At 68.4% G+C, this 101,933-nt stretch carries 87 protein-coding genes; 47 read left to right on the top strand and 40 right to left on the bottom strand.

Features of this window, described 5'->3' with window-relative positions:
- From AC1DEL_RS24730 to AC1DEL_RS24710, 5 genes are all read left to right on the top strand, one after another.
- Window positions 1-627: T6SS immunity protein Tli4 family protein (locus AC1DEL_RS24730; protein ID WP_477126322.1), on the top strand; the 627-nt coding region annotated here is incomplete at its 5' end.
- A 13-nt stretch (window positions 628-640) separates the two neighbouring features.
- The gene (locus tag AC1DEL_RS24725) at window positions 641-1,708 is read left to right on the top strand and encodes a T6SS immunity protein Tli4 family protein (protein WP_477126321.1); all 1,068 of its coding nucleotides are present in this window, start codon (window positions 641-643) and stop codon (window positions 1,706-1,708) included.
- 177 nt (window positions 1,709-1,885) lie between these two features.
- Window positions 1,886-3,136 (top strand): cardiolipin synthase ClsB, encoded by a 1,251-nt coding sequence (clsB, locus tag AC1DEL_RS24720; RefSeq protein ID WP_477126320.1) that lies wholly within the window; start codon window positions 1,886-1,888, stop codon window positions 3,134-3,136.
- A complete protein-coding gene (locus AC1DEL_RS24715) occupies window positions 3,133-4,098 on the top strand; it encodes a lysylphosphatidylglycerol synthase domain-containing protein (RefSeq protein WP_477126319.1) in 966 nt (321 codons plus the stop codon). Before clsB ends, AC1DEL_RS24715 begins: the two co-directional genes overlap by 4 nt.
- A gap of 10 nt (window positions 4,099-4,108) precedes the next feature.
- The gene (locus AC1DEL_RS24710) at window positions 4,109-4,864 is read left to right on the top strand and encodes a PIG-L deacetylase family protein (protein WP_477126318.1); all 756 of its coding nucleotides are present in this window, start codon (window positions 4,109-4,111) and stop codon (window positions 4,862-4,864) included.
- Window positions 4,865-4,896: 32 nt separating this feature from the next.
- Here the strand turns inward: AC1DEL_RS24710 and AC1DEL_RS24705 are convergent, their stop codons facing one another.
- On the bottom strand, window positions 4,897-5,034 hold the full coding sequence (locus AC1DEL_RS24705; protein WP_177220020.1) for a hypothetical protein: 138 nt from the start codon (window positions 5,032-5,034) through the stop codon (window positions 4,897-4,899).
- A 262-nt stretch (window positions 5,035-5,296) separates the two neighbouring features.
- Here AC1DEL_RS24705 and AC1DEL_RS24700 point away from each other — a divergent pair, with 262 nt between their 5' ends.
- The 6 genes from AC1DEL_RS24700 to AC1DEL_RS24675 all read left to right on the top strand — a co-directional run bounded on the left by AC1DEL_RS24700 (window position 5,297) and on the right by AC1DEL_RS24675 (window position 10,138).
- Window positions 5,297-6,211: a tripartite tricarboxylate transporter substrate binding protein gene (locus AC1DEL_RS24700; RefSeq protein WP_092301578.1), complete on the top strand. Its 915-nt coding sequence runs from the start codon at window positions 5,297-5,299 to the stop codon at window positions 6,209-6,211.
- Window positions 6,212-6,217: 6 nt separating this feature from the next.
- The gene (locus AC1DEL_RS24695) at window positions 6,218-7,516 is read left to right on the top strand and encodes a 3-isopropylmalate dehydratase large subunit (RefSeq protein WP_441592525.1); all 1,299 of its coding nucleotides are present in this window, start codon (window positions 6,218-6,220) and stop codon (window positions 7,514-7,516) included.
- Window positions 7,513-8,052 (top strand): LeuD/DmdB family oxidoreductase small subunit, encoded by a 540-nt coding sequence (locus AC1DEL_RS24690; protein WP_477126317.1) that lies wholly within the window; start codon window positions 7,513-7,515, stop codon window positions 8,050-8,052. The genes AC1DEL_RS24695 and AC1DEL_RS24690 overlap by 4 nt, the downstream gene beginning before the upstream one ends.
- Entirely contained in the window at window positions 8,049-8,903 is an 855-nt protein-coding gene (locus tag AC1DEL_RS24685) for an isocitrate lyase/PEP mutase family protein (protein WP_477107544.1), read from the top strand. Before AC1DEL_RS24690 ends, AC1DEL_RS24685 begins: the two co-directional genes overlap by 4 nt.
- An 86-nt stretch (window positions 8,904-8,989) precedes the next feature.
- A complete protein-coding gene (locus tag AC1DEL_RS24680) occupies window positions 8,990-9,808 on the top strand; it encodes a GntR family transcriptional regulator (RefSeq protein ID WP_441592528.1) in 819 nt (272 codons plus the stop codon).
- A gap of 144 nt (window positions 9,809-9,952) precedes the next feature.
- Window positions 9,953-10,138 carry a CsbD family protein gene (locus tag AC1DEL_RS24675; protein WP_092301512.1) on the top strand — a complete coding sequence of 62 codons (186 nt, stop codon included), beginning with the start codon at window positions 9,953-9,955 and terminating at the stop codon, window positions 10,136-10,138.
- Between the two features lie 92 nt (window positions 10,139-10,230).
- Here AC1DEL_RS24675 and AC1DEL_RS24670 read toward each other — a convergent pair whose 3' ends face one another.
- The 5 genes from AC1DEL_RS24670 to AC1DEL_RS24650 are packed head-to-tail and all read right to left on the bottom strand — an operon-like array spanning window position 10,231 to window position 16,685.
- The gene (locus tag AC1DEL_RS24670; protein WP_477126316.1) at window positions 10,231-11,679 is read right to left on the bottom strand and encodes an FAD-binding oxidoreductase; all 1,449 of its coding nucleotides are present in this window, start codon (window positions 11,677-11,679) and stop codon (window positions 10,231-10,233) included.
- A gap of 33 nt (window positions 11,680-11,712) precedes the next feature.
- A complete protein-coding gene (gene hpaI, locus AC1DEL_RS24665) occupies window positions 11,713-12,519 on the bottom strand; it encodes a 4-hydroxy-2-oxoheptanedioate aldolase (RefSeq protein WP_092301506.1) in 807 nt (268 codons plus the stop codon).
- 37 nt (window positions 12,520-12,556) lie between these two features.
- On the bottom strand, window positions 12,557-14,032 hold the full coding sequence (locus AC1DEL_RS24660; protein WP_454757642.1) for an NAD-dependent succinate-semialdehyde dehydrogenase: 1,476 nt from the start codon (window positions 14,030-14,032) through the stop codon (window positions 12,557-12,559).
- A gap of 25 nt (window positions 14,033-14,057) precedes the next feature.
- Complete coding sequence (locus AC1DEL_RS24655; protein ID WP_477126315.1) at window positions 14,058-15,581, bottom strand: UxaA family hydrolase; 1,524 nt, start codon at window positions 15,579-15,581, stop codon at window positions 14,058-14,060.
- A 42-nt stretch (window positions 15,582-15,623) separates the two neighbouring features.
- Complete coding sequence (locus tag AC1DEL_RS24650) at window positions 15,624-16,685, bottom strand: tripartite tricarboxylate transporter substrate binding protein (protein WP_441592533.1); 1,062 nt, start codon at window positions 16,683-16,685, stop codon at window positions 15,624-15,626.
- 142 nt (window positions 16,686-16,827) lie between these two features.
- Between AC1DEL_RS24650 and AC1DEL_RS24645 the strand changes: the two genes are divergently transcribed.
- Entirely contained in the window at window positions 16,828-17,838 is a 1,011-nt protein-coding gene (locus tag AC1DEL_RS24645; RefSeq protein WP_441592534.1) for a LysR substrate-binding domain-containing protein, read from the top strand.
- Here the strand turns inward: AC1DEL_RS24645 and AC1DEL_RS24640 are convergent.
- Entirely contained in the window at window positions 17,780-19,303 is a 1,524-nt protein-coding gene (locus AC1DEL_RS24640; RefSeq protein ID WP_092301490.1) for an amidase, read from the bottom strand. The two genes, AC1DEL_RS24645 and AC1DEL_RS24640, sit on opposite strands and share 59 nt — an antisense overlap.
- 31 nt (window positions 19,304-19,334) lie before the next feature.
- Window positions 19,335-20,294 carry a Bug family tripartite tricarboxylate transporter substrate binding protein gene (locus tag AC1DEL_RS24635; RefSeq protein WP_092301487.1) on the bottom strand — a complete coding sequence of 320 codons (960 nt, stop codon included), beginning with the start codon at window positions 20,292-20,294 and terminating at the stop codon, window positions 19,335-19,337.
- A 234-nt stretch (window positions 20,295-20,528) separates the two neighbouring features.
- Between AC1DEL_RS24635 and AC1DEL_RS24630 the strand changes: the two genes are divergently transcribed.
- The 4 genes from AC1DEL_RS24630 (at window position 20,529) to AC1DEL_RS24615 (ending at window position 24,839) form a co-directional block, all read left to right on the top strand.
- The gene (locus tag AC1DEL_RS24630; RefSeq protein WP_092301484.1) at window positions 20,529-21,455 is read left to right on the top strand and encodes a LysR family transcriptional regulator; all 927 of its coding nucleotides are present in this window, start codon (window positions 20,529-20,531) and stop codon (window positions 21,453-21,455) included.
- Between the two features lie 123 nt (window positions 21,456-21,578).
- The gene (locus AC1DEL_RS24625) at window positions 21,579-22,850 is read left to right on the top strand and encodes an NAD(P)/FAD-dependent oxidoreductase (protein ID WP_477126314.1); all 1,272 of its coding nucleotides are present in this window, start codon (window positions 21,579-21,581) and stop codon (window positions 22,848-22,850) included.
- Window positions 22,851-23,148: 298 nt separating this feature from the next.
- Window positions 23,149-24,060 (top strand): sensor histidine kinase, encoded by a 912-nt coding sequence (locus AC1DEL_RS24620; protein ID WP_092301478.1) that lies wholly within the window; start codon window positions 23,149-23,151, stop codon window positions 24,058-24,060.
- Between the two features lie 5 nt (window positions 24,061-24,065).
- Complete coding sequence (locus AC1DEL_RS24615; RefSeq protein ID WP_092301572.1) at window positions 24,066-24,839, top strand: LytR/AlgR family response regulator transcription factor; 774 nt, start codon at window positions 24,066-24,068, stop codon at window positions 24,837-24,839.
- Between the two features lie 15 nt (window positions 24,840-24,854).
- Here AC1DEL_RS24615 and AC1DEL_RS24610 read toward each other — a convergent pair whose 3' ends face one another.
- Window positions 24,855-25,193 carry a 2TM domain-containing protein gene (locus tag AC1DEL_RS24610; RefSeq protein WP_092301475.1) on the bottom strand — a complete coding sequence of 113 codons (339 nt, stop codon included), beginning with the start codon at window positions 25,191-25,193 and terminating at the stop codon, window positions 24,855-24,857.
- A gap of 292 nt (window positions 25,194-25,485) precedes the next feature.
- On the opposite strand from AC1DEL_RS24610, the gene AC1DEL_RS24605 reads away from it, so the two are divergent.
- On the top strand, window positions 25,486-25,896 hold the full coding sequence (locus AC1DEL_RS24605; protein ID WP_454757648.1) for a hypothetical protein: 411 nt from the start codon (window positions 25,486-25,488) through the stop codon (window positions 25,894-25,896).
- Window positions 25,897-25,915: 19 nt separating this feature from the next.
- Here AC1DEL_RS24605 and AC1DEL_RS24600 read toward each other — a convergent pair whose 3' ends face one another.
- From AC1DEL_RS24600 to AC1DEL_RS24580, 5 genes are all read right to left on the bottom strand, one after another.
- Window positions 25,916-26,545: an MliC family protein gene (locus tag AC1DEL_RS24600; protein WP_441592538.1), complete on the bottom strand. Its 630-nt coding sequence runs from the start codon at window positions 26,543-26,545 to the stop codon at window positions 25,916-25,918.
- Between the two features lie 23 nt (window positions 26,546-26,568).
- Window positions 26,569-26,961: a cupin domain-containing protein gene (locus tag AC1DEL_RS24595; protein WP_477126313.1), complete on the bottom strand. Its 393-nt coding sequence runs from the start codon at window positions 26,959-26,961 to the stop codon at window positions 26,569-26,571.
- Between the two features lie 485 nt (window positions 26,962-27,446).
- The gene (gene treF, locus AC1DEL_RS24590; protein ID WP_477126312.1) at window positions 27,447-29,282 is read right to left on the bottom strand and encodes an alpha,alpha-trehalase TreF; all 1,836 of its coding nucleotides are present in this window, start codon (window positions 29,280-29,282) and stop codon (window positions 27,447-27,449) included.
- A gap of 56 nt (window positions 29,283-29,338) precedes the next feature.
- On the bottom strand, window positions 29,339-29,644 hold the full coding sequence (locus AC1DEL_RS24585) for a HigA family addiction module antitoxin (protein ID WP_255370996.1): 306 nt from the start codon (window positions 29,642-29,644) through the stop codon (window positions 29,339-29,341).
- Window positions 29,645-29,727: 83 nt separating this feature from the next.
- Complete coding sequence (locus AC1DEL_RS24580; protein WP_092301464.1) at window positions 29,728-30,669, bottom strand: LysR substrate-binding domain-containing protein; 942 nt, start codon at window positions 30,667-30,669, stop codon at window positions 29,728-29,730.
- 101 nt (window positions 30,670-30,770) lie between these two features.
- Here AC1DEL_RS24580 and pcaH point away from each other — a divergent pair, with 101 nt between their 5' ends.
- The 7 genes from pcaH (at window position 30,771) to AC1DEL_RS24545 (ending at window position 39,406) form a co-directional block, all read left to right on the top strand.
- Complete coding sequence (gene pcaH / locus AC1DEL_RS24575) at window positions 30,771-31,475, top strand: protocatechuate 3,4-dioxygenase subunit beta (protein ID WP_092301461.1); 705 nt, start codon at window positions 30,771-30,773, stop codon at window positions 31,473-31,475.
- Between the two features lie 4 nt (window positions 31,476-31,479).
- Entirely contained in the window at window positions 31,480-32,049 is a 570-nt protein-coding gene (gene pcaG, locus AC1DEL_RS24570; protein ID WP_477126311.1) for a protocatechuate 3,4-dioxygenase subunit alpha, read from the top strand.
- Window positions 32,050-32,125: 76 nt separating this feature from the next.
- A complete protein-coding gene (locus AC1DEL_RS24565; RefSeq protein WP_477126310.1) occupies window positions 32,126-33,502 on the top strand; it encodes a 3-carboxy-cis,cis-muconate cycloisomerase in 1,377 nt (458 codons plus the stop codon).
- Between the two features lie 24 nt (window positions 33,503-33,526).
- Window positions 33,527-34,696, top strand: coding sequence for a bifunctional 3-oxoadipate enol-lactonase/4-carboxymuconolactone decarboxylase PcaDC (pcaDC, locus tag AC1DEL_RS24560; protein WP_477126309.1), 1,170 nt, complete (start codon window positions 33,527-33,529; stop codon window positions 34,694-34,696).
- 48 nt (window positions 34,697-34,744) lie between these two features.
- Window positions 34,745-35,941, top strand: coding sequence for a 4-hydroxybenzoate 3-monooxygenase (gene pobA / locus AC1DEL_RS24555; protein WP_477113262.1), 1,197 nt, complete (start codon window positions 34,745-34,747; stop codon window positions 35,939-35,941).
- 92 nt (window positions 35,942-36,033) lie between these two features.
- Entirely contained in the window at window positions 36,034-36,588 is a 555-nt protein-coding gene (locus AC1DEL_RS24550; protein WP_477126308.1) for a lipocalin family protein, read from the top strand.
- A gap of 130 nt (window positions 36,589-36,718) precedes the next feature.
- Complete coding sequence (locus AC1DEL_RS24545; protein WP_477126307.1) at window positions 36,719-39,406, top strand: tannase/feruloyl esterase family alpha/beta hydrolase; 2,688 nt, start codon at window positions 36,719-36,721, stop codon at window positions 39,404-39,406.
- An 88-nt stretch (window positions 39,407-39,494) separates the two neighbouring features.
- Here the strand turns inward: AC1DEL_RS24545 and AC1DEL_RS24540 are convergent, their stop codons facing one another.
- Window positions 39,495-41,186: an ABC-F family ATP-binding cassette domain-containing protein gene (locus AC1DEL_RS24540; protein ID WP_477126306.1), complete on the bottom strand. Its 1,692-nt coding sequence runs from the start codon at window positions 41,184-41,186 to the stop codon at window positions 39,495-39,497.
- Window positions 41,187-41,422: 236 nt separating this feature from the next.
- On the opposite strand from AC1DEL_RS24540, the gene AC1DEL_RS24535 reads away from it, so the two are divergent.
- Window positions 41,423-42,355: an MBL fold metallo-hydrolase gene (locus AC1DEL_RS24535; protein ID WP_092301443.1), complete on the top strand. Its 933-nt coding sequence runs from the start codon at window positions 41,423-41,425 to the stop codon at window positions 42,353-42,355.
- A 100-nt stretch (window positions 42,356-42,455) separates the two neighbouring features.
- Here the strand turns inward: AC1DEL_RS24535 and argC are convergent, their stop codons facing one another.
- Window positions 42,456-43,379, bottom strand: a complete 924-nt coding sequence (argC, locus tag AC1DEL_RS24530) for an N-acetyl-gamma-glutamyl-phosphate reductase (RefSeq protein ID WP_477126305.1) — start codon at window positions 43,377-43,379, stop codon at window positions 42,456-42,458.
- Window positions 43,380-43,508: 129 nt separating this feature from the next.
- Between argC and AC1DEL_RS24525 the strand changes: the two genes are divergently transcribed.
- Together AC1DEL_RS24525 and AC1DEL_RS24520 are read left to right on the top strand one after the other, a co-directional pair.
- A complete protein-coding gene (locus AC1DEL_RS24525) occupies window positions 43,509-44,393 on the top strand; it encodes a LysR family transcriptional regulator (RefSeq protein WP_441592547.1) in 885 nt (294 codons plus the stop codon).
- 122 nt (window positions 44,394-44,515) lie between these two features.
- Window positions 44,516-45,169: a dihydrofolate reductase family protein gene (locus tag AC1DEL_RS24520; protein WP_477159206.1), complete on the top strand. Its 654-nt coding sequence runs from the start codon at window positions 44,516-44,518 to the stop codon at window positions 45,167-45,169.
- A gap of 46 nt (window positions 45,170-45,215) precedes the next feature.
- Here the strand turns inward: AC1DEL_RS24520 and AC1DEL_RS24515 are convergent, their stop codons facing one another.
- Entirely contained in the window at window positions 45,216-46,178 is a 963-nt protein-coding gene (locus tag AC1DEL_RS24515; protein ID WP_441645113.1) for a LysR family transcriptional regulator, read from the bottom strand.
- 120 nt (window positions 46,179-46,298) lie between these two features.
- Here AC1DEL_RS24515 and AC1DEL_RS24510 point away from each other — a divergent pair, with 120 nt between their 5' ends.
- The 4 genes from AC1DEL_RS24510 (at window position 46,299) to AC1DEL_RS24495 (ending at window position 49,778) form a co-directional block, all read left to right on the top strand.
- Complete coding sequence (locus AC1DEL_RS24510) at window positions 46,299-47,420, top strand: hypothetical protein (protein ID WP_441645112.1); 1,122 nt, start codon at window positions 46,299-46,301, stop codon at window positions 47,418-47,420.
- A gap of 91 nt (window positions 47,421-47,511) precedes the next feature.
- Window positions 47,512-48,513 carry a tripartite tricarboxylate transporter substrate binding protein gene (locus AC1DEL_RS24505; protein ID WP_477159205.1) on the top strand — a complete coding sequence of 334 codons (1,002 nt, stop codon included), beginning with the start codon at window positions 47,512-47,514 and terminating at the stop codon, window positions 48,511-48,513.
- A gap of 132 nt (window positions 48,514-48,645) precedes the next feature.
- On the top strand, window positions 48,646-48,969 hold the full coding sequence (locus AC1DEL_RS24500) for a hypothetical protein (RefSeq protein WP_441592552.1): 324 nt from the start codon (window positions 48,646-48,648) through the stop codon (window positions 48,967-48,969).
- Window positions 48,970-49,283: 314 nt separating this feature from the next.
- Window positions 49,284-49,778, top strand: a complete 495-nt coding sequence (locus AC1DEL_RS24495; protein ID WP_092301422.1) for a BON domain-containing protein — start codon at window positions 49,284-49,286, stop codon at window positions 49,776-49,778.
- Between the two features lie 116 nt (window positions 49,779-49,894).
- Here the strand turns inward: AC1DEL_RS24495 and ku are convergent, their stop codons facing one another.
- The 5 genes from ku to ligD all read right to left on the bottom strand — a co-directional run bounded on the left by ku (window position 49,895) and on the right by ligD (window position 56,626).
- Window positions 49,895-50,914: a non-homologous end joining protein Ku gene (gene ku, locus AC1DEL_RS24490; RefSeq protein ID WP_477126304.1), complete on the bottom strand. Its 1,020-nt coding sequence runs from the start codon at window positions 50,912-50,914 to the stop codon at window positions 49,895-49,897.
- A gap of 12 nt (window positions 50,915-50,926) precedes the next feature.
- Window positions 50,927-51,103 (bottom strand): hypothetical protein, encoded by a 177-nt coding sequence (locus AC1DEL_RS24485; RefSeq protein WP_441592554.1) that lies wholly within the window; start codon window positions 51,101-51,103, stop codon window positions 50,927-50,929.
- Window positions 51,104-51,117: 14 nt separating this feature from the next.
- A complete protein-coding gene (locus tag AC1DEL_RS24480) occupies window positions 51,118-53,199 on the bottom strand; it encodes a hybrid sensor histidine kinase/response regulator (RefSeq protein ID WP_477126303.1) in 2,082 nt (693 codons plus the stop codon).
- A gap of 228 nt (window positions 53,200-53,427) precedes the next feature.
- Window positions 53,428-53,802, bottom strand: coding sequence for a hypothetical protein (locus tag AC1DEL_RS24475; protein WP_177220017.1), 375 nt, complete (start codon window positions 53,800-53,802; stop codon window positions 53,428-53,430).
- 151 nt (window positions 53,803-53,953) lie between these two features.
- On the bottom strand, window positions 53,954-56,626 hold the full coding sequence (gene ligD / locus AC1DEL_RS24470) for a DNA ligase D (protein ID WP_477126302.1): 2,673 nt from the start codon (window positions 56,624-56,626) through the stop codon (window positions 53,954-53,956).
- A gap of 291 nt (window positions 56,627-56,917) precedes the next feature.
- Here ligD and AC1DEL_RS24465 point away from each other — a divergent pair, with 291 nt between their 5' ends.
- Window positions 56,918-57,919 carry an SDR family oxidoreductase gene (locus AC1DEL_RS24465; RefSeq protein ID WP_092301554.1) on the top strand — a complete coding sequence of 334 codons (1,002 nt, stop codon included), beginning with the start codon at window positions 56,918-56,920 and terminating at the stop codon, window positions 57,917-57,919.
- A gap of 28 nt (window positions 57,920-57,947) precedes the next feature.
- Here AC1DEL_RS24465 and treY read toward each other — a convergent pair whose 3' ends face one another.
- The 4 genes from treY to AC1DEL_RS24445 form a co-directional block, all read right to left on the bottom strand.
- A complete protein-coding gene (treY, locus tag AC1DEL_RS24460; RefSeq protein ID WP_477126301.1) occupies window positions 57,948-60,530 on the bottom strand; it encodes a malto-oligosyltrehalose synthase in 2,583 nt (860 codons plus the stop codon).
- On the bottom strand, window positions 60,527-62,470 hold the full coding sequence (gene treZ, locus AC1DEL_RS24455) for a malto-oligosyltrehalose trehalohydrolase (RefSeq protein ID WP_477105632.1): 1,944 nt from the start codon (window positions 62,468-62,470) through the stop codon (window positions 60,527-60,529). Before treZ ends, treY begins: the two co-directional genes overlap by 4 nt.
- Before the next feature lie 15 nt (window positions 62,471-62,485).
- On the bottom strand, window positions 62,486-64,090 hold the full coding sequence (gene glgA / locus AC1DEL_RS24450) for a glycogen synthase GlgA (protein ID WP_477126300.1): 1,605 nt from the start codon (window positions 64,088-64,090) through the stop codon (window positions 62,486-62,488).
- A gap of 364 nt (window positions 64,091-64,454) precedes the next feature.
- The gene (locus AC1DEL_RS24445) at window positions 64,455-66,980 is read right to left on the bottom strand and encodes a glycogen/starch/alpha-glucan phosphorylase (RefSeq protein ID WP_092301409.1); all 2,526 of its coding nucleotides are present in this window, start codon (window positions 66,978-66,980) and stop codon (window positions 64,455-64,457) included.
- A 253-nt stretch (window positions 66,981-67,233) separates the two neighbouring features.
- On the opposite strand from AC1DEL_RS24445, the gene AC1DEL_RS24440 reads away from it, so the two are divergent.
- Window positions 67,234-67,416, top strand: a complete 183-nt coding sequence (locus AC1DEL_RS24440; RefSeq protein ID WP_092301406.1) for a hypothetical protein — start codon at window positions 67,234-67,236, stop codon at window positions 67,414-67,416.
- A gap of 294 nt (window positions 67,417-67,710) precedes the next feature.
- Window positions 67,711-69,603, top strand: a complete 1,893-nt coding sequence (locus tag AC1DEL_RS24435; RefSeq protein ID WP_477110063.1) for a hybrid sensor histidine kinase/response regulator — start codon at window positions 67,711-67,713, stop codon at window positions 69,601-69,603.
- Between the two features lie 271 nt (window positions 69,604-69,874).
- Here AC1DEL_RS24435 and malQ read toward each other — a convergent pair whose 3' ends face one another.
- The 6 genes from malQ to AC1DEL_RS24405 form a co-directional block, all read right to left on the bottom strand.
- Entirely contained in the window at window positions 69,875-72,049 is a 2,175-nt protein-coding gene (gene malQ, locus AC1DEL_RS24430; RefSeq protein ID WP_477126299.1) for a 4-alpha-glucanotransferase, read from the bottom strand.
- A complete protein-coding gene (gene glgX, locus AC1DEL_RS24425) occupies window positions 72,046-74,217 on the bottom strand; it encodes a glycogen debranching protein GlgX (protein WP_092301400.1) in 2,172 nt (723 codons plus the stop codon). Before glgX ends, malQ begins: the two co-directional genes overlap by 4 nt.
- 72 nt (window positions 74,218-74,289) lie before the next feature.
- Complete coding sequence (glgB, locus tag AC1DEL_RS24420; protein ID WP_441592559.1) at window positions 74,290-76,548, bottom strand: 1,4-alpha-glucan branching protein GlgB; 2,259 nt, start codon at window positions 76,546-76,548, stop codon at window positions 74,290-74,292.
- Window positions 76,535-79,930 carry a maltose alpha-D-glucosyltransferase gene (gene treS / locus AC1DEL_RS24415; RefSeq protein ID WP_477159204.1) on the bottom strand — a complete coding sequence of 1,132 codons (3,396 nt, stop codon included), beginning with the start codon at window positions 79,928-79,930 and terminating at the stop codon, window positions 76,535-76,537. Before treS ends, glgB begins: the two co-directional genes overlap by 14 nt.
- On the bottom strand, window positions 79,927-83,268 hold the full coding sequence (locus tag AC1DEL_RS24410) for a maltotransferase domain-containing protein (protein WP_477126298.1): 3,342 nt from the start codon (window positions 83,266-83,268) through the stop codon (window positions 79,927-79,929). The genes treS and AC1DEL_RS24410 overlap by 4 nt, the downstream gene beginning before the upstream one ends.
- A gap of 335 nt (window positions 83,269-83,603) precedes the next feature.
- On the bottom strand, window positions 83,604-84,623 hold the full coding sequence (locus tag AC1DEL_RS24405; RefSeq protein ID WP_092301388.1) for a sigma-54 interaction domain-containing protein: 1,020 nt from the start codon (window positions 84,621-84,623) through the stop codon (window positions 83,604-83,606).
- A gap of 408 nt (window positions 84,624-85,031) precedes the next feature.
- Here AC1DEL_RS24405 and AC1DEL_RS24400 point away from each other — a divergent pair, with 408 nt between their 5' ends.
- The 5 genes from AC1DEL_RS24400 (at window position 85,032) to AC1DEL_RS24380 (ending at window position 89,224) form a co-directional block, all read left to right on the top strand.
- Complete coding sequence (locus AC1DEL_RS24400; protein WP_477159203.1) at window positions 85,032-86,435, top strand: sigma-54-dependent transcriptional regulator; 1,404 nt, start codon at window positions 85,032-85,034, stop codon at window positions 86,433-86,435.
- Window positions 86,436-86,568: 133 nt separating this feature from the next.
- On the top strand, window positions 86,569-87,378 hold the full coding sequence (locus AC1DEL_RS24395; RefSeq protein WP_477126297.1) for a sensor histidine kinase: 810 nt from the start codon (window positions 86,569-86,571) through the stop codon (window positions 87,376-87,378).
- A 177-nt stretch (window positions 87,379-87,555) separates the two neighbouring features.
- A complete protein-coding gene (locus AC1DEL_RS24390) occupies window positions 87,556-87,960 on the top strand; it encodes a hypothetical protein (RefSeq protein ID WP_255370989.1) in 405 nt (134 codons plus the stop codon).
- Between the two features lie 99 nt (window positions 87,961-88,059).
- On the top strand, window positions 88,060-88,686 hold the full coding sequence (locus tag AC1DEL_RS24385) for a hypothetical protein (RefSeq protein WP_092301382.1): 627 nt from the start codon (window positions 88,060-88,062) through the stop codon (window positions 88,684-88,686).
- Between the two features lie 58 nt (window positions 88,687-88,744).
- Window positions 88,745-89,224 (top strand): PRC-barrel domain-containing protein, encoded by a 480-nt coding sequence (locus tag AC1DEL_RS24380; protein ID WP_092301379.1) that lies wholly within the window; start codon window positions 88,745-88,747, stop codon window positions 89,222-89,224.
- A 64-nt stretch (window positions 89,225-89,288) separates the two neighbouring features.
- Here AC1DEL_RS24380 and AC1DEL_RS24375 read toward each other — a convergent pair whose 3' ends face one another.
- Window positions 89,289-89,639 (bottom strand): BON domain-containing protein, encoded by a 351-nt coding sequence (locus AC1DEL_RS24375; protein ID WP_092301376.1) that lies wholly within the window; start codon window positions 89,637-89,639, stop codon window positions 89,289-89,291.
- A 215-nt stretch (window positions 89,640-89,854) separates the two neighbouring features.
- On the opposite strand from AC1DEL_RS24375, the gene AC1DEL_RS24370 reads away from it, so the two are divergent.
- From AC1DEL_RS24370 to AC1DEL_RS24350, 5 genes are all read left to right on the top strand, one after another.
- Window positions 89,855-90,355 (top strand): low affinity iron permease family protein, encoded by a 501-nt coding sequence (locus tag AC1DEL_RS24370; RefSeq protein ID WP_255370988.1) that lies wholly within the window; start codon window positions 89,855-89,857, stop codon window positions 90,353-90,355.
- A gap of 76 nt (window positions 90,356-90,431) precedes the next feature.
- Entirely contained in the window at window positions 90,432-91,619 is a 1,188-nt protein-coding gene (locus AC1DEL_RS24365; RefSeq protein ID WP_441592563.1) for a DUF3182 family protein, read from the top strand.
- Complete coding sequence (locus AC1DEL_RS24360) at window positions 91,606-92,574, top strand: alpha/beta hydrolase family protein (RefSeq protein WP_441645096.1); 969 nt, start codon at window positions 91,606-91,608, stop codon at window positions 92,572-92,574. The genes AC1DEL_RS24365 and AC1DEL_RS24360 overlap by 14 nt, the downstream gene beginning before the upstream one ends.
- A gap of 138 nt (window positions 92,575-92,712) precedes the next feature.
- Window positions 92,713-93,801, top strand: a complete 1,089-nt coding sequence (locus AC1DEL_RS24355) for a DNA topoisomerase IB (RefSeq protein ID WP_477126296.1) — start codon at window positions 92,713-92,715, stop codon at window positions 93,799-93,801.
- Between the two features lie 88 nt (window positions 93,802-93,889).
- Complete coding sequence (locus tag AC1DEL_RS24350; RefSeq protein ID WP_477105624.1) at window positions 93,890-94,468, top strand: hypothetical protein; 579 nt, start codon at window positions 93,890-93,892, stop codon at window positions 94,466-94,468.
- Here the strand turns inward: AC1DEL_RS24350 and AC1DEL_RS24345 are convergent, their stop codons facing one another.
- Both AC1DEL_RS24345 and AC1DEL_RS24340 read right to left on the bottom strand, forming a co-directional pair.
- Complete coding sequence (locus tag AC1DEL_RS24345; protein WP_092301362.1) at window positions 94,469-95,122, bottom strand: ParB-like protein; 654 nt, start codon at window positions 95,120-95,122, stop codon at window positions 94,469-94,471.
- 10 nt (window positions 95,123-95,132) lie between these two features.
- Window positions 95,133-95,747: a BON domain-containing protein gene (locus tag AC1DEL_RS24340; protein ID WP_255370986.1), complete on the bottom strand. Its 615-nt coding sequence runs from the start codon at window positions 95,745-95,747 to the stop codon at window positions 95,133-95,135.
- Between the two features lie 262 nt (window positions 95,748-96,009).
- On the opposite strand from AC1DEL_RS24340, the gene AC1DEL_RS24335 reads away from it, so the two are divergent.
- From AC1DEL_RS24335 to AC1DEL_RS24325, 3 genes are read left to right on the top strand one after another with little or no spacing between them, the layout of a single operon-like run.
- Complete coding sequence (locus AC1DEL_RS24335; protein WP_092301356.1) at window positions 96,010-96,867, top strand: SDR family oxidoreductase; 858 nt, start codon at window positions 96,010-96,012, stop codon at window positions 96,865-96,867.
- A gap of 50 nt (window positions 96,868-96,917) precedes the next feature.
- The gene (locus tag AC1DEL_RS24330) at window positions 96,918-97,418 is read left to right on the top strand and encodes a hypothetical protein (protein WP_477126295.1); all 501 of its coding nucleotides are present in this window, start codon (window positions 96,918-96,920) and stop codon (window positions 97,416-97,418) included.
- 10 nt (window positions 97,419-97,428) lie between these two features.
- Window positions 97,429-98,049: a ParB-like protein gene (locus tag AC1DEL_RS24325; protein WP_477107504.1), complete on the top strand. Its 621-nt coding sequence runs from the start codon at window positions 97,429-97,431 to the stop codon at window positions 98,047-98,049.
- A gap of 87 nt (window positions 98,050-98,136) precedes the next feature.
- On the opposite strand, the gene AC1DEL_RS24320 is transcribed toward AC1DEL_RS24325, so the two are convergent.
- The 5 genes from AC1DEL_RS24320 to AC1DEL_RS24300 form a co-directional block, all read right to left on the bottom strand.
- Window positions 98,137-98,325 carry a DUF3008 family protein gene (locus tag AC1DEL_RS24320; RefSeq protein ID WP_092301347.1) on the bottom strand — a complete coding sequence of 63 codons (189 nt, stop codon included), beginning with the start codon at window positions 98,323-98,325 and terminating at the stop codon, window positions 98,137-98,139.
- A 12-nt stretch (window positions 98,326-98,337) separates the two neighbouring features.
- Window positions 98,338-98,496, bottom strand: a complete 159-nt coding sequence (locus AC1DEL_RS24315; RefSeq protein ID WP_082016542.1) for a DUF3309 family protein — start codon at window positions 98,494-98,496, stop codon at window positions 98,338-98,340.
- Window positions 98,463-99,701 (bottom strand): SEL1-like repeat protein, encoded by a 1,239-nt coding sequence (locus tag AC1DEL_RS24310; RefSeq protein ID WP_477126294.1) that lies wholly within the window; start codon window positions 99,699-99,701, stop codon window positions 98,463-98,465. The genes AC1DEL_RS24315 and AC1DEL_RS24310 overlap by 34 nt, the downstream gene beginning before the upstream one ends.
- Before the next feature lie 132 nt (window positions 99,702-99,833).
- The gene (locus AC1DEL_RS24305; RefSeq protein WP_454757665.1) at window positions 99,834-101,090 is read right to left on the bottom strand and encodes an SEL1-like repeat protein; all 1,257 of its coding nucleotides are present in this window, start codon (window positions 101,088-101,090) and stop codon (window positions 99,834-99,836) included.
- Between the two features lie 3 nt (window positions 101,091-101,093).
- The coding region (locus AC1DEL_RS24300; protein ID WP_477105626.1) for a phospholipase D-like domain-containing protein at window positions 101,094-101,933 on the bottom strand (840 nt) is incomplete at its 5' end.

The following is a 101,933-nucleotide window of genomic DNA, read 5'->3' as shown; positions in this document are numbered from 1 at the left end:
GCGTCCGATTTCACCAGCCCCGATCTGGCGGATAACCCGATCGTGCAGCGCATGGAAATCAAGAACAGTGTGCCGCGAAAGGCCAACCATGTCTTTGAACTGCTCACGAATTTTCGCGGCCGGGCCGATGACGAGATTCCAACGGAGCCGGGGCTATGTCTCCCTCGCGGCTTCCTCCGCGGCAAGGCGCGCGAGGAGGAACGAACTAAGTCGAGGTTCCTTCTTGCAAGCCATGAGGATGTCGACTTCACCATCGTGACGGACTCCAGTCTCGTTGAAAGGAGTTCGCTCCTGCAGCGGCATCGTCAGATCGAGGCGGCGTTGTCCCAGATCGAAGGCGGTCGGACGGTTCGTAAAGGAAAGGTCGCATTGACCGGCGTTGACGCCGAGGAATGGCTGTTGGCAGGCCCAAGACCCACCACGGAAGTGGACGGACATCTCTTTGCGCTGGAAGCGAATGCGCTCACGGCCGATGCACAGGGGCCTTTCATACGGCTCGACATGGAGACAGCGAACCCGCTCCCGGACGATCGTCCGCTCGAACGTGCATCGCTGACGGACGCCGAGGCCCTCGCGGTCTGGGACGCCATCTCCCGAACCCTGCGGCCCCGACCGAATGCCTTCTGACGGTGGAGTGCATGTGAAAGCGCGCGCCGCAGCAGCCCTCACACTCTGCGCCACCCTGGCGCTCGGGGCCTGTGGCAAGGCCCCCACGATGTCCATGCCGGAACAACAGGCCGTGGATGCGCTGACCCACAAGCTCATTCCCCATTGCGTCGGACGCTACCTGCTGGAGATGCCGCCGGGCATGACGACGCGCGGCACGACGAAGATTCGCGGCATCATGATCTCCACGCAAGCCATGGCCATCGACGCCTTTCAGGCAGAGATCGCCAAGCGCGGCGCTGAACTCAAGGCCGTGAGGAGCGTCGATGCCGATCCCTTCCTGTACGCGAACACGACGTCGCCAGACGGGCAGCCAGGCTACTTCATGCACCGAGGCGCGGTAGACGCCGATCCGGCCAGGCGGACGCTGGAAGGCTATCGCTGGGAGAACGGCGTCCGCATCCAGATCCAGCGCGAGGCCTGGGATTTCACCGACCCGGACCAGTCCGCCAACCCGCTCGTTGGCAACGTGACGGTCAAGAACAACGTTCCCCAGCGCCGCTTTGAAGTGCTGAACATGCTGGACAGCTTTCGAGGTCTCCCCGCCGGCAGTGTTCCGACGAAGCCCGCGCTCTGCATTCCCGGCGGCTATCTGCTGGGCAAATCCAGGCCGTACGAGTATGTCGATGTGCGCTTCGATCTGCCGTCCTACCCCGGCGTCTCGTTCCACATCCTCACGCATTCCAGCCTGCATGAAGCCCCGTCGCTGCTTGAGCGAGACGGGTTCGATGCGGCCACGGGTGCACCGGACGGCTGGCGCACCCTGCGGAAGGGCGTCGTCAGGCTGCCGATGGAACTGGGCGAGGAATGGCTGATCGGCAGGCCGGCGGGCACGGCAGGGGAGCAGGAACATCTGTTCCGGCTGGAGATCGGCGCGACGGACGGCAGCCCGGACACGCCTTACTTCGCGCTGACGATGCGCAATCGTGGACCTGCCTCGCGTGAAGATCCGTCAACGCCAGCCGCTTTCACCGAGGCGCAGGCGCTGGCCCTCTGGGACGCCGTATCGACAACCCTCCGCCCGCGCCCGAACGCCTTCTAGCCTACCTGCACGTCGATCTCGAAAAGTGACGTCCGCTCCAGCGCTCAATTGCAGCCACAGGTAGCCCCACCCGGTAATCGCTGCAACGTTCTTGCCACTTTCCCGTGCCAGCGCCTTGTTCCGCAAGGCCCGGCGCGGCCCGTCGCCCGCAGGCACCGTTCGTGCTTGGTGCCTGAGATGGGCCCCACATGGACAACCGGAAATCAGTTCCGCCTACTCGAAAACGGGGAAGAATACTTCCCGAGGGTACTGGCGGCCATCGAAGGCGCGCAGCAAAGCGTGCTGCTGGAGACCTTCATCTTGTTCGATGACGAGGTCGGCCAGCCGCTGCGCGACGCGCTGATCGCGGCGGCGCGCCGGGGCATCAGCGTGGCGCTGACGGTCGACGGCTTCGGCTCGGCCGATCTGTCGCCCGCATTCCTGGGCGGACTGGTGGAGGCCGGCGTGGTCGTCCATCTGTTCTCGCCCCGCCGGAGGTTGGTTGGCATGCGTACCAACCTGTTCCGGCGCCTGCACCGCAAGCTGGTCGCCGTGGATGCCAGCGTGGCCTTTGTCGGCGGCATCAACGTCTCGGTCCAGCACCTGATCGATTCCGGCCCGCTGGCCAAGCAGGACTATGCGGTCGAGGTGCAAGGCCCCGCCGCGCGTGAAATCCACGAGTTCCTGCTGGACGCCATCCACGCCAGCTCACCCGGCCCAAAGGCGCCGCCCCGGCGTCCGGTACGCCGGGTGAGCGAGGCTGGTGCGCCCGCTGGCCCCGGCACCGCGCTCCTCGTCACGCGTGACAACGACCGCCACCGCCGCGACATCGAGCGCCAATACCTGCTGGCCATCCGTGGTGCGGAGCGCGAGCTGATCATCGCCAATGCTTACTTCCTGCCCGGTTACCGCCTGCTCCAGGCGATCTGCGATGCCGCCCGGCGCGGTGTGGACGTGCAGCTGATCGTCCAGGGCAACCCGGACATGATGTGGGTCAAGCGCACCGTGGACATGCTGTACGCCCACCTGCGCGAGGCTGGCGTGCGCATTTTCGAGTACTGCGAGCGGCCCTTGCACGGCAAGGTCGCCGTGGTCGATGACGACTGGGCGACGGTCGGATCGAGCAATCTCGATCCGCTGAGCCTGTTCCTGAACCTCGAAGCCAACCTCATCATCCGCGACGCGGACTTTGCCGCCGCGCTGAAGCAGAACCTGCGCACGCGCATGGAAAGCAGCTGCCAGGAAGTGCCGGCCACGCCGGACCGTATCCGCCCGCGCTGGCAAGGGCTGGCCACGGCGCTGGTCTTTCACGCGCTGCGGCGCTTCCCGGCCTGGGCGGGGTGGCTGCCGGCGCATACGCCCAAGCTGCTGACGCCGACGCTGGACGCGCCCCCGTCCGGCTGGCAAGCCGGCGTGCCCACGCCCCCGCGCGAACAGGATTGCCCATGACGATGATCGCCAAGGCGCGCCGGCGCATTCCCTGGAAAGCCGTCAAACGGGTGGCCGGCGTGGCCTTCGTCGTGCTGGTGGCGGTGCTGATCTTCCGCGCGCTGGGCGGCATTGACTGGACCAAGGTGTGGCAGTCGCTGAAGGGCTACGATGCCCGCACGCTGCTGCCAGCCGCCGGGCTGGCGTGCGTGAGCTTCCTGCTCCACGCCTCGTTCGACCTGCTCGGCCGCCACTACACGCGTCACCACCTGTCGACGGTGCGCGTGATGCTGACCGCGTTCATCGCCTACATCTTCAACCTCAATATCGGCGCCGTGGTGGGCGGTCTCGGGGTGCGGCTGCGGCTCTATTCGAAGGCCGAGGTCAGCGGCTCGCAGGTCGCTGGCGTCTACACCATCGCCATTGTCACGAACTGGACTGGCTACATGCTGATCGCCGGCATCGTCTTCAGCCTGTATCCGCCGGGGCTGCCGCCCGCCTGGGGCATCAGCGAACTGGCGCTGCGTGGCCTGGGCGTGCTGATGTTCCTCGCCGGGCTGGCGTACTGGCTGGCCTGCGCGAAGGCTACGCGGCGCCGCATCAAGATTCGCGGGCACGTGTTCAGCCTGCCCAGCCTGCGCTTCGCCCTGCTGCAAAGCGCGCTGTCGATCACCAACTGGATCACGCTCGCCGCCATCATCAACCTGTTGCTGCCGAAGGAGGTCAACCTGGCGGCAGTGCTGAGCGTGCTGCTGATTGGCAGCGTGGCGGGCGCGCTGGCGCATATTCCCGCCGGCCTCGGCGTGCTGGAGACGGTGTTCGTGCTGCTGCTGGGCAATCAGGTGCCCCAGCACACGCTGCTGGCGGCGCTGATCGTCTACCGCGCGCTGTATTACCTGATCCCGATGGTCTTCGCCTCCGCGCTGTACGCGTGGATGGAGATGCGGACTGGGCCGCCGCAGCCGAGAACGGACAGCGCGTAGCCCTGACACCATGGACATTCCTGCCTCGATCATCGTGATTTCGCCGCACCTGGACGATGCCGTGTTCAGTTGCGGCAACCTGATCGCCGCGTGCCCAGCGGCACTGGTCGTGACCGTCTTTGCCGGCGAGCCTGCTGCAACACTTGATGCGCCGGAATGGGACCTTGCCGCCGGGTTCACCAGCGGCGCCCAGGCCGTGCGAGCGCGGCGGCAGGAGGATGGGCGTGCCTTGCGGCGACTGGGTGCCGAGCCGGTCTGGCTGGACTTTCTCGATGGCCAGTACGGCGAGCGGCGCAGCGCGGTGGACATCGCCGTGCGCCTTGGCCGCCTGCTGTCCTTGCAGCAGCGCGCCACCATCGTCGCGCCGATGGGCGTGTATCACCCCGACCACGTCCTCGTGAACGCCGCCTGCATGCTGCTGCGCGAGGCCGTAGCGGTAGACCAGTCGGCGCTGGCCGCCGGCGACGCCGAGACGCTGATCCCCGCCCCCCAGCCGTGGTTGTTCTATGAAGACGCGATCCACCGCTGCATGCCCGGCGCGGTGCAGAGCCGCCTGGCGGGATGGTGGCAGGAGGGCCTGGTTGCCGCGCCCGTGCACCTGCCGGTGTCCCAGCAGCAGCACCGCAAGTCGCAGGCCGTGGAAGCCTACGAGAGCCAGTTGCGGCTGTTCAATGCCCAGCAACTGGCCGATATCAGCGTGCCGGAGCGCTACTGGACCCTCGACCCGCTCGCCAATGCCCGCGGTGCGCGGCCCAATGAGCGGTAGCCGTTACCCAACGTTGTAAGGCTTACCCGGCCCTACCAGTACGTGGCGATGTAGGCCGCCAGCATCAGCGCGATGCCGCCGAGGATCAGCGGATGGGTCCAGACCCGGCGCGGCTTGGCGCGCAAACGGTGCATTTTCTGGTGCTTGTCCTGCACGTCGCCATGAAGCATGGAATCTCCCAGGTGAGTGAGCCCATTCGGGCCAGGTCTCCGCCATGTGCAGATTGCGTGCCACCCCGCCCGGAACTTCGAGCGGAACAGCCGGTCCTGCCGATAGGACCAGCTGGTCCCATTGAACCGCCCCGGCCGCTCCCCTAGAGTCAGTCTCCATAACACCGATACCCACCGGAGACAGGACGTGCACCCCAATCGACGACAATTCCTCGGCCGATTCCTCGGCCATTGCGCCGTGGCCGCAGTGGCCACCGTGGCGATGACCGCGTCCCCGCTGGCCATGGCGCAGGACAAGCCCATCACCATCGTCGTGGGCAGCCCGGCGGGCGGCACCACCGACGCGCTGGCCCGGCTGATCGCCCGCTCGATGGGGGACTCGCTCCATCGCACCGTGGTGGTGGACAACCGGCCCGGCGCGGGCGGCAATATCGCGGCGCAGTACGTGGCGCGCAGCACGCCGGACGGCAGCACGCTGCTGATGAGCTTCACCGGCCACACGATCAACGCCTCGCTCTACAAGAACCTGCCGTTCGATGCCGTGCGTGACTTCACACCCATCACCATGGTGGCGCGGGTGCCCAGCGTGCTGGTGGCGCGCAAGAACGCGCCGTTCGACACCACGGCCGGCCTGATCGACTATGCCAAGCGCAACCCCGGCAAGCTGAGTTTCGCCATCGGCGCGCAGGGCTCGTCGCTGCATCTGGCCAGCGAGCAGTTCAAGCTCCAGACCGGCACGGACATCCTCAACATCCCCTACAAGGGCACCAATCCCGCGCTGACCGACCTGCTCGGCGGCACGGTGGACCTGATGTTCGCGAGCACCGTGAACGTGCTGCCGCACGCGCGCAGCGGCGCGATCAAGATCCTCGGCGTCAGCAGCAAGGACCCGCTGCCGCAGTTCCCCGGCGTGCCGGCCATCGCCGCTACGGTGAAGGGCTTCGAGTCGAGCGCGTGGTTTGGCCTGTTCGGCCCGGCCAAGCTGCCGCCGGCCACGGTCGACCAGCTCTATCGCGCCGTGCGCGTGGCCGTGGAAGACCCGGCCTACCGGCAGCGCATGGAGACCGAGGCGGCCACGGCGGTGAGCATGACGCCGCAGCAGTTTGGACAGTTTGTCCGCAACGATATCCAGCACTGGGCCAAGGTGATTCAGGCGTCTGGCACGAAGGTGGAATAAGTGGGAATGACCGAAAATTCGCCGCAGATCGCGCCGCAGACGTTAGCGCAGAAGCTGCTGGCACGCGCCACGGGGCGCCAGCATGTGTCCCCGGGCGAGATCGTCACGTGTGGCGTGGACCTGGCGATGATGCACGACTCGGGCGGCCCCCGGCGCGTGAAGCCGATGCTCGAGAAGCTCGGTGCCAAGGTCTGGGACCCGGACAAGGTCGTGGTGGTGACCGACCACTACGTGCCCGCCCATGACGCGGACAGCCGGGCCATCGTCCAGCTCGCGCGGGACTGGGTGAAGTCCGCCGGCGTGGCGCGCTTCCACGACATGGAAGGCATCTGCCACGTGGTGCTGCCCGAGAAGGGCTACCTGCGCCCCGGCATGTTCGCGGTGGGCGGCGACAGCCATTCGTGCACCGGCGGCGCGTTCGGCGCGTACATGTTCGGCATCGGCGCCACGGAGATGCTGGGCGTGCTGGTCACGGGCGAGATCTGGGTGCGCGTGCCGGAGACCATCCGCCTGCATTGGCATGGCCGGCTCCAGCCGGGCGTTTCGGCCAAGGACATGATGCTGCGCATGTGCACGCAGCTCGGCATGGATGGCGGCCAGTATCAGGCCGTCGAATACACGGGCGAGGCGGTACGCGCGCTGCCGATGCAGGAGCGCATGACGCTGTCCAATATGACCGTCGAACTGGGCGCGCAGGTCGGCCTGATCGCGCCGGATGCCGTTACGCGGGACTGGCTCGCCCGCGTGGGCGTGGCCGATGCTGACCAGATCGACCTGGCCGCGTGGCAGTCCGACGCGGACGCGCCGTGCCTGGCCGAGCACCGTTTCGACGCCGCCGCGCTGGCCCCGCAGGTCTCCCGCCCGCACAGCCCGGCCGGTGCCGATGACGCCGGCGTGTTCGCCGATGTCTCGGTCGATATCGCCTATATCGGCGCCTGCACCGGCGCCAAGCTCGAAGATTTGCGGATGGCGGCCCACGTGCTGCGCGGCCAGCGCGTGGCCAAGGGCGTGCGCCTGCTGGTGGCGCCGGCCAGCGCGGCCGATCAGGCCCGGGCCGCCGCCGATGGCACGCTCGGCGCGCTGGAGGCCGCCGGGGCCGAATTGCTGCCCAATGCCTGTGGCGCCTGCGCCGGCTACGGCGCCCACCGTTTCGGTGAGGATTCCGTGGCCATCAGCACCACCGCCCGTAATTTCAAGGGGCGGATGGGCGCGGCCTCGTCGCAGGTCTATCTGGCTTCGCCCTACACGGTGGCAGCCTCGGCCATCGCCGGCCGCATCACCGATCCCCGCGAGGTCATGGCATGAACGCCCCCCAGAAACCCGTCTTCGGCCGCGCCTGGGTCTTCGGCGATGACGTCAACACCGACCTGCTGGCGCCCGGCGCCTATATGAAATACGGCATCGGCGAGATCGCCAAACACTGCCTGGAAGCGCTCGATCCCACCTTCGCGCAGGCGGTGCAACCGGGCGATGTGGTGATCGGCGGACGGAACTTCGGTGCCGGATCCTCGCGCGAGCAGGCTGTCGAGGTGCTGCGCCACCTGGGCGTGGCCGCCGTCGTGGCACCCGCGTTCGCCGGCCTGTTCTATCGCAATGGCTTCAACCTCGGCCTGCCGCTGCTGATCTGCCCGGCGGCGGGCGTGGTGCAGCCAGGCCAGCGCGTGCATGCCGATATCGACGCCGCGCGGGTGCATGTGGCCGAGACCGGCGCGGTGCTCGCCTGCGAATCGATTCCGCCACACCTGGTCGCCATGATTCGCGATGGTGGCCTGGTGCCACATCTCGCGCGTAAACTCGCGGCACGACAAATCGGACAGTCCCTCACGGAGGCAACACCATGAATCTCAAGGAACGGCTGCAGGCGCCGGGTATCGTCACCGCACCGGGCGTGTACGACGCCTTCTCGGCGCTGCTGGTGGAGCAGGCCGGCTTCCAGGCCGCCTACCTGTCCGGCGCCAGCATCGCCTACACGCGCTTCGGGCGGCCGGACATCGGCTTCCTGTCGCTGGACGACGTGGCGTCGGTCACGCGCAATATCCGCGAACGAGTGGACCTGCCGCTGATCGTCGATGCCGACACGGGCTTCGGCAACGCGCTCAACGTGATGCAGACCGTGCGGGTGCTGGAGCGCGCCGGCGCCTCGGCGATCCAGTTCGAGGACCAGGCGGCGCCCAAGCGCTGCGGCCACCTGGACGGCAAGACGCTGATTTCGGCCCAGGAAATGGCCGGCAAGATCCGCGCCGCCTGCGACGCCCGCCGTGACGCCAACACGCTGATCGTCGCCCGCACGGACGCCGTGGCGGTAGAGGGCCTGGAGCCCGCGCTGGCCCGGGCGGAGATGTTCGCCGATGCCGGCGCCGACGTGCTGTTCGTGGAGGCYCTGCGCAGCCGCGAGGACATGGGCACGGCCATCGCCCGGCTCGGCCACCGCGCGCCGCTGCTGGCCAATATGGTCGAAGGCGGCAAGACGCCTGTCCTGCCGGCGGCGGAACTCGAGGAAATCGGCTTCCGCATCGTGATTTTCCCCGGCGGCACGGCGCGGGCGCTCAGCTTCGCGCTGCGCGACTACCTCGGCAGCCTGGCCGCCCACGGCACCACCACGCCGTACCTGCCCAAGATGCTGACGTTTGCCGAGCTGAACGAGGTGATCGGCACGCCCGAGATGCTGGCGCTGGGCAAGCGCTACGAATAAGGGGGAGGTTGCCGAGGTTGCGGAGGGGGCGCGGCGCGCGTACCGTGGCGAGATGTTCGTTACGCCACTTTGTTAAGCCACCTGCCATGTTGCCCGATGTCGACATCACGCTGCCCCGGTTCCAGCAGGTTCGCCTGATCCTGCGTGACCGCCTCCGCGCCGGCTTCTACGAGAGCGGGCTGCCCATGCCCGGCGAACGTCAGTTGGCCGAGGAATTCGGCGTGGCGCGCGTGACGGTGCGGTCTGCGCTGGCGCGGCTGCAGGAGGAGGGGCTGGTGGCCCGGCTGCGCGGCAAGGGCACGGTGCCGACCGTGCCGTCCGCGCGCCACGAGGCCCCGCCCGGCGCCGCGCTGGGTACGTCGCACGGCGGCGGCCTGCTCGACAACATCGTCAGCATGAGCCTGCGCACGCGGGTTTCCGTGCTCGAATGGCGCCAGATGGCGGCCCCCGCCCGGGTCAGCGCGGCGCTGGGCCTGCCGCCCGGCGCGCCGGTGCTCAAGGTGGTGCGGGTGCGCAAGTTCAAGACCCATCCCATCGCCTATACCGAGGTCTTCCTGCCCGCCGACCTCGCCGTGGCCATCGATCGCCATACCCTCCAGGACACCCCGATGCTCGTGGCGCTGGAGCAACACGGCGTGGAGGTGGTCTCCGCCGAGCAGACGCTGGGCGCGGCGGCGGCGGACCTGGACGTGGCCCGCATCCTGCGCATCGCACCCGGCGTGCCGCTGTTGCGCGTGTCCCGCGTGGCCAGCGACCGCAACGGCCGGGCCGTGCAGTTCCTGGTGGGCCTGTATCACCCGGAGCGCTACGCCTACCAGATGCGGCTCACGCGCGTGGGGGCGTCTACCAAGGTTTGGATCGACGCGGATCCGTCCACGCAGCCCGCCGCCAGCGACGACGTCTAGGCGGGTTCCGCGCCGACAGCCCATTGGGAAGAAGTCCTACACCCGCCGGGCGCCAGCCTTCCTACACTGTCCATTAGCGCCGTGCCCCCGGGATACCGGAATCCGGGCGCGGACTGTCTCAACCTGACCGATGGAGACCTCACCATGAACAAGGATCAAGTGAAGGGCCGTGTGGAAGAGGCCAAGGGCAAGGCCAAGGAAGTCGCCGGCAAGATGACCGGCAAGACCACGACGGAAATGAAGGGCAAGGCGCAGCAAGTGGCCGGCCGCACCCAGGCCGCGTACGGCGACGCCAAGCAGGACATGAAGGACACGAAGAAGCCGCGCTAAGGCAAGCCGGCCCAGGTCGGTCCAAGCCGGAAAAAAGGGCGCCTGGGCGCCCTTCGGTAACGCAAAAAAGGCGGGGTGGCTCCCCGCCTTCCTTATTTGGGGCTGTCCAACGCCGGCAGCACCCGCCCCGGATTCAGCAAATTCTTCGGGTCCAGCGCCCGTTTCACCTGCCACATCAGTTCGAGTTCGACCTGGGACTTGTATTGCCGCAGGTCGTCGCGCTTGGCCACGCCGATGCCATGTTCGGCCGAGATCGAGCCGTTTTCGGCGTGGGCCAGGCCGTCCACGAGGTCCGAGACGGGCTTGTACCACTGGCCGAGGAAGTCGGCGGCGCTGCGGTCCTTGGGGCGGAGCGGGTTGAAGTGGACGTTGCCGTCGCCCATGTGACCGTAGATGACCATGCGCGTGGCGGGTTCCAGCGCCAGCACGCGGGCGGAGGCGTTGCCGATGAATTCGGCGATGCGCGACAGCGGCACCGAGACGTCGCACTTGATGCTGCCGCCGGTGCGCGTCTGGGCGTCCGAGATTTCCTCGCGGATGCGCCAGAAGGTCTGCGCGTCGGCCCCGCTCGCCGCCACGGCGGCGTCCTTGACCCAGCCGCGCTCCAGGCCGCTTTCCAGGATCTGCATCAGCGTGGCGTTCAGCGCGGCCTCGTCGGCGCCCGAGGTCAGCTCGATCAGCACCATCCAGTCGTGCCGCTCCGCCAGCGGCGAGGCGGTGTCGCCCAGGTACTCGAGCACCAGCTCCAGCGCCGGTGCGGAGATCAGTTCGAACGCGGTCACGGCCGGGCCGGCGATCTGGCGCGCTTCGCCGAGCAGCTTCACGGCGGCGTCCGGGCTTTCCACGGCGATAAAGGCCACCGCCGACGCGCGCGGCTGCGGCATCAGCTTCAGCACGGCGGCCGTGATAATGCCCAGCGTGCCCTCGGCGCCGACGAACAGGTGCTTGAGGTCGTAGCCGGTGTTGTCCTTGCGCAGCCCGCGCAGCGACGAGAACACGCGCCCGTCCGGCAGCACCACTTCCATGCCCAGCACGAGATCGCGCATATTGCCGTAGCGCAGCACGGCCGTGCCGCCGGCGTTGGTGGAGAGGTTGCCGCCGATCTGGCAGGAGCCCTCCGAGCCGATGCGCAGCGGGAACAGCCGCTGGCTGTCCTCGGCGGCGGCGCGGGCGCCGGCCAGCGTCACGCCGGCCTGCACGGTCATGGTGTCGTTGATCGTGTCGATGGCCAGCACGCGGTTCATGCGGCGCAGGTTGATGACCACGGCGGTGCCGCTGTCGTCCGGCACGGCGCCGCCCATCAGCGAGGTGTTGCCGCCCTGCGGCACCACGGGCACCTCGTGGGCGTAGCACCACGCCATGACCGCGCTGACCTGCTCGGTCGTGGACGGCAGCACCACCACGGGCGACTTGCCGCGATACAGGCGGCGATAGTCGGTGACGTACGACTCGGTGTCGGCCGCGTCAGTCAGGCAGCCGGAGGCGCCGACGATGTCTTGCATCGCGGCGAGGATGGTTTCGGGAGAGGGCAGGGCGGTCATCGCTTGGAATTCTGGCAATCAGCAATCAGGCAATCAGTAGGCGGCGCCGGGGCGCGTGGCGGCGGCGGTGGCCGTGTCGGGCAGGAACTCGGCGGCGAGCTTGCGGGCGGCGTTGGCATAGACCAGCACGTCCACGCCGGTGGCGACGAAGGTGCAGCCCAGTTCCAGGTAGCGGCGCGCGAGCGCGGGGTCGGACGTCAGCGTGCCAGCAGCCTTGCCGCTGGCGATGATGGTGCGCATGGCGGCTTCGATCTGCGCCTGCACCTCGGGGTGGCCGGGCTTGCCGCGATGGCCCATGGACGCCGCCAGGTCGGCCGGGCCGATAAACACGCCGTCCACGCCATCGACGGCGCAGATCGCCTCCAGATTCTGCATGGCGGCCACAGTCTCGGCCTGCACCAGCAGGCAGACTTCGTCATCGGCGATGTCGAGGTAGTCCGTACGGGCGCTCCACTGCGACACCCGTGCCACCGCGCTGCCCACGCCGCGCACGCCGAAGGGCGGATAGCGCGTGGCGCGCACCAGCGCCGCCGCCTGCTCGGCGGTATCGACCATCGGCACCAGCAGGGTCCGGGCGCCCACATCCAGCAGCTGCTTGATCAGCGCGGTCTCGCCGGCCACGGCGCGCACCACGGGCTGGGAGCGGTAGGGCGCCAGCGTCTGCAAGGTCTGGAGGATGGTGCGCACGTCGTTGGGCGCGTGCTCGCCGTCGATCAGCAGCCAGTCGAAACCGGCCGTGGCCGTGATTTCCGCCAGGTAGGGCGTGGCGGCGGACATCCACAGGCCGATCTGGGCCTGGCGCGCGGCCAGGGCGGCCTTGAAGGGGTTGTGGGCGGGCATCGGGAATCTCCTCTTTTATGGGTTCAGGGCAGGGGCGTCAGAGCAGCTGGCCCTGGCAGAGGTACTTAGTATGCATGTAGTCGTCCAGGCCGTGGCGAGATCCCTCGCGCCCGTAGCCGGATTCCTTCACGCCGCCGAACGGCGCCGCCTCGGACGCCAGCGCGCCCTCGTTGATGCCGACGATGCCGGTTTCCAGCGCCTGCGCCACGCGCCAGATGCGCCGCACATCGTTCGAATAGAAGTACGCGGCCAGTCCGAACGGGGTGTCGTTGGCGTGGCGGACTACCTCGTCCTCGTCGTGGAAGCGGAACACCGGCGCCACCGGGCCGAAGGTTTCCTCGCCGGCCAGCGCCATCGCCGGGGTGGCGTTCACGAGCACGGTGGGCGCGTAGTAGTGGGGGCCGTCGGCGGTGCGCACGCGCGTGCCGCCGGTGACCACCTGCGCGCCATGGGCGACGGCATCCTGCACATGGCGGTCGATCTTGTCCACGGCGCGGGCGTTGATCATCGGGCCGATCTGCGCGGCCGGCTCGGTGGCCGGGCCCACGTGCAGCGCCTGCACGCGGGCGGCCAGCCGTGCGACGAAGTCGTCATGCACGGCGTCCTGCACGTAGACGCGGTTCGGGCACACGCAGGTCTGGCCGCCGTTGCGGAACTTGGCGGCCATCAGGCCGTCCACGGCGGCGTCCAGGTCGGCATCGTCGAAGACGATGAACGGCGCGTTGCCGCCCAGCTCCAGCGACAGCTTCTTGAGCGTGCCGGCCGACTCGCGGGCCAGATGCTTGCCCACCGGCGTGGAGCCGGTGAAGGTGATCTTGCGCACGCGCGGATCGGCCAGCCAGCTATCCACCACGGCCGGCGTGTGTTCGCGCGAAGCCGTGACGATATTGAGCACGCCCGCCGGCAGCCCGGCCTGCTGGGCCAGCCAGACCAGCGCCAGCGCGGTCAGCGGGGTGTCCTCGGCCGGCTTGGCCACCACGGTGCAGCCGGCCGCCAGCGCCGGGGCGATCTTGCGTGCGATCATCGCCAGCGGGAAATTCCACGGCGTGATGGCGGCCACCACGCCCACCGGCTCCTTGATCACCAGCATCTTGCGGCCCGGCACGGCCTCGGCAATCACGTCGCCGCAGATGCGCGTGGCTTCCTCCGCGAACCATTCGACGTAAGACGCCCCGTAGCGCACCTCGCCCGTGCTCTCGTGCAGTGGCTTGCCCTGCTCGGCGGAGATGATGCGGGCGAGATCCGCCTCATGCGCAAGGATCAGCGCGTGCCAGCGCTTGATGATCTGCGCGCGCTCCCGGGCGGTGCGGCGGCTCCAGGCGGGGAAGGCGGCTGCGGCGGCATCCGCGGCCAGCGCGGCATCGGCGGCGTGGCTGTCCGGCACGCTGGCGATGACCTCGCCGGTGGCCGGGTTGGTCACGGCCAGCCGCTGGCCGGCGCGGGCATCGGACCATTCCTGGCCGACGAGGTTCTGCGAACGCAACAGGTCCGCCTGAGCGAGGGAATCAAGCATGGGTGCGGGGACGGTGGATGAAGGGTTAGCTGACGATGCCGAGATGCCAGGGCACGAATTCATGGTCGCCCAGGCCCAGCAGCTCGCTCTTGGTGGCTTCGCCGGAGGCGGCGCGCAGGATATGGGCGAAGATCCGCTCGCCCATCTGCGCCACGCTCAGTTCGCCGTCGAGCACGAGGCCGCAGTTGATGTCCATGTCCTCTTCCAGCCGGTGGAACATCGGCGAGTTGGAGGCCAGCTTGATCGTCGGCGCCGGCTTGGAGCCGAACATCGACCCCCGCCCGGTGGTGAAGCAGATCAGGTTGGCGCCGCTGGCGATCTGGCCCGTGGCGGCCACCGGGTCGTAGCCGGGCGAGTCCATGAAGACGAAGCCGGCCTGATCGATCGGCTCGGCGTACTCGTACACGGCCTGCAGTGGCGTGGTGCCGCCCTTCATGGCCGAGCCGAGCGACTTCTCGAAGATGTTGGCGAGGCCGCCCTGCTGGTTGCCGTGGCCCACCACGCCGTTGAACTGGGCGTTGTGGCCGGCGGTGTAGCGCGCCCACCAGGCGAGGCGGTCAAGCAGCTTCTGGCCGACTTCGGGCGTCACGGCGCGGCGCGTGAGCATGTATTCCACGCCGTGGATCTCGGGCGTCTCGGAGAGGATGGCCGTGCCGCCGTGGCGCACCAGGATGTCCATGGCCGCGCCGAGCGCCGGGTTGGCGGTGATGCCCGAGAAGCCGTCCGATCCGCCGCATTCCAGCCCGATCTTGAGATGGCTGGCCGGCACCGGCTGCCGCGTGGCGGCATTGGCGGCGGGCAGCATGGCCTCGATCGCCCGGATGCCGGCGGCGATGGTTTCGCGCGTGCCGCCGGTGTCCTGCATCACCAGCGTGTGGAGGTTCTCGCCCGGCACCAGCCCCTGCGAGTCGACCAGCGAGGCCACCTGGTTGCGCTCGCACCCGAGCCCGACGATCAGCACGCCAGCCAGGTTCGGATGGCGCGCGTAGCCGGCCAGCGTGCGGCGCAGCACATCGAAATGCTCGCTGGGGGAGGACATGCCGCAGCCGCTGCTCTGGGCGAAGGCGGCCACCCCATCGACATTCGGATACGCCGCCAGCCGCTCCGGCGTGAAGTGCGCGGCAATGTGCTTGATCACCGTGGCCGAACAGTTCACCGAGGACAGGATGCCGATGAAGTTGCGCGTGCCGACCCGGCCATCCGGGCGGACGTAGCCCATGAAGGTGGCGCGCTCGGCCTCGGGCACGTACTGCACCGGGCGCACGTCGCGGCAGAACTCGGGGTCGCGGTAGAAGTCCACCAGCCGCAGGTTGTGGCTGTGCACGTGCTCCCCGGCGGCGATGTCGCGGTCAGCCACGCCGATCACGGTGTCGTACTTGCGCACGGCCTCGCCCTGGGCAATGGCGCGCGCGGCAATCTTGTGGCCGGCCGGCACCTGCGCGCGGGCGCGCACGCCCAGGTCGGGCAGGGGCTGGCCCAGCGTGAGGTCGCTGCGCGCGATCAGCACGTTGTCGTTGGCATGGAGCCGGATGACGGGGTTCGGATTCACGATGGACGTTGCCGTTCAAAAATGCGTTGGGATCAGCTCAGGTCAGCTCTGCTGAAGCATTTCCTTCAGTTTCAGGCGCTGGATCAACTGGGTTTCCTGGTCGTAGACCGTGGACACGTACTTCTTGTAGTCCGGTCCGTCGAGGTACATCACGGGCGCGTCGATGCGGGCGGCCACGGCCTTGAACTCGTTGCTGGCCACGGCGGCGCGGAAGGCCTCGCGCAGCTTCTTCTCGATGGCCGGCGGCAGGCCCTTGGGCGCGCCGATGCCGTTGGGGGCCTCCACCACCACGTTGTAGCCCAGCTCCTTGAGCGTGGGCGTGCTGGCGAAGCGCGGCGTGCGCTGCTCGCCCCAGGTGGCCAGCAGGCGCAGCTTGCCGGCCTCCACATGCGGTGCCCACGAGCTGGAGTCCGCCAGCAGGTCCACCTGACCGGCCAGCACGTCCTGCAGCGCCTGCGAGCCGCCCTTGTAGGCGATGGCGTTGAACTTGACGCCGGCCGCCATCGCAAACTGCTCCATGCCCACGTGCGTGGCGCCGCCGATGCCGGCGTGCGCATAGGTCAGCTTGCCCGGGTCCGCCTTGGCGGCGGCAATCACGTCCTGCAGCGTGTGGAAGCGGGAATTGGCCGGCACGGCGATGCCGAAGGTCTGGCCGGAGGTGCGCGCCAGATAGGTCAGCTCGGTGCGCGGGTCCAGTTGCAGCATGCCAAGCTGGGAGAAGCGCGTGACGGAGATCGGGATCTGGCCGATGGTGTAGCCGTCCGGGTTGGCGCGCGCCAGCGCCTTGGTGCCGATCATGCCGGACGCGCCGGCCTGGTTTTCCACCACCACCGACTGGCCGAGCAGGCCGGCCGCCACCTGGCACAGCGCGCGCATCGACTGGTCCGCCGTGCCGCCCACGGGCCACGGGCAGATGAACTTGATCGGGCGCTCGGGGTAGGCCGCCGCGGCGCGGGCGCCGCTCGGCAGGATCAGCCCGGCGGTGCCGGTGGCAGCCGCCACGGCGCTGGCCGCACCGCCCAGCAACAGCCGGCGGCGGGCGAGACTGGTCGGCAGTTCTGAAGGGGAAGCGATGAGGGAAGCGGTGGGGATACCGTGTGGCATGTTGTCTCCGTCTCTTTTGTGTTTGCGTTCTGGGCGATGGTGCTTTGCCATCGCCATGCCCTCATTGTGGGCATGTCAGTCATAACAATCCAATCAAGAAATGGCATTGCTTCATAACCTTAAGGTTAGATAGACTGCCCGGATGGCCCATATCGACCGCGCGCTGCGCTCCAATATCAAGCTGCGCCACCTGCAACTGCTGGTGGCGCTGGACGAATTCCGCCATCTGGGCCGCACGGCCGAGTTCCTGGCAGTGAGCCAGCCGGCGGTGTCCAAGGTGCTGGCCGAGGTGGAGAAGATGCTGGGCATGACGCTGTTCACGCGCTCCACGCGCGGCACGGAGCCCACGCCGGCGGGGGAATCGCTGGTGCGCTTCGCGCGTTCGGTGCTGGCGCAGTACGAGGTCACGCGCGACGAGATCGAGTCCGTGGCCAGCGGCGCCGCCGGCCGGGTGCGGGTGGGGTCGATGGGCGCTGCGCTGCCGGTGCTGCTGGCGCGCGCCGTCACGCGGCTCAAGACGCAGTCCCCGCGCGCCACGGTGCTGGTGGAGGAGGGCGACCTGACGCACCTGCTGCCGCGCCTGCGCCTGAGCGAACTGGATGTGATCGTGGGGCGGCTGGAGCCCGCCTACGCGGCGCCGGATCTGGTGACCGAGCCGCTCTATGACGAGCCGATGGTGGCTATCGTCGGCGCCGGTCATCCGCTCGCCGGCAAGGCCCGGCCGGACTGGGCCGACCTCGCGGCCATGCCCTGCGTGCTGCCGCCGCCGTGGGCGTCGTTGCGCGTGAAGATCGAACAGACCTTTTTCCGGCACGGCCAGCAGCCGCCTGCCGATGTGATGGAATCGTCATCCTATCTGGCCGTGACGACCTTCGTCGCCCAGCGCGGCGCGGCAGGGTTCGTGGCGAGGTCGGTGGGGCAGCAGCTGGAGGCGGAAGGGCGCTTCCATGTGCTGCCGCTGGACGTGGAGGTGGCGTTGCCGCCCGTGGGCCTGATCCGGCTGCGCGAGCGCCGGCAGGCCCCGAGCGCGGAGCAGTTGATCGACTGCCTCCGGGCGGAGGCAGCGTCGATCCAATCGTCTGGTCAATCGTCGATCAAACCGCCGAAACGTCCCGCGCCGGCTCCGTCGCGCCGGACAACGGCGGATCGGTAACGATGGAGCGCAGCGCCGGTTCGGGCGCGGCCAGCGCGGCCAGGTCCGGCACCGGGCGGCGCAGGGCGGGCGAGGTGGCGAAGGCGGTTTCCATCGCCTGCGCCACGCCCAGCGTCTGCCGGTCCGCGCGGAAGCCACCCGTCACCTGAAGCCCGAACGGCATGCCGGCGAGGTCGGTGCCGCAGGGCAGCGCGATCGACGGATGCGTGGTCAGCGTGACCACATAGGTCAGCGCCAGCCAGCGGTAGTAGTTGGCCTGCGGCTGGCCGCCCACGGTGTCGGCGTAGAGGCGCGTCCACGGGAACGGGGAGACCGGCGTGGTCGGCGACAGGATCACGTCATAGTCCCGATACGCGGCCTGGAAGCGCTGCAAAATGCGCGTCTGCTCGGCCTGTGCCCACGCGCTGTCCACCAGCGACATGCGCGCGCCCATCTCGTAATTCGCACGGGTATTCGGCCCCAGGCTCGACGGATCGCGCGTGTAGGCGTCGTGCATGCCGGCCACGAAGCTCTCGGCGCGCAGCACGTCGAAGCAACGGTGTACATCGCCCAGATCGAACGCCACCGGCTCGCAGGTGCGGAACAGGTGCTTCATCGCGGCGATCTTGGCGCGGAAGGTCTGGCGGATGTCGTCATCCACATCGCAGCAGCCGAAGTCCTCGGTGTAGCCCACGCGCAGCGAGCCCAGGTCGACGTTGGCCGGCACCAGAAAACCAAGCGGATCGCTCTCGTAACTCAGCGGGTCCGTCACCGACATTCCGGCCGAGGCGGCCAACTGCAGGCAGGCATCGGCCACCGTGCGGCCCATCGGGCCGACCACCGAGATCGGCGTCCAGCCCAGCAGCTTGCGCGAACTCGGCACCAGCCCCGGCGAAGGCCGGAAGCCCACCACGCCGCACTTGGCGGCCGGAATGCGCAGCGAGCCGCCCGTGTCCGAGCCGGTGCAGACCGGCAGGAAGTCCGCCGCCAGCGCGGCGGCCGAGCCGCCCGAGGACCCGCCGGCATTGAGATTCGGATTGAACGGATTGCCGGTGGCGCCCCAGACCACGTTGCGCGAATTGGCGCCGGCGCCCATCTCGGGCACGTTGGTCTTCGCCGTGACGATGGCGCCGGCGGCGCGCAGGCGGGCCACCAGCACGTTGTCCTGCGCCGGCACATTGCCGCGATACAGCGGCGAGCCGAAGGTGGTCAGCAGGCCAGCGGTGGCCTCCAGATCCTTCACGCCGAGCGGCAGGCCGTGCAGCAGGCCGAGCGGCTCGCCGCGCATCACGGCGCGTTCGGCTTCGCGCGCCTGCTCGCGGGCGCGCTCGAAGTCCGTGGCCGTAATCGCGTTGATCTTCGGGTTGTAGGCCTCGATCCGCGCGATGCAGGCATCGAGCAGTGCGACGGGCGAGATTTCCTTGTTGCCGATCAGGCGGCGCAGTTCCACTGCCGACAAGGTCGGCAGGCTGTCTTGCAGGGGCATGCTGTCTCCGGAGCCAGGCGTCAGGGTTGGGTTACTCGGCCTGGATATTGGCGGCGCGCGCGATGGCGCGCATCTGGGGCGTTTCCTTGACGATCTTCGCGGCCACCTGCGCGCCGGTGGCGTAGGTCGGCTCGAAGCCGTTGTCGATCAGCTTCTGGCGCGTGGCGGGGTCCGCCACCACTTCGCCGAGGGTCTTCTCCAGCTTGGCCTTCACCTCGGCGGGCACGCCGGCCGGGGCGACGATCACGAGCCACGTGGCGGCGTCCATGCCGGGGTAGCCGCTCTCGGCCACCGTGGGCACGTCCGGCAGCAGGGCCGAGCGCTTGGCCGTGGTCACGGCAATCGCCTTGACCTTGCCGGCCTTCACCTGCGGGATGGCGGCGGTGACGGTGTCCATGCTGAACGGGATCTGGCCGCCGATCAGGTCGGTCATGGCCGGCGCGCTGCCCTTGTATGGCACGTGGAGCATCTTGGTGCCGGTGAGGGTTTGCAGCGCCTCGCCCGCGAAGTGCGCCGTGGTGCCGGCGCCGAACGAGCCATAGGAATACTTGCCCGGCGAGGGTTTGACCATCGCCACGTATTCCTTGAGGTTGTTGGCCGGCGTGTCGCGGTTGGCCAGCAGGATCAGCCCGGTCACGCCCACCTGGGCCACGGGGTCGAAGCTCTTGATCGGGTCGTACGGCAGCTTGGCGTGGATGGCCGGGTTGACCGTGAAGGTGGTGCCGGAGGTAACCAGCAGCGTGTAGCCGTCAGGTGCCGCCTTCGCCACGAAACTGGCGCCAACGATGGTGCCTGCGCCGGGTCGGTTGTCCACCACCACGGTCTGGCCGAGCCGTTCACCGAGCTTCTGGCCAACGATGCGGCCGATCACGTCGGTGGAGCCGCCCGGCGGGAACGGAATCACGAGTTGGATCGGCTTGGTCGGATATCCGCCCTGCGCGGCGGCGGTGCCGGCCACGCTGGCCAGGCCGAGCGCGAGGGCGCCGGCCATGGGGGCCAGCGTCAGGCGACGGCCACGCGAAAATCGATTCGAAAGACGGGGGGCGGGGAAAAGCATGAACAGGCTCCGGCAGTAGAGAGAAAGGACACGTCACAGGCTTCGTTGGATCTCATCGTAAGCCGGTCCATGCTTGCGGTGTGCGCAATCTTTCGAATATTCGATTGCCATATCGGCAATCTTCGCTAGACTGGCGACGTTGATGTCACGTGTCATCCCGGAGATTCCATGTCGTATCGCACCCTGCAGGAAACCGCCGTCCGCTACTTCCTGGAAGTGGTGCGGACGGGGTCGGTCAAGGACGCCGCGCTGAAGCTGAACGTGGCGCCCTCCGCCGTGAGCCGGCAGGTGGCGCGGCTGGAGGCCGAACTGGACACCCTGTTGTTCGACCGCCGCGCACGCGGGCTGGTGCCCAATGCGGCGGGCGAATTGCTGGCCGCCTACGCCAAGCGCACGCAACAGGACATCGAGCGGGTGACCGGCGACATCCAGGCCCTGCGCGGCCTGCGCGCCGGCCGGGTGCGGCTGGCCAGCGTGGCCGGGCTGGCGCACGAGTTCCTGCCCTCGCTCGCGGCGGCGTTCCGCGCCCAGCACACCGGCATCCGCTTCGATCTCGAGGTCTGCCCGCAGGCTGACGTGGCGCGCCGCATTCGCGACGGTGAGGCCGATATCGGCGTGACCCTGAGCGGGCTGCCCGAGCCGAGCATCGAGGTGGAACTGCGCCATCCGGCGCCGGTGCTGGCCATCATGGCGCCCGACCATCCGCTGGCCAGCCAGCGCCAGATCTCGCTCTCGCAGGTGGTGGCCTACCCGCTGGCGCTGGCGCCCGCGGACAGCTCGCTGCGCCAGTTGCTGGACACCAGTTGCAGCCGACAGGGCCTGAACTACGAAACCATATTTTCCAGCAATTACCTTGATTCACTGGTGTCGTTCGCGGCGGCAGGCGGGGGCGCGATCACGTTCTATGGCGAGGTGTCCGTGCGCAGCCGGCTGGCCGCCGGGCTGATCGCCGCCGTGCCACTGCGCGACCGCGAGATGAACGAGCGCTATATCGAGATCCAGACCCTGGCCAAGCGCAACCTGCCCGAGGCAGCCCGGGCCTTCCTCCAGCAATTGACCGATTCGCTGACCGGCATGGGGGATCTCCATGATTGACATGGATTGCCAAACCGGCAATCGAGTCTTCGATTCATTGCACATCATGGATGCACCGCCGCCCGGCCTGCCTTGGCAGAATCGTGGCTGACACCGCCCCCCTCTATATAGATACCTCTCGATATGACCGATTCGTCCGCGCCCGGTAACCCTTCCTCCACCGCAGTGATCGTCCTGGGCGCCGGCATCGTGGGCGTCTCCACCGCGCTGGCCTTGCAGCAGCGCGGCCACGCGGTCTGTCTGGTCGATCGGCAGGCGCCGGGCCGGGCCACCTCCTACGGCAATTGCGGCATCCTCCAGCGCGAGGCGGTGCGGCCCTACGCCTTCCCCCGCGACTGGCAGGCGCTGCTGCGCGTGGCCACGGGGCAGGGCAACGACGTGCACTACCACCTGCGCGCGCTGCCGGCACTGGTGCCGGCGCTGGCCCGCTACTGGCATGCCTCGGCGCCCGCGCGCTATGCCGGCACGGTGGCGGCCTACAGCGCCCTGATCCGCCATTGCCTCGATGAACACGCGCCGTGGATTGCCCGGGCCGGGGCGCAGGACCTCGTCCGCCACGATGGCTGGCTGGAGGCCTACCGCAGCGAGGCCGAGTTCGATGCCGCCGCCCGCGACGCCACGGCCGTGGCCGCCGACCATGCGCTCGATCACGCCCTGCTGGACCGCGCGGCGCTGCAGCAGGCCGAGCCGGCCCTGCGCGACGTGCTGGCCGGCGCCATCCACTGGCGCGACCCATGGACCGTGAGCGATCCCGGCGAACTGGTCGCCCGCTATGCCGCGCTGTTCGAGCGCCAGGGCGGCACCTTCTGCCATGGCGACGCCGCCACGCTGCGCGCCAGCGGTTCGGGCTGGCAGGTGTCTACGGAGGACGGCAAGGTCGAGGCGGCGCAGGCCGTAATCGCGCTGGGGCCGTGGGCGGCGGATCTGACCACGCGGCTGGGCTATCGGCTGCCGCTATTCGTAAAACGCGGCTATCACCGCCACTATGCGACCGGGGCGATGCCGTCCAAGCCGGTGCTGGACGCCGAGAACGGCGTGCTGCTGGTGCCGATGCGGCAGGGCCTGCGCGTGACAACGGGCGCGGAGTTCGCCCATCGCGACGCACCGCCCACGCCGGTCCAGTCCGGCCGGGCCGAGCAGATCGCGGCGCAGATGGTGCGGCTGGGCGCCCCCGTGGAGGCGCAGCCGTGGATGGGTGCCCGCCCGTGCATCGCGGACATGCTGCCCGTGGTGGGCCGCGCGCCGCGCCATCCCGGCCTCTGGTTCCATTTCGGGCATGGCCATCAGGGGCTGACGCTTGGGCCGGCCACCGCCCGGCTGCTGGCCGAGCTGTTCGACGGGGACGCGACGTATGTCGACGCCGCACCGTACGATCCGCGTCGGTTTGGAGATTGAGTGGGCCGGACTTCGTCCGAGACGCCGACCCTCTCCCCCGGCCCCTCTCCCGGAGGGAGAGGGGCGAAAACGGCGAGATTTCCAAGTGCCGACGGTTTGCTCCCCTCGCCCGCTTGCGGGAGAGGGGTCGGGGGAGAGGGCCGGCGCTTCCCTTCACTGGCGCCGGCAGATTGCGGCTGACGCCGCGCCGCCGTCGGTTCGCCGCGTGGGGCTGTTGCGCCGGGTGGCGCCGGTGGTAACCTCCCAGCGTTCCCGATCCGCCACAAAGCCCCCCACCGTGCGCCATTCCGATCCGCAGATGTGGCGGTCCGCCGCCGACCAACGCGCCTATGAGGAAGCCCGCCGCAACGTGCGCGCGCTGCGCGGCTTCTATATCCACCTGACGCTCTACGTGGTGGTCAACACCATCCTCGTGCTCTGGAACGTGTTCGGCGCCTCGCACCGGCCCTGGTCCGGCGCGCCGCTGCTGGGCTGGGGCCTGGGGCTGACCGCCCATGGCGTGCTGGTCTGGAGCCGCGTGGGCCTGCTCGGGCGCCGCTGGGAGGAGCGCAAGATCGCCGAGTACATGGCGCGCGAGCAGGTGCGCACGATCTCCACCGAGAAGCAGCTGGTGGAGGCGCAGATGCGGCTGCTGCAGGCCCAGATCGAGCCGCATTTCCTGTTCAACACGCTGGCCAACGTGGTGAGCCTGATCGAGCCGGCGCCGCGCAAGGCGACGCTGATGCTCGAACACTTCATCGCCTACCTGCGTGCGTCGCTGGCCGCGAGCCGGGCTACGCAGGGCACGGTGGCGCAGGAGGCCACGCTGCTGCGCGACTATCTCGCCCTGATCAAGATCCGCATGGGCGAGCGGCTCCAGTACCGGATCGACGTGGACCCGGCGCTGAACGAGGTGCCGTTGGCGCCGATGCTGCTGCAGCCGGTGGTGGAGAACGCGATCCGGCACGGGCTGGAACCGAAGATCGAGGGCGGGCACCTGACCGTGCGGCTGACGCGGCGCGGCGGGCGCATGCTGGCTTCGATCGAGGATGACGGCATGGGCTTCCGCCCATCGGCCAGCGCCGGCGTGGGGCTGTCCAACCTGCGCGACCGGCTGGCCGTGCTCTACGACGGCGAGGCACAGGTGCGCATCGAGGAGCGCTCGCCCGGCACGGCCGTCCACATCGACATTCCGCTGTCCGCCCCCTTCCGCAACGGAGAGACCCCATGACTCGGATGCCCACCGCCTTGATTGCCGATGACGAGGAGCACCTGCGCACGCATCTGCGCGGCAAGCTGGAGCGGCTGTGGCCCGAGTTGCGCATCGTGGGGGAGGCGGCCAATGGCGTGGAGGCCGCGCAGGCCATCGCACAACTGGCGCCGGCGGTGGCCTTTCTCGATATCAAGATGCCAGGGCTGTCCGGGCTGGAGGTGGCGCAGGGCATCGAGACCGACACGCGGGTGGTCTTCGTCACCGCCTTCGACCAGTACGCGCTGGACGCCTTCGAGCGCGAGGCCGTGGACTATCTCGTCAAGCCGGTGACGGACGAACGTCTGGCGCGGTCCGTGGAGCGGCTGCGCAAGGCCTTCCAGGAGGCGGCGCCGCTGCCGGAGCTGGCGCAGCTGCTGAGCCAGCTCACGCGCGGCCCGGCCCGCCCGGAGGCCGGCGCGGCGCCGCTGCGCTGGGTGCGGGCGAGCCGGGGCAACACCACCAGCCACGTGCCGATCCAGGACGTGCTGTACTTCCAGGCCGACGACAAATACGTGGTGGTGCATACGCGCGACGGCGAGCACCTGATCCGTACGCCGCTGGCCGAGCTGATGGAAGGACTCGACCCGGACACCTTCTGGCAGGTGCATCGCTCGACCATCGTCAATATGGAGTACGTGGCCGGCACGCGGCGGGATGACAGCGGGCGGCTGTTCGTGCGCCTCCAGAATCGGGAAACCAAAAGCGAGACCGAACTGCCGGTCTCGCGCGCCTACGTGCACCGCTTCCGCCAGATGTAGCGGGCGAGGGGAGGTTTAGTCGCGGTTCATGAACTGGTCGATCTTGCGGGACTCCCAGTCGCGCCCACGTTGCGAGACGCGCCACCAGACCAGCAGGCCATGGATCGTCAGCCCCAGCCCCCAGGCCAGCGTGGTGGTGAGCGGCCACGGCCAGCCGGCCTCAAGCGAGCGGTGCGCCCAGCTGGGCGACGGCATGAACAGGAAGCGGAACCAGAGCCATCCGTTCACGGCGAGGTAGATCAGCAGGTGCAGATACCAGCCGCGCAGCGCCCGGACCATGCGGTGGGCGCGCCAGTACGCCATGGCGTTCTCGTCGGCGGGGTGGGTCGGGCGGTGCATCGCGTCGTGTCGCATCGGGAACCTCATCGGAAAGGGTTGATGAGGACAAATTACGCCGCCGGCGGGTGGGATGCCAGGGCGAGGCGCCGAATCGACGGATCCGCTTCGCGAATGACCGGAACGGGGCGTCAACGACAGGGCGCGTTGCAAGGGAATTGAAAGCTTATGGCGGGTTAACGCGCGACTATCGCAGCGATTAGACGCATTGGCTGGAACAGTCTGTTGCCCATCCCGTCCATTGCATTGCAGCAATCACCACCTAATCTTCGTGGGACAGTTCTTTCGGTTACAACAAGGAGGTACCGCCATGAACCTGACGCTCGAAGCCATTCTGCCCGCCCAACGCGAAACCGGCGCGGCCGTGGGGGACTCGGTCACTGCCATTCAACACCAGGACATCGTTGTCGCGTTCTCCGCGCTGATGGCTTCGCAGCAAGTGGCGGTGCTGCACATGCTCTATCCGCGCACCGATGCGCGCACGCACCGCAGCCTCGGCCACCTGGTCAACGCGCTGCACGGCCACGGCCTGCACCGCGTGGCGGAGCTGGTGGATCAGGAAGCGCACTACCTCGTCTTCAAGGACCCGACCGAAGCCTGGCGCGCCATGCACGAGATTCGCCATGACTCGCTGGCCATCGGCGTGCACCTGTACTACAAGGGCAAGACCGGCGATGCCGCCGAGGTGGCGCTGGACGTCGACGCCCATCGCGCGCACTGACTCGGATCGCCCCGGGATCTTATTCCGGGGCCTCCACGCGGCAGGTCATGGCGGGCTTGCCCGGTAGCTCAAGCTGCGCCTCGGGGCCCTTGTCCCAGAACATCGCCTCGCCGGCGTCGGTCGTGGCCGCATAGCGGGCACCCGACGCCGCGCGCGTCTGCGACAACAGCAGCTTCTTGTCCAGCCAGGTCAGGTAGGCGTAGCCGGGTTCGGTCTGCACGAAGGTGGCCAGGATCAGCGCGTCGGCGCCGGGGCAGCGCACCGAGAACGGCCCCCGGGTGATGCCCTTGGCGTCCTGCGTGCGCGGGCCGGCGAAGTTCTGCCGCAGCAAGTGAATCCGGTCGATGTATTCGGCGGTGGTGCACGCGCGTGCGTCGCTCGCCTTCCAGCAGTCGTTGCGGCCCTTGATCCAGCCGCGCTGCTCGGCCAGCAACGTCTTCTTGCGGCTCGTGCTCATGGAGCGCGCGTCGAGCGCCAGCCCGTACAGGCGCGTCGTTTCCTTGTCGAGCTTCGCCAGCGTATCGTCCTTGCAGATCATCTGCTCGATCTGGCCTTCGGCCCGCTTGCAGTCGAAGCTGGGGCTGGCGGCGTGCCCCGCGCCTGTCAGCACGCCGAGCACGGCACCCAGCAGGATACGGCGTGGAAGCATGGCCAGACCTCCTCCGGGCGTGGTCAGCCCGCGTTGCGTTCCAGGACGACGAAGTGCTTGCGCACGGGCTCGATCACTTCAAATACCCCTTCGAAACCAGCCGGGATCACGCAGGCATCCCCGGGCCCGAACTCGCGCGTCACGCCGGCATGGTCGGTGATCCGCAGCCGGCCGCTGATGACGTGGAAAAACTCCTCCTTGCCAGCCGGAAACGCAATACGCCACGCGCCGGGCTCGCACGCCCAGATCCCACAATCGAAATCGCCCGCCGCGGCGCTGTAGTGCGTCCACGTGGTGCGATCCGGGTTGCCCTCGACAAGGCGATCCGGCCTAGGCCGGTCGTGCGTGGGCGCAGGGTCGGCGCGGAAATCGGCCAGGGCGGGTAGGGTAGGAAGGGTAGAAAGGGGTTTGGACACGGCTGTACTGGACGGAATGAATGCTCAACAAATGGCAGCCGCCAGTGTAGCCCGCCCGGTCGGCTTCGCGGGGTGGGCCACCGCACCGTCACGGATGTGCGCTTGGGGCATCACCGCTTGGTCGGGCCGTGATGCTGATGTAGCGCAAGAAAGGTCGGCGTGCGGGGGGGGGGCGCGTGGCAAAACCTGCGCGCACAAAAAAGCGGTCCCACAAAGAAATACCCCGACGCGCGGGATCGTCGGGGTAGTAAGAGTTGCCAAGTCGTTTGGGGTCGTGTCGAGTGACCCTGGGGCAAGTGTGACCTGCGCTGCTACGCCCGCCAATAACTCAGCTGAGTTATTGCGGGAAACGAGGACAAAGCTCGCAAATTCGGCTGCTGCACTGCGAGATTCTGAACAAAAGAACGAAATTCCATGATGCGCACCGAAAGGCGCCGCCAGCCCCACTGCACGCGTGGCATCACTCGTTAGGGTGATGGGCGCGGTTACCCGTTGGCGTCGCGCCGGCCGGCCGCGCTGTGCGTTGCGGGATGGTGGGGGTATTCCATGAGCAGCGCGCTTACCACGCCGTTGGTCCAGCCGAAGCCGTCCTGGAGCGGATATTCGCCGCCGCCGCCGCCCTCTGCGCCGTCCATGCGCGGCTCCAGCCGATATTTCTCGACTAGCTTGTACTCGTGGGTGTAGAGGCTGCCCACCGTGGCGAGCCAGCGGTGCGCGATCTCGTCGGCCAGCGCCTCGCAGCCGTAGCGCCGCAGCCCGTGGATGGCGATCCACTGCAACGGGGCCCAGCCATTGGGCTGGTCCCACTGCTGGCCGGAGTCCCGCTCGGTCGTAGCCAGGCCCCCTGCCTCGAGCAGCCGGGCGCCCACCACGTCGGCCACGCGCGCGGCCTGCGCGGGCGTGGCCATCCGCAGGTAGAGCGGCATCAGCGTAGCCGCCGTCAACAGTTCGCGCCGCTTGCCGCGCTGCCAGTCGAAATCGAAGAACGCGCCGGCGTCCTCGTCCCACATGGTGGCGAAGATGGCGTGGCGCCGCCGCTCGGCAGCTTCCGCATATTGCCTGGCGGAATCGGGTTCGCCGGTGGCGTTGCACAGCGCGGCCAGGCGGATTTCGGCATGCCAGAGCAGGGCGTTGAGGTCGATGGGCAGGATGCAGGTGGTGCGGATGGTGGCGAGGTCGCTCGCCGGCGCCTGGGAAAACCCGGTGGTCGCATCGGGCTGGCCATCGCACCATCGCGAACTGAAGTCCCAGCCTGACTCGGCCGCCGCACGCAGGTCGCGGTACACGATATGGTGGGGCCGGCCGCTGCGCCGCGCCGTCTCCACGTCCTCGAGGTAGGCCTCCTCGCGCGGATGGGCGCGGTCGTCCCAATAGCGGTTCAGCACCGCGCCGTCAGGCAGCCGCACCACGCGCCGGTGGGCCGCGCCGGGCCGCAGATGCGCCGCGCCGTCCATCCAGAACGCATATTCCAGCTTCAACTGCGGCAGGTAGGCGTGCGCCGCTTCGACGGCATGGTCCTCGAACAGCGTGGTCATCAGGGAGAACACGGGCGGCTGCGAGCGGGTGAGGTAATACGTGCGCGTGCCGTTGGGCACCAGCCCGTAGGTGTCGATCAGGTAGGCGAAGTTGTCCGCCATCGCGCGCAGCAGGTCATGCCGGCCGCTGGCCGCCAGCCCGAGCATCGTGAAATACGAATCCCAGTAATAGAGTTCGCGGAAGCGCCCGCCCGGCACCACGTAGGGGCGCGGCAGCGGCAGCAGCGAGCAGAGCGACGGATGCTCGGCGGGCTCGCGCGTCAGCACCGGCCACAGGCCGTCGATATGGTCGCGCAGGGAATGGTCGGGGTTGGAGACGTAGTGCTCGTCCGGAATCGATTCGCGCGCGAAGTGCGCCTGCACGAATGCCGCGAGCGAGAAATCCGCCGACTCGCGTTGCGCGCGATAGCGCTCCAGGATGACCTCCGGCGCCACCAGCGGCACGCAATCGGGAAAGGTCTTGCTGTCGGCGAACAGGCCGCTGGCCTGCACATCGACGAACAGTTCGGCGTAGCGCTCAGCCGGCGACACCGCATCGGCCGCCGCGCAGCCATGGAGCGTGCGCGGACCGGGGCAGGGGAGGTGGGTGACCGATGGCGCCAGCGCGTGGCAATGCGCGGGGCGAGGCGTGTCGGCGCAACTGGCTTGCCGCGCGCCAGCATCGGCCGCCGCCGGGCGGGTGTGGGCCACCACGTGCGGCACGGCGTGGGGCTCGGCGTGGGGCCCGGCATGAGCCTCCTGCCCGGGCGTGGCGCCGTCTCCCGCCGTCCTGCCTTGCAGTCGCATTGCCATGCCTCCCAGGGGTTTGTTTCACGGTGAGAGTCGGGGGGATTGGGCAAAGTTCAAACCGACTGGCCCTCGGCACCCGCAATGCGGGGAATGCGCTTGCGGGGCTTCTGCGCGGCCTGCCACAGGTCATAGGTCGTCTGCATGCCGCTCCACATCTCTCGGCTCGCGCCCAGTGCCTCTTCCAGCCGGATCGAGATATCAGGCGTCATGGCCGCATGGCCATTCACGATGCGCGACAGCGTGGCGCGCGTCACCCCGATATGGCGGGCGAAGCCATTCGAGTCATGCGTTGTCTCGCGTCTTTCAGTGATGGCCCGATGTTCGATTAAATCAGTTCGCCTTCGCGCCCATTTGGCCAAACGCGCGCGGATCTGTTACGAAGCGTGCAAATCCTGATGCAGTCCGTTGTCCAGCGGCGACAAACTCGCCTGCAACGCCCCCCTCACCGCCCCGCCGCAATCCCCCGAATCCCCGCCACAAATGCCTCCGCCACCGGTTCCAGTGTCCGGTCGCTGCGGCGGAGGAGGCCGATGGGTTCTTCGGTGCCTTGGGTGTCCACGGGCAGGAGGACCATTTCGCCGGCGGCGACGGCGCGGCGGGTGGCGGAGAGGGGGGCGGCCCAGACGGTGTCGCTCTGCTGCGTGAGCAGGCGGCCGAGGTAGGCGTCGGCGGTTTCCACGCAGCCTTCGGGCAGGGTGTGGCCGTGGCGTGCCAGCAGGCTCTCGGTGCTGTGGCGCGGGATCGAGCCGATGGCGGGAATCACCAGCGGCCACGCCAGCACCTCGCGCATGGTCGGGCGCGCGTTGTCGGCGAGCGGATGGCCCGCGCGCACGGCCAGCACCAGCGGCTCCGGGCCGAGCGATTCGAACCAGAGGCCTTCCATCGCGGCGGGGTCGTCCATGCGGCCGATGACGAGGTCGAGCACGTCGGCCTTGAGCAGGTCGATCAGCGTGCGGTTCATGCCGGTCTGCACGGCCAGCGCCACCTCGGGGTGCGCGGTGCGGAATTGCGCGACGGCGTCGAGCAGCAGCGCCGGCACGATGCTCGGCAGCGCGCCCAGCCGGATGCGTTCGTGGCGCGGGGCATCGGCGCCGGCCAGGCTGTCCGCCGCCGCGTCCACGTCCTCGATGATGCGCAGCGCATGGCGCAGGAAGCGCATGCCCGCCGCCGTCAGGTCCGTGCCGGCGCGCTGGCGCACCAGCAGCCGGGCGCCGACCAGTTCCTCGAGTTCGGTCAGCGTCTTGGACACCGCCGGCTGGGTCAGGCCCAGCCGCGCACCGGCCCGGCCCAGGTGCTGGGTCTGCGCCACGGTGACGAAGCAGTGCAGGTGCCGCAGCCGGATACGGGTGCGGAACAGATCGGGCGACGGATCCGATACATCCATAACTAAAAGTCATCCAAATTACGCAAAAACTCAATTTACATGACTTCCGGGGGTGCTTACAGTCTAAGTCTCGCCCCACACACCAAAACGGAGACAGCGCGATGCCCCCACGCCCCGGTCCCTACCGTCGCCCGTACTGGGACACCCAGCCCCCGTACCGCTTCGACCCCTATGGGTCCACGCAACTGCGCGCGCCGTCCCAGCCGCTGATCGCGCTGCCGCAATCGATTTCCGAACTGACTGGCCCGACTTTCGGCCCCGAATTCGTCCGTGACGGTGACAACGACCTGACCGCCGGCCATGGCGGCGAGCCGATCGGCGAGCGGATTCTCGTGACGGGCCGCGTGCTCGACGAGAACGGCCGCCCGGTGCCGCACGCGCTGATCGAGATCTGGCAGGCCAACGCCGCCGGCCGCTATGTGCACAAGCGCGACCAGCACGACGCGCCGCTCGACCCCAATTTCACGGGCGATGGCCGCACCCTGACCGATGCGCAGGGCCGCTACCAGTTCAAGACGATCAAGCCGGGTGCCTACCCTTGGCGCAATCATCACAACGCGTGGCGTCCGCAGCACATTCACTTTTCGCTGTTCGGCAATGCCTACGCCACGCGCCTGGTCACGCAGATGTATTTCCCCGGCGACCCGCTGCTCGCGTTCGACCCGATCTTCAACTGCGTGCCCGATGCCAAGGCGCGCGACCGCCTGATCGCCACGTTCGACTGGGCGACCACCTCGCCCGAATACGCGCTCGGTTACCAATTCGATATCGTGCTGCGTGGCCGCGATGCCACGCCGATGGAGTAAGGCCATGCTCTACGCTACCGCCTCCCAAACCGTTGGGCCGTACCTCCATATCGGCCTTGCCGCGCTGGACTGCGCCGACCTGACCGCCGATGCCCCCGACCTGGCCGGGCAGCGCATCGTGATCGAGGGCCGTGTGATCGATGGCCGCGGCGAGCCCGTGCCGGACGGCATGGTCGAGATCTGGCAGGCCAACCCCGCCGGCCGCTATCGGCATGAGGAAGACACCGGCGACGCGCCGCTGGTGCCCGGCTTCACCGGCTTCGGCCGCGTGCCGACCGGCCCGGATGGCGACTTCCGCTTCGTCACGGTGAAGCCCGGCCCGGTGCCGGATCTCGCCGGTGGCCTGCAGGCGCCGCACATCATGGTGTCCGTGTTCACACGCGGGCTGGTCAAGCACGTGGCCACGCGGCTGTACTTCGGCGATGAAGCCGCCGCCAACGCCGCCGACAGCGTGCTCGGCCTGGTGCCGCCCGCGCGCCGCGCCACGCTGGTTGCAGACGCCACGGCCCCCGGCACCTACCGCTGGAACGTGGTGCTGCAGGGCGCCGACGAAACCGTGTTCTTCGATATCTGACCCCGGCACGCCTCGCCCTCCGCGAGGCGTTTTGCCGCACAATCGGAGCATTCCTACCGGTCCGCCCCCGCCGACGATGCCCTCAATTTCCCGCCTGACCGATCCGATGTTCGGCAGTCCCCCCGTGCTCGCGATCTTTTCCGATACCGGCACCGTGCGGCGCATGCTCGATGCCGAGGCGGCCCTCGCGCGCGCCGAGGCGCACTGCGGCGTGATTCCCGCGCAGGCTGCTGCCGTCATCACCGAAGTCTGTGCCGATGTCGGCGTGATCGACCTTGATGCCCTCGCGCAGTCCGCCGTCGCCGCCGGCAACCTCGCCATCCCGTTCGTAAAGCAGTTGACCGCCGCCGTGGCGCGGCGCGATGCCGAGGCTGGCCGCTACGTCCATTGGGGCGCGACCAGCCAGGACATCATCGACACCGGCGCCATGCTGCAACTGGCCGATGCCCTGCAGGCCATCGATACCGACCTGCTGCGCCTGGGCGATGCCTGCGCGACGCTGGCCACCGCCCACCGGACCACGCCGATGGTGGCGCGCACCTGGCTCCAGCACGCGCTGCCCACCACCTTCGGCCTGAAGGCTGGCGGCTGGCTCGATGCGCTGCGCCGCGACGTGATCCGCCTGCGCCAGTCCGCCGATCAGGCGCGCGTGCTGCAATTCGGCGGTGCCGCCGGCACGCTGGCCAGCCTGGGCGACAAGGCGCCCGCCGTGGCCGCGCAGTTCGCCCGCGAGCTGCGCCTGGACCTGCCCGCGCTGCCGTGGCACGCGCATCGTGACCGGCTGGTGGCAGTGGCCACGGCGCTGGGCATGCTCACGGGCACGCTCGGCAAGATGGCGCGCGATCTGTCGCTGATGATGCAGACCGAAGTGGGCGAGGTGGCCGAGCCATCGGGCCCGGGCCGGGGCGGCTCCAGCACGATGCCGCACAAGCGCAACCCGGTGGGCTGCGCGGCGGTGCTGACCGTGGCCGTGCGCGTGCCGCCGCTGGTGGCGACGATGCTCGCCGGCATGGTGCAGGAGCATGAGCGCGCGCTGGGCGGCTGGCAGGCCGAGTGGGACACGCTGCCGCAAATCGTCACGCTCGCGGCCGGCGCGCTGCGCCAACTGGGCGACGTGGCGGCGGGCCTGGAAGTGGATGCCGCCCGCATGCGCGCCAATCTCGACCTGACACACGGCCTGATCCTGGGCGAGGCTGCGATGCTGGCCCTCGGCGGCCGCATCGGCCGGCTGGAGGCGCACCACGTGGTGGAAGCGGCCTCGCGCCGCGCGGGGGAGCAGGGCGAGACGCTGCGCGTGGCGCTGGCCGCCACGCTCGCCGCCCATCCCGCGCACGCCACGCTGTTGGATGACGCCGAACTGGACCGCCTCAGCGACCCGGCGCACTACGCCGGGCAGTCCGCCGCCTTCGCCGATGCCGCCGTGGCCGCCTGGCAGGCCCTGCGCGCCGCCTGACCCTATACCGACAAGGAGACCACGTTGCCCTATCTCGACCACGCCGGCGCCCGGCTGTTCTACACCGTCGATGGCCCGGACACCGCGCCCGCCATCGTCTTTTCCAACTCGCTGGGCACCGATCACACGATGTGGCAGCCGCAGGCCGCCGCGCTGGCGGGCCGCTTCCGCGTGGTGCGCTACGACGTGCGCGGCCACGGCCGCTCCACCGCGCCCGAGGGCGCCATCACGGTGGACGTGCTGGGCCGCGACGTGGTGGCCATCCTCGACGCCCTGCAGATCGGGCAGGCCGTGTTCTGCGGCCTGTCGATGGGCGGCCTTACCGGCATGTGGCTGGGCGCGCATGCGCCGGAGCGCTTCAGCCGCATCGTGCTGGCCAACACGGCGGCCAAGATCGGCACGGCAGACGCCTGGAACAGCCGCATCGACATGGTGCTGCGCGACGGCATGGCGCCGCTGACTGATGCCTCGCTGCAACGCTGGTTCACGCCGGGCTTCCTCGCCACCGCCGGCCATGCGCTCGATGACCTGCGCGCGGTGCTCGCTGGCCTCGACCCGCGTGGCTACGCCGGTAGCTGCGGCGCCGTGCGCGACGCGGACCTGCGCGAGGCCGTGAAGACCATCCCCGTGCCGGTGCTGGTGATTGCGGGCAGCGACGATCCATCGACCACGGCGGCGCAGGGCCGCGAACTCGCCGCCGCCATCCCCGGGGCGATCTATGTCGAACTGCACGCCGCGCACCTGTCCAACCGCGAGCAGCCGGGCCGCTTCACTGCCGCGCTGCTCGACTTCATCCTCGGCCGCCGCCCGGTGACCGACGACGCCGCGCGCTATGAGGCCGGGCTATCGGTGCGGCGCGACGTGCTGGGCAGCGCCCACGTGGACCGCTCGCTGCAACGGATCTCGCCGCTGACCGAGGAATTCCAGAACCTGATTACCCGCTATGCCTGGGGCGAGATCTGGACGCGCGAGGGCCTGCCGCGCCATACGCGCAGCCTGATCACGATTGCGATGATGGTGGCGCTGAATCGCTCGGAGGAGTTGAAGCTCCATCTGCGCGCCGCCGCCAACAACGGCGTCACGCGCGACGAGATCAAGGAAGTGCTGTTGCAGACCGCGATCTATTGCGGCGTGCCGGCGGCGAATTCGGCGTTCCACATGGCGGAGGAGGTCTTCGCCGAGCTTGACCGGTAGTTGGTAGTCAGCCGCACACCATAAAAAAAGCGGATCGGGAGACAGGCCATGGGTCAGCAGGGCAACGGCGTGCCGCGCGCCACGCGCGTGGCGATCATCGGAGCAGGGCCGGCCGGGCTGTTGCTCGGGCAACTGCTTACCGTGGCCGGCATCGACAACGTCATCATCGAGCAGCGCAGCGCCGAACACGTGCTGGGGCGCATCCGCGCCGGCATCCTCGAATCGGTGACCGTGGATGCGCTCACGCGCGCCGGCGTGGACCAGCGGCTGCGCGCGGAGGGGCTGCGGCACCATGGCATCGAGCTGTCGTACCAGGGCGCGCGCCACCGCATCGACTTCCACGCGCTGATTGGCCGCGACGTCACGGTGTATGGCCAGACCGAGGTCACGCGGGACCTGATGGCGGCGCGCGCAGCGTCTGGCATGCCCATCGTCTACGAGGCCACCGAGGTCTCCCTGCACGATTTCGATACGGACCGGCCCCGCGTGACCTTCCGCCACGCCGGCAGCGCGCACGAACTGGCCTGCGACTATGTGGCCGGCTGCGATGGCTTCCATGGCGTGAGCCGGGCCAGCGTGCCGGAGGCATCGACACGGATCTTCGAGCGGGTCTATCCGTTCGGCTGGCTCGGCGTGCTGTCCGAGACGCCGCCGGTGGCGGACGAACTGATCTACGCCAGCCACGAACGCGGGTTTGCGCTGTGCAGCATGCGGTCGAAGACGCGCAGCCGCTACTACGTGCAGGTGCCGGCCACGGAGCGCGCGGAGAACTGGTCCGATGCGCGCTTCTGGGACGAACTGCGCGCCCGGCTCGACCCCGCCGCCGCGCAGGCGCTGGTCACCGGCCCGAGCATCGAGAAAAGCATCGCGCCGCTGCGCAGCTTCGTCTGCGAGCCGATGCGCTTCGGGCGCCTGTTCCTGGCGGGCGATGCCGCCCATATCGTGCCGCCCACCGGCGCCAAGGGGCTGAACCTGGCCGCCAGCGACGTGCTGTACCTCGCCGACGGGCTGATCGCCCAGTACCAGCACGGCGATCCGGCCGAACTCGACGCCTATTCAGCGAAATGCCTGCGGCGCGTGTGGAAGGCGGAGCGGTTCTCGTGGTGGATGACCGCGCTGCTGCACCGCTTCCCCGATGCCGATGCGTTCGCGCATCGCATCCAGCAGGCCGAACTCGACTATCTGGTCGGCTCCGAGGCTGCCTGCCGGGCGCTGGCCGAGAACTACGTGGGGCTGCCGGCGTAGGACGCTTGCCGAGGCGCAAGTCGTCTGCCGGCGGACAGCAGGGGGCGGCGATGGCACGCGACAATGGCGCTATCGCCCCTCGGAGGTCCACCATGAAGCGTGTCGTGCTCGGGCTTGCTGCCCTCGTTGCCCTCACCACTGCCGCGCTGGTCCCGGCGCGCGCCGAGCCGGCCGCGCCGCTGGCGCCCATCGCCTCGCTCGACGTGGCCCGCTACATGGGCACGTGGTACGAAATCGCCAAATACCCGAACCGCTTCCAGCGCCAGTGCGCCGGCCACACCACGGCGCAGTACGCGGCGCGGTCCGATGGACGCGTCGATGTGGTGAACCGCTGCCGCAAGGCGGATGGGACGAGCGATGACGCCACCGGCGTGGCCCGGCCGGTGGGGGAGGCCGGCACGCCGAAGCTGGAGGTGCGATTCGCCCCGGCGTGGCTGTCCTTCCTGCCGTGGGTCTGGGGCGACTACTGGGTCATCGACCTCGACCCCGGCTACACGTTGGCCGCCGTCAGCGAGCCTAGCCGCGAGTACCTCTGGATTCTCTCCCGCACGCCCACGGTGGAGTCCGGCGCCTATCAGGCGCTGCTGCGCCGGCTGGAGGCGAAGGGCTTCGACATCACCCGGCTCCAGGCTACGCCGCAGGATTGACGCCCTCCATCCATATTCACGAAGTATGGATGCGCCATCCGACATATATTTTACGTAGCACCAAGCCGGTGATACCGTCTCGCTCCAACATGCGGCACAAGCACCGCATGCGCTTGGAGGAGACCACAACATGACATCCGGATCGAACGTCCGGCGGCGCCTGGCGCTGCTGGCGGCCGCCTGTGCGGCCACTGCATTGATGGCCGCGTGCGGCGGTGGCGACGACGCCCCGACGGCGTCGGGCGGGGCGCCCAGCACCGGCGCCCCCGGCACTGACAACCCCGACATCCCGACCCAGCCGACCCAGCCGACGTTAAGCGCGCTGGAGGCCTGCAACGCGCTGAACGGCGCCAGCCTGCCGGCCTCGGCGCTGACGCTGGCCTCGGGCGGCGCCACGGTCAAGGCGGCTACGCTGGTTGCCGCCGATGCCACCGGCAACACGCTCGGCGAGTACTGCCAGGTGCGCGGCACCATCGCTCCCGTGGACGCTGCCGCGTCCAACATCAACTTCGCGGTGAACCTGCCCACGCAGTGGAACGGCAAGGGCATCCAGTTCGGCGGCGGCGGGTTCGACGGCACGCTGATCGACGGCACCGAGACCGTACGCTTCGCGCTGCCGGACGACCCGGCGCCGCTGGCGCGCGGCTACGCCACCTGGGGCGATGATTCCGGCCACCAGAGCACCAGCATCACCGATGGCCGCTTCGCCACCAACGACGAGCAGCTCGCCAACTATGGTGGCGACACGCTCAAGAAAACCCATGACGTGGCCCTGGCGATGATCCGCCAGCGCTATGGCCGTGCGCCCACGCGGGCGTACTTCCTCGGCACCTCCACGGGCGGGCGGGATGCGCTGAGCTACATCCAGCGCTGGCCGGCCGACTACGACGGCGTCATCGCCAACGAGCCGGCGCTCAACTACACCGGCACGCGCCTCTCCAACGTGGCCGTGGGCCGCGCGCTCTACCTGAACGGCGGCGCCGGCTGGCTCAACATCAACAAGACGCTGATGGTGCAAGCCGCTGCCATGGCCGCCTGCGACACGCTGGACGGCGTGGCCGACAAGGTGGTCAGCAATGTCGAGGGCTGCCGTCTGGGCGCGATGCAGGTGCTGGCCAATTTGCGCTGCCCCGGCGGTACGGACACGGGCGACACCTGTCTCTCGGATGCGCAGATTGCCACCGTCAAGATCATCGAGCAGCCGCTCCAGCTGACCTACCCGCTGGCCAACGGCGTGACCGTGGCCGGCGGCTACAACATCCTGGAAGGCGCGCTGGTGGCGGGGCCGTTCACCACACGTGACCTCGGCACGCGGCCAGTGCCCGGCAATCCGGCCACCACGGCGGATTCGAACATGTACCTGACCGGCGACCAGTGGGTGAAGTACTTCGTCACCCGCGCCGCCACGTTCGACGCGCTGACCTTCGACCCCGCCAGCCCGGGTAGCTGGACCTCGCGCGTGCAGACCGTCTCGGCGCTGACCGATGCCACCAACCCGGACCTGTCCGCGTTCCTGGCGAAGGGCGGCCGGCTGATCCTGCTGCACGGGCTGGCCGACGAGGTCATCAGCCCCAACTCGACCATCGCCTGGTACAAGGCCGTGATCGCGCGGGTGGGGCAGGCGGCGGTGGACCAGGGCATCACGTTCTACACGGTGCCGGGCATGGGCCATGGCACGGGCAGCTTCCTGCCGGCGTGGAACTCCCTGACCGCACTCGAGAACTGGGTGGAGATGGGCGTGGCGCCGGGCCAGCGTACGGTGATGGACACCAACGCCGGCACCTATGGCCGCACGCGGCCGCTGTGCCAGTATCCGGCTTGGCCGAAGTACAAGGGCTCGGGCAGCCAGGACGCGTCCATCAACTACACCTGCGAGGGGGCGTCGGGCATCGTGCAGTCCTGCCTGAACCTGCCGGCCGTGGCTACCACGTGGAAGGGCGGCAATACCAACGGCGAGGAACTGTCGGTGCGTGTGGACCCGGCCACCCTCCAGTACACCGTGACGATCGATGCCAGCCTGCAACGGACCGCCGGCGTGACGCGCACCGGCCAGCTTGTCTCGCAGGGCGGGTGCACTTATGCCAGCGACGAGAACGGCGCCAACTTCACCTTCACCGGCGGCGGGGTGCTGGCGGGCGGGGTGAGGCCGCTCTCGGGCGCTGGCTTCCTGCCGCTGGTGGCCTTCCAGACCGTGTCGTCGGACTTCAAGGCGGTGGCCGACATCTACAACGTCAATGGCGTGCAGACGGCGGTGGCGGGTGGCGCGGTGACACTGCGTACCGGCTCGGCACGGCTGCGCTCGTCGGCAGCCACGTGGCAGACCTGCTCGGCAACGGCGGCGGGCGGTTTCATGGTCTATGACGCGGCCTGCGCCAACACCAGCAAGGGCTACATTGTCTGGAACCCGGCGCGCAACGCGTTCGACTACTTCGTGGGCGGCACCATCGCCGCCGGCGACGGCGTGCTGAGCGGGTCGCTGATCAGCGGCATCATCAACGGCAAGCCGGTGCCGCTGGTCCTCACGCGCTCGGCCACGGCCTACGGGATGAACGTGTACGCCTCGCAGCCCACGGCACCGCTGACGGCGGGCGCCGCCGATGGCCGGTATCGCTTGATGGGCACCGATGGCAGCCAGGTCAGCGCCGACCTCAACGCTACGGCCATCGTGCGCGACGGCGCCTCGGGCGTGCTGACCTACAACCAGCCGGTGGCGGGCGTGCTCGACGCCTCGGGCGGGGTGGTGGCGTCGTACCTGTCGAACGGTGGCCTGCTGATCGGTACGTCGGCGGGACGGTTCGAGCTGGGGTTACTGAATTGATGTGATGCGGTGATGACGAAAAGGCGGGCCTTGATGGCCCGCTTTTAGCGCTCCTTTTTGGGCGGTAGCGCCGGCCCCCGCCCGCGATTCATTCCGCTATCAACTTCCAATGTCTTCCGTCTGACTCCAGCCGGTGCGTCAATCGAAGCGACTGCAGGAAACGTGTGTCGTGAGAGGCCACGACCAGGGCGCCGGGATAATCGTCCAATGCCTGCTCTACCGCCTGGATGGATTCCAGATCGACGTGATTGGTCGGCTCGTCCAGCAATAGCAGTTGCGCGGGCTCGGTGCTCCACAGCACGCACGCCAGCGCACCCTTGAGTCGCTCACCGCCGCTCAACGCACCGGACGGCAGGTTCACAAGGTCGGCGTTCAAGCCCAGCAGCGAAAGATGGCTGCGCAATACCCCGTCCGGCAGCGGCGTTTCCAGTTCATGCAGGCGTTCGAGAACCGACAGGTGGGGTGGCAACACGCTGGTCGCTCGCTGATCGAGCCATGCGCTGCGCACGCCGGTCTGGCAAATGCCAGAGACCGGGGCAATGGTGCCCGCCAACATCTTCAGCAACGTTGTCTTGCCGCTGCCATTCGGACCGGTCACGGCGACGCGCACGGGTCCCGCCAGCGTCAGCGTAAGGGGCGCACTGTCTTCCGGAAACGGCGCGACGGCGTCTTCCAGATGGATCACGCGTTTGCCAGCCGCAATGGCAGTTGCTGGCAGGATAAGTGCGACAGCTTTGTCGGGCTCGATTCGACGTGCTGCCAATTGAACCGCCTCGTCGAGCTTGACCTGCACGTCCTGCTGGCGAAGTCGCTGCCGGCCTGCAAATACCTCTGCGCCATCCTTGCGGCGGCCCATGGCGATCCCCGGAAGATTCGCGTCCTTTGCGCCTTTCGTCTGACGTGCGGTGCGGCGCTGTTGGGCGTCATGTTGACGCTGCGCCGCACGCTCGGCGGCGTCGCGATCCGTCCTTGCGCGGTTGAGCGAAGCCTGCGCCGCCGCCGCTTCGGTGCTGCGCTGAGCCTGATAGAGCGTGTAATTGCCGCCGTAACTGCGCATCCCGCCCGGTGTCAGTTCGACGATGCGGTCCATCAGGTCCAGCAATTCCCGGTCGTGACTGACGAGAATCAGGCCGCCGGTCCATCGCTGCAACTTGTCACGCAGCCATTCGCGCGCGGTGTGATCCAGGTGGTTCGTGGGTTCGTCGAGGACCAGGCCCTCGGCGTCGGAAAGGAAGGCCCCTATCAACGCCACGCGGGTGAGTTCGCCACCGCTCAGCGATCCCGCCAGCCCTTTTGGGTGCAGGTGCGGCAGTCCGCTGTCCGTCAGCGCCTGCTCCAGACTGGCGCGGATATGCCACCGTCCATCGAGTAAATCGAAGTCGGTGGGATGCGGCGTACCGCCTTCCATTCGCGCCAGCGCATCGAGAATTGGTGTCAATCCGGCGACATCGGCAACCGTCGCGCCTTTTGCGGGGACGATTTCCTGCGGCACGTAGGCGACCGTGCCATGGCGCGTGACCTGCCCGGTCTCCGGCTGGAACAAACCGACCAACACCCTCGCCAGCACACTCTTGCCCGCGCCATTCCGGCCGAGCAAGCCGGTACGCTCGCGCTGGAAGGTGTCATTCAGATCGTGTAGGAGCGTCCTGCCGTCCGGCAACGTCACCGTGACATGCCGCACGGAGATGGAGAAACCCGTGGCGTCCGGTGGGAGGCCATCGGAAGCAACGGGAGGCGCAAGCGTTAATACCCCAAGGGCTTCGCGTTCGATATCCGCCATAGTCGAATTCAAATGTTGATACAGCCGAGTGTCTCACGAAGGCCGGCGATTGTTGCCGCCAGGACAACATGCTGAGGGCCTTCACGATACTACTGGCGCCGGCTCCCCCTGACTACACTGCGTCACACGGTAGGTCGAATCGCGAGCACAACGAAGCGCGCGAATTTCGCGGTCGTTCTCGTCCACCGCGCCGCCTCACGCGGCTCACCCCACGCAAACCAACAGGACTACTGAAAATGAGCGAAACAATCCACAATGTGCAGCCGGTTATCGCCAACGTTGGCAAAGAAGGTTTTGGCGAACTCGTGTCTTCCCGCTACGCCGTGCGCGTGGGTGACGTCGACGTCCTGCTGATCAGCGATGGGGTTCTGCCGCTGCCGACCTCCACCATGTCCACCAACGTGAAGGAAGCCGACCGCAACGAATGGTTCGACGATCGCTTCCTGCAGCGCGACATGTTCGACTGGGCGCTGAATATCGCCCTCGTGCGCAGCGGCGACCGTCTGATCCTGGTCGACTCCGGTGTGGGCGACGGTTTCGAATACTTCTCGCGCGCCGGTCGCTCGGTGCTGCGCCTGGAAACGGCTGGCATCGACCTCGCAGCCATCACCGACATCGTGATTACCCATATGCATATGGACCACGTCGGCGGGCTGAATGTGGATGGCGTCAAGGCCAAGCTGCGCCCGGACGTGCGCATTCACGTGGCGGCCGCGGAAGTGGAGTTCTGGAAGAACCCGGACTTTAGCAAGACCGTGATGCCGGAAGCGGTGCCGCCCGCGCTCCGCAAGGCCGCCGCAACGTTCGTGGAACTCTACAGCAAGAACATCGTGCAGTTCGGCCAGACCGTGCAAGTGGCGGCGGGCGTGTCGGCGCGCGTGACCGGTGGCCACACGCCGGGACACTGCGTGGTGGACGTCGCATCGAAGGGCGAGAAGCTGACGTTCGTCGGCGACGCGATCTTCGAGGTCGGCTTCGAGCATCCCGCATGGCAAAACGGCTTCGAGCACGAGCCTGAAGTGGCCACGGAAGTCCGCATCGCGCTGCTCGATGAAGCCGCCGAAACCGGCTCCATGCTGGCCGCCGCGCACATCGCGTTCCCGTCCATCGGTCATATTGCGAAGAACGGTGATGCCTACCGCTTCGTGCCGGTGCAGTGGGATTACTGATATCGGTTGCACTGACGACTGTCAAAGAAGCCGCCGCGAGTTCACAAGACTCGCGGCGGTTTTTTTTCATCGCATGCTGGACGAATGCGCGACGCGTCTTCTACGCGAGCATCAGGTCCAGGTTTTGAATTGCGGCGCCGGATGCGCCCTTGCCGAGATTATCGAAGACCGCAGACAGGAGAACGTGCCCGTGCGCCATGCCGGGAAATACGCTCAAGCGCATGTCGTTTGTGCCGTTCAGCATTTGCGGATCCAGCTGCTTTACGGCGCTCGATTCTTGCAGCGGCAAGACATGTACGTGGTCCGTCTTGGCATAGTGGCGCGCGAGGCAGGCGTGCAACGTGGCGCCATTTGCGCCGGGTGCCAGCAGCCGCAACGTTAGCGGCACCGTCAGCACGATGCCCTGGCGGAACGCTCCGTATGCAGGGACGAAAATGGGCGGCTGCGCGAGCCCGGCGTGCTGCTGGATCTCCGGCGTGTGCTTGTGCGCGAGTTCCAGGCCATAGACCTGATATGAAGGCGCGTTAGCGGCTCCCGGCCCCTCATATTCCTCCACGCCGGCGCGTCCGCGTCCGGAGTAGCCCGATACCGCATGAATGCTGATGGGGTAATCGCCCGGTATCAGCCCCGCTTGCACCAACGGACGCAGCAGGCCAATCGCACCGGTCGGATAGCACCCAGGGTTGGTGACCCGACGTGCGTTGGCAATGCGCTCGGCCTGCCCCGGCGCCATCTCCGGAAATCCGTAAGTCCAGTCCGGCTGTGTACGGTGGGCGGAGCTTGCGTCGATGACGCGAACCGCAGGATTGACGATGGTGGCCACTGCCTCGCGCGCGGCGGCATCCGGCAAACAGAGGATGGCGATGTCGCAGGCGTTGATGGCTTCTGCGCGACGCCGCAAATCCTTGCGCTCCGCAGCAGCAAGCGTAATCAGCCTGATGTCGGTCCGGTTACGGAGCCGTTCGTGGATGAGCAAGCCGGTTGTGCCCTGGTCGCCATCGATGAAAACAACGGGAGAGCTCATACGTGAAAGACTCCGCTGACTTTGGGTTGTAAGAAATAGAGAGAAGCCTCATATTGCGTGGACCACTACAATAGAGAAAGTTGAATTTCATAACCTGAACATTCAGTTTTCCTGAACCTGGACGCCGACATGCGAGAGATCAGCCTGGACCGCCTGCGCACGCTGGTCGCCATTGCAGACCGCGGCTCATTTGCCGAAGCGGCGCGTGCATTGCACCTGGCGCCGCCAACGGTCAGCCTTCATATCGCTGAACTGGAAGACCGCATTGGGGCGCCACTCCTGTCGCGGAAGCGCGGACATGTCAGGCCGTCGGCGATAGGGGAGGTGCTGGTGGAGCGCGCGCGTCGACTGCTGGCCGATGCGGAGCAGGCGTTGGATGATATTCAACGCCAGGTGCAAGGGCTCGAAGGGCGCGTGCGGCTCGGTGCGTCGACTGGCGCGATCGCGCATCTGTTGCCGCAAGCGCTTGAAGTGCTGCGCCAGCACCATCCCGCCATCGACATTCAGGTTGCGGTGCTGACTTCACATGAAACCTTGTCCCGACTGGCGGATGGGACGCTGGACGTTGGGCTGGTCGCACTCCCTCAGCCCCCGGTGGCTGGACTCGTGATCAAGCCTTGGCGGCGCGACCCCGTGATGGCCTTTGTGCCGGCGCATTGGCAGTGTCCGGCCCGCGTCACGCCTGATTGGCTCGCTGCCCAACCTCTCATTCTCAATGACGCGACCACGCGTCTTTCACGTCTGACTGCGGAGTGGTTCGCGGCCGGGGGGTGTCATCCTGCGCCTCGCATTCAGCTCAACTACAACGACGCGATCAAGAGTCTGGTAGCGGCAGGTTACGGCGCCGCGCTGTTGCCTCATGAGGCGACGTCGCCATTGCCCGACACGCGCATTGTCATGCGTCCGTTGCGCCCGGCGCTGTGGCGTCGGCTCGGCATTGCACATCGTGCGGGGTACGTTGAGCGTTCGACGCAACACGTGCTTGATATGTTGCGGGATCTGCGCTTGGCGTAGGCGTTGTCCTTTTCCGCTGCATCGTCGCACCGTCCAATGGCACAATTTGTGGATCCAGTCCCGCATCTGAACAACAGGATGACTTATGTATCACCTGTCAGGCGTCTACCCGGAGGAAAACGATGGCACGCGTTCGCGTTGAAGGCTTTACCATTTCGCTCGACGGATACGGAGCGGGTCCGAACCAAGACCTCAGCCATCCGCTCGGCGTTGGCGGGACGGAACTCCACCAGTGGCTAGTCCCGACACGCACCTTCCAGCAAGCCTTGTTCGGCAAGGAAGGCGGTACGACCGGGATTGACGACGATTTCGCCGCCCGAAGCTTTCAGAATGTCGGCGCCTGGATTCTTGGGCGGAACATGTTCGGACCCATTCGTGGGGATTGGCCGGACGAAAGCTGGAAAGGCTGGTGGGGAGATAGTCCGCCTTACCACGTTCCGGTCTTCGTCCTGACCCATCATGCTCGGCCTTCCATCGAGATGGAAGGCGGCACCACGTTCCACTTCATAACAGGCGGCATTCGCGAGGCGCTCGACCGTGCACGCGACGCCGCTGCCGGCATGGACGTGCGGATCGGCGGTGGGGCGCATACGATCCGGCAGTATCTTTGCGAGGGCCTGATTGACGAGCTGCACATTGCAATCTCCCCGGTCCTGCTTGGGCGGGGAGAGTCGCTGTTCGACGGGGTTGACCTGGTGGCGCTGGGATACCAATGCGTGAAATCCGTAGCGTCGGAGAAGGCTACGCATGTGATCCTGCGGCRCCAGGCGCGCTAGGACGCCTAGTCACGCGTTGAAGGCCGACATTACTGAAGGGCCGATTTCAGTCCGGCAACGCCTCGCCCACCGCGTCCCGATCCTTCCTGTGCTTGGCCGCAATCCGATGGGTCAGCGCCACCAGCGCCGCAACGGCCGGGTCGGCGTCGTTGGCCCGGTAGCCAAGGGTGAGCGGGGCGCGCAGGCGGTCGGTCTCGACCATGCGGCAGTAGGCCACGCCGTGGCGGTTGAGGCCGGCCATCGAGGCCGGCACCACGCTCACGCCGGCGCCAGCCGCCACCAGATTGAGGTTGGTCAGCATCCGTTCCACCTCGGCGCCGATGCGCGGCGTGAAGCCCAGCGCCTCGCATTCGCGCAGCAGGTCGCCGTACATGCCCGGCGCGCCGGGCCGGCGGACCAGGATGAACGGATCGCCCTTCAGTTCGCGCAGTGACACCGGCGTGCCGGCGGCCACGCCTTCGGCCGCCCGGCGGCGCAGCAGCGCGTGGTCCAGCGGCAGGGCGATCACCATTTCCTCCTCGAGCAGGAGGTCGAAGCGCACGCCTTCCGGGTGTTGCACCGGGGCGCGCAGCAGCGCCGCGCTGAGCGTGCCATCGGCCAGTTGCTCGATGGCTTCGGCCGCGTTGCGCTCGGTCAGGGAGAGCGTCACGCGCGGAAACTGCCGCCGGCACGCGCGTAGCACCTCGGGGGTGAGCTTGTGCGCCGCCGCCGAACTGGTGAAGCCGATGGCCAGCGCGCCTTCGTCGCCGCGCGCCATGCGCTGCATGCGCGCGCGCATTTGCTCGATACGGGCGAACAACTCCACGGCGTCGCCATGGAGCGCGGTCCCGGCGGCGGTCAGGGCCACGCCGCGCGGCTGGCGGTCGAACAGGGACACGCCCAGCTCGGTCTCCAGCGCCTTCAACTGCTGGGAGAGCGGGGGCTGCTGGATGCCCAGCTGCTCGGCGGCGCGGGTCACGGAGCCGGTTTCGGCCACGGCCAGGAAATAACGCAGGTGTCTCAGTTCCATCGGTGGTCCGATATGTCGTGAATATGGCAGATGCCGAAAGCATATATTTTACGAGCGGGCCCGGCCAGCCTAGTATTGGCGTTTTGCCGGATACGGCAGACATAAGACCAAGGAGACACCATGCCCGGCGCGCCACGCTTCGCCCGATTCACCTTGCTGATGGCCGCCACGGCGGCGCTTGCTGCCGGCTGCGCCAGCCAGCCCCCGGCGCCTTCCGCCTCTGGCGAAGCACCTGCCACATCCGCCGCCAAGCCCCAATGGCAGCGCGTGCACCTGGGCAGCGGCGCCGGCTATGACTTCCCGGTCTACGCCAACCATCCGCTGACGGCGGACCTGCGCGGCATTCGCGAGGTGGTATTCGTGCAGCACGGCCTGCAGCGCAATGGCGACGATTACTACGCAGCCGGCGCCGCACTGCTCCAGGCCAGCGGCCGCAAGCCGGAAGAGGTGCTGCTGATCGCCCCGAACTTCCCCGGCACGCCCGATGCCGCCAAGCACTTCGACAACATGCCAGTCTGGACCGTGCAAGGCTGGATCGGCGGCGAAGACGCGGTGTCCGGCCCCGGCGCCGGCGTCAGCTCGCTCCAGGTGCTGGACGACCTGCTGGCCTTCGTCACGGACAAGTCGCGCTTCCCCGCCGTGAACAAGGTCACCGTGGCGGGCCATTCGGGCGGCGCCCAGATCGTCCACCGCTACGCCGTGCTGAACAACGTGGACGAGCGCGTGCGCGCGGGCGGCATCGATCTGCGCTACGTGGTGGCCAATCCCTCGTCCTATCTCTACTTCACGCCGGACCGGCCGGTGGCGCCTGATCTCAAGCGCTTCGCGCCGTACAGCACCACGACCTGCGCGGACTACGACAAGTACCGCTACGGCATGCAGGACATGGTGGCCTACGCCAAGGGCGCCAATGGCATGACGCTCTACCAGCGCTACATGCAGCGGCAGGTCACCTATATGGTGGGTAGCGAGGATAACGATCCGAATCACCGTGTGCTCGATAAGGCATGCGGCGCCGAGGCCGAAGGCCCCACGCGCCTCCAGCGCGGGCGCGCCTACCAGCGCTACGAGCAATTCCTCGCCAAGCCGGGCCAGACCAGCCGCCATCGCGCCTTTGAAGTGGTGGGCGTGGGGCACGATCAGGCGCGCATGTTCGGCTCGCAGTGCGGCGCGCAAGCGGTGTTCGGCATGGAACCAGCCGCCAACGCGGCGGGCGCCGTGTGCCGGGCACCGCAGCTGTGAGGGCCTGGGCAAGACGGGGTTTGCCCCCAAGGCGGGCAGGGCGGGCTGGTGCTAGCATGCCGCGAGCTATTCGACTCGCGCCCCTGCATCCATGCCGTTCCCTCCGGTTCCGCCTGACCGGGCCCGCCGCCGCCTGACCCATGGTCTGGCGGGACTGGCCGGACTGGCGGTACTCCCGCTGTTCCCCCGCGCCGCATGTGGCGCAGACACCACGCACCTGCTGGTCGGCTATGCCGCCGGCGGGGGTGCCGACCATATCGCCCGTCTCGTCGCCGACAGCCTGACCACGGACGGCGTGCCCACCATCGTCGAGAACCGCCCCGGCGCCGCCGGCCAGATCGCCCTGCACGAGGTGGCGCGCGCCACGTCCGGCCCGCGCACCTTGCTGCTCGGCACGGTAGGCTCGGTCAGCATCGGCCCGCTATTGGCCGCCGCGCCCGAGCCGCCGGCCACGCCGTTGCAGCCGGTGGCCATCGTCGCCACCACGCCGCACGTGCTGCTGGCCTCCGCGGAAGCGCCCGCTGCCACGCAGACGCTCCAGGCCCGGCTGGCCGAAGCGCGTCGGCGCCCCGGCGAACTGGCCTACGCCTCCCTCGGCATTCATTCCAGCGCCCATCTGGTGGGCGAATTGATCTGCCAGCAGGCGGGTGTGTCGATGAACCACGTGCCGTATCCCGGCAGTGCGCGCGCATTGGTCGATCTGCAGGGCGGACACGTGGCGCTGCTGGTGAGCACGCTGCAGGCCGCGTTGCCGCTGATGCGTCAGGGCAAGGTGCGCGCGCTGGCGGTGACCRGTGCCGCGCGCAGCCCGCTCGCGCCGAACGTGCCGACGTTCGAGGAGGCCGGCGTGCCCGGCATGCGGCAGGACGCCTGGTACGGCGTGCTGGCGGCGCCCAGCATGTCCGCGCGCGCCTGCGCGGCGCTGGCGGACCGCTTCACGCGGCTGCTGCGCACGCCGGCTCTGCGGCAACGTCTGGGTCAGGACGGCGCCGAGCCGCTGGCGCTCACCGGCGCGCAGGCTTCCGACTACCTGGCGCGCGAGCGCGAGGTCTGGCGGCAGGCCATCGGCCGCGTGGCCAGCCGGCTCGCCTGACGGTTCGCCCGGGCGCGCTGCCTATATATATAGAGGGAATCCCACGAAAGACGCCGGGGCACCCTTGCGAGTGCCCCGGCGGTGGACCCCGAGTTATCTGCGCGCCCTGAACTTCAGCGCACTGCGGCAACCGTGGAAATGCCGCGCGGGGTCCGAAAAGACGAAGAGGAAGCCGACTTACGGCTGGCGGCTCTTGTCCTGGTCCTTCTGGCCACCTTGCTGGCCTTGTTGCCCTTGCTGGCCGCCTTGCTGACCGCCACCTTGCTGGCCTTGACGGCCGGACTCCTGTTGCTGCTGGCCACCGCGTTGGTCCTGGTTGCCCATCTGGCCCCCGCCCTGGCGTTGTTGGTCCTGGCTGCCACCTTGCTGGTTACCGCGCTGGCCGGGTTGCTGCTGCTCTTGCTGCTTCTGGCCCGGTTGGGATTGGTTCCCCTGTTGCTGCTGTCCCATTGCTAGTCTCCATGTCGCGGCGAGGCTGCCGCAGGCCCAGAGTCGCAATGGCCGTGCCAAGCCCTCGGAGGTTGAGAATGTGGGGGAAAAGTGGGGGTTATGGCATCTTTAGGGCATCTGTCAGACATACAGGTAACGCATGCGTGGCTCCCCATGTGCGCCGATTTACAACGCGTGCCGTGTTTTTACCGGTCGGGCGCGTCGCCCACGTGGCCCCGGCGCGGAAAACCGCCGCGAGGCCCTGTCCACGCGTCATTTGGGCGATCTGGCACGCGATGTGCAGAACAGTGGCTGTCACTTCCTCAACAAGGAGATCGAGCATGAAGACAGCACAGACCCTGCGCATTACACGTATTGCACTGATGACCGCCGCGCTCGCCGCTGCGGGTGGCGCGCATGCCCTGGACATGGGGGGTGGCGGCTTCATCAAGGTGGCCGACACCAGTGTCCGCAGCGATAACAGCGCGGCCCCGCCGGCAAACAATGCGTCGGGCATGCCTGGCCATACCGAAGGTGACAAGGAAAAGCGTCCCGCCGCGACCACTGACGCCAAGATGGACGCCAGCGTGGACAAGGGCGTGGATAACTCCAAGCAGGTTGTCACCGACAGCGCGTTGACCACCAAGGTCAAGACGAAGCTGCTGGCGACCAAGGACCTCAAGTCCACCGGCATCCACGTGAAGACCAAGGACCGCGTGGTGGCCCTGACCGGCACGGTGCCGACCAAGGACCAGCACGAGATGGCGCTGGAAACGGTGCGCTCGGTGGAAGGTGTGAATTCGGTGCGCGACAACCTGAAGGTATCGTCGCGTTAATGCACACGCGCTAGTTTTTTATGCGCGGCGACCTCGTCGTCGCCCTCTGCGCGGAGCCGCGGTCATCCCACGTACCGCGGCTCTTTTTGCGGCAAGTTTTGCGGCTTTGACTTCGGTCAAGCCGCTTTGCGCTTTTTGGCGGGGGCGGCCTTTCTGGCTGCGGCCCTCTTCGGCGCGGCTTTCTTGGTCGCCGCTTCCTTTGTCGATGTCTTTGTCGATGCCTTTGTCGATGCCTTCTTCGCCGTCGCCTTCCCCGTAGCCTTCTTCGTCGCCGGCTTTTCCTCTTCCTCGTCATCCAGAAGATCGGCATTGCGGCTGGCCGGCCTGGCCGGTGCCTTGCCCCGATGGCCGATGCTCTGCTTGAGCAGTGCCATCATGTCGATGACCTTCGCGCCCTTGCCGCTGGGCGCCGCTTCCTCGGACGCCGGCGTCAGCAGGTGCGTCTTGCCGGCCTTGATCTTGGCGTGGATGCGCGCCATCAGGTCTTCGCGATAGGTGTCGCGGTACTGCTCCGGCTTCCAGTCCTCGCTCATGTCCTTCACCAGCCTGGTGGCCATGGCCACCTCGCGCGGGGTCGCCGCCTTGCCCTTGCCACCAGAAGGCAGGCTGAGATCCTCGATCGGCACCACCTCGTCCGCAAAGCGCATCGTATTCAGCACCAGCGCCTTGCCCACCACCAGCAGCGCCGCCAGGTGCTGGCGGTTGCGCAGTACCACCAGCGCCAGCGCGGCGCGGCCGGTCTTGCGCAGGGTCTCGTGCAGCAGCGCGTAGCCGCGCTCGCCGCGCTTGTCCGGCTCCAGGTAGTAGGGGGTGTCGAAGTAGTAGGGCGGAATGCTGTCCGCTTGCACGAAGCTGACGATGTCGACGGTCTGCGTGGCCTCGACGTTGGCCTGCCGGAAGTCCTCGTCGCTGAGCACCACGTACTCGTCCTTCTCGTACTGGTAGCCCTTGACGATGTGCTCGCTGTCGATGACCTTGCCGGTGTGTTTGTTGATGCGCTGGTAGCCCACCGGCGCCATGTCGCGCTGGTCCAGCAGGTCGAGGTCCAGCGTATGGCTGCGCGAGGCGGTCTTCAGCGCGACGGGGATATTGACGAGGCCAAAGCTGATGGCCCCTTTCCAGATGACGCGGGACATGGCCCGTGGCCCCTACGCGCGCTGCGGCGGCGGGGGCGGGAGATCGCCCGGGGGCGGATCGCTGACCGGCTCGGGCGGACCCGGCGGCGGCTCCGGCGGCGGGGCCTCGGGCGGCGGGGGCACGATGTCGGGTTCGGGCGTGATGTGCAGGTGCAGGGGCGGGGGCAGGGGCAGGGGCTGATGCAGCATGAGGCTCCTCGGGGTCAGGCGTCTAGTTCATCGAGCATGCGGGTCAGGGCACCGAGGTCGGCGGGTTTGACCAGATGCAGGTCGAACCCCGCCGCGCGCGTGCGCCGGCGGTCGTCGGGCTGGCCGAAGCCGGTCAGCGCCACGATGCGCGCGTGGCGCAGCTCGGGAATCTCGCGCAGCCGGCGCGCGGTCTCGAAGCCGTCCATGGTCGGCATGCCGAGGTCCAGCAGCACCACGTCCGGCCGCACGCTGGCCGCGCACGCCACGGCGCTCTGGCCATCAGGCGCCGTCACCACGGTGTGGCCGAGCGTCTCCAGCGTCATGGTCATGGCCTCCAGCGCATCGACGTTGTCATCGACCAGCATGATGGTGTGCGCGGTGCCCGGCTGGGGGCGCGATTTCCCGGTCGGCGGATGCCAGTTCTGCCACGGTTCCACGGGCAGTTCCACGACGAAGGTGCTGCCCATGTTGCGGCCCGGGCTTGCGGCGCTGACCCGGCCGCCATGCAGCGTGACCAGCTTCTGCACCAGCGTCAGGCCAATGCCGGCGCCTTCGCGCGCGGCAAAGGTATCGGGATCCGTGGCGATATCGGCCGGCTGGGGCGCGTCGCCGTCCCGGTCATCGTGCTCGGCATGCAGCGCGGCCAGGCTCGGGACCGGATTGGCCGCGACGTTGGCCGCTGCGATCGACGCGGCATCGGGCGTCGGCGTTTCTTCCAGCGGATTGCCGGACTCCGGTGCCAGCGGATCGAACAACTGCCGTTGCAGCGCCTGGGAGAGCCCGGCGCCGTTGTCGCTCACCCGCACGATCACGCGGCCATCGGCTGCGGCGGCCTCCACGGCCAGCGTGCCGCCCTCGGGCGTGTACTTGGCGGCGTTGTGCAGCAGGTTGGCGAAGATCTGCGTCAGACGGACCATGTCGCCGCGAATCGGCAGCGGCTGCTCGGGCAACGACAGGCGCAACGTGTGCCGGCGTTCCTCCAGTAGCGGGCGCACCGTTTCCACGGCCGTGTTCAGCGCACCGCGCAACTCCACGAGGTCTCGCCGCAGGGTGATCTTGCCCTGGTTGAAGCGGGACACGTCGAGCAGTTCGTCGACCAGCCGGGTCATGTGATGCAACTGCCGGCCGATGATGTCCCGCGCGCGGAACATGTCCTCGCGGCTTGGGGAGAACTGCTGGAGCAGGTCCACCGCGCTGCGCATCGGCGCCAGCGGGTTGCGCAGTTCGTGGGCCAGCATGGCGAGGAATTCGTCCTTGCGGCGTTCCTCGTTATGCAGCGTGCGCTCGGCGCGCTTGTGGCGCGTCACGTCCTGGCAGATGCCCGCCACGCGCAGGCAGCGGCCATCCGCCCCGCGCACGGGGAAGGCGCGCATATGGACTTCGCGGATCTCGCCGTTGGGGCGTTCGAGCTGGAATTCGGTGTCGAGCAGGCCATCGCGCAGCATGCTCTGCCATTCGGCTTCCATGCGCGAGCGTTCCTCGGGCAGCACCCATTCGAGCCAGCGGTGCGGGTCTTGCAGCACCGCCTGGGTCGGGCGGCCCCAGAGCGATTCGAACGAGGGGCTGACGAACAGGAAGCGTCGGGTGGTCGGGTCGAGAATCCAGACCACATCGGCCAGCGCCTCCGCCAGTTGGCGGAACAGGTCTTCGTTTTCGTGCAGCGCCTGCGAGGTGCGGCGGAAGGCATCCTCAGCCCCGCGCATGCGCAGCAGGGCGTTGATGCTGGAGACCAGTTCCTCCGACTCCACTGGCTCGATCAGGAAGCTGTCGGCGCCGCCGTTGAGCGCCTGTACGCGCCGGTGGGAATCGGACATGCCGGGTGACGTCAGCAGCACCAGGGTGCGCGCGCTCTGCGGATCATTCTTGATCAGGCGGCAGACTTCCAGTCCGTCCACGTCGGGCAACTGGGTGCCGAGCAGCACGAGATCCGGGGTGTGCTGGCGGACCAGCGACAGCGCAGCCTGGCCGTTCGACGCCTCCAGCACCGAGAAGTCGGCCCGGTGGAGGATCCGGCTCTTGACGTAGCGCGGCCCCTCGCGGTCTTCCACGTTGAGAATCAGCGGGCGCCGGCTGGGATGGGCGGTCGAGGCGTTCATGGCTGGCAGGCGGCAGGATCGGCCGCGATAGTGAAGACGGATGCCCGGAGTGCGCCACGCGTGGCAAGGCCGGCCGGACGTGCCGGCAGGGCGGCGTCAGGTGTCGGGAATAAGGATCGTATTGTAATAATTACCTGCATACCGCCCGGTTCCGTTGTAGTTTCGACATGCGAAGTTCAGGCGTGAAAAGTGGCGATAAATTCACGTGCTCTTTGCTGTGATGGGCTGTTATTTGCGCTGCGCCTCGCCGCTGTGGGCTTCCGCGCTGGGCGACGTCCCGCCTTGCGGGCCTGCCGAGCCCGGCGCCTCTACGGACTTTTGCGGCACCTTGCTCTCCGAGGTCTGACCGCTGGGGCTAGGGCCCTTGCCGAAGCGGGCTGCCAGTTTGTCCTGCACCGCGGCCAGTTGAGCCGCCTGCACCTTGGCTTCCTCGGCTTCCTTGACCTTCTTGGCCTCGGCTGCCTGCTGCTGTTCAGGTGTGGGCGGAGGCAGCTTGGCCTCGGCGGTGGAGGCCAGCAGGACGGCCAGTGCGAGCGTCAGCCCGCCCAGGACCGCGCGTTGCCAGAAGTCGTTCGAGAACCATGGGTCAGGGAGATGTTTCATCGGATTTGCCTCGTCTTATGTGCCGGCGTGGGCGGGGGTTTTCCGATGGGAGTGGCAAGAAGCGTGCCGCGCATGCCGAGGCGCTGACAGACGGAGCCGGACAGGCCGCCCGGGCCAGTGCCGGACGGCCTTCGGGGTGGTCCTGCCGGGCTCAGGAGCCGGCCAGCCGCTTGCTGGCCTGGGTCAGCGTCTGGCGTACGGCGTCGTGCCCGGCCCACGGGTCGTGCCGGGCCATTTCCTCCAGGCGCGGGCCCACGTTGGCGATGGTCCAGTGCGCCGCCGAGGTCAGGTCGGCCAGTTCCTCCCAGGCCACCGGCACGGACACGCCCAGCCCGGGCCGCGCGCGTGCCGAGAACGCGGCGGCCGTGGTAGCCCCGACACCGTTGCGCAGGTAATCGATGAAAATCTTGCCAACCCGGTTGCGCGGCCCGCTCTTGGCCACGAAGCGGTCGGGAATCATGATCGCCATGTGCTGCACCACCGCCTGGGCGAAGTCCCGCACGGGGTCCCAGCCCCAGTTCGCACGCGGCGCCAGCGGCACCACCACGTGCAGGCCCTTGCCGCCGCTGGTCTTCAGGAAGCTTTGCAGCCCCAGTTCGTCCAGCAGCCCCTTGGTCAGCGTGGCGGCCTCCCGGATGGCCGGCCACTTCACCCCCTCGCCGGGGTCGATGTCGAAAATGACCCGGTTCGGCCTGTCGAGGCTGCGCGCCACCGCGTTCCAGGTGTGGAACTCCACCACGTTGAGCTGCGCCACCGCCACGATGGCCGCCTCCGTGGCGATCTCCAGCAGCGGCGGATGGCCGGGCCAAAGCTTGGGGTCGAGCGGCTTCACGCCGTCGATCTTGAGGGTGTCGCCGTGGCGCTGGAAGAACTGTTCGCCATCCACGCCGGATGGGGCGCGCACCAGCGCAATCGGCCGACCCTTGAGGTAGGGCAGCATCAGCCCGGCGGCGCTGGCGTAATAGCGCACGAGGTCGCCCTTGGTCAGCCCGGTGGAGGTGTCGATCACCCGGTCCGCATGGCTGACGACGATCTTGCCGATGGTCTCCTTGGCGGTGGCTTTCCTGGCCGGGGCTTTCTTTGCTGCCGACTTGGCCGCCTTGGCCGACGTGCCCGACTTGCCCGACTTCGCCGCCGCCGCCGGCTTCTCCACCGACACCGCGCCGGCCGGCTTGTCCGTGCGCAGGCCGTGGAACACCGAATGCCGCACGCGGCCCTCCTTGGTCCACGCGCCGAAGGACACCTCCGCCACCAGCTTCGGCTTGACCCAGTGGCCGCGAATGCCGCGCGGCAGGTCGTCGAACGGCGGGGCGTCCGTGACCAGGGGGTCGAGCTGCTTGCGCAGCGTGCCGAGCATCGCCGTGTCGAACCCCGTGCCGACGTTGCCGGCGTAGCGCAGCTTGCCCTGCGCGTCGTGCACGCCCAGCAGCAGGGAGCCCAGCCCGCTGCGGCTGCCCTTCGGGTCGGTAAAGCCGCCGATCACGAACTCCTGCCGCAGCGTGCATTTGAGCTTGATCCACGTGTTGGCGCGCGTGCTGACGTAGGGCGCGTCGTTGCGCTTGCCGATCACGCCTTCCAGCTTCATGCGGCAGGCGGCGGCGAGCATCTCGTCCGGGCTGGCCTCGAAGCTCTCGCTGAAATGGAGCCGGGGCGCGGTGTTGGCCTCGAACAGCCGGCGCAGCAGCAGCCGGCGCTGGTCCAGCGGCACGGCGCGCAGGTCGTGGCCGGCGTAGTAGGGGAGGTCGAAGGCGTAGAACTGGATGGCGTCCGCGCGCGAGGTCTCGAACGCGTTCTGCAGCGCCTGGAAGTCGGTGATGCCCTGCGCGTCCACCACCACGATCTCGCCGTCCAGCCAGCCGTCGGGCAGGCCCAGCGTGCGGATCTCCGCCGCGAGGGCGCGCAGCTTGGAAGTCCAGTCGTTGCCCTGGCGGGTGAACAGGCGCACGTCGTCGCCATCGACCCGGGCCAGCACGCGGTAGCCATCGAACTTGATCTCGTACTGCCACTGGCTGCTGTCGGCCGGTGCCTTCTCCACCAGCGTGGCGAGCTGGGGTGCCAGCGCCAGTGGCAGCTTGGCTTTCTTGGCGCCCTCGGGCAGGGCGGGGAGGTCGCGGGCCTTGGCCTTCTTGGTGGCTGCTGACTTGGCCGATTTGGCCGGTGCCTTCTTTGCAGCCTTCTTCGCCGCCTTGGCCGTGCCGGCCAGCACGCTGTCCGGCATGGCGTCCACCACATTGAAGGCCGACGCGGCCTGCGCGTACTCGTCGCGCTCCTTGATCAGCAGCCAGCCGTTGTCGCGTTGGTCGTCGCGCTGGCGCTTGCCGCCCATGCGCACGAGGGTCCAGTGGCCCTGCAGCTTCTCCCCGCGCAGTTCGAACTTGAGCTTGCCGTCCCGATAGCCGGCCGCCGGGTCGCCATCGGGCACCCAGGTGCCCCGGTCCCACACGATGACCGTGCCGGCGCCGTAGTGCCCGGCCGGAATCACGCCTTCGAAGTTGGCGTAGTCGAGGGGGTGGTCCTCCACGTGCACGGCCATGCGCTTGTCGGCCGGGTCGTAGCTCGGCCCCTTGGGCACGGCCCAGCTCTTCAGCGTGCCGTCCAGTTCGAGCCGGAAGTCGTAATGGAGCCGCCGCGCGGCGTGTTTCTGGATCACGAAGGACAGCGCCGGCGCCGCGCGCTTGCGGGCGGTCTTGGTTCCCTTGGCTGCCTTGCCCCCGCTGGGCTCCGGCGTGGCCGCGAAGTCGCGCTTGCCCCGGTACTTGCCGAGCGGTTCGGCGGCGTCCGGAGCGGGGTCGGCGGCACGGGTGGCACGGTTAGGTTGAGCCATGATCTGTCCTTCGGAGGCGGCGGGGCTGCGGCTTTCAGCTTATGCAGCACACGCCGCTTGCGAAAGCGGGAGCCGTCCTACACGCCGCCCCTTACCCGTTGTTGTAATTCCTGACAGCCCATGCTGCGCCGCACATCGGCGTGTCGCCGCCGCCAGCCGGGAACGGGACTTGCGGACTCGACAGGGGAGACACGCCACAGTGTCGTCAGCGTCAACAGTGCGCCCGCAGCAGCCCGGATGCCCGCGCGCCGCATCCCATCCGAACCGGGCCTGGCAGAGGACGACACGGAAATGAGACCCCTGAAACCAATTGGCTCGCAGGTCATCGTGCTGACGGGTGCCACCAGCGGCGTAGGCCTGATCACGGCGCGCAAGGCGGCCGCCGCCGGCGCCCGGCTCGTGCTGGCGGCGCGCAGCGAGGACGTGCTGCACAAGCTGGCCGAGGAGTTGCGCGAAACCGGGACCGAGGTCATCACCGTCAGGACCGACGTGGGCAACCAGGACGACGTGGCCAGGCTGGCCGAGGCGGCCATCGAGCGCTTCGGCGGCTTCGACACCTGGGTCAACAATGCCGGCGTGACCATCTTCGGCCGCCATGACGACGTGCCGCTGGAAGACCAGCGCCGCCTGTTCGACACCAACTACTGGGGCGTGGTGCACGGCTCGCTGGCCGCCGCCACGCACCTGCGCCAGCATGGCGGGGCGATCATCAACATGGGTAGCGAGGCCTCCGACTGCGCCATGCCGTTGCAGGGCGCCTACGCGGCGTCCCAGCACGCCATCAAGGGCTTCACGGACACCCTGCGGCTGGAACTGGAGCAGGAGAAGGCACCGATCTCGGTAACGCTGATCAAACCGGCCGGGCTGGAGACGCCCATGGTCAGCCACGCCAAGAACTTCCTGCATGTGGAGCCGAAACTGGCGGCGCCGCTCTATGACCCCGCGATGGCCGCCGACGCGATCCTGTTCGCCGCCGCGCACCCGCGCCGGGACATGTTCGTGGGCGCCTCCGCCAAGGCGTTCTCGGCCGCCGCCTACCACGCGCCGCACGCGTTCGACCGCTTTATGAGTCGCTTCATGGGCCGCGCCCAGCAGACGCGCGACCCGGCCGGCCCGCGCGAGGACAACACGCTCTACGAGGCTGGCAACTGCCTGCGGGAGCGCACTGGCAACCGCAAGGCGATCCAGTCCTGCCCGTACACGACGTCGGCCCGGCATCCGCTGCTGACGACGGCGCTGATGGTGGGCGCGGCGGCGACGATGGCGGGGCTGGTGCAACTGAGGCGGCGCTAGGGTGAGAGGGTGCGGGCCGGTTGTCGATTCAAGCCTGCACCAGCAGCGCCACCGGCAGGCTGGCCAGCGCGTCCTTCACGCGCACATAGCCCGCGTGGGACGGCACCGCGTGGCCGGTCAGCACATCGACCCAATCCCCCTCGGCATGCAGCGCGGTGTCGCCCCAGCAATGGGGCGGAATGCGGGGTAGCGCCGGGTCCACATGGGCGGCGGCCAGCCGCGTCACGATGACCATCGCTTCCACCGGCCCGCAGCGGCGCGAGAACGCCAGCACCTGCGGCGCCAGCTTGCCGATGGCCGCCCGCGCCGTGTATTCGCCCCGGCTGAACAGCGCCGGCTGTTCGGCCCGGTACGCCAGCACTGATCGGATCACCTGCTGCTTGATGCGGCCGTCGCGCCAGCGCGCCAGCCACTGGGCCCAGCCAGCCCGGCAGTCCAACCGCGCCTGAAGCTGCGCGTAGTCCGGCGGGCGCCGGTTGTCCGGATCGACGAGGCTGAAGTCCCAGCCCTCGTTGCCCTGATAGCGGTCCGGCACGCCGGGCGCCGTCAGCGCGAGCAGGGTCTGGGCGAGGCTGTTGAGCGCGGCGGCCGGGCCGATCCGGTCCGCGAAGCGGCCGATCTGCTCCAGCACGCTGTCTTCGCCACCGGACCCCAACGCGGCGAGGAACGCTTCGCAGGCTGCCTCGTAGGCCTCGTCGGGATGGGTCCAGCTCCCGTGGCGCTTGGCTTCGCGGATGGCCTTGCGCTGCCACGCGAGAATCCGCTCGATGAAATCGCGCTGGGCGTCCTCGCTCGCCAGCGCGCCGGCCTCCGCCGGCCAGGCGCCCAGCAGCGTCTGGTAAAGCATTGCCCGATCGGTGCCATCCGGCCCCTTGGGGGAGGCCACCAGCAGCGGCCCGATCTGCGCTTCCCAGCCGGCCACGGCCTCGGCCCATGGCTCGGCGACCTCGCTCAGTACCGCCAGCCGCATGCGGGCATCCTCGCCGCGCTTGTGGTCGTGCGTGGCCACGGCCAGCATGGCGTGCGGCCAGTGCGCCTGCCGGTGCGCCATGCGCGCGTGGAACCGTTCCGGCGCCAGCGCCAGCGTGCCGGGAAAACTGCCGACTTCGTTACGGGACAGCAGCCGGCCGTAGCGATAGAAGGCGGTGTCTTCCGTGGATTTGGCCGCCAGCGCTGGCATGACCTGTTGCAGCCGGGTGCGGATGGCGCCGGCCGGGGTGTCGGCTGCGGCATCGCTTTGCAGGCAGCCCAGGAGGAAGTCGAGCGCCGCCGCCTCGTCCGGGGCGAGGTGGGTGCGCGCCTGCCCGGCGGCGCTGGCGACCATCGCGTCGTCGAAGGCTGGCTCGCCGGCCACGCCGGTGTAGTAGCTCCGATAAACCGGCACCGCCGCGAGGAAAGCGGTCAGCGCGTGGCGCAGCGCGTGGGCGGTGAGGTCGCGCGTGGCCGGCACCGACCGCGCCAGCGCGTGCAGGCGGGTGCAGACCGCGTCGATCTCGGCCACGAGATGCCGGGCGATCACGCGGTGGCGGGCCGACTTCACATAGTCGGGGTAGGGCCGGCTGTCGCCGCTGATGCGCATCCAGAGCATGTTCAGCGCGCCTTCGCCGCTGGCGTCGTGGAGCACGGCGGCTACCTCGTCCATGAAGTCGTAGCCGGTGGTGCCGTCCACGCCCCAGTCGGCCGGCAGCGGTTCGTCCTCGCCCAGGATCTTCTCCACCACGATCCACGGGTGCGCGCGGGCCCCCTCGGCGGGGCGGCCGGGGCGCAGCGTGTCCAGCCGGGCGCGAAGCTGCCGGCAGTAGCCAGCGGGGTCGGCCAGCCCATCGACATGATCGACGCGCAGCCCGTCCACCCAGCCTTCGGCATAGAGGCGGAAGGTCAGCGCGTGGACGGCCTCGAACACGTCCGCGTTTTCCTCCCTCACGCCAACCAGCTCGGTGATCTCGAAAAAGCGCCGCCAGGTCAGTTCGGCGGCGCCAGTGCGCCACCACGCCAGCCGGTAGTGCTGGCGCTCCAGCAGCGCGTGCAGGGCTTCCGGGGTGCCCGGCGCGGCCATGTCGAGCATGGGCTCGGCCAGCGGCAGGCTGTGGTCGCCGTAGCGCAGCGTGGCCGGGCCGCCGGGCGGGCGCTCCAGCTTGAGCGCGCCGGAGGTCAGCGTGTCCCAGTACGGATCGCCGAGGATCGGCAGCAGCACCTTGCCCTGCAGCGCGGGGTCGGCGGGCTGCCAGTCGATGTCGAAGACCTGCGCATGGGCGCTGCGCTGGCCGTGTGCGAGCACGTCGCGCCACCAGCCGTTGTGCGTGGCATCGGCCGCCATGTGGTTGGGCACGATGTCCACCACCAGGCCCAGCCCCGCCGCGCGGGCGCGCGTGGCCAGCGCCAGCAGGCCATCTTCGCCGCCCAGTTCCGGGTTGACCTGCGTGAAGTCGGTGACGTCGTAGCCGTGCGTGGAGCCGGGGCGCGCGGTGGTGACCGGCGACAGATACAGGTGGCTGACGCCCAGCCCGGCGTAATAGGGCACCAGCGCCTCGGCATCGGCAAAGGTGAACCCGGCGTGCAGCTGGAGGCGCGCGGTGGCGCGCGGCACGCCGGCGTGGTCGAGGTCGCTCATGGATGTTGCAGGCAGGTCACGCAGCAGTGTTCGGGGAGCGTGCCGGCGGCCAGCGTGGCGATGGCGCCGGGCTGGCTGGCGTGGATCATCGCGCCGCCGTCACAGTCGACCACCACGGGTTCCTCGCCCAGATTGAGCCAGATCGACAGCCAGCTGCCGTCGCCCAGCCGCCAGCGCGCCACGAGGGCCTTGTCGCCCAGCACGGTCACGCCCTCGGCGCGGGCGTTGCGCAGGCGCGGCATCAGTTCGTTGCGGCGGATCGACAGCAACTCGCCGTAGTAGTGGTGCCACGCGCGGCAATAGCCGTCGGTGTCGTCACAGATCGGGCGGGACGCCTCGAAGGTCTCCGGCGCGTTGGGATCGGCGATCTGCGTCGAGCGGGTGTCGTCGCGGAAGGCTTCGGACGCCGCGAACTCGCGCCGGCGGCCATCGCGCACGGCCTGCGCCAGTTCGGGCGGGTGATCTGTGAAGTACAGGAACGGCGTGCGCGCGCCGTGCTCCTCGCCCATGAAGACGAGCGGGATCTGCGGGCAGAGCAGTTGCAGCGCCACGGCGGCGCGCAGCGCGTCCGGCTCCGCCAGGCTGGCCAGCCGCTCGCCGAAGGCGCGGTTGCCGGTCTGGTCGTGGTTCTGAAGGAAGGTGACGAAGGCTGTGGGCGGCAGTTGGGCGCTGGGCTGGCCGCGCCGCACCTCGCGGCCCTGCAGCGGGCCGTTCTCGTCGCCGGAGCGATGGGGCGATACCTCGCCCTGCCACGCGAAGCCTTCGGCCAGCACCCGGGCGAGGTGGTGGATGGGCGCCGTACTTGCGTCGGCAGCCACGGTCTCGGGCAGGCCGGCGTGGTACTCCCTGTAGTAGCCGTCATGCTCGCCGGTCAGCAGCACGTGCAGCGCGTGGTGGGCGTCGTCGTTCCACTGGGCGTCGTAGCCGGCGGCCAGCAGTGCGGCGTCGTTGTGGTCGTTCTCCAGCACCAGATGCAGATGGCGGCCCGGCAGGCAATGGCGCAGGTCGTGCGCCAGTTGCGGCAGCCAGCCTTCGTCCTCGATGGCGTGCACGGCGTCCAGCCGCAGGCCGTCGAAGCGGAACGATTCCAGCCAGTAGCGCGCGCTCTCGCCAAAGAACCGCCGCACCTCGGGGCGCCGGAAATCGATGGCCGGCCCCCACGGGGTCTGGCGGTCGTCGCGGAAAAAGCCGCTGGCGTAGCGGTGCAGATAGTTGCCCTCGGGGCCGAAGTGGTTGTAGACCACATCGAGCAGCACCATCATGCCCAGCCCGTGCGCGGTGTCGACCAGCGTGCGCAGGTCGTCCGGCGTGCCATAGCTGCGCTCGGGCGCGAACGGCAGCACGCCGTCATAGCCCCAGTTGCGCGCGCCGGGAAACTCGGCCAGCGGCATCAGTTCGATGGCGGTGAAGCCCAGCGCGGCCAGCCGGTGCAGTTGCGCGGTGGCGCCGGCGTAGCCGCCGGCCAGCCCCACGTGCATTTCATAGATCACGGCCTCGTGCCAGGGGCGCCCGCGCCATTCGGTGTGGTGCCACGCGAACGGCTCGGCCGGCTGGCACAGCACGCTGGCGCCGTGCACGTCCTCGGCCTGAAGCCGGGAGGCGGGGTCCGGCACGATGGTGCCGTCGTCGAGCCGGAACCAGTAGCGCGCGCCGTCGCAGCAGGCGGTCACGGCTTCGAACCAGCCGTGCTCGGTGGGCGCCATCATCACCGGCGCCATGCCGGCCACTTCGAGCCGCACGGGCTGGTCCTCCGCGGCGGCGTCCGGCGCCCAGAGGCGGAAGCGCACGCGGCCATCGGCCAGCCGCACCGGGCCGAAGCGGTAGGATTCGGCGCTTTCATCGTCACATGGCAGCAGGCGCGTGTCCGCGCCGAGCGTCTGCCATTGCGGAACCGGGGGCACGGGCCTGGCGCCGGTACCGGGCGCGGGCATGGCATACATCATGGTGCGCTACCTTCAGGCCGGCAGGCCCGGTGTGACCGGTTCCACGGCGGGCGTGGGCAGGGCGGGACGAGGGGCGCGCGACGGACGCGCGGCGGGGGCCGCCACGGCATCCGGCAGCGGGGCGGGTACTGCGGCGGGAACATGGGCGAGGGCCGGCGCCAGCGCGCGGTACATCGCCAGATACTGTTGCGCCGGACCTTCCCAGCCGAACTCCGTCTGCATGCCGGCACGCTGCATCGCGCGCCAGTGGCGGGGGCGGTGGAACCAGTCTAGTGCGCGCGTGATGGCGGCGCCCATCGTTTCGACCGAATCGCCATCGAAGACGATGCCGGTGGCGCGGGGAGCAGGCAAGACATCCTCGCCCACATCGCGCACGGTGTCAGCCATGCCGCCCACGCGGGAGACGATGGGCACTGTGCCGTAGCGCATGGCGTAGACCGGGGTCAGGCCGAATGGCTCGAAGCGGCTGCCGTGCAGCAGGGCGTCCGCGCCGGCGTGGAGCAGGTGGGCGTCTTCCTCGCGATAGCCGATGGACACGCCCACGCGGTCCGGGTGGCGGGCGCCGAGCGCGCGGTAGGCCGCCTCCAGCGCCGGATCGCCGCAGCCGAGCACCGCGAACTGCACATGGTCATGGCGGCGCAGCGCCGCCTCCATCGCCAGCACGGCCACATCGGCCATTTTCTGGTGGGTGAGCCGGCTGCCCATGGCGATCAGGGGCCGGTCCGGCGCCTGCGCCAGGCCGTGGCGCGCCTGCAGCGCGGCCTTGCAGGCGCGCTTGCCGGTGAGGTCGCGGGCGTCGTAGCGCTGCGGCAGCAGGCGGTCGGCGCGGGGCGACCACGCGTCCGTGTCCACGCCATTGGGAATGGCGCCGAGCACCTCGGCGCGGTGGCGCAGCAGGCCGTCCAGCCCATGGCCGAAGGGTTCGGTGAGGATCTCGCGCGCATAGGTGTGGCTCACCGTGGTCACGCGGTCCGCGTAGCGGATACCGGCCTTCAGGAAATTGACCTTGCCCCAGAACTCGATGCCATCCGGCGTCAGGCAGGCCGGCGGCAGGCCCAGCGCGGCGGCGCGCTCCATCGGAAACACGCCCTGGAAGGCGAGGTTGTGGATGGTGGCCACGGTGGGCACCGGCAGGCCGCGCGCGCGCATCAGCAGTGGCGTGAGCGCCGCATGCCAGTCGTGCGCGTGGACCAGTTGCGGCGCCGGCAGCGGGGTCTCGCCGGCGGCGATGAGCGTGGCGGCGTGGGCCAGTGCGGCGAAGCGCTGGGCGTTGTCGCAGAAGTCGCGCCCGGTGGCGTCTACATAGAGCGAGCCGGGCCGGTCATAGAGCGAGGGGCAGTCCAGCAGCACCACGCGCACGCCGCTATCGGGCGTCTGGCCTTCCAGCAGCCGCGCCGGGCTGTGGCCGGGCGGCAGCGCCATCGGCAGCCGGATCGCGCCGAGGCTGCGCAACTGCTTCGCCGCCGCCATGGCCCGGGGATAACCGGGCATCAGGATCGTGACATCGGCGCCGCGCTGATGCAGCGCCTGCGCCAGTCCGCCCACCACATCCGCCAGCCCGCCGGTCTTTGCCAGGGGGTGCGCCTCTGCCGCCACAAACAGGATGTTCGCGTTCAAGATGAGACTCCGCTTCCAGGTCGGTTGGAAACGAACGCGCGGGCGGCTTGCCTGCCGCCATCGCGCCGGGTTCGTTCTTCTTGGCTTGCCTGCGCATTGCGCCCCCTGCGCACGGGGGCGCCGATCCGCTGGGGCCGGAAGGCGGCGGATGGCGAGCGAACAACCCGGGGTGCGAAGGGGCGCAGAAAATCGCGCGGCTTCAGCAATGCGAACTCCGTGCCAGCATGCTGCACTGCGTGACGGGCGCGCCGCGTCGTGGCTGGTGGGGACGGCGGCGGCCCGGCAGGGCGGGGTTGTGTATAAGGTGCCCGCCCGGTTGTAGAAACTACCGCGCCTGCTGCCGTCGAAGAGCCATCGACAACATTTACGATCCACTGCCCCCGCAGCGCTCGCTGAAGGTGTCGATGCCTTCGGCCTCCGCAAGACGGGCGCCTTGCACCTGCCCGCTGGACCGGTGCAGCAGGCACACCGGCACCGCCCGTGCGCGCCAGACGCGCTGGCAGTACTGCTCGATCGCCCGGTCGGACGAGAACCGCCCCGAGCGCGCGCTGGAGAGCACGGACATGCGTTGCCAGCGCTCGTTGTCGACGTAGGCGGCCGAGACCTGCTGCTGGCAGTGCAGGTAGGAGGCGAAGTCGGCCATCAGCAGGTAGGGGTCGTGCTGGAGCAGGCCGTCGAACAGCGGGCGGAACACGGCGGCGTCGCCCTTCGAGAAGAAGCCGTGCTGGATCAGGTCCACCACCGCGCGCAGCTCGGGGCTGCTGTCGTAGTAGGTGGAGGGGTGGTAGCCGGCGGCCTTGAGCGCGTAGACCTCGGACGCGTTGAGGCCGAACGGGAAGAAGTTGTCGGCGCCGATGGCGTCGCGCAGCTCGATATTGGCGCCATCCATGGTGCCGATGGTGATGGCGCCGTTCATCGCGAACTTCATGTTGCCGGTGCCGGAGGCCTCCTTGCCGGCCAGCGAGATCTGCTCGGAGAGGTCGGCGGCGGGGTAGATCTTCTGGCCGTGGGTGACGTTGAAGTTGGGCAGGAATACCACCTTGAGGCGGTCTCGCACCTGCGGGTCGCGGTTGACCACGCCCGCCACCGAGGTGACGAAGCGGATCATCAGCTTGGCGTAGTGGTAGCCGGGCGCGGCCTTGCCGGCGAACAGGAAGGTGCGCGGCTGCACGTCCGCGTGCGGATCGGACTTGATGCGGTGGTAGAGCGCGATGATATGGAGCACGGCCAGGTGCTGGCGCTTGTACTCGTGGATGCGCTTGACCATCACGTCGAACATCGAGTCCGGGTCCACCACCACGCCGGTGGTGTCGCGCACGAGGCGAGCCAGGTCCTGCTTGTTCTCGCGCCGCACGGCCTGCCAGCGTTCCCGGAAGGCGGGGTCGTCGGCGTACGGCTCCAGCGCCTGGATCTGGTCGAGGTCCTTGATCCAGCCGTCGCCGATGGCTTCGCTGACCAGCCGCGTCAGCCGGGGATTGGCCAGCGCCAGCCAGCGGCGCGGCGTGACGCCGTTGGTGATGCTGGTGAACTTCTCCGGCCACATCTCGTAGAGATCCTTGAGCACGTCCTCGCGCATCAGCCGGGAGTGCAGCTCCGCCACCCCGTTGATGGTGTGACTGCCAACGCACGCCAGATGGGCCATGCGCACGTGCCGCTCGCCGTGCTCGCTGATCAGCGAGAGCCGCGCCAGCCGCGATTCATCGCCATAGAAGCGGATGCGCACCTCGTCCAGGAAGCGCGCGTTGATCTCGTAGATGATTTCCAGGTGGCGCGGCAGGATGCGCTGGAACAGCGGCAGCGGCCATTGCTCGAGCGCCTCCGGCAGCAGGGTGTGGTTGGTGTAGGCGAAGGCGCGGCGGGTGATGTGCCAGGCTTCGTCCCAGGCCAGGTCATGGTCGTCGATCAGCAGCCGCATCAGCTCGGCAATGCCCACCGCCGGGTGGGTGTCGTTGAGCTGCACCGTGAACTTCTCGTGGAAGCGCGTGACCGGCAGGCCCTGCGTGGCCAGCAGGCGCAGCATGTCCTGCAGCGAGCAGGACACGAAGAAGTACTGCTGCTCCAGCCGCAACTCCTTGCCCTGCTGGGTCTCGTCGTTGGGGTAGAGCACCTTGGTGAGGTTCTCCGACGTCACTTTCTTGTTCACCGCGCCGAGATAATCGCCCCGGTTGAAGGTGTGGAAGTCGAACGCCTCGGTGGCTTCCGCGCGCCACAGCCGCAGCGTGTTGACCGTGTTGACGCGGTAGCCGAGGATCGGCGAGTCGAACGGCACCCCCACCACCATCTTGGCCGGCACCCAGCGCACGCGGTAGCGGCCCCGGTCGTCGGTGTAGTGCTCGGTATGGCCGCCCAGCCGCACCTCCACCGCCCATTCGGAGCGCTGGATCTCCCACGGATTGCCGTTGCGCAGCCACGTGTCGGTGCTCTCCACCTGCATGCCGTCGATGATGCTCTGGTGGAAGATGCCGTACTCGTAGCGGATGCCGTAGCCCAGCGCCGGAATCTCCAGCGTGGCGAGCGAATCCATGAAGCAGGCCGCCAGTCGCCCCAGGCCGCCGTTGCCGAGGCCGGGCTCCTCCTCCTGCGCGAGGATATGGTCGAGGTCCAGGTTGAGCGCGGCCATGGCGGCGCGCACTTCGTCCGCGATGCCGAGGTTGACGAGGTTGTTGCCGAGGTGCGGCCCCATCAGGAATTCGGCGGACAGGTAGGCCACCGTGCGCGACGGCTGGCTCTGGTAGGCCTCGGCGGTGCTGATCCAGCGCTGCACCAGGCGGTCGCGCACGGTGTGGGCGAGCGCCTGGTAGAGGTCGTTGCCGCTGGCGTGGCTGGGCACCATGCCCTGGGTGTAGAACACGTGATCGAGAAAGGCCCGCCGGATGGTGGCGCTGGACATCGACGTCCGGGTGTCGTCCGAGTGTTCGGCCGCGGGAGAGGGACCAGAGGGACCAGCGGGACCAGCGGGACCAGCGGGACCAGAAGGGCCGGAAGGGGCTGGCCGCAGCCGGGATGCTTCGTTCATCACTTGGCTCCTGAAAGGCTGAAAAAGCTGGCTGGTATGGAAACTGCTGCCTTGTCGGGGGTGTCTACCTGTGGGTGTCCTACCCATGGGTGTTCCACCCATTCCCTGCGACGACGAGGCCCCCAGCATGTCGAACCATATTCCGCATGATCCCGCGCGCCGGCCCGACCGCCGGCCCGACCAGTGTCCCGACCACAACAAGGAGAAGGGAGACCAGCCCGCGCGCAACCTGCCCGACAAGCATCCGGTGCCGCCTTCCGTGAAGCGGCACAACAGCGAATCGGACGAGCCGCCCGTCGAGAATTACTGAAACGGTTCATTATCGACAGACCCCCGGCGGCGCCGTCTGGTTCACCCCCGGCGGCGCCCTCACCTCGTCCATGGCGCGGGCGTGAGCACCGTCTATGATGAAAGCGCCGGTGCTCACGCCGGCGGGAGTCGTGCTCCCACCTACGGGCCGGGATAACCGCCATCCCCCGGTCCCTCCAGGTTGGCTTCCAAGAATAGCCGCGACTGCGCCATAAGAGAGGGAGTTCCTATGCCGGATCGGCAGATGCCGGGCCTCGCATCCATGGGTGAGGGGGCCCGTGCCGCCGCAGGCGCCATGCATGACACGGCGCCCCTTGCTCCGCGCGCGAGTGCCTGGCTCGCCGCGCTGGATGACGTCGCCATCTTCGACCTCACGCCCGAGGGCTGCGTGCGCACGTGGTCCGAGGCCGCCGAACGTGCCTTGCTCTACACCGCCGACGAGGTGACCGGCTGCCAGCTCGCCCGCTTCCACACCCCCGAATCGATCCAGTCCGGCGAGCCCGCGCGCCTGCTGGACACCGCCCGTACGCTGGGCCGGGCCGAGGAACGCGGCTGGCGCGTGCGCCGCGACGGCACCGCGTTCTACGCCGCCGTGGTGATCCAGGCCATCAACTACGCCGATGGCGCCCCGGACGGCTTCGCGGTGGTCTACCGCGACATCACCATCCGCTACGCCGCCGAGGAACGCGCCCGGGAGGTGGAGGCGCGCCACCAGCAACTGCTCGACACGCTGCACGAGCAGGCAGTCTGCGAACTCGGGTTCGATGGCGAGATCCGCGTCTGGAATGCCGGCGCGACGGCGCTGTTCGGCTACAGCCCGGAGGCGGCGGTGGGCCGGCCGGTCTCGCTGCTGTATTCCCGCCAGGACGTGGCCAGCGGCCATGACCTCGCCACGCTGGGCGAGGTGCGCACCAACGGCCAGTGGACCGGCGAGGCGCGCCTGCAGCGGCAGGACGGCATGCTGGTGCGCTGCCATATCCGGCAGGCGCTGCTGCGCGACGCCGGCGGCTGCCCGGTCGGCATCCTGTGGACCGCGCGCGATATGTCTGACATGGCCCGGCTCGAGGAACTGGAGGGCGCCGGCCGGCGCGTGCAGGCCTTCCTCGCCATCCTGGCCCACGAGCTGCGCAATCCGCTGGCGCCSATCCGCAACGCCGTGGACGTGATCCGCCTGACGCCCTCGACGGACACGCGCATCCGCCACTGCGCCGAAATCATCGGCCGCCAGCTGCAACTGCTGACGCGGCTGGTCGCCGATTTGATGGACGTGGGCCGCGTCACCACGGGCAAGCTCAAGGTGCAGCCGGTGCCGACGATGGTCAACGACATCGTCACGTCTGCGGTGGAGGCCATCCGGCCCGCGCTGGACGCGGCGGGGCAGAGCCTCTCGCTCACGCTGCCCGCTGGCCCGGTCTTCGTCAATGCCGATGCCGGGCGGCTGGGGCAGGTGCTCTCGAACCTGCTGAGCAACGCCACCAAGTACACGCCGCGTGGCGGCGCCGTCTCGATCCACATGACCACCGAGGGTGGCAACGTGATCACGGCGATTGGCGACTCGGGCAAGGGCATCGCGCCGGAGGCGCTCGACCGCATCTTCAACCTGTTCGCGCAGGAGGGCGATGATGGCGAGCGCGGCGGGCTCGGCATCGGCCTGGCGCTGGCGCGCGCCGTGGTGGAAGCGCATGGCGGCGCCATCCAGGCCAGCAGCGGCGGGCCGGGGCGCGGCAGCACCTTCACCGTGATCCTGCCGGAGGTGGAAATGGACGGCGCCACCGTGCCGCGCGCAACCGCCACCGATTGCACCGGGCTGCGCATCCTGATCGTGGATGACAGCGCCGACTCCGCCGACAGCATGGCCGAACTGCTGACCGTGCTCGGCCACGACGCCCGGCCGGCCTACAGCGGCATGCAGGCGCTGGAACTGGTGCGCGACTTCGCCCCGGACGTGGTGCTGCTCGACCTGGAGATGCCGGACATGAACGGCTTCGAGGTGCTGGCGGTGCTGCGGCCCGATCCGGCCAACACCGCCAATGCCGATGGCACCGGCCCGCGCATCTTCGCCCTGACCGGGCACGGCACGTCGGACGACCGCAAGCGCACGCTGGCGGCCGGCTTCGATGAGCACCTCGTCAAGCCGCTGTCGATCGAGACGCTGTGCCGGGCGCTGGCGGGGGATGGGGCGGGGTGAGCGTGGTGGGTGGCTTGATGCGCCGCCCCTCTCCCCCGGCCCCTCTCCCAGGGGGAGAGGGGAGACCACCGAGGGTTTTCTCCCCTCTCCGAGGGCGATAGGGGAGACCACCGAGGGTTTTCTCCCCTCTCCGAGGGGGAGAGGGGAGACCACCGAGGGTTTTCTCCTCTCTCCGAGGGCGATAGGGGAGACCACCGAGGGTTTTCTCCCCTCTCCCTCCGGGAGAGGGGCGGGGGAGAGGGACGGCGCCCCCCTACCGACCACGCCCATCTCAACCATCCCCCCGCACCGCCGCCACGCGCACGCGCACGTCCGCATGATCGAAGAGCTCGCGCACATCGGCGTCGAGCCGGCGCTGCCAGTTGGGGTGCCCGGTCACCGTGCCGGGCAGGTTGGGCTGCTCGGCGGCGCCCAGCAGGTCTTCCACGGGCACCAGCCGTAGCGGGGTCCGCGCGCGGGACAGCCAGCGCAGCACCGCTTCCACGGGGGCGGACGCCGCGTCGGGCTCGGCACCATCGACCACCCCGCCCGCGCACATGGCCTGCCACAGCGCCGTGCGCTCGGCGGCGCGCATCGCCATCAGGCCGGCTTCGGTCTCCCCCTCGCCCAGTTGATGCAGCCGCGCGCGCCAGGCGATGTCGTGGCCGGCCCACCAGCCGGCGATGGTCGGCAGGTCGTGCGTGGTGGTGGTGGCTACCGCCTGCGCGGGCCATTGCTCGGGCGGCAGGAACGGGGCGGGGGTGTCGGTGTCTTCGGCAGCATCCTCGTCCGCCGGCTGGCGTTCGAACCACAGCACGTCGATGCCCATCACGCCGCGCGCGGCCAGTGCCGTGTTGAGCGTCTCCGGCACCGTGCCGAGGTTCTCGCCGATGATGATGGCGCGCTGCCGCCACGACTCGATTGCCACCAGCCGCAACAGGTCATCCAGCGGATAGGTCAGGTAGGCGCCCGCCGTGGCCGGCGCGCCGGCCGGCACCAGCCACATCCGCGCCAGCCCCAGCACGTGGTCGATGCGCAGCCCGCCGGCATGGGCGAGGTTGGCGCGCAGCATCTCGATAAAGGCGGCGTAGCCGTTGCGGCGCAGCCCGCGCGGCGAGAACACCGCCACGCCCCAGTCCTGCCCGAGCGGGTTGTAGACGTCTGGCGGCGCGCCGGCGTGGAAGCCGTTGAGGATCTCGGTCTGGCGCATCCACGCGTGGCTGCCGCCGGGATCGGTGCCCACGGCGAGGTCGGCGATCAGTCCCACGGCCATGCCGGCGGCGCGCGCGCGGTGCTGCGCGGTGTCCAGCCCGTGCGCGGCCAGCCATTGCAGGAAGGCGTGATAGCCGATCTCCTGCGGAAACTGGGTCTCGAAGGCGGCCACCGCCGAACTGTCCGGCGAGCGCAGGGTGACCGGCCACTGGCGCCAGTCGGATGCCGCTTGTCGCCGCGCGTCATCCCCGTCATTGCTGGCTTGCGCCAGCAGGCTGGCCTGGATGGCCTCGAAGCAGGCGTGGGCCAGCAGCCCGCTGCCGCCGCGCGCGCGGAAGGCGGCGAAGGCCTGTTGGGCGTCCGTGCTGAGCAGGGTGTCATGGCGGTCCCACAGCCAGCGCAGCAGCGCATGGCGTGCCACGGACAGCGTGGGCCAGTCGATTTCGTCGCGCGCCTCGGCGGCGGCCAGCCGGTGGCCGATGTTCAACGCCGCGATGCCCTGATCGACCGCGTCCTGCCCGAACACGGCGGCGGGGTCGGCGTAGAGCGCGTTGTGGAAGATCCGGCTCGACGGCGCGTAGGGGCTGTAGCGCGCCGGCAGCGCTGCAAAGCCGGCGTGGAGCGGGTTGATGGCGACGGCGTCGGCGCCTTCGCGCGCGGCCGCCTCGCAGGTCAGGGCCAGCGTGGTGAGATCGCCCAGCCCGGTGGGCGCCCCCCGGCGCAGGCCGTAGAGCTGCACGGAGAGCCCCCACGGCTTGCTCGCATGTACCGCGCGCGGGTTGGCGGATGGGTTGGCAGACAGTGCATCGGCCACGCCGTAGCAGCGCGGTGGCGCCACGGCCAGCGTGGTGGCCAGATCGCCGAGCAGCAGGCGGTGGTAGCCCCAGTCCGCGACCGGGGGGATTTCCATCAGCCCGTCCGCATTGCGCTGGGCGATGCCCTCGATCACGCGGCCATCCTCCAGTTCGAGCCGATAGGGGCGCTGCGCCAGCGTGTGCGCCCACCGCACGGTCACGGGCTGGCCCTGATCAGCCGTGAGCAGCGGCGGCAGCGGGTGGGATGCGTCGTCGGCGGCGAGCCGCGCGAGCGAGGATTCACAGGCGCCGGGCGTGTCGCAGGGCAGGTCGAGCGCGGCCAGCACCGCGTGCAGGGCGTCCTCGGTAAGGGCCTGGGGCCGGCCCCAGGCATCGCGCCACTGGGTCTGCAGGCCGGCGCGTTCGGCCAGTCGCTGCAGGGCGTCGGTGTCGTGGCTCATCGCGGGGGTTCCTCTTTGCGGACGTCTTCATTGCGAACCCTTGGCACGCTGGCCAGCAGTAGCGCCACGCTGTGGGCCACCACGGTGTAGCCGGGCTGGCCGTCGTCGCCGTTCGCAAGCGGGCTTTCGCCGGCATCCGGCGCGGCGCTGTCGAACAGCACGCGCCAGTCCTCGCCTGGGGCCGGCGCGCGGAAGGTGACGTCGTCGTTGCCGGCGTTCAGGCACAGCAGCATCACCGCCACCTCGTCCTCGCCGTTGCCGGGCGTGGCGCGGCGCAGCGCCAGTGTGCGATCTTCGCCATTGGCCCACTGCTCGGGCGACAGCTCGTTGCCATCGGCCCCGAACCACGCGATGTCCGGCACGCCCGGCGCCGGGCGCGAGCGGCCGTGCACGAAGCGGTTCTCGGTCAGCATCGGTACCTGTCGGCGCAGCGCCAGCAACTGGCTCACGCAGGCCATCATCGGCGCGTTGGCGGGGTTGGCGGCGTCCTCCCAGTTCAGCCACGAGAGCGGGCTGTCCTGGCAGTAGGCGTTGTTGTTGCCCTGCTGGCTGCGGCCCCATTCGTCGCCGGCGGTGAGCATCGGCGTGCCCTGGGAGAGCAGCAGCGTGGCCATCATCGCCCGGGCCACGCGGCCACGGGTTTCGAGGATCTGCTCGTCGTCGGTGGGGCCTTCCACGCTGCCGTCCGGGCTCCAGTTGGCGCTGGCGTTGTCGTCGTTGCCGTCGCGGTTGTCCTCGCCGTTGGCCTCGTTGTGCTTGCTGCTGTAGCTGACGAGGTCGGCCAGCGTGAAGCCATCGTGCGCGGTGATGAAGTTGACGCTGGCCCACGGCTTGCGGTGGCGGCGGTCGAACAGGTCCGCCGAGCCGGTGAGCCGCGCGGCCAGTTCGCCGCGCTGGCCGGCATCGCCACGCCAGAAGCGGCGCACGTTGTCGCGGAACTTGTCGTTCCATTCGGCAAAGCCGGGCGGATGGTTGCCTACCTGATAGCCGCCGGGGCCGAGGTCCCACGGCTCCGAGATCAGCTTCACGCGCGACAGCACCGGGTCCTGGAGGAGGGCGTCGAAGAAGCCCGCGCCGGGGTCGAAGCCGGTGGCCTCGCGGCCCAGCGTGCTGCCGAGGTCGAAGCGGAAACCATCCACGTGGAAGGCCTCCACCCAGTAGCGCAGCGAGTCCATCACCATCTGCAGCACGCGCGGGTGCGAGAGGTTCAGCGTATTGCCGCAGCCGGTGTCGTTGATGTAGTGGCGCTCGTCGCCCGGAATCAGCCGGTAGTAGCTGGCGTTGTCCAGCCCGCGCCAGGACATGGTCGGCCCCAGCTCGTTGCCTTCGCAGGTGTGGTTGTAGACCACGTCGAGAATGACCTCGATGCCGGCCGCGTGGAGCCGGCGGATGGCCACCTTGGCCTCGTGCAGCTCGTTGGCGGACAGGTAGAGCGGCTCCGGCGCGAAGAACGCCAGCGTGTTGTAGCCCCAGTAGTTGCGCAGGCCGCGCTCCACGAGGAAGCGGTCCTGCAGGAAGGCGTGGATCGGCAGCAGCTCCACCGCCGTCACGCCGAGCCGGTGCAGGTGATCGACGAAACGCGGATCGGCCAGCGCGGCGAAGGTGCCGCGATGGTGCGGCAGCAGGTCTTCGCGCTGCATGGAGGCGCCGCGCACGTGCACCTCGTAGATCGAGGTTTCCGGCCACGGGCGGTCCAGCCGGCGGTCTTCGCCCCAGTGGAAGCTTTCGTCGACGACCACGGCCTTCGGCATCATCGGCGCGCTGTCGCGGCGGTCGGGCGTCAGGTCCGCGCGCGGGCTGTTGAGCCGGTAGCCGAACAGCGCGTCCGACCAGCGCGCCGGGCCGTTCAGCAGCCGCGCGTAGGGATCGAGCAGCAGCTTGTGGGGGTTGAAGCGGTGGCCCCGGGTCGGCTCGTAGGGGCCGTAGGCGCGGTAGCCGTACAGCGCGCCGGGCTGGGCCAGCGGCAGGTAGCCGTGCCAGACCTCGTCGGTGCATTCGGGCAGCGGCAGGCGGTGGATCTCCCTGCGGCCGTTGGCGGAGAACAGGCACAGCTCGATGCGCGTGGCATTGGCGGAGAAGACTGCGAAGTTGACGCCCAGGCCGTCCCAATGCGCGCCAAGGGGGTAGGGCTTGCCGGGCAGCAGACGGTCGATCGTGGCAATCGCCATGTGCATGGCTCCTTTCTTCTGGTTATTCTGGGTGGCTCGTGATGACAGCTTTCAGAGGGTGTCAGCGGGGTGTCAACGGGGCGGGCGGTAGCGCAGGACCAGCGTAGCCAGCGGCGGCAGGGTCAGCGTGACCGAGGCCGGCTGGCCGTGGGACGCCGCGTGGGACGCCTCCACCCGGCCGCCATTACCGAGGTTGCTGCCGCCGTAGTAGCCGGCATCGGTATTCAGGCATTCCTCCCAGTCGCCCGCGAACGGCACGCCGAGGCGGTAGCCCTCGCGCGGCACCGGGGTCATGTTGACGACCACCAGCGCCACCTCCTGGCTGTCTGGCGCGGCGCGGCGCAGGTAGGCGAAGACGCTGTTCTGGTGATCGTCGCCGACAATCCACTGGAAGCCTTCGGGCCGGTGATCCATGGCGTGGAGGGCCGGCAGCTCGCGGTACAGCCGGTTCAGGTCGCGCACCAGCGAGTGCACGCCACGGTGCAGCGGCTGGTCCAGCAGCGGCCAGTCGAGTTCCTCGTCGTGGTTCCACTCGCGCCATTGGGCGAATTCGCCGCCCATGAACAGCAGCTTCTTGCCGGGATGCGTCCACATGAAGCCGTAGTAGGCGCGCAGGTTGGCAAAGCGCTGCCAGTCGTCCCCGGGCGCCTTGCCGATCATCGACCCCTTGCCGTGTACCACTTCATCGTGCGAAAGCGGCAGCACGAAGGCTTCCGACCATGCGTAGACCAGCCCGAAGGTCAACTCGTTGTGATGCCAGGGGCGGTGGATCGGGTTCTGGCTCAGGTAGCGCAGCGAGTCGTGCATCCAGCCCATATTCCACTTGAAGTCGAAGCCGAGCCCGCCGGACGCCACGCTGGCCGTCACGCCGGGCCACGCCGTGGATTCCTCGGCGATGGTCAGTGCGCCGGGGCAGCGCTCGTGGACGATGGTGTTCAGGTCGCGCAGGAAGGCCACGGCCTCCAGGTTCTCGCGCCCGCCGAAGCGGTTGGGCACCCACTGGCCCGGCTCGCGGCTGTAGTCGCGGTAGAGCATGGACGCCACGGCGTCCACGCGCAGCGCATCGGCATGGAACTGTTCGAGCCAGTGCACCGCCCCCGCCAGCAGGAAGCCGCGCACCTCGTTGCGGCCGAGGTTGTAGATCAGCGTGTTCCAGTCCTGATGGAAGCCCTCGCGCGGGTCCTGGTGCTCATAGAGCGCCGTGCCGTCGAACTCGGCCAGCCCGTGCGGGTCGGTGGGGAAGTGCGCGGGCACCCAGTCGAGGATCACGCCGATGTCGGCCTGATGGCAGCGATCGACGAAGGCGGCGAACTGGTCCGGCGGGCCGAGTCGCGAGGTGGGCGCGAACAGCGACAGCGGCTGGTAGCCCCAGGAGCCGCCGAACGGGTGTTCGGTGATCGGCAGCAGCTCGATATGCGTGAAGCCAAGGTCGCGGATATAGGGCACCAGCCGGTCGGCCAGGATTTCCCAGCCGTGCGCGGTGTCGTTGGCGGCGCGCTGCCAGGACATCGCGTGGAGTTCGTAGACGGACATCGGCGTGGCATAGGGATCGGCGCTGGCGCGCTTTTCCATCCACGCCTGGTCGTTCCACTGGAATGGCGGGGCGCCGTGGCCGCGGCAGGCCACCACGGACGCCGTGGCGGGCGGCGGTTCGGTGGCCAGCGCCACCGGGTCGGCCTTGTCCGGCAGGGCGTGGCCCTGCGCGCCGATGATGTCGTACTTGTAGCGGCTGCCGCCGTGGGCGCCGAGCGCCTCCGGGATGAACACTTCCCAGATGCCGGCGCCGTGGCGCAGGCGCATGGGGTGGCGCACCGGGTTCCAGCCGTTGAAGTCGGCGATGACCGATACGCGCTGGGCGTTGGGCGCCCACACCGCGAAGCGCACGCCGGCTTCGCCATCGACGGTCAGGCATTGCGCGCCGAGGCACTGGCCGAGTTCGAGGTGGCGGCCTTCGTTGAGCAGGTGCAGGTCCAGATCGCCCAGCAGCAGGCCGAAGGCGTAGGGGTCGGCGCTGCATTGCTCGTTGCCGTCCGGCCAGCGGATCAGCAGGCGGTAGTCGCCCGGTTGTGGCGCCTCCGTGCCGGGCAGGCGGCCGGCGAACACGCCGCCGGGGTGCAGCGCGGTCATCGGCGCGATAGGTTTGCCCGCCCGGTCGGCCAGCGAGACCGATTCGGCGCCCGGCGCGATGGCGCGCACCACCACGCCGTGGTCGTCCCGGTGGGGGCCGAGCACGCCGAACGGGTCGGCCAGCCGGCCCTGCAGCAGCGCGTCGATCACGGCATCGGGCAGCGTTGGGGTGCGTTCCATCGTGGCGCTATTAGTTCGTGCCATCGTTGGCTCCCAGCAGCTTGCGGACGAGCCGGGCCAGCCCGCTCGTGGGCAGGTCGATCCATGCCACGCGGTTGGCGGCCTCATAGCCCACTTCATAGGCGGCGCGCTCAAGCAGGAACAGGTCGAGCAATTGCGCCATCTGTCCCGGCTCGGCCCATTGCTGCGGCGCGGCCTGCATCGACTGCTGGTAGCAGTTCAGGAAGGCCTGGCTGGCGGCGCTGCGGAAGCGCTCCAGCAGCGCGGCGCGGCGCTCCGCCAGCGCGGGCGGCAGCGTGGCGTGGGTGCGCTCCTGCCGGTCCGTGCCGACCGTGGCCGCCGCATAGTCGAGCGAGCGCAGCAGCCCCGCCACATCGCGCAGCGGCGAGGTCTTGCGCCGGCGGAAGGCCAGCGGCTGGCGCGGTTCGCCTTCGAAATCGACGATATAGGTGTCGCTCTGGGCGATCAGCACCTGCCCGAAGTGGAAATCGCCGTGGATGCGGGTCTGGAGGCTGCCCGGGGCGGCCTGCGCCAGGCGTGCCACCAGCTTGGGCAGCTTGCCGCGCGCGGCGACCAGCGTCTCGATATCGGTGGCGAAGGCGCCGGTGGCGTTCTGGCGGCGGGCTTCAAGCAGATCGAGCGCCTCGTTGAGGGACTTCAGCGCTTCCTCGGCCCATTCGCCGGCCTGCGCCTCGGTGGCGGGTTCGGGCGAGAAGGCGGCCTCGTCGCTGGGCCGGGCCAGCACCGCGTGCAACTCGGCCAGACGGCGGCCCAGCGTGCCGACCATGGTCGAATAGCCGGCCATGGCTTCGACGAACTCGCCGTCGGCGTCTTCGGACGGCATGGCGTCGTCGATCAGGCGGCTCAGGTAGTCGAGCGTCCAGTCCCAGCCATCGCCCTGATTGAGGATGTAGCCCTGCAGCAGCATCAGCGTGTGCGGCGTGCCATCGGCGCCGGTGCGCACCACCTCGCCCAGCAGCGGCGCGGAGTGTGCGTAGCCTTGGCTGGTCAGGTAGCGCGTCATCTCGGCTTCCGGATGGATGCCGCCCGCCACCCGGCGCACCAGCTTGAGCACGCCGTTGTTGCCGTAAGCGAGCGAGCTGTTGGACTGTTCGGCGGACATCCACTGCACGGGCTGGTCTTCCAGCGTCACCCCGGCCAGCCCTGGCTCGGGCAGGAAGCGGATCACGCCGTGCGTGGTCGGTGCCTCGGTGCCGTCGCGCATGGCCTTGACCACGGCGCGGGCGTAGGCCTCCACCACGAAGCCATCGGTGGCCACGCCCACGCGGCTGCCCCGGCGCACGCGCGCCATGGACAGGCCGTGCATCAGTTGCGGCATGCCTTCGGTGTTCTCGCGGTCCCACAGCAGTGCCACCGGTAGCTGGTAGCACTCGGTGCGGCCTGGCAGGGCCACCTCGACCTCGCAATGGAAGACCTCCTCGTTATTGCCGACGCGGGCGATCGGCCATGCGTAGGTCACGGTCACGCGCTCGATGCGGTCCGCCTTGGAGGCGAACCAGCGCCGGCGGGCGAGGTAGATCGGCAGGACTTCGGTGGTCAGCGCGCGGCGGGCGGACTCGGTCAGTTCCGAGCGTCCGGCGTTGTTCTGGAGTACCAGGGTGATTTGATCGGCCATTTGCTCGGGGGCGTCCACGTGCCAGGAAGGCGGCTGGGCGTCCTCGCTCAACACAAACCAGTAGAAACCATACGGCGGCAGCGTGAGCAGGTAGGTCAGCTGGCCGATGGCCGGGAAGGGCGTGGCGCCAAGCATCTCCACCGGCACGCGGCCCTGGAATTGGGAGAGGTCCAGCTCCACGGCCTGCGGCGCGCGGGACAGGTTGGCCACGCACAGGATGTGCTCGCCATCGAACTCGCGCAGATAGGCCAGCACCTTGCGGTTGCCGGGGAACAGGAAGCGCAGCGTGCCGCGCCCGAAGGCGTGATGCTGCCGGCGCAGGGCCAGCATGCGGCGCATCCAGTTCAGCAGCGAGTGCGGGTCGCGGTTCTGGGCTTCGACGTTGACGGCCTCGTAGCCGTACAGCGGCCCCTGCAGCGGCGGCAGCACCAGCCGCTCGGGGTCGGCGTGGGAGAAGCCGCCATTGCGGTCCGGCGACCACTGCATCGGCGTGCGCACGCCATCGCGGTCGCCGAGGTGGATGTTGTCGCCCATGCCGATCTCGTCGCCGTAGTAGATCACCGGCGTGCCGGGCATCGAGAACAGCAGGCTGTTCATCAGCTCGATGCGGCGGCGGTCGCGCTCCATCAGCGGCGCCAGCCGGCGGCGGATGCCGAGGTTGATGCGCGCGCGGCGGTCGGAGGCGTAGACCTCCCACAGGTAGTCCCGCTCGCTGCTGGTGACCATCTCCAGCGTCAGTTCGTCGTGGTTGCGCAGGAAGATCGCCCACTGGCAGTTCGGCGGCACCTCGGGGGTCTGCCGCATGATGTCGGTGATCGGGAAGCGGTCTTCCCGGGCGATGGCCATGTACATGCGCGGCATCAGCGGGAAGTGGAAGGCCATGTGGCATTCGTCGCCGACCACGCCGCCGTCCGGGCTGGCCGCGCCGGTGGTGTCGGCCGTGCCGCCGCCGCTGGCGCCGCCAAAGTACTGCTGGGCGTCTTCCGGCCACATATTGGCCTCGGCCAGCAGCAGGCGGCCGGCGTAGCGCTCGTCCAGGTGGCTGCGGATCTTGCGGATGACCTCGTGCGTCTCGGGCAGGTTCTCGTTGGTTGTGCCTTCGCGCTCCACCAGATAGGGCACGGCGTCCAGCCGCAGGCCGTCGATGCCGATGTCGAGCCAGAACCGCATCACGCTCAGCACCTCGTTGAGCACCTGCGGGTTGTCGAAGTTCAGGTCCGGCTGGTGCGAGTAGAAGCGGTGCCAGAAGTAGGCGCCGGCCTCGGCGTCCCAGCTCCAGTTCGACTTCTCGGTGTCGCAGAAGATGATGCGCGTGCCGGCGTAGGACTGGTCGTTGTCGGACCACACGTAGTAGTTGCGGGCGGCCGAGCCGGGCTTGGCCTTGCGCGCGCGCTGGAACCACGGGTGCTGGTCGGACGTGTGGTTGATCACCAGTTCGGTGATCACGCGCAGCCCGCGCGCGTGGGCTGCCGCCACGAAGCGGCGGGCCTCGGTCAGCGTGCCGTAGTCGGGGTGCACGCTGYGGTAGTCGGCAATGTCGTAGCCATCGTCACGGCGCGGCGAGGGGTAGAACGGCAGCAGCCAGATGGTGTCCACGCCGAGGTTGACCAGATAGTCGAGCTTGGCCAGCAGGCCCGCGAAGTCGCCGACGCCATCGCCATTGGCGTCATAGAACGACTTGATGTGCAGTTGATAGATGACCGCGTCCTTGTACCAGAGCGGGTCGGCGTTGAGCAGGGCGGCGCTGACGCGGTCGGATGCGCGCTTCATGCCGTATCTCCGGTTTGTTGTTGGGGCCGGACGTGCCAGAGGGCGAACGGCAGTTCATGCGGATTGAGGCGGATGCGCTGGGCCTTGCCGGTCCAGGTGAAGCGGCGACCGGACATCAGCTCTTCGGCCTGCAGGGCGCCGTGGTCGGGCAGGCCCCACTCCCAGAGCGGCAGTTCGATCGTGGATTCGCGCGGCGCGCGCGGGTCCAGGCTGATGGCGGCCAGCAGCACGTCGCTGCCGAAGGTGGGGCCTCCGGGAGGGCCCCCGGGCTCGGCCGGGACGTAGCGGGCGAAGTACAGCACCGCGTCGTCGCTGGCGTGGTAGAAGCGCACGCCCAGATGATCCTGCAGGGCCGGATGGCTGGCGCGGATCTGGTTCAGCCGCGAGATCTCGGCCACGATGTTGCCGGGCTGGTTCCAGTCGCGCACGCGGATCTGGTACTTCTCGGAGTCGAGGTATTCCTCGCGTTCCACGCCGTTCAGCACCAGCGGCGCGCCCTCGCAGACCTCGAAGCCGTTGTACATGCCCCAGAGCCCGGAGAGCAGCGCCGCCAGCGCCGCGCGGATCAGGAACGCCGGGCGTCCGCCGTCGTGCAGGTAGAACGGGTTGATGTCCGGCGTATTGACGAAGAAGTGCGGACGGTAGAACTCGCGCAGCGGGCTCTGCGTCAGCTCGGTCATGTACTCGGTCAGCTCGGCCTTGGTGTTGCGCCAGGTGAAGTAGGTGTACGACTGCGAGAACCCGAGCTTGGCCAGCCGCGCCATCATCTTGGGCCGCGTGAAGGCTTCGGCCAGGAACAGCGTGTCCGGGTGCTTGGCGCGCACGTCGGCAATCATCCACTCCCAGAACGGCAGCGGCTTGGTGTGCGGGTTATCCACCCGGAAGATGCGCACGCCCTGGTCGGCCCAGAACATCACCACGTCGCGCAGCGCCTGCCAGAGATGCTCGCCGCCGGGCGGGGCCGCGTAGAAATCGACATTGACGATGTCCTCGTACTTCTTGGGCGGATTCTCGGCGTAGCGCAGCGAGCCGTCCGGACGGTGCGAGAACCACTCGGGGTGCTCGCGCAGCCACGGGTGGTCCGGCGAGCACTGGATGGCGAAGTCGAGCGCCAGTTCCAGGCCGTGGTCGGCGGCGGCGCGGCGCAGGCGCTGGAAGTCCTCGAACGTGCCGAGTTGCGGGTGGAGGGCATCGTGGCCGCCTTCGGTACTGCCGATGGCGTACGGGCTGCCCACATCGCCCGGCTCGGCCTTGAGGCTGTTGTTGCGGCCCTTGCGGTGCGCCTGGCCGATGGGGTGGATCGGCGGAAAGTAGAGCACGTCGAAGCCCATCGCACGGATGGCCGGCAGCCGGCGGATCACATCGTCGAAGTTGCCGTGGCGATTTTCATCGCCGCTTTCCGAGCGCGGGAACAGCTCGTACCAGCTCGCGAAGCGGGCGGCGAGGCGGTCTGCCTCCACCGGCATCGCCGTGGGGTAGCGGCTGACGAACGGGCGCCCGCCGGGGGTGTCCATGGCGGCGTGCATGGCGGTTTCGGTGCGCGGGGAGAGCAGGATTTCGAGCCGCAGGGCGTCGTCGCCGGCGGCGGCCTTCAGTTCGGCCAGCAGGGCGCCGGCATCGGGGATGGCGCTGCCTTCGGGGGTGTCCAGCGTGGCGGCCACCAGCCGGGCGCCTTCCTCGATCTCCAGCGTCACGTCCACGCCGGCCTTGCGTTTCTTGCCGATCTCGTCGAGCCAGCTCGCGAAGGTATCGCGCCATGCTTCCACCGTGAACTCGTGGCGGCCCAGCGCCACGATCGGGAAGCTGCCGCGCCAGCGGTCGTTGATGACGGGGGTCATCGGCGAGGCACGCCAGACCTGCTCGCCCGGCGCGCGCCACAGCACGGCGGCGGCGAGCTTGTCGTGGCCGTCCATCCAGATATCGGCGGTGACCTCCACGCGCTCGCCCACCGTGCGGCGCACGGCGAAGCGGCCGTGGTCGGCGGAGGGCGCCAGGTTCTCGATGGCCACGCGCGGCGCCTGCATGGCGGTGGCCAGATCGCGGTCGATGGCTTTGCGGTGATTGCCATTGCCATTGCCGCTGCCATTGCGGCGCGCGCGGGGCTGCGCGCTGACCGGCAGCGCTTCATACAGGCGGATATCGGCCGGTGCCAGCGTGATCGTCGCGCTGGGGTCGAGCTGGTGGGCGGCGTCCAGCGTGCCGCCGGGGCCGCCATCGGCCGATTGCAACGTGGCGGCGGCCTGCGGCAGCGCGCTCAGCACGCGGTCCGCGCCGAACGAGGCGGGCTCGATCGGGCAGGGGTTCAGCACCACGAGCAGCGCAGCGGGGCCGGTGGCGCCGTTCGAACCATTGGCGAGGTGGCGCGGCAGGCGGGCCAGCACGGTGAGCGGCGCGTCCGGGCCGCTCACCTGCCGGACCGCGACGGCCGGCGCCGGGTCACGCGCGGCCAGCCAGGCGTTGCACTGGATCAGCTCGTGGGTGAGGTCGTAGGGGGCATCGACGATGTCATCGGGATGGCCATCGGACTGCGCCTCGGGGGCGGTATCAAGGGGCGCGCTGCCATGGGCGCCGGTCTCGAAGCCGGCCGGCACCATCAGCCCGTCGCCGATGGCGGCGGCGGTCCACAGCGCGCGGCGGGCGGCCAGCACGTCGGTGCCGTCGGGCGCCAGCGAGGGCGCGGCCAGCACGCGGCCGAAGTCGCGCAGGCGCGCCATCTCCTCGGTCAGCCACGCGCTGCGGTAGTCCCACCACGGGAGCGAGCAGAACGCGCCGTCGAACGGCGCGGTGGCAAGGTCGGCCAGTTGTTGCGGGTTGGTACCGGGGGTGAAGGCCAGGAACACGGGATCTTCGCCGCCGTTCTCAGTACTGTCAGTACTGCTCCGCCCGGCGGTCTCGATGATCTCCGCCCAGTGCCGGCCCGGCACGCGCGACGGGGCGCGGCAACAGAAGCCGGCGGCGCCGGCATCGATTGCTTCGCGGATCTGGGCGCTCCACCAGGCCACCAGCGCGGGGGCGAGCCCCTCGTCGTACCAGCGCAGCCGCACGCCGGGCAGGTGGCTGTCCGTGGCATCCGGGCTGCCGCCGGGGCGGGCATGGTCGACCCAGCCATCGTGCATGCCTGCCGCCTCGGCCGGAAAGCGGTCGAGGGCGAGATCGAGCAAGGGAAGCAACCCATGTGACCGGCACGCCGCAAAGGTCGCTGCCAGGATGTCGGGGCGGATATGGGGAATGGCCCAGCCGGCCAGCAATACATGGTTGAAACCGAGTGTGGCGGTGCGCGCGAGCGCTTCCGGGTCCACCGCTCGGGAATCGGTCAGGTTCAGTTGGCAGATTCGCACGTCACAGGTCCTTGGCCGTGGCGCCGCTGCGCGCCGATTCTGACCGGGCACGCGAAGGCTGTGCCAACGCGGCGGGGTCCGGGAGCGCGCGGGCCGGGAACTGCGGTGCAGCAAGGGCAGGGGCCGATGCGGTCCGGCCGCGCGTCCGGGTCGCATATGTAAGAAATACACGGTGCCCGGCGGATGTAAAGTAAGGAATACGGCTTTCGTGAAATCCGACGAGGCGGAAGGCTATCGATAAATGGGGGCGATAATCGGCACGCCGGTGCGGAATAAATCGGCAAAAAAATCCCCGCCAAGGGGCGGGGACGATTTTCAGCGGAGGCGGCGCGCCATTATCCGGCGCGATAGACATCCAGCCGGTTGTAGAGCGTCTTCAGGCTGATGCCAAGCGCCTTGGCGGCCTGCCGCTTGTCGCCGTCGAAGCGCGACAGCGTGGCCAGGATAATCTCCCGCTGGGTATCGGCCAGTGTCGTCCCCACCCGTACGCTGACCACGCCATCGACAGTCGTCGGCCGCATCGGCTGGCTGGCGAGATTGGGATTGCCAATTTCCACGAGTTTATCGGCCAGAATATAGGCGCGATATACGGAATTCTTCAGTTCGCGCACATTGCCGGGCCAGTCATAGCGCACCAGCCGTTCGAGCGTGCTGGCCGAAAATGCTTTCTCGGTCTGTTCCATGGCGTTGAATTCGGCCAGGAAATGGCGCGCCAGCGGGACGATGTCCTCGGTGCGTTCGCGCAGCGGCGGAATATGGAGCGGGAAGACGGCCAGCCGGTACAGCAGGTCTTCGCGCAACTGGCCGTCCCGGACGGCCTCCATGGGGTCGCGGTTGGTGGCGGCCAGGATGCGGACGTCGCTCACCAGCAGGGTGTCGCCGCCCACGCGGTGGAAGTTACGGCTTTCCAGCACGCGCAGCAGCTTGATCTGCATCTCCACCGGCATTTCGGTGACTTCGTCCAGGAACAGCGTGCCGCCCTGGGCCTGCTCGAAGTAGCCGGCCTTCTGCTCCAGCGCGCCCGTGAAGCCGCCTTTCTCGTGGCCGAACAGCTCGGATTCAATCAGCGTGGGGGCGATGGCGCCGCAGTTGACCGCCACGAACGGGCCGCCGGCGCGGCTGCTGCGCTCGTGCACGGCGCGCGCCACCACTTCCTTGCCGCTGCCGCTCTCGCCCACCGCCAGCATCGTCACGTCCGTCCCCGCCACCCGGTTGAGCTGGGCGATCAGCCGCTGCATGGCTGGCGCGGTACTCTCCCAGAGCAGGGAGACCTGCCCGGGCGCGGCACGGCGGCCCGGCGCGCGCGGCGGGGGCGCCGAGGAACGTGCGGATGGAAGCGTCGCGGTGGTGGACACGGGTGGCAGTGTGGCCGCCTGCGCCCGCCATCCCAGGAAAGTGGGGGAAGGGTGCCGACGGCGTCGGATTGGTCAATGATGTTTTAATGCTATCCGGTCGCGCTGCGGGTGGCTACATCCCATGCCGCCGTCGCGGAAAGGTCCGACACCTGTGTCAGACGGACACTGGCATATCGGCCAAGCGCCTGTAGCTAGACTTCAGCGTATCTTGCCGCCTGTGTTGCCCCTGTGCCGCCCGTTGCACGGCGAGACTTTTGCCAGGCGGTTTGCCGCCGCGTAATCTCAGTAGTATCTGAAGCGCCGCAGCACCCTGCATCCACCGAACCGAAAGGCCAACGGGCTCATGAGAATCAGACTCCGGACCGATTTCCGACAGGAATCCCGCGCCAACGGACGCCAGCGCAGCCTATGCCACACATCCTGATCGTAGACGACGACGAAAACGCCTGCGCGGCGCTGGCAGAAATTGTCGCGATCGAGGGGTTTTCCTCCGCCACCGCCGGCAACCTGCGCGAGGCGCGCCTCCAGATAGGCTGGCGCATGCCCGACGCGGTGCTGGCCGACCTGCGCCTGCCCGATGGCAGCGGCATGGAGCTGTTCGAGGAAGTCGGCTCGTCCGGCGTGGAAGTCATCCTGACCACCGGCTACGCCAGCGTGGAGAGCGCCGTGGAGGCGCTGCGCCTGGGCGCCACCGACTACCTCGTCAAGCCGATCAACGTCACGCGGCTCCAGACCGTCCTCAAGCGTATTGCCACCACCGGCGAGCTGAAAGCGGAGATCCATTCGCTGCGCGGCGAGTTGCGCCGCTATGGCCGCTTCGGCCGGCTGCTGGGCAGTTCCGAAGCCATGCAGGCGGTCTATGACCAGCTCAGCAAGGTCGGCCCGACCGAGGCCACCGTGCTGCTGATTGGCGAAAGCGGCACCGGCAAGGAGCTGGCCGCGCAGACCGTGCACGAACTATCCCCGCGCCGGCGCCAGCCCTTCCTGGCCGTGAACTGCGGGGYGATCTCGCCCACGCTGATCGAAACCGAGATGTTCGGCCACGAGCGCGGCAGCTTCACCGGCGCCGACCGCCAGCACAAGGGCTATTTCGAACGCGCCGACGGCGGCACGCTGTTTCTCGACGAAATCACCGAGATGCCGCTGGAGTTGCAGGTCAAGCTGCTGCGCGTGCTCGAGACCGGCACCTTCATGCGCGTGGGCACCAACCGCGAACAGCATGCCGATGTGCGCGTGCTGGCCGCCACCAACCGCAACCCCGAGGAAGCCGTGGCGGAGGGCAAGCTGCGCGCCGACCTGTACCACCGGCTGAACGTGTTCCCGATCGAACTGCCGCCGCTGCGCGCGCGCGGCGACGACGTGGTGCAGATCGCCAACACCATGTTGGAACAGCTGAACGGCGAGCAGGGCACGCAACGGCGCTTTGCCGCCAGCGTGCTGGAGAGCCTGCGCATGCACGCCTGGCCTGGCAACGTGCGCGAGCTGCGCAACTTCGTGCAGCGCGCCTACATCATGGCCGACCAGGATGTGATTACCGAGGTACAGATTCCGCTCCAAGTGGCGGCGGCGCCCTCGACGGGTACGGCCGTTGTCTCGGTGCCGGTGGGCATGTCCCTGGCCGAGGCGGACCGCCAACTGATCTTCGCCACGCTGGAGCAGTGCTCGGGCGTGAAGAAGCACGCGGCGGAGATTCTGGGCATCAGTTTGAAGACTTTATACAACCGGCTGGAAGACTATGCGGCCAAGGGCGAGCTGCCCGAATGGCTGCGCGCGTCGCGCAATGGCGACTCCAGCCCGCCCGCCGCCTCGTGAGGGCGGGCGAGTGCAGGCTGCGTGACAGGGAATCCACGGCGCCGGACTTGTCGGCGCATGGTTCTTGCATGAGGACCGTGATTGGCGGCTCCCTTTCGATTCACACGCTGACTGAGCAGACCTGAAAATGGCCATGGCCGACGCACCCAGCCCCACCCCAAAACCCGCGCACGACGGCGCCGCCGCCGGGGACCTCGCGTTCCCGGCCGTGCGCAGCATTGGCGAGGTGGCCGCGCTGATCGAGCAGGCGTCCCATGACCTGCGCTCGTCACTCAACGCGATCCAGAGCTGGGGCTACGTGCTGGACCGTTCGATCGATACCCCCGCCCCCCCGGCGCAGCGCGCGCTCGACGGCATCCGCTCCGGCATGCATCAACAGCTGGCACTGATCGAGGAAATGGAGGAGGCCGTGCGCCTGCTGGCCGACGAGCGCAAGCCGGAGTGGGAAACCACCGACCTGCGCGACGCCGCCGAGGAAGCCATGGGCGACAAGCGGGCGGCGGCCGAAGCGCGCGGCGTGACGCTGGGCTCGATCGAATGCCAGAGCCCCGGCGGACAGGACTTCTGCGTGCAGGGCGATGCGCTGCGGCTGGCGCCGCTGCTGCGCCATCTGCTGATCCATTGCATCTGGCGCGCGCCGACCGGCGGATCGGTGCGCGTGCACCTGGTGGCCGAGGCCGAGTACGTGAAATTCCGCATCTCCGAAAGCCCGCCGCTGGACCGCTCGCGCGGGGCCTCCCGGCTGGCCGTGCTGACCGACTTCTTCGGGCGCAGCGTGGCCGAGGCCGGCGCCCACTCGCCCCGGCAGAGCACCGCGCTGCTGCTCACGCGGCGCATGGTGGAACTGCAGGGCGCCCAGCTGACCGCCGAGAATGACAACTGCGACGCCGACAATGTCAGCGTCTGCATCGCCGTGCGCATCCCCCGCCAACCGGCCGCCTGATCTCCGCGCCCGCCCCGCCTTCCGGCATTTTTTACCGCATCCAGCACAATCTGCACCGTCGGCCGCCCGTCAAAGCGGCGTGGATGGCCCATGGGCCGCTGGCCCACCGTTTGCATGGTTATCCGTGGAGCCCCGCCATGAGGGGACCCGAACTCGATACCCAACAGGAGAGATGCCATGCACAAAGCCCACGCTTCCAAGGGATCGCAAAGCCCCTTCCCGACCTCTGCCAATCATCCCGCCGCGCCTGCAATCACTGGCGCCGAGAAGGCGGATGGCAAGCACGAGAAGGACAAGCCGAAAAAGAAGACCTATCAGGCCGCCGTGGACGACTCGCTCGACATGACCTTCCCGGCCAGCGACCCGATTTCGCCGAGCGCGGCGATGCATGCCGAGAAGAAAACCACCACCAAGCGCGACGATGTGGATTGGACCCTGAAGAAGGGCAGCGAGCATCAGGCCGCCAGCGGCAAGGCCGCTGCCGAAAGGAAGGGAGCCAGCGACAAGGCGGCCGATAAGGCGGGCAAGTCTGGCAAATCCGCCCACAAGGACAAGAGCACGGCCAAGTCGGGCAAGAAGTAATTCGGACGCCAGGCGGCCCTCCCTTTGGATGGCCGCTTGTGATTCTTCGTGCGCCCCGGCACGCCTGTACCGCATCAACGCTTTGAACGGAGCATCCCTATGTCTACGATCATCGCAGGACGATTCGATACGTTTGACCACGCAGAGACCGCCGCGGCCCGTTTGCGGGCCAAGGGGCTGAGCGAGCAGGATCTCAGCCTGTTCTATGTGAACCCGGCCGGCCAGCACGCCACGTTCCCGATCGGGGGCGACCAGGCGGTGGATCCGGCCGCCCGGCAGACCGGCAAGGGCGCCGGGCGGGGCCTGATGATTGGCGCGGCGCTGGGTGCGGCCGTGGGGATCTGCCTGGCCGCCGCCGTGCGCGCGTGGTTCGCCACGCCGCCGCAGCCGTGGGTGTTCGTGTTGATCCTGGCGATTGCCACGGGCGTGGGCGCCTATGGCGGGTCGTTGATGGGCGCGTTGTCGATGACCCGCACCGGCCAGCGCGATCCGCGCACCGGCGAGGTCCGCATGCGGCATGCCGGCGTGCTGCTGGCCGCGCATGTGTCGCCCGACAACACCGCGCTGGTGGCCAACGAGTTGCGGCAGGGCGGCGCGGAAGACGTCGAGCGCGCCGAAGGCCAGTGGCGCGATGGCCGCTGGGAAGATTTCGATCCGCTGGCACCGCCCGTGCCGGCAGGACAGTTGACCGGGGAAGATTCAGCGCGCGCGCGGCAGCGGCAGTAAGCGCCGCGCGGTTTTTTCCATCACCATGCCTTTCACCCTTTCACAAAAAGGAGCAGCCATGCAACGCATCGATAACACGCCAGAGCCGCCCGGCATCCCGCCCGGCGGCCCCGGAACGAAGGGCGCGGCCATCATCGGCGGGGCGGAACAGCACAGCGCCGGGCCGGGACCGTTCGTGATGGCGTCCGACACCCTCGAAGGCAACAAGGTAGTGGACCCTTCGGGCGAGGAGATCGGCACCATCGACCACATCATGCTCGACGTGCTCGGCGGCCGCATCGCCTATGCGGTGCTGGCGATGGGCGGCTTCCTCGGCATCGGCGAGAAGCTGCACGCGCTGCCGTGGTCTGCGCTGACGCTGGACACGCGGCGCAAGTGTTTCGTGCTGGGTGTGGAGCGCGAGCGCATCAAGGCCGCGCCGGGCTTCGACAAGGAGCACTGGCCGACCATGGCGAACTCGCAGTGGGCTACCACGATCCACGAGTACTACGGCATTTCACCGTACTGGGAGAAGGATCGCTACGATCCGTGGGCTTGAGGCCCGTACCGATGAAAACCGGCGCCCTGGGGCGCCGGTTTTTTCGTTTGAGGGAGGGAAGGGTTCAGACCTTGTGGTTCACCTGCCCCGAGGGTTTGCTCGACGGGTCCGCGCGCATGCCACTGGCCTGCGGCTGGCCGGCCGGCTCCGGGGGCGGCGGCACCCGCGTGGTGAGCTGGTTCGACACACCGAGAATCCCCGGCGGCGTGGCGGCGGCCTTTTCCAGCCGTTGCGACAGGTCGATGTCCTCCACGCGGCCCGTCAGCGTGACGCGCCGGTCCACCACGTGCACGGCCACGCCATCGGGCATGTCACCGCCGCACGCTTCGGCGATGCATGTGCCCACGCGTTCGCGCAGCAATTCGTCGTCTTCGTCTGGACTGGTCCGGGCGGTGTCCTGGGTTTCCGTCTGCATGGCGCTTCCTTTCGCTGGTAACAAGAGTCCTGCATGACCGTGCGACGCAATCGGCATGCCTGCGGCGCCACAGCGCAGGCGCCGCCCAAGGCGGCGCCGTCTTGTAAAAACGACGCGTCACAACGCGCCGACAGCCTTGTAGGACACCGCCGGCTGATCAGGCGGCGGTCCGCTCTCTACAATGTAGACAGTCGTGCGTTCCGCAGGAGCCTTTCATGAAACAGCGCCGGATGATGCATCTGTTCGATCACTTCGCCGGCGCTGCCACGCGCCACGCGGGTTCCCCGGCAGCCTTCGTGCTGGCCGTGCTGGTGGTGGTGGTCTGGGCCATGACCGGCCCGATCTTCGGTTACTCGGAGACGTGGCAGCTGATCATCAACACCGGCACCACCATCGTCACCTTCCTGATGGTGTTCCTGATCCAGCAGAGTCAGAACAAGGACTCGATGGCCGTGCACCTGAAGCTGAATGAGCTGCTGGCATCGAGCAAGCCGGCGAGCAACCATCTGATCTCGATCGAGGAACTCGACGAGGACGAGTTGCGCCAGCTTGTGCTGTTCTATCGCCATCTGGCGGAACTGGCGGACAAGGAGGGCGGGGTGAAGTGCAGCCACTCCCTGGACGATGCCAACGAGAACCATGCCGCGAAACGGCGCGCGCGCCACGCGCGGCGTCAAGCGGATGCCGCCCCGGCCGATGCCGAGCCCGCCACCTAGCTGGCATGGATCTGGCTCGGCTTGGCGGCGCATGCCCGGTGCGTTCCGGGCACGTCTGTTCCCTGAGGAGACCATTTTGGCCACCCCGGCAACTCCGAATCCCGCAGTTACGACGGCATCCAACGAGCCGGCGCCGCTGGCCCAGCCACGCGAGGTGCGCGTGGTTGTCTACGGGCGCGCCGATTGCGACGACCCGGCGAGTCATCCGGGCGTCACGCTGCGGAACATCGCCGAGCGCGTGGCGGCCCTCGCGGGTTTCCGCTACGCGGGCAGCTACGACGCCGTGACCCACGGCGCTGCGGCGGACCGTCTCTACTTCGTGCCGGCCGACACACTGACTGGCATCGACAGCGCCCGCCAGCTCGGCATCGACAGCCTGCATGACCTGCTCGGCGGCGTGGTGCCGCACGATTTCGTCGGCACCAAGGCGATCTCCCACGGGCTGATTTCTCCCGATGCAAGGGCGCCGGAGGGCTGGAGCCATGACTTCGGCGCGCGCATCGAGCCCTGCGTCCTGCCCGGCTACACCGCGTTCTCGGTGGAGGATGCCCGGCGCGCCGGGCAGGCCATGCTGGGCGAGGGCAAGGTCCGTGTGAAGGAGCCGTGCGGCATCGGCGGACTCGGCCAGCAGGTGGTGGCGAACGCGGCCGAACTGGACGCCGCGCTGGAAGCGCTGGACGCCCGGCGGATCGAGTGCGAAGGCTTGGTGCTCGAACGCAACCTCGAGGACGTGACGACGTTCAGCGTCGGTCAGCTGGAGGTGGGCAACCTGCGCGCGAGCTACTGCGGTACCCAGGGCCTCACCCGCAATCACGCCGGCAAGCTGGTCTACGGCGGGTCCACGCTGCGCGTGGTGCGCGGCTCGCTGGAGGACCTGTGCGCGCATCCGATCGAGGCGCACCTGCGCGAGGCCGTGCAGGCCGCGCTGGCCTATCACGCCGCGGCGGTGGAGTGTTTTCCGGGCACGATGGTGTCCCGCTGCAACTACGATGTGGCGATGGGCACCGACAACGGCCGGCAGCGGCTCGGCGTGCTCGAACAGTCATGGCGCGTGGGCGGCGCCACCGGGGCCGAACTGGCCGCGCTGGCGGCCTTCCAGGCCGATCCCCAATGCGTGCGGGCCACCGCCAGCACGCGCGAGATCTATGGCAGCGACGTACCCGTGCCGCCCGGCGCGGACGTCTATTACCAGGGAGAAGACCGCAACGTCGGCCCGTTGACGAAGTACGCAATTCTGGAGTCCAGTTCTGATGGCCACACATGAGGAATCGTTACAGGTCCATACCGATGGCGGTACCATCGCCGGCACGCTGATCACGCCGGCCACCAAGCTCCCCGGCGTGCTGTTCGTGCACGGCTGGGGCGGCAGCCAGCAGCAGTACCTGGCGCGTGCGCGCGAGGTGGCCGGCCTGGGCTGCGTCTGCATGACCTTCGACCTGACCGGTCATGCCGGTACCGCCGCGCAATACGAAACCGTAAGCCGCATGCGCAACCTGGCCGATGTCCTGGCTGCCTATGACGTGCTGGTGCGGCACCCCGAGGTGGACCGCAACGCCATCGCCGTGGTGGGCAGCAGTTACGGCGGCTACCTGGCCGCCGTGCTGTGCGAGCTGCGCCCGGTGCGCTGGCTGGCCCTGCGCGCGCCGGCGCTCTACATGGATAGCGGATGGGAGTCGCCCAAGCGGCAGCTCCACCACGACCAGGATCTCGTGGCGTACCGGCGCAAGGTGGTAGCCCCCGATACCAACCGGGCCCTGCGCGCCTGTACCAATTTCAAGGGCGATGTGCTGGTTGTGGAATCGCAGCATGACAGCATTGTGCCCCACGCGGCGGTGCTCAGCTACGTGGACGCCTGCTGCGAGGCCTGGTCGATCACGTACCGCGTGCTGAAAGGCGCCGACCACGGTCTGTCGACAGAAGACTGCCAGCGCGCCTATGGCAAGTTGCTGGTGGGATGGCTGCGCGAGATGGTGACCGAAGCGCGTACCGGCCCGGCGGTGGCGCCGCCCCGGCCAAGCACACCGTCCACCGTGAAGAAGGCAACGGCAACCGAATCCCCCGAATACACGGTGTCGCGTCAAAAGCCGCCCCCGCCGCGTGCCGATGCCGGCCTGGCGCCCGATGAGGACGACAACGAGACGGCCGTGGCGGCTGGCGATGCCGACGACGAGAACGACCCGCAGGTGATCGCGGCGTCGGCGCCGAAGGCACGCAAGTAGCGCGGGGCAGCGCGTGCGAGTCGCTTTGTAGCGATTGCAGGCCGTGTTGTTTCTGCCAGTCGCACCGGAAATTCTTGCAAAACCCGCATAAAGTGCGGTCGCCACTGGCTGGCATTGTTTGTGCGTTGGCGGAGCCACATGAGCCCCGCGTCCGTCACCCCTTCGCCCGCAGCGACCGCCGAGCAAGCCGCCGACGCCGCGTTGCGTGCCGTGGGGCTGCGGCACGCCGACGACGGCGAAGCCGGCATCGCCCGGCGCCGCGCGGGCACGGGCTTCTACTATGCCGATGCCAAGGGCAAGCGCATCGAGGACAAGGCCACGCTCGCGCGCATCCAGGCGCTGGCGATTCCGCCAGCCTACGAGTCGGTCTGGATCTGCGCCGACCCCACCGGCCATCTCCAGGCCACGGGCCGCGATGCGCGGGGCCGGAAGCAATACCTCTATCACCCGGACTGGGCCGCGCTGCGCGACACCGACAAGTACACCCGCCTGATGGCCTTCGGGCATGCGCTGCCGCGCCTGCGCGGGCGGCTGGCCCGTGATCTGGCGCGCAACGGCATGCCGCGCGAGAAGATCCTTGCCGCCGTGGTCACGTTGCTGGATGCCACCCTCGTGCGCGTCGGCACGCCGCGTTACGCGCGCCAGAATCGCACCTATGGGCTGACCACGCTGCACCGGCGCCATGTGGCCGTGCGCGGCAGCCGCCTGCGCTTCCAGTTCACCGGCAAGAGCGGCGTGACCCACGACGTGTCCGTCAACGATGCCCGCCTGGCCCGCATCGTCCGCAACTGCACGGAGCTGCCTGGGCAGCGGCTGTTCAAGTACAAGGACCCGGACGGCGAGATCCGCGAGATCGGCTCGGTCGATGTCAACGCTTACCTGCAGGAGGTGACCGGCGGCGATTTCACGGCCAAGGACTTCCGCACCTGGGCCGGCAGCGTTCACGCGCTGGCGCTGCTGCGCAAGACCACGGCCGACAGCGAGACCGCGCGCAAGAAGGCCGTGACCGAGGTCATCCGCGAAGTGGCGCAGCGGCTGCGCAACACCATGGCCGTCTGTCGAAAATGCTACGTACACCCGGATGTGCTCGCGGCCTTCATGGATGACACCTTGCAAGCCTTGCCGGTCCCGCGTGCCGGCGTGCGCCTGCGTGCCGACGAAGCGCGCCTGCTGGCGCTGCTGGAGAGCACCTGTGCGCCGGTGGCGACGCCTCGCAAAGCAGCATGAGGTGAGCCCGCGTTGTCCGGCACGGCAATTGCATCGCTACGCCTACCAATGAATAACAACAGCGTAGCGAGTCTAGCAAGAGGCCAAGGTGGAAAACGCAGTTTTCAGTTGCCTGAGTATCGACGGCAGCCAGCAGGAAACGGTGCATCAGGACTTCCCGCAAACGGAGTCCATCGTTGCAGCCCTCAACAACCACAACCATCAAGAAGTGCCGATGCCACGGCTGGCCACGGTTCCCTGCAAGGGGCGCGGTGGCACGGTCCGGCCGCTACGCGGGCGGGATCTCCGGCAGGCGCGCGTGCTGATGCAGGCGTTGTGCGAGATGCGCCTGGACCTCGGCAATGGCGAGGGGCGCTGGGAGCCCTCCACGCTGGCTAGTCGGCAGATGTCGACGATGGCGCTCTGGCGCAACCGTGCACGCCATCTGTTCACGGAAGCGGAATGGGAAAGCGGCATCGAGGCCCGGCTCGACGCGGGCTTCCGGCAGGCCGGTAACGGCTGCCCGCGCGAAGCGGCCAACGAGTTCAAGCGGGCGTACTACCTGCTGTGCTGCGTGCTGACGCAGGCGCGCGACATGGCACGCCGGGGCGATGGCCCCGATCGCCGCGATGCCCCGCAGCCCGCCAAGACGCCGCGTCCTGATGCGCCGCTCGATCGCGGCGCCTGACTAGGTCTTTTTCTTCTTCGACGCAGCGCGCTTGCGGCATGGCCCGATATAGCCGGGCAGCCCGCGCGCCTTGGTGCTCAGCGCCAGTTGCACCGCGCGCGCCAGCGCGGTGGCAAAGCCGTGATGGGTGTCGAACGGCCCTTCGATGTGCTGGCGGAAGAAGTCGGCCCAGCGGAAATCCGGATAGGCGGCCTTGACCTTGCGATAGCCGCCGGCCAGCTGCACGAACGCCTCCAGGCTCCGATACGGATCGTCCCGCATGGCATGGATGTCCGGCGGCAGCGCCTTGATGGGCTGGCGCCGGCCCTGCTCGTCGTACGGGTGGACCATGTGGTTCTCGACCATGTACGCCCAGAACTTGCGCTGGGACAGGTGGCTCAGGTCTTCCCGCACGTGCGCCGGCACCATCTCCATGCCCATCTCATGCCAGGCACGCACCCAGTGGTGGTGATCCACCACGTAGAGCGTGTGCTCCGGGCCGAGCACCACGTGAACGCGGTGTTTGTCGAGAAAGCCGGGCAGATCGGCGTGCGACAGGCGCCGCGTGACATGAATCTTCTGCGCGACGTGGTAGCCGCCGATGGTGATCTGCGTGGGCCGCAGATGATCCATCGGCACCATCAGCTTTGCGCCTGCGCGCAGCGGTTTTGCCATGGGGGTGGCCTCAGCTCTTGTTCAGCGTGCGTTCGGGGGAGGTGGTGGCTTCGCCGGTTTCCGAGCCGGATGCCCAGCTACCGATGCTGTCGCGCTGGGCGGAGTCGGCTCCCTCGCCCGGCCGGCGCACGCGGATCTGGTTTTCCACGTCCTTCACGCCGTACACGGCATCGGCGATCTCCTCGACGATGTATTTCTGGCGCCGGTCTCCGACCGTGCCGCCGAGCTTGACCAGCCCCTTGTCGACATCGACGGTCACATCGGAGACGTCTACGTCGGGATGGTGGGCGAGGCGGTCGCACACATCGCCCAGCACCCGCTCGTCGGGCCGTTCGTAGTTCTTTGGCCCCACCGGGCGGCGGCTGCCGACCCCGGTGCCGGAGAGCGTTTGCGGCCGCGTGGGATGTTCGCGATAGCCGGGATCGCCCGGATACACGCGTTGTGCACTGTTGAACGACTGTCCGCCGCTGCGGCTGTCGCCGTAGTAGCCAGCGCCGCCGTAGGTCGTATCGCCGCGCCAGTCTTCGCCCCATTCCTGTCCCCAGTCCTCATGGGTCGGGCTGGCCGGCTCGGGCTTGGCGCGGCCCGTGCGGCTGGCACCGCGGTCTCCTCGGAAATTGAACATGTCGCGCTCCTTGCGGTTCGGTGTTCGCCAAGCCGCAAGTTCCATGCCGCGCGGAGGCTGGTCGGGGCCGTACCCGCGCGATGTGCGCGATGCGAGTCGCGCGCGGCGCCGGGTGCAATCCTTGCCACACGTTGTAACCGTTACGCGCGGCGAGGGCGCCAGCCGCCTAATCTTCCCTTGCGGGCGGGCCACGGCGCGCGGCATGGAATTTGCGCAGACCTTGCCTATATCCAATTCCGATCCCCTTCTCACAGGTATTGCCATGGCTACACCCAAGCAGGTACCGCCCCAGCACCAGGAACATCAGCCAGGCCTGGAAAGCGAGATGGAACCGCGCCCGGATAGCGGCGCCGACGACTACGTGGGCAGCGGGCGCCTGGAAGGCAAAGTGGCGCTGGTGACCGGCGGCGACAGTGGCATCGGCCGCGCCATCGCCGTGGCCTACGCGCGCGAGGGCGCCGACGTGGCCATCGCCTATCTGGACGAGCACGGCGACGCGAAGGAAACCGCCAGCCTGATCGAGCAGGCTGGCCGCCGGGCGCTGGTCATCGCCGGGGATCTGGCCGAGGTCAGCCATGCCGACGCCGTGGTGGCCCAGACCATCAAGCAGTTCGGCCGGCTCGACATCCTGGTCAACAACGCCGCCGAGCAGCATCCGCAGGATTCGCTCGAAGACATCGACACCAGCCAGCTCGAAGCCACCTTCCGCACCAATGTCTTCGCCATGTTCCACGTCACGCGCGCCGCGCTGCCGCACCTGCAGAAGGGCGCGTCGATCCTGAATACGACCTCGGTGACGGCCTATCGCGGTAGCGGCCATCTGCTCGATTATTCGGCGACGAAGGGGGCCATCGTGTCGTTCACGCGCTCGCTGGCGCTACAGATCGTCAAGCGTGGCATCCGCGTCAACGGCGTGGCGCCGGGGCCGATCTGGACGCCGCTGATTCCGTCCACGTTCACTGAGGAAGAAGTGGCCAAGTTCGGCAAGAAGACGCCAATGGGGCGGCCCGGCCAGCCTTTCGAGGTGGCGGCCGGCTATGTGTTCCTGGCGTCTGACGCCGCGAGCTACATCACCGGCCAGATTCTGCATATCAATGGCGGGGAAGTGGTCAACGGCTGACCGCGCCCGCATCGATCGATAAATCGCGACGTATCGCAAGGGAGCCCATCATGTCATCCATCGTAGCCGGCCGGTTCGCGTCCATCCCGGACGCCGAGGAGATCGCCCAGAAGCTGTACGCGCGCGGGTTCTCGGTCTGGGATGTGTCGATCATGTCCGTCAACCCGGGCGGCGCCCGCCCGCCGGGCGTGCTGCTGGCCGCCCGCGCCAAGGGCGACCGCCGCGAGGAAGTGGCCGATGTGCTGCGCGAAGGCGGCGCCTGCGACATCGAGCGGGCGAGCGGCACCTGGGAAGGCGGCCAGTGGGCCGACTTCGATCCGAAGCGACAGCCCAAGCTGGTGGACACGCAGGAAGGCGAGTGCTGGCCCGCGCCGGCCGCCTCCCGGCAGTCCGGCCAGTCCGGCCAGTCCGGACAGTCCAATGGCGAGGCCCGGCCCGCGCACGCCGGGCCGGTGGCCGAGGAGGCCGTCGCCGTGGATAGCACGGGCAACGAAGATCCGGGCAGCGAACTGGAGCATTACGTCGATCGGCAGGTATCGAGCCATAGCTGAGGCGCCCGCCATGGCCAAGACCGACACGGCGGACCTGGACACCCTGCGCCCCACGCAGCTGACGCTGGGCTTCTATCAGGTCCACGAGAAGATGGACGTCAGCGCCCAGCCGCGCGAGCCGGCCGCGATGCGCAAGTTCCTCCGCGAACACTGCATCCGGACCATCGCCGGGCCGGGTGGGGCGCTGTATATCGCCGATCATCACCATTGGGCGCGCGCGTGGCTGGAACTGGGCTGGCGCACGGCACCGGTCTGCATCGACGCCGATCTCAGCGACCTGTCGCCCAGCGCGTTCTGGAAGAAGATGCGCGCGCTCGGGCATGTTCATCCGGTGGATGAGCACGGCAAGCATCTGGACGTCGATGCGCTGCCCGCCACGGTGATGGGGATGCGCGACGACCCGTACCGCAGCCTGGCCGCCTTCACGCGCAACGCCGGTGCCTACCAGAAACCGGGCAATGCCTACGGCGATTTCAGCTGGGCGGGCTTCTTGCGGCGCCATGTGGAAGAAGACATGCATAGCATCGCCGGCTTCGCCCGCGCGATGACGCTCGCCATTCCGCTGGCGCGCAGCAGCAAGGCGCGCAGGCTCCCGGGATGGATTGGCCCCTGCGTGCCGCGCAAGAAGTAACCCCCCTGAAATGCCTCGTGCCCCTGCGGATAGGATCCGGCAGGGGCACGAGGTTCCGCGAGACGCGGCTGCGAGATGCGGCAGCGATCAGCTCTTGGCCTTGTGCGTCGGCTTGCCCTTTTGCTTGGTGCTGGCCATCTTGTCCAGTTCCTTTTCGCTCATGGACTTGTACATCGACTTGGACGCGCCTTTCAGCGCGCCAGCCTTGGTGTCTCCACGCTTGGCGGAGAGCGCCGCACCGGCGGCCATTTGCTGTGCCTTCGATTTCGCTGGCATGACAATCACTCCTTATATTCGGCCCAATACCACCAGCAGGACCACGATGAGAACGATAAGACCCAGCCCGCCGCTGGGCCAATAACCCCAGCCCGTGCTATACGGCCACGCCGGAAGCGCGCCGACGAGCAGCAGAATCAGAATAATGAGAAGAATGGTGCCGATACCCATGGCGTGCTCCTTGTTTCCCTATTGTTGTTCCGGAGGCGCAGCCCAAGCCTTGCCTCAGCGTTGCCTTGTAGATTCAGGGTAGAACAGCAAGCGGCACAACCAAGGCGGGCTAGGGCTGATATCGGTGTAGGAATTGGACGACTTTGGGTTATATAGGGTGGTTTCGCCTGCGTGCCCAATGCGGCCTTGGGCGGGGGCGGAATGGCCAGGCCCGTGGCGGGGTCGAGGTTCTTGGCCTTGCACAGGCGGAGGATCAGTTCATCCGACGGCTTTGGCGGTGGTTCGGCGGCTTCCTGTTCCTTCTGCCACTGGAAGGTGCCGTCCCAGGGCGGAAGCTTGGCCGGGGGCAGGGGGACGATTTTGTCGATGTCGGGGAGCTTGGGGTTTTGGCCGTCGTAGCGGTCTAGGAATTTGCCGATTTGCTCATAACGGCGGGAGCGTTCGGGGTCGGGAGGTAAGGCAAGATAGTCCATATCCTCTGGGAGAACCGGCTTGAAGCCGTACTCCAGCACTAGGGCGGCTATCGAATTTCCGGCGGCTACGCCCTTCTGAAATGCTTTTACCGCTTCCGCATACAGTTGGTCGCCCTGCAAGTTGGTTCCCAGCGCGTTTGCCGCCTCGCCATGTCCCTGATCGGTGGCGCACTGGCGCATGCTTCTCGCTATTGCAGGAGCCTTGTCCCAGCCTGCAAGCAACTCCGCAACGTAGACTTGTGCGTTGGCGTTGCCAAGGTCGGCTGCCTTGCGGATGTACCGTAGCGCCATTTCCTTATCTTGCTTGAGGCCATAGCCGAGGTTCAAGTAATACCCAATGTCGTAATACCCGGACGGCACCCCCTCCTCGATTAACTGCGCAGCCAGGTCGACGCTTTCCTTTTGCGCGAGCGGCGAGGAAGCCAAACCGTGTGAAATCAGTTGCTGCAGGTTATTGTTTGCCTTGTAGTGTCCATGGGCAGCTGCTACTCGATAGTAGAGAGCCACCTCATCGAAATCCTTTGGGCCGCTAAGCCTTTCCAGATGCCGAGCATACCGAAACAATACATCGGCCTCCGGATTGAGCGGAGGAAGACTTGCTGCTTCATACGTACATTCGAAAGCAAGATTCGCGCGGACACTGGCCAAATCCGGGACGGTTCGCATAGGGGTCTCCATTGAACATGCGATCGTCGTAAACGCCATGGCAAAAAACAAGGGAAAGGTTCGCATTTCAGTCCGGATCGGAGCGCTTTGGATCGTCTCGATAAGATTCGATCAATGAGGCCACCGGTGACTTCCATTTGTTTCGATGGTCTTTGTTTGTGCCAATACGGCTTTGGGTCATCAAGGGGCGCCGGTCGGTCAGGTTTCCTTGTCGTGGACCACCAGTTTCCAGGTGACGGCCACGTCCTGATAGCGCAAGCCCAGAAAATCGTCGAGCCAGTCGAAGATGCGCCGGTTGGGGACGTAGAGCGCGGGCATCGTCTCGCCTTTACGGAAATGCCCGGTGGCGTCCTGTAGAAAGCTGAACCGGGTGGCGCGCCATGTTCCGGATTCGGGGCACGGTGTGCCGGTGTTCGCCTGCGTGCCCAATGCCGCCTTGGGCGGGGGCGGAATGGCCAGGCCCGTGGCGGGGTCGAGGTTCTTGGCCTTGCACAGGCGGAGGATGAGTTCATCCGACGGCTTTGGCGGTGGTTCGGCGGCTTCCTGTTCCTTCTGCCACTGGAAGGTGCCGTCCCAGGGCGGAAGCTTGGCCGGGGGCAGGGGGACGATTGTGTCGATGTCGGGGAGCTTGGGGTTTTGGCCGTCGTAACGATCTAGGAATTTGCCGATCAATTTATAGCGCTCAGACCGCTCGATATCCGGTGCGGCGCCTAAATAGTACATATCCGATTCTGGCGGCCCCCGAAATCCTTCCTCAAGAAAGGATGCTGAAAGCGCATTGCCCGCGCGAACGCCCATCTGGTACGTTTGAATTGCGTCGGCGTAGACTCCCTTATTCTGCAGATGAATTCCCAGACTTCCCGCCGCCTCACCGTGACCCTGCTCGGCTGCGCACCGCTGCATTTTCCGCGCGATATCTGGAGCTTTATCTAACGGCGCGAGAAGCTCTGCCACATACGTCTGAGCATTCGCATTACCAAGGTCGGCCGCTTTGCGAAAGTACCGCAGCGCCATTTCTTTGTCCCGCTTGAGACCGTAGCCCAGGTTCAAGTAATAGCCGATGTCGTAGTACCCTGACGGCACGCCCGCTTCGACCAACTGCGCGGCCAGGTCGACACTCTCCTTTTGTGCGAGAGGTGAAGACGCCAATCCGTGTGACACCAACTGCTGCAAGTTGTTATTGGCTTTGTAGTGACCGTGGGCAGCTGCGATCCGATAGTAGCGCGCCACCTCGTCATATTCCTTCGGCCCTTTTTTCTTTTCCAGATACCTTGCGTATCGAAACAGCGTATCGGCCTCGGGATTCAACGCCGGAAGCTGCGCGGCCTCATGCACGCAAGAGAACTCCAGGTTGGCACGGATCTGCGAAAGGTCTGGAACGGTTCTCATCGGGTTTTCCTTTGAACATGCGGTCAAGGCAAATGTGGCCAACACTAAGTTGAGGAGTATTCGCATTCGCTAATCCAAATAGGTTCGCGTGGGATCATCGCGATGGAAACCCACCAGAGAGGTACTGGGGGTCTCGCCGTTTCTTCTCCTTTCGGCGTTCATTCTGACGATGCCGTCCCATTTCATAAACGCCTCCCTAACATCTTCCTGCGCCCCTTTTCCACCGGTATGTATCCCCCACAACCGCTTCCGTAGCGGCCCCGTCACCCCCGTATGCTCATGGCAGATATTCAATTCACTATCCGCCGCCATGCTGCGGGTATTGATATTCGCCGAGCCCAGCGTCATGAACACATCGTCAATAATCATCAGCTTCGAGTGCACATACACGTGCTCCCATTTTCCGGGTGGGGAATCCGGCGCGACCAGCGTGCAGATGTGGACTTTCAGGCCGGGGATTTCTGACGGGACGATGGCCTCCTGCGGGGCTTTCATCTGATCGACCAGTTCTGCCTGTCGCTCTCGTGCCCGCCTCAGGTTCTCGATGGCCTCGGCCAGCTTCTTCGCGGTGACTTCGCTGTCCACGTATCGGCGCATTTCCTCGGCGCCCTGCATGGCTCCACGGGCCTGCTTCTCCGCCGCGACCGCCTCGTCATATTCCTTTTGCAAGGCCTCGCGCCGCTTGTCCTGCCGTTCGAGTTTCGCCACACCGGGGATGGTGTCGGCGCGGCCCAGGGCCTCCAGCATCCGGTAGGTGTTCACCGTGCCGGGGCCGATGCCCTCGTCGCTCGCATTGGTGACGACAAACAGGTGGATGGGGCCATGCTCGCCCGGGTCGCGGCCCCAGGCTATCTGCTTTGCGGCGGCCGCCTTGATTTGCTCGGCCAATGGCGGAAAGCGGAAATACTG

The organism is Cupriavidus sp. 10L43_2 (assembly GCF_056395265.1).
Note: the sequence above shows the minus strand (reverse complement) of the source record. Positions and strands in the feature narration are given on the sequence as shown.

Coding starts and splice junctions, on each gene's coding strand:
- treZ (WP_477105632.1), bottom strand. CDS start 62,470: ATGTATGCCATGCCCGCGCCCGGTACCGGCGCCAGGCCCGTGCCCCCG.
- AC1DEL_RS24340 (WP_255370986.1), bottom strand. CDS start 95,747: ATGTTCAATTTCCGAGGAGACCGCGGTGCCAGCCGCACGGGCCGCGCC.
- AC1DEL_RS24515 (WP_441645113.1), bottom strand. CDS start 46,178: ATGGAACTGAGACACCTGCGTTATTTCCTGGCCGTGGCCGAAACCGGC.
- AC1DEL_RS24475 (WP_177220017.1), bottom strand. CDS start 53,802: ATGAAACATCTCCCTGACCCATGGTTCTCGAACGACTTCTGGCAACGC.
- AC1DEL_RS24605 (WP_454757648.1), top strand. CDS start 25,486: ATGAACCTGACGCTCGAAGCCATTCTGCCCGCCCAACGCGAAACCGGC.
- AC1DEL_RS24645 (WP_441592534.1), top strand. CDS start 16,828: ATGGCCCATATCGACCGCGCGCTGCGCTCCAATATCAAGCTGCGCCAC.
- AC1DEL_RS24355 (WP_477126296.1), top strand. CDS start 92,713: ATGAGCCCCGCGTCCGTCACCCCTTCGCCCGCAGCGACCGCCGAGCAA.
- glgB (WP_441592559.1), bottom strand. CDS start 76,548: ATGGCACGAACTAATAGCGCCACGATGGAACGCACCCCAACGCTGCCC.
- AC1DEL_RS24695 (WP_441592525.1), top strand. CDS start 6,218: ATGACCGAAAATTCGCCGCAGATCGCGCCGCAGACGTTAGCGCAGAAG.
- AC1DEL_RS24710 (WP_477126318.1), top strand. CDS start 4,109: ATGGACATTCCTGCCTCGATCATCGTGATTTCGCCGCACCTGGACGAT.
- AC1DEL_RS24540 (WP_477126306.1), bottom strand. CDS start 41,186: ATGGCGGATATCGAACGCGAAGCCCTTGGGGTATTAACGCTTGCGCCT.
- AC1DEL_RS24320 (WP_092301347.1), bottom strand. CDS start 98,325: ATGCCAGCGAAATCGAAGGCACAGCAAATGGCCGCCGGTGCGGCGCTC.
- AC1DEL_RS24610 (WP_092301475.1), bottom strand. CDS start 25,193: ATGCGACACGACGCGATGCACCGCCCGACCCACCCCGCCGACGAGAAC.
- AC1DEL_RS24395 (WP_477126297.1), top strand. CDS start 86,569: ATGGCCGACGCACCCAGCCCCACCCCAAAACCCGCGCACGACGGCGCC.
- treF (WP_477126312.1), bottom strand. CDS start 29,282: ATGCGACTGCAAGGCAGGACGGCGGGAGACGGCGCCACGCCCGGGCAG.
- AC1DEL_RS24375 (WP_092301376.1), bottom strand. CDS start 89,639: ATGCAGACGGAAACCCAGGACACCGCCCGGACCAGTCCAGACGAAGAC.
- AC1DEL_RS24640 (WP_092301490.1), bottom strand. CDS start 19,303: ATGCCCCTGCAAGACAGCCTGCCGACCTTGTCGGCAGTGGAACTGCGC.
- AC1DEL_RS24345 (WP_092301362.1), bottom strand. CDS start 95,122: ATGGCAAAACCGCTGCGCGCAGGCGCAAAGCTGATGGTGCCGATGGAT.
- AC1DEL_RS24310 (WP_477126294.1), bottom strand. CDS start 99,701: ATGCGAACCTTTCCCTTGTTTTTTGCCATGGCGTTTACGACGATCGCA.
- AC1DEL_RS24325 (WP_477107504.1), top strand. CDS start 97,429: ATGGCCAAGACCGACACGGCGGACCTGGACACCCTGCGCCCCACGCAG.
- AC1DEL_RS24630 (WP_092301484.1), top strand. CDS start 20,529: ATGTCGTATCGCACCCTGCAGGAAACCGCCGTCCGCTACTTCCTGGAA.
- AC1DEL_RS24315 (WP_082016542.1), bottom strand. CDS start 98,496: ATGGGTATCGGCACCATTCTTCTCATTATTCTGATTCTGCTGCTCGTC.
- pcaH (WP_092301461.1), top strand. CDS start 30,771: ATGCCCCCACGCCCCGGTCCCTACCGTCGCCCGTACTGGGACACCCAG.
- AC1DEL_RS24335 (WP_092301356.1), top strand. CDS start 96,010: ATGGCTACACCCAAGCAGGTACCGCCCCAGCACCAGGAACATCAGCCA.
- AC1DEL_RS24440 (WP_092301406.1), top strand. CDS start 67,234: ATGTCGAACCATATTCCGCATGATCCCGCGCGCCGGCCCGACCGCCGG.
- ku (WP_477126304.1), bottom strand. CDS start 50,914: ATGTCCCGCGTCATCTGGAAAGGGGCCATCAGCTTTGGCCTCGTCAAT.
- AC1DEL_RS24660 (WP_454757642.1), bottom strand. CDS start 14,032: ATGCTTGATTCCCTCGCTCAGGCGGACCTGTTGCGTTCGCAGAACCTC.
- AC1DEL_RS24305 (WP_454757665.1), bottom strand. CDS start 101,090: ATGCGAATACTCCTCAACTTAGTGTTGGCCACATTTGCCTTGACCGCA.
- AC1DEL_RS24565 (WP_477126310.1), top strand. CDS start 32,126: ATGCCCTCAATTTCCCGCCTGACCGATCCGATGTTCGGCAGTCCCCCC.
- AC1DEL_RS24330 (WP_477126295.1), top strand. CDS start 96,918: ATGTCATCCATCGTAGCCGGCCGGTTCGCGTCCATCCCGGACGCCGAG.
- glgX (WP_092301400.1), bottom strand. CDS start 74,217: ATGGCGATTGCCACGATCGACCGTCTGCTGCCCGGCAAGCCCTACCCC.
- AC1DEL_RS24600 (WP_441592538.1), bottom strand. CDS start 26,545: ATGCTTCCACGCCGTATCCTGCTGGGTGCCGTGCTCGGCGTGCTGACA.
- pobA (WP_477113262.1), top strand. CDS start 34,745: ATGGGTCAGCAGGGCAACGGCGTGCCGCGCGCCACGCGCGTGGCGATC.
- AC1DEL_RS24580 (WP_092301464.1), bottom strand. CDS start 30,669: ATGGATGTATCGGATCCGTCGCCCGATCTGTTCCGCACCCGTATCCGG.
- AC1DEL_RS24480 (WP_477126303.1), bottom strand. CDS start 53,199: ATGAACGCCTCGACCGCCCATCCCAGCCGGCGCCCGCTGATTCTCAAC.
- AC1DEL_RS24680 (WP_441592528.1), top strand. CDS start 8,990: ATGTTGCCCGATGTCGACATCACGCTGCCCCGGTTCCAGCAGGTTCGC.
- AC1DEL_RS24700 (WP_092301578.1), top strand. CDS start 5,297: ATGACCGCGTCCCCGCTGGCCATGGCGCAGGACAAGCCCATCACCATC.
- AC1DEL_RS24495 (WP_092301422.1), top strand. CDS start 49,284: ATGAAGACAGCACAGACCCTGCGCATTACACGTATTGCACTGATGACC.
- AC1DEL_RS24360 (WP_441645096.1), top strand. CDS start 91,606: ATGGCCACACATGAGGAATCGTTACAGGTCCATACCGATGGCGGTACC.
- AC1DEL_RS24550 (WP_477126308.1), top strand. CDS start 36,034: ATGAAGCGTGTCGTGCTCGGGCTTGCTGCCCTCGTTGCCCTCACCACT.
- AC1DEL_RS24380 (WP_092301379.1), top strand. CDS start 88,745: ATGCAACGCATCGATAACACGCCAGAGCCGCCCGGCATCCCGCCCGGC.
- ligD (WP_477126302.1), bottom strand. CDS start 56,626: ATGGCTCAACCTAACCGTGCCACCCGTGCCGCCGACCCCGCTCCGGAC.
- AC1DEL_RS24675 (WP_092301512.1), top strand. CDS start 9,953: ATGAACAAGGATCAAGTGAAGGGCCGTGTGGAAGAGGCCAAGGGCAAG.
- clsB (WP_477126320.1), top strand. CDS start 1,886: ATGGGCCCCACATGGACAACCGGAAATCAGTTCCGCCTACTCGAAAAC.
- AC1DEL_RS24445 (WP_092301409.1), bottom strand. CDS start 66,980: ATGTCCAGCGCCACCATCCGGCGGGCCTTTCTCGATCACGTGTTCTAC.
- AC1DEL_RS24650 (WP_441592533.1), bottom strand. CDS start 16,685: ATGCCACACGGTATCCCCACCGCTTCCCTCATCGCTTCCCCTTCAGAA.
- AC1DEL_RS24625 (WP_477126314.1), top strand. CDS start 21,579: ATGACCGATTCGTCCGCGCCCGGTAACCCTTCCTCCACCGCAGTGATC.
- AC1DEL_RS24615 (WP_092301572.1), top strand. CDS start 24,066: ATGCCCACCGCCTTGATTGCCGATGACGAGGAGCACCTGCGCACGCAT.
- AC1DEL_RS24670 (WP_477126316.1), bottom strand. CDS start 11,679: ATGACCGCCCTGCCCTCTCCCGAAACCATCCTCGCCGCGATGCAAGAC.
- argC (WP_477126305.1), bottom strand. CDS start 43,379: ATGAGCTCTCCCGTTGTTTTCATCGATGGCGACCAGGGCACAACCGGC.
- AC1DEL_RS24535 (WP_092301443.1), top strand. CDS start 41,423: ATGAGCGAAACAATCCACAATGTGCAGCCGGTTATCGCCAACGTTGGC.
- AC1DEL_RS24390 (WP_255370989.1), top strand. CDS start 87,556: ATGCACAAAGCCCACGCTTCCAAGGGATCGCAAAGCCCCTTCCCGACC.
- malQ (WP_477126299.1), bottom strand. CDS start 72,049: ATGAGCCACGACACCGACGCCCTGCAGCGACTGGCCGAACGCGCCGGC.
- pcaG (WP_477126311.1), top strand. CDS start 31,480: ATGCTCTACGCTACCGCCTCCCAAACCGTTGGGCCGTACCTCCATATC.
- AC1DEL_RS24690 (WP_477126317.1), top strand. CDS start 7,513: ATGAACGCCCCCCAGAAACCCGTCTTCGGCCGCGCCTGGGTCTTCGGC.
- AC1DEL_RS24485 (WP_441592554.1), bottom strand. CDS start 51,103: ATGCTGCATCAGCCCCTGCCCCTGCCCCCGCCCCTGCACCTGCACATC.
- AC1DEL_RS24635 (WP_092301487.1), bottom strand. CDS start 20,294: ATGGCCGGCGCCCTCGCGCTCGGCCTGGCCAGCGTGGCCGGCACCGCC.
- AC1DEL_RS24705 (WP_177220020.1), bottom strand. CDS start 5,034: ATGCTTCATGGCGACGTGCAGGACAAGCACCAGAAAATGCACCGTTTG.
- hpaI (WP_092301506.1), bottom strand. CDS start 12,519: ATGCCCGCCCACAACCCCTTCAAGGCCGCCCTGGCCGCGCGCCAGGCC.
- AC1DEL_RS24385 (WP_092301382.1), top strand. CDS start 88,060: ATGTCTACGATCATCGCAGGACGATTCGATACGTTTGACCACGCAGAG.
- AC1DEL_RS24525 (WP_441592547.1), top strand. CDS start 43,509: ATGCGAGAGATCAGCCTGGACCGCCTGCGCACGCTGGTCGCCATTGCA.
- AC1DEL_RS24715 (WP_477126319.1), top strand. CDS start 3,133: ATGACGATGATCGCCAAGGCGCGCCGGCGCATTCCCTGGAAAGCCGTC.
- AC1DEL_RS24510 (WP_441645112.1), top strand. CDS start 46,299: ATGCCCGGCGCGCCACGCTTCGCCCGATTCACCTTGCTGATGGCCGCC.
- AC1DEL_RS24465 (WP_092301554.1), top strand. CDS start 56,918: ATGAGACCCCTGAAACCAATTGGCTCGCAGGTCATCGTGCTGACGGGT.
- treY (WP_477126301.1), bottom strand. CDS start 60,530: ATGAGCGACCTCGACCACGCCGGCGTGCCGCGCGCCACCGCGCGCCTC.
- AC1DEL_RS24545 (WP_477126307.1), top strand. CDS start 36,719: ATGACATCCGGATCGAACGTCCGGCGGCGCCTGGCGCTGCTGGCGGCC.
- AC1DEL_RS24370 (WP_255370988.1), top strand. CDS start 89,855: ATGAAACAGCGCCGGATGATGCATCTGTTCGATCACTTCGCCGGCGCT.
- AC1DEL_RS24620 (WP_092301478.1), top strand. CDS start 23,149: ATGTGGCGGTCCGCCGCCGACCAACGCGCCTATGAGGAAGCCCGCCGC.